Source organism: Massilia aquatica, from assembly GCF_011682045.1.
Taxonomy (GTDB): domain Bacteria; phylum Pseudomonadota; class Gammaproteobacteria; order Burkholderiales; family Burkholderiaceae_D; genus Telluria_A; species Telluria_A aquatica.
Genome location: NZ_VVIW01000004.1, coordinates 1 through 114,037, shown reverse-complemented (window position 1 = coordinate 114,037; position 114,037 = coordinate 1). Strand labels below are relative to the sequence as shown.

General features: G+C 64.7%; 104 protein-coding genes (1 of these 104 cut by a window edge). 71 read left to right on the top strand and 33 right to left on the bottom strand.

What is annotated here, in order from left to right; translation table 11 throughout:
* The 6 genes from glpK to F1609_RS09020 all read left to right on the top strand — a co-directional run.
* Window positions 1-1,427 carry the 3' portion of a glycerol kinase GlpK gene (glpK, locus tag F1609_RS09045; RefSeq protein ID WP_167076151.1) on the top strand. It extends 70 nt beyond the left edge of the window, so only the last 1,427 of its 1,497 coding nucleotides appear in the window; its start codon lies beyond the left edge, outside the window; it ends in the stop codon at window positions 1,425-1,427.
* 67 nt (window positions 1,428-1,494) lie between these two features.
* Window positions 1,495-2,229: a bifunctional demethylmenaquinone methyltransferase/2-methoxy-6-polyprenyl-1,4-benzoquinol methylase UbiE gene (gene ubiE, locus F1609_RS09040; protein WP_167076150.1), complete on the top strand. Its 735-nt coding sequence runs from the start codon at window positions 1,495-1,497 to the stop codon at window positions 2,227-2,229.
* Between the two features lie 10 nt (window positions 2,230-2,239).
* A complete protein-coding gene (locus F1609_RS09035; RefSeq protein WP_167076149.1) occupies window positions 2,240-2,863 on the top strand; it encodes a Tim44 domain-containing protein in 624 nt (207 codons plus the stop codon).
* 104 nt (window positions 2,864-2,967) lie between these two features.
* On the top strand, window positions 2,968-3,642 hold the full coding sequence (locus F1609_RS09030) for a ubiquinone biosynthesis accessory factor UbiJ (RefSeq protein WP_167076148.1): 675 nt from the start codon (window positions 2,968-2,970) through the stop codon (window positions 3,640-3,642).
* On the top strand, window positions 3,642-5,210 hold the full coding sequence (gene ubiB / locus F1609_RS09025) for a ubiquinone biosynthesis regulatory protein kinase UbiB (protein WP_229421761.1): 1,569 nt from the start codon (window positions 3,642-3,644) through the stop codon (window positions 5,208-5,210). Before F1609_RS09030 ends, ubiB begins: the two co-directional genes overlap by 1 nt.
* 12 nt (window positions 5,211-5,222) lie before the next feature.
* On the top strand, window positions 5,223-5,819 hold the full coding sequence (locus tag F1609_RS09020; RefSeq protein WP_167076147.1) for a methyltransferase: 597 nt from the start codon (window positions 5,223-5,225) through the stop codon (window positions 5,817-5,819).
* A gap of 63 nt (window positions 5,820-5,882) precedes the next feature.
* Here the strand turns inward: F1609_RS09020 and F1609_RS09015 are convergent, their stop codons facing one another.
* Window positions 5,883-6,905 (bottom strand): peptidylprolyl isomerase, encoded by a 1,023-nt coding sequence (locus F1609_RS09015; protein ID WP_167076146.1) that lies wholly within the window; start codon window positions 6,903-6,905, stop codon window positions 5,883-5,885.
* Window positions 6,906-7,048: 143 nt separating this feature from the next.
* Here F1609_RS09015 and F1609_RS09010 point away from each other — a divergent pair, with 143 nt between their 5' ends.
* The 4 genes from F1609_RS09010 to nudB all read left to right on the top strand — a co-directional run bounded on the left by F1609_RS09010 (window position 7,049) and on the right by nudB (window position 10,408).
* The gene (locus F1609_RS09010; RefSeq protein WP_167076145.1) at window positions 7,049-7,375 is read left to right on the top strand and encodes an FmdB family zinc ribbon protein; all 327 of its coding nucleotides are present in this window, start codon (window positions 7,049-7,051) and stop codon (window positions 7,373-7,375) included.
* 43 nt (window positions 7,376-7,418) lie between these two features.
* Window positions 7,419-8,024, top strand: coding sequence for a DUF502 domain-containing protein (locus F1609_RS09005; protein WP_167076144.1), 606 nt, complete (start codon window positions 7,419-7,421; stop codon window positions 8,022-8,024).
* A gap of 61 nt (window positions 8,025-8,085) precedes the next feature.
* On the top strand, window positions 8,086-9,882 hold the full coding sequence (gene aspS / locus F1609_RS09000; RefSeq protein ID WP_187362980.1) for an aspartate--tRNA ligase: 1,797 nt from the start codon (window positions 8,086-8,088) through the stop codon (window positions 9,880-9,882).
* A 67-nt stretch (window positions 9,883-9,949) separates the two neighbouring features.
* A complete protein-coding gene (nudB, locus tag F1609_RS08995; RefSeq protein WP_167076142.1) occupies window positions 9,950-10,408 on the top strand; it encodes a dihydroneopterin triphosphate diphosphatase in 459 nt (152 codons plus the stop codon).
* Between the two features lie 25 nt (window positions 10,409-10,433).
* Here nudB and F1609_RS08990 read toward each other — a convergent pair whose 3' ends face one another.
* Entirely contained in the window at window positions 10,434-12,440 is a 2,007-nt protein-coding gene (locus F1609_RS08990) for a calcium-binding protein (protein ID WP_167076141.1), read from the bottom strand.
* Window positions 12,441-12,692: 252 nt separating this feature from the next.
* Complete coding sequence (locus F1609_RS34500) at window positions 12,693-15,746, bottom strand: calcium-binding protein (RefSeq protein ID WP_267876779.1); 3,054 nt, start codon at window positions 15,744-15,746, stop codon at window positions 12,693-12,695.
* Window positions 15,747-15,992: 246 nt separating this feature from the next.
* Here F1609_RS34500 and epsC point away from each other — a divergent pair, with 246 nt between their 5' ends.
* The gene (gene epsC, locus F1609_RS08945) at window positions 15,993-16,916 is read left to right on the top strand and encodes a serine O-acetyltransferase EpsC (RefSeq protein ID WP_167076140.1); all 924 of its coding nucleotides are present in this window, start codon (window positions 15,993-15,995) and stop codon (window positions 16,914-16,916) included.
* 50 nt (window positions 16,917-16,966) lie between these two features.
* On the opposite strand, the gene F1609_RS08940 is transcribed toward epsC, so the two are convergent.
* The 9 genes from F1609_RS08940 to F1609_RS08900 form a co-directional block, all read right to left on the bottom strand.
* Window positions 16,967-20,071, bottom strand: coding sequence for a calcium-binding protein (locus F1609_RS08940; RefSeq protein WP_167076139.1), 3,105 nt, complete (start codon window positions 20,069-20,071; stop codon window positions 16,967-16,969).
* 190 nt (window positions 20,072-20,261) lie between these two features.
* A complete protein-coding gene (locus F1609_RS08935) occupies window positions 20,262-20,996 on the bottom strand; it encodes an ABC transporter ATP-binding protein (RefSeq protein ID WP_167076138.1) in 735 nt (244 codons plus the stop codon).
* Entirely contained in the window at window positions 20,993-21,802 is an 810-nt protein-coding gene (locus tag F1609_RS08930; RefSeq protein WP_167076137.1) for an ABC transporter permease, read from the bottom strand. The genes F1609_RS08935 and F1609_RS08930 overlap by 4 nt, the downstream gene beginning before the upstream one ends.
* A gap of 3 nt (window positions 21,803-21,805) precedes the next feature.
* Window positions 21,806-22,774 carry an aliphatic sulfonate ABC transporter substrate-binding protein gene (locus F1609_RS08925; protein WP_167076136.1) on the bottom strand — a complete coding sequence of 323 codons (969 nt, stop codon included), beginning with the start codon at window positions 22,772-22,774 and terminating at the stop codon, window positions 21,806-21,808.
* A gap of 17 nt (window positions 22,775-22,791) precedes the next feature.
* Entirely contained in the window at window positions 22,792-24,183 is a 1,392-nt protein-coding gene (locus F1609_RS08920; protein ID WP_167076135.1) for an LLM class flavin-dependent oxidoreductase, read from the bottom strand.
* A gap of 4 nt (window positions 24,184-24,187) precedes the next feature.
* The gene (locus F1609_RS08915; protein WP_167076134.1) at window positions 24,188-25,015 is read right to left on the bottom strand and encodes a MetQ/NlpA family ABC transporter substrate-binding protein; all 828 of its coding nucleotides are present in this window, start codon (window positions 25,013-25,015) and stop codon (window positions 24,188-24,190) included.
* A gap of 24 nt (window positions 25,016-25,039) precedes the next feature.
* Entirely contained in the window at window positions 25,040-25,702 is a 663-nt protein-coding gene (locus tag F1609_RS08910) for a methionine ABC transporter permease (protein WP_167076133.1), read from the bottom strand.
* Window positions 25,695-26,510, bottom strand: coding sequence for a methionine ABC transporter ATP-binding protein (locus tag F1609_RS08905; RefSeq protein WP_167076132.1), 816 nt, complete (start codon window positions 26,508-26,510; stop codon window positions 25,695-25,697). Before F1609_RS08905 ends, F1609_RS08910 begins: the two co-directional genes overlap by 8 nt.
* A 4-nt stretch (window positions 26,511-26,514) precedes the next feature.
* On the bottom strand, window positions 26,515-27,714 hold the full coding sequence (locus tag F1609_RS08900) for an acyl-CoA dehydrogenase family protein (protein WP_167076131.1): 1,200 nt from the start codon (window positions 27,712-27,714) through the stop codon (window positions 26,515-26,517).
* A 220-nt stretch (window positions 27,715-27,934) separates the two neighbouring features.
* On the opposite strand from F1609_RS08900, the gene ssuE reads away from it, so the two are divergent.
* Genes ssuE through F1609_RS08875 form a run of 5 tightly spaced genes read left to right on the top strand, consistent with a single transcriptional unit; the run spans window position 27,935 to window position 32,236 of the window.
* A complete protein-coding gene (gene ssuE, locus F1609_RS08895) occupies window positions 27,935-28,513 on the top strand; it encodes an NADPH-dependent FMN reductase (RefSeq protein WP_167076130.1) in 579 nt (192 codons plus the stop codon).
* A 19-nt stretch (window positions 28,514-28,532) separates the two neighbouring features.
* Window positions 28,533-29,504, top strand: coding sequence for a sulfonate ABC transporter substrate-binding protein (locus F1609_RS08890; protein ID WP_167076129.1), 972 nt, complete (start codon window positions 28,533-28,535; stop codon window positions 29,502-29,504).
* 15 nt (window positions 29,505-29,519) lie between these two features.
* Entirely contained in the window at window positions 29,520-30,668 is a 1,149-nt protein-coding gene (gene ssuD / locus F1609_RS08885; RefSeq protein ID WP_167076128.1) for an FMNH2-dependent alkanesulfonate monooxygenase, read from the top strand.
* 2 nt (window positions 30,669-30,670) lie between these two features.
* Window positions 30,671-31,459 carry an aliphatic sulfonate ABC transporter permease SsuC gene (gene ssuC / locus F1609_RS08880; protein WP_167076127.1) on the top strand — a complete coding sequence of 263 codons (789 nt, stop codon included), beginning with the start codon at window positions 30,671-30,673 and terminating at the stop codon, window positions 31,457-31,459.
* 18 nt (window positions 31,460-31,477) lie between these two features.
* Window positions 31,478-32,236, top strand: coding sequence for an ATP-binding cassette domain-containing protein (locus F1609_RS08875; protein WP_167076126.1), 759 nt, complete (start codon window positions 31,478-31,480; stop codon window positions 32,234-32,236).
* Window positions 32,237-32,263: 27 nt separating this feature from the next.
* Here the strand turns inward: F1609_RS08875 and F1609_RS08870 are convergent, their stop codons facing one another.
* Both F1609_RS08870 and F1609_RS08865 read right to left on the bottom strand, forming a co-directional pair.
* Window positions 32,264-32,797, bottom strand: a complete 534-nt coding sequence (locus F1609_RS08870) for a hypothetical protein (RefSeq protein WP_167076125.1) — start codon at window positions 32,795-32,797, stop codon at window positions 32,264-32,266.
* 60 nt (window positions 32,798-32,857) lie between these two features.
* Complete coding sequence (locus F1609_RS08865; RefSeq protein ID WP_229421759.1) at window positions 32,858-33,127, bottom strand: DUF2798 domain-containing protein; 270 nt, start codon at window positions 33,125-33,127, stop codon at window positions 32,858-32,860.
* A gap of 62 nt (window positions 33,128-33,189) precedes the next feature.
* On the opposite strand from F1609_RS08865, the gene F1609_RS08860 reads away from it, so the two are divergent.
* The 13 genes from F1609_RS08860 (at window position 33,190) to F1609_RS08800 (ending at window position 46,277) form a co-directional block, all read left to right on the top strand.
* Window positions 33,190-34,077 carry a LysR family transcriptional regulator gene (locus F1609_RS08860; RefSeq protein WP_229421757.1) on the top strand — a complete coding sequence of 296 codons (888 nt, stop codon included), beginning with the start codon at window positions 33,190-33,192 and terminating at the stop codon, window positions 34,075-34,077.
* Between the two features lie 68 nt (window positions 34,078-34,145).
* A complete protein-coding gene (locus F1609_RS08855; RefSeq protein WP_167076124.1) occupies window positions 34,146-34,958 on the top strand; it encodes an endonuclease/exonuclease/phosphatase family protein in 813 nt (270 codons plus the stop codon).
* A gap of 25 nt (window positions 34,959-34,983) precedes the next feature.
* The gene (gene clsB, locus F1609_RS08850; protein WP_167076123.1) at window positions 34,984-36,144 is read left to right on the top strand and encodes a cardiolipin synthase ClsB; all 1,161 of its coding nucleotides are present in this window, start codon (window positions 34,984-34,986) and stop codon (window positions 36,142-36,144) included.
* Window positions 36,145-36,325: 181 nt separating this feature from the next.
* Window positions 36,326-36,700: an RNA-binding S4 domain-containing protein gene (locus F1609_RS08845; RefSeq protein ID WP_167076122.1), complete on the top strand. Its 375-nt coding sequence runs from the start codon at window positions 36,326-36,328 to the stop codon at window positions 36,698-36,700.
* 224 nt (window positions 36,701-36,924) lie between these two features.
* Window positions 36,925-37,542 carry a TetR/AcrR family transcriptional regulator gene (locus F1609_RS08840; protein ID WP_167076121.1) on the top strand — a complete coding sequence of 206 codons (618 nt, stop codon included), beginning with the start codon at window positions 36,925-36,927 and terminating at the stop codon, window positions 37,540-37,542.
* A gap of 103 nt (window positions 37,543-37,645) precedes the next feature.
* Complete coding sequence (locus F1609_RS08835; RefSeq protein WP_167076120.1) at window positions 37,646-39,436, top strand: acyl-CoA dehydrogenase C-terminal domain-containing protein; 1,791 nt, start codon at window positions 37,646-37,648, stop codon at window positions 39,434-39,436.
* Window positions 39,437-39,517: 81 nt separating this feature from the next.
* Entirely contained in the window at window positions 39,518-41,914 is a 2,397-nt protein-coding gene (locus F1609_RS08830) for a 3-hydroxyacyl-CoA dehydrogenase/enoyl-CoA hydratase family protein (protein ID WP_167076119.1), read from the top strand.
* Window positions 41,915-41,972: 58 nt separating this feature from the next.
* Window positions 41,973-42,419: a PaaI family thioesterase gene (locus F1609_RS08825; RefSeq protein WP_167076118.1), complete on the top strand. Its 447-nt coding sequence runs from the start codon at window positions 41,973-41,975 to the stop codon at window positions 42,417-42,419.
* Between the two features lie 45 nt (window positions 42,420-42,464).
* A complete protein-coding gene (locus F1609_RS08820; RefSeq protein ID WP_167076117.1) occupies window positions 42,465-43,661 on the top strand; it encodes an acetyl-CoA C-acyltransferase in 1,197 nt (398 codons plus the stop codon).
* A 74-nt stretch (window positions 43,662-43,735) separates the two neighbouring features.
* The gene (locus F1609_RS08815; RefSeq protein ID WP_167076116.1) at window positions 43,736-44,515 is read left to right on the top strand and encodes an enoyl-CoA hydratase; all 780 of its coding nucleotides are present in this window, start codon (window positions 43,736-43,738) and stop codon (window positions 44,513-44,515) included.
* A complete protein-coding gene (locus F1609_RS08810) occupies window positions 44,512-45,159 on the top strand; it encodes a hypothetical protein (RefSeq protein WP_167076115.1) in 648 nt (215 codons plus the stop codon). Before F1609_RS08815 ends, F1609_RS08810 begins: the two co-directional genes overlap by 4 nt.
* 207 nt (window positions 45,160-45,366) lie before the next feature.
* Window positions 45,367-45,969 (top strand): peptidoglycan-binding domain-containing protein, encoded by a 603-nt coding sequence (locus F1609_RS08805; RefSeq protein WP_167076114.1) that lies wholly within the window; start codon window positions 45,367-45,369, stop codon window positions 45,967-45,969.
* Between the two features lie 2 nt (window positions 45,970-45,971).
* Window positions 45,972-46,277 carry a hypothetical protein gene (locus F1609_RS08800; RefSeq protein ID WP_167076113.1) on the top strand — a complete coding sequence of 102 codons (306 nt, stop codon included), beginning with the start codon at window positions 45,972-45,974 and terminating at the stop codon, window positions 46,275-46,277.
* Window positions 46,278-46,450: 173 nt separating this feature from the next.
* Here F1609_RS08800 and F1609_RS08795 read toward each other — a convergent pair whose 3' ends face one another.
* Window positions 46,451-46,825, bottom strand: a complete 375-nt coding sequence (locus F1609_RS08795; RefSeq protein WP_167076112.1) for a hypothetical protein — start codon at window positions 46,823-46,825, stop codon at window positions 46,451-46,453.
* 322 nt (window positions 46,826-47,147) lie between these two features.
* On the opposite strand from F1609_RS08795, the gene F1609_RS08790 reads away from it, so the two are divergent.
* The gene (locus F1609_RS08790) at window positions 47,148-48,152 is read left to right on the top strand and encodes a lipin/Ned1/Smp2 family protein (RefSeq protein WP_167076111.1); all 1,005 of its coding nucleotides are present in this window, start codon (window positions 47,148-47,150) and stop codon (window positions 48,150-48,152) included.
* Window positions 48,153-48,167: 15 nt separating this feature from the next.
* Here F1609_RS08790 and F1609_RS34070 read toward each other — a convergent pair whose 3' ends face one another.
* The gene (locus F1609_RS34070) at window positions 48,168-48,935 is read right to left on the bottom strand and encodes an FxDxF family PEP-CTERM protein (RefSeq protein ID WP_187362972.1); all 768 of its coding nucleotides are present in this window, start codon (window positions 48,933-48,935) and stop codon (window positions 48,168-48,170) included.
* A gap of 358 nt (window positions 48,936-49,293) precedes the next feature.
* Here F1609_RS34070 and F1609_RS08780 point away from each other — a divergent pair, with 358 nt between their 5' ends.
* Window positions 49,294-50,274 (top strand): lipin/Ned1/Smp2 family protein, encoded by a 981-nt coding sequence (locus tag F1609_RS08780; RefSeq protein WP_196785419.1) that lies wholly within the window; start codon window positions 49,294-49,296, stop codon window positions 50,272-50,274.
* Window positions 50,275-50,312: 38 nt separating this feature from the next.
* On the opposite strand, the gene F1609_RS08775 is transcribed toward F1609_RS08780, so the two are convergent.
* A complete protein-coding gene (locus F1609_RS08775) occupies window positions 50,313-51,233 on the bottom strand; it encodes a LysR family transcriptional regulator (protein WP_167076110.1) in 921 nt (306 codons plus the stop codon).
* Between the two features lie 121 nt (window positions 51,234-51,354).
* Here F1609_RS08775 and F1609_RS08770 point away from each other — a divergent pair, with 121 nt between their 5' ends.
* From F1609_RS08770 to F1609_RS08760, 3 genes are all read left to right on the top strand, one after another.
* Complete coding sequence (locus F1609_RS08770) at window positions 51,355-52,554, top strand: serine hydrolase domain-containing protein (RefSeq protein WP_196785418.1); 1,200 nt, start codon at window positions 51,355-51,357, stop codon at window positions 52,552-52,554.
* Complete coding sequence (locus F1609_RS08765; protein WP_167076109.1) at window positions 52,551-53,723, top strand: MFS transporter; 1,173 nt, start codon at window positions 52,551-52,553, stop codon at window positions 53,721-53,723. The genes F1609_RS08770 and F1609_RS08765 overlap by 4 nt, the downstream gene beginning before the upstream one ends.
* Before the next feature lie 110 nt (window positions 53,724-53,833).
* A complete protein-coding gene (locus F1609_RS08760) occupies window positions 53,834-54,232 on the top strand; it encodes a hypothetical protein (protein WP_167076108.1) in 399 nt (132 codons plus the stop codon).
* 56 nt (window positions 54,233-54,288) lie between these two features.
* Here F1609_RS08760 and F1609_RS08755 read toward each other — a convergent pair whose 3' ends face one another.
* The 6 genes from F1609_RS08755 to F1609_RS08730 form a co-directional block, all read right to left on the bottom strand.
* Entirely contained in the window at window positions 54,289-56,922 is a 2,634-nt protein-coding gene (locus F1609_RS08755) for a hypothetical protein (protein WP_167076107.1), read from the bottom strand.
* A gap of 6 nt (window positions 56,923-56,928) precedes the next feature.
* Complete coding sequence (locus F1609_RS08750) at window positions 56,929-57,435, bottom strand: cytochrome b/b6 domain-containing protein (RefSeq protein WP_370661607.1); 507 nt, start codon at window positions 57,433-57,435, stop codon at window positions 56,929-56,931.
* Between the two features lie 37 nt (window positions 57,436-57,472).
* Window positions 57,473-57,745: a PepSY domain-containing protein gene (locus F1609_RS08745; protein WP_166871057.1), complete on the bottom strand. Its 273-nt coding sequence runs from the start codon at window positions 57,743-57,745 to the stop codon at window positions 57,473-57,475.
* A 35-nt stretch (window positions 57,746-57,780) separates the two neighbouring features.
* Window positions 57,781-58,464, bottom strand: a complete 684-nt coding sequence (locus F1609_RS08740) for a Fe2+-dependent dioxygenase (protein ID WP_167076106.1) — start codon at window positions 58,462-58,464, stop codon at window positions 57,781-57,783.
* Window positions 58,458-59,594 (bottom strand): alpha-hydroxy acid oxidase, encoded by a 1,137-nt coding sequence (locus tag F1609_RS08735; RefSeq protein WP_229421756.1) that lies wholly within the window; start codon window positions 59,592-59,594, stop codon window positions 58,458-58,460. Before F1609_RS08735 ends, F1609_RS08740 begins: the two co-directional genes overlap by 7 nt.
* A gap of 86 nt (window positions 59,595-59,680) precedes the next feature.
* Window positions 59,681-62,026: a TonB-dependent receptor gene (locus F1609_RS08730; protein WP_229421755.1), complete on the bottom strand. Its 2,346-nt coding sequence runs from the start codon at window positions 62,024-62,026 to the stop codon at window positions 59,681-59,683.
* 299 nt (window positions 62,027-62,325) lie between these two features.
* On the opposite strand from F1609_RS08730, the gene F1609_RS08725 reads away from it, so the two are divergent.
* Window positions 62,326-62,748 (top strand): hypothetical protein, encoded by a 423-nt coding sequence (locus tag F1609_RS08725; RefSeq protein ID WP_167076105.1) that lies wholly within the window; start codon window positions 62,326-62,328, stop codon window positions 62,746-62,748.
* A gap of 64 nt (window positions 62,749-62,812) precedes the next feature.
* Here F1609_RS08725 and F1609_RS08720 read toward each other — a convergent pair whose 3' ends face one another.
* Window positions 62,813-63,274, bottom strand: a complete 462-nt coding sequence (locus F1609_RS08720) for a cache domain-containing protein (RefSeq protein ID WP_167076104.1) — start codon at window positions 63,272-63,274, stop codon at window positions 62,813-62,815.
* 252 nt (window positions 63,275-63,526) lie between these two features.
* Here F1609_RS08720 and F1609_RS08715 point away from each other — a divergent pair, with 252 nt between their 5' ends.
* From F1609_RS08715 to F1609_RS08695, 5 genes are all read left to right on the top strand, one after another.
* The gene (locus F1609_RS08715; protein WP_167076103.1) at window positions 63,527-63,913 is read left to right on the top strand and encodes a VOC family protein; all 387 of its coding nucleotides are present in this window, start codon (window positions 63,527-63,529) and stop codon (window positions 63,911-63,913) included.
* A 123-nt stretch (window positions 63,914-64,036) separates the two neighbouring features.
* A complete protein-coding gene (locus F1609_RS08710) occupies window positions 64,037-65,059 on the top strand; it encodes a phospholipase C/P1 nuclease family protein (RefSeq protein ID WP_167076102.1) in 1,023 nt (340 codons plus the stop codon).
* A complete protein-coding gene (locus F1609_RS08705; RefSeq protein ID WP_229421753.1) occupies window positions 65,059-66,432 on the top strand; it encodes a peptidylprolyl isomerase in 1,374 nt (457 codons plus the stop codon). Before F1609_RS08710 ends, F1609_RS08705 begins: the two co-directional genes overlap by 1 nt.
* Window positions 66,429-66,980: a hypothetical protein gene (locus F1609_RS08700; RefSeq protein WP_167076101.1), complete on the top strand. Its 552-nt coding sequence runs from the start codon at window positions 66,429-66,431 to the stop codon at window positions 66,978-66,980. Before F1609_RS08705 ends, F1609_RS08700 begins: the two co-directional genes overlap by 4 nt.
* Window positions 66,981-67,008: 28 nt before the next feature.
* Window positions 67,009-67,569: an Rpn family recombination-promoting nuclease/putative transposase gene (locus F1609_RS08695; RefSeq protein ID WP_370661615.1), complete on the top strand. Its 561-nt coding sequence runs from the start codon at window positions 67,009-67,011 to the stop codon at window positions 67,567-67,569.
* Here the strand turns inward: F1609_RS08695 and F1609_RS08690 are convergent.
* On the bottom strand, window positions 67,511-67,924 hold the full coding sequence (locus F1609_RS08690; RefSeq protein WP_167076099.1) for a hypothetical protein: 414 nt from the start codon (window positions 67,922-67,924) through the stop codon (window positions 67,511-67,513). The two genes, F1609_RS08695 and F1609_RS08690, sit on opposite strands and share 59 nt — an antisense overlap.
* Between F1609_RS08690 and F1609_RS08685 the strand changes: the two genes are divergently transcribed.
* A complete protein-coding gene (locus F1609_RS08685; RefSeq protein ID WP_167076098.1) occupies window positions 67,923-68,552 on the top strand; it encodes a glycoside hydrolase family 25 protein in 630 nt (209 codons plus the stop codon). The two genes, F1609_RS08690 and F1609_RS08685, sit on opposite strands and share 2 nt — an antisense overlap.
* Window positions 68,553-68,567: 15 nt before the next feature.
* Here F1609_RS08685 and F1609_RS08680 read toward each other — a convergent pair whose 3' ends face one another.
* Entirely contained in the window at window positions 68,568-69,716 is a 1,149-nt protein-coding gene (locus F1609_RS08680; RefSeq protein ID WP_167076097.1) for an ABC transporter substrate-binding protein, read from the bottom strand.
* A 293-nt stretch (window positions 69,717-70,009) separates the two neighbouring features.
* Between F1609_RS08680 and F1609_RS08675 the strand changes: the two genes are divergently transcribed.
* From F1609_RS08675 to F1609_RS08605, 15 genes are all read left to right on the top strand, one after another.
* On the top strand, window positions 70,010-71,335 hold the full coding sequence (locus tag F1609_RS08675) for an NCS2 family permease (protein ID WP_167076096.1): 1,326 nt from the start codon (window positions 70,010-70,012) through the stop codon (window positions 71,333-71,335).
* A gap of 161 nt (window positions 71,336-71,496) precedes the next feature.
* A complete protein-coding gene (locus tag F1609_RS08670; RefSeq protein ID WP_167076095.1) occupies window positions 71,497-73,548 on the top strand; it encodes a methyl-accepting chemotaxis protein in 2,052 nt (683 codons plus the stop codon).
* Between the two features lie 50 nt (window positions 73,549-73,598).
* A complete protein-coding gene (locus F1609_RS08665) occupies window positions 73,599-74,471 on the top strand; it encodes an outer envelope protein (protein WP_167076094.1) in 873 nt (290 codons plus the stop codon).
* A gap of 75 nt (window positions 74,472-74,546) precedes the next feature.
* Window positions 74,547-75,170, top strand: coding sequence for a glutathione transferase (yfcF, locus tag F1609_RS08660; RefSeq protein ID WP_167076093.1), 624 nt, complete (start codon window positions 74,547-74,549; stop codon window positions 75,168-75,170).
* Window positions 75,171-75,262: 92 nt separating this feature from the next.
* Complete coding sequence (locus F1609_RS34065) at window positions 75,263-75,754, top strand: hypothetical protein (protein ID WP_187362969.1); 492 nt, start codon at window positions 75,263-75,265, stop codon at window positions 75,752-75,754.
* Between the two features lie 212 nt (window positions 75,755-75,966).
* Window positions 75,967-77,217 (top strand): ABC transporter substrate-binding protein, encoded by a 1,251-nt coding sequence (locus tag F1609_RS08650; RefSeq protein ID WP_167076092.1) that lies wholly within the window; start codon window positions 75,967-75,969, stop codon window positions 77,215-77,217.
* 4 nt (window positions 77,218-77,221) lie between these two features.
* Entirely contained in the window at window positions 77,222-78,094 is an 873-nt protein-coding gene (locus F1609_RS08645; RefSeq protein WP_167076091.1) for a carbohydrate ABC transporter permease, read from the top strand.
* Window positions 78,091-78,954, top strand: coding sequence for a carbohydrate ABC transporter permease (locus tag F1609_RS08640; protein ID WP_167076090.1), 864 nt, complete (start codon window positions 78,091-78,093; stop codon window positions 78,952-78,954). The genes F1609_RS08645 and F1609_RS08640 overlap by 4 nt, the downstream gene beginning before the upstream one ends.
* Before the next feature lie 3 nt (window positions 78,955-78,957).
* Complete coding sequence (locus tag F1609_RS08635; RefSeq protein WP_167076089.1) at window positions 78,958-80,022, top strand: ABC transporter ATP-binding protein; 1,065 nt, start codon at window positions 78,958-78,960, stop codon at window positions 80,020-80,022.
* 94 nt (window positions 80,023-80,116) lie between these two features.
* A complete protein-coding gene (locus F1609_RS08630; protein ID WP_167076088.1) occupies window positions 80,117-81,139 on the top strand; it encodes a LacI family DNA-binding transcriptional regulator in 1,023 nt (340 codons plus the stop codon).
* Window positions 81,140-81,413: 274 nt separating this feature from the next.
* Entirely contained in the window at window positions 81,414-83,900 is a 2,487-nt protein-coding gene (locus F1609_RS08625; RefSeq protein ID WP_167076087.1) for a glycoside hydrolase family 3 protein, read from the top strand.
* A gap of 287 nt (window positions 83,901-84,187) precedes the next feature.
* Window positions 84,188-85,480 carry an L-fucose:H+ symporter permease gene (gene fucP / locus F1609_RS08620; protein ID WP_167076086.1) on the top strand — a complete coding sequence of 431 codons (1,293 nt, stop codon included), beginning with the start codon at window positions 84,188-84,190 and terminating at the stop codon, window positions 85,478-85,480.
* A gap of 151 nt (window positions 85,481-85,631) precedes the next feature.
* A complete protein-coding gene (locus F1609_RS08615; protein ID WP_167076085.1) occupies window positions 85,632-86,264 on the top strand; it encodes a DUF4142 domain-containing protein in 633 nt (210 codons plus the stop codon).
* Between the two features lie 104 nt (window positions 86,265-86,368).
* Window positions 86,369-87,319, top strand: coding sequence for an AEC family transporter (locus F1609_RS08610; protein ID WP_167076084.1), 951 nt, complete (start codon window positions 86,369-86,371; stop codon window positions 87,317-87,319).
* Window positions 87,320-87,413: 94 nt separating this feature from the next.
* Window positions 87,414-90,260 (top strand): sensor domain-containing diguanylate cyclase, encoded by a 2,847-nt coding sequence (locus F1609_RS08605; RefSeq protein ID WP_167076405.1) that lies wholly within the window; start codon window positions 87,414-87,416, stop codon window positions 90,258-90,260.
* Window positions 90,261-90,267: 7 nt separating this feature from the next.
* On the opposite strand, the gene F1609_RS08600 is transcribed toward F1609_RS08605, so the two are convergent.
* Complete coding sequence (locus F1609_RS08600; protein ID WP_167076083.1) at window positions 90,268-90,882, bottom strand: FMN-binding negative transcriptional regulator; 615 nt, start codon at window positions 90,880-90,882, stop codon at window positions 90,268-90,270.
* Window position 90,883: 1 nt separating this feature from the next.
* Window positions 90,884-91,348: an OsmC family protein gene (locus F1609_RS08595; RefSeq protein ID WP_167076082.1), complete on the bottom strand. Its 465-nt coding sequence runs from the start codon at window positions 91,346-91,348 to the stop codon at window positions 90,884-90,886.
* A 110-nt stretch (window positions 91,349-91,458) separates the two neighbouring features.
* Between F1609_RS08595 and pdxR the strand changes: the two genes are divergently transcribed.
* The 6 genes from pdxR to F1609_RS08565 all read left to right on the top strand — a co-directional run bounded on the left by pdxR (window position 91,459) and on the right by F1609_RS08565 (window position 98,091).
* Entirely contained in the window at window positions 91,459-92,943 is a 1,485-nt protein-coding gene (gene pdxR, locus F1609_RS08590; protein WP_167076081.1) for a MocR-like pyridoxine biosynthesis transcription factor PdxR, read from the top strand.
* A 14-nt stretch (window positions 92,944-92,957) separates the two neighbouring features.
* Window positions 92,958-93,530: a DNA-3-methyladenine glycosylase I gene (locus tag F1609_RS08585; RefSeq protein ID WP_167076080.1), complete on the top strand. Its 573-nt coding sequence runs from the start codon at window positions 92,958-92,960 to the stop codon at window positions 93,528-93,530.
* Window positions 93,527-95,167 (top strand): FAD-dependent 5-carboxymethylaminomethyl-2-thiouridine(34) oxidoreductase MnmC1, encoded by a 1,641-nt coding sequence (gene mnmC1 / locus F1609_RS08580; RefSeq protein ID WP_167076079.1) that lies wholly within the window; start codon window positions 93,527-93,529, stop codon window positions 95,165-95,167. Before F1609_RS08585 ends, mnmC1 begins: the two co-directional genes overlap by 4 nt.
* A 220-nt stretch (window positions 95,168-95,387) precedes the next feature.
* On the top strand, window positions 95,388-96,101 hold the full coding sequence (locus F1609_RS08575) for a sensor histidine kinase (RefSeq protein ID WP_167076078.1): 714 nt from the start codon (window positions 95,388-95,390) through the stop codon (window positions 96,099-96,101).
* On the top strand, window positions 96,098-97,783 hold the full coding sequence (locus F1609_RS08570; RefSeq protein ID WP_167076077.1) for a tetratricopeptide repeat-containing response regulator: 1,686 nt from the start codon (window positions 96,098-96,100) through the stop codon (window positions 97,781-97,783). Before F1609_RS08575 ends, F1609_RS08570 begins: the two co-directional genes overlap by 4 nt.
* Before the next feature lie 92 nt (window positions 97,784-97,875).
* Window positions 97,876-98,091: a hypothetical protein gene (locus F1609_RS08565; RefSeq protein WP_099874024.1), complete on the top strand. Its 216-nt coding sequence runs from the start codon at window positions 97,876-97,878 to the stop codon at window positions 98,089-98,091.
* 119 nt (window positions 98,092-98,210) lie between these two features.
* On the opposite strand, the gene F1609_RS08560 is transcribed toward F1609_RS08565, so the two are convergent.
* A complete protein-coding gene (locus F1609_RS08560; protein ID WP_229421749.1) occupies window positions 98,211-98,888 on the bottom strand; it encodes a PhaM family polyhydroxyalkanoate granule multifunctional regulatory protein in 678 nt (225 codons plus the stop codon).
* 132 nt (window positions 98,889-99,020) lie between these two features.
* Here F1609_RS08560 and F1609_RS08555 point away from each other — a divergent pair, with 132 nt between their 5' ends.
* Complete coding sequence (locus F1609_RS08555; RefSeq protein ID WP_167076076.1) at window positions 99,021-100,148, top strand: DUF3108 domain-containing protein; 1,128 nt, start codon at window positions 99,021-99,023, stop codon at window positions 100,146-100,148.
* Between the two features lies 1 nt (window position 100,149).
* Complete coding sequence (locus F1609_RS08550; RefSeq protein ID WP_167076075.1) at window positions 100,150-100,896, top strand: DUF3108 domain-containing protein; 747 nt, start codon at window positions 100,150-100,152, stop codon at window positions 100,894-100,896.
* 6 nt (window positions 100,897-100,902) lie between these two features.
* Here F1609_RS08550 and F1609_RS08545 read toward each other — a convergent pair whose 3' ends face one another.
* Complete coding sequence (locus F1609_RS08545; RefSeq protein WP_167076074.1) at window positions 100,903-101,835, bottom strand: LysR substrate-binding domain-containing protein; 933 nt, start codon at window positions 101,833-101,835, stop codon at window positions 100,903-100,905.
* A gap of 100 nt (window positions 101,836-101,935) precedes the next feature.
* Between F1609_RS08545 and F1609_RS08540 the strand changes: the two genes are divergently transcribed.
* Complete coding sequence (locus F1609_RS08540) at window positions 101,936-103,183, top strand: MFS transporter (protein ID WP_167076073.1); 1,248 nt, start codon at window positions 101,936-101,938, stop codon at window positions 103,181-103,183.
* A gap of 50 nt (window positions 103,184-103,233) precedes the next feature.
* Here F1609_RS08540 and F1609_RS08535 read toward each other — a convergent pair whose 3' ends face one another.
* The gene (locus tag F1609_RS08535; protein WP_167076072.1) at window positions 103,234-103,665 is read right to left on the bottom strand and encodes a hypothetical protein; all 432 of its coding nucleotides are present in this window, start codon (window positions 103,663-103,665) and stop codon (window positions 103,234-103,236) included.
* 195 nt (window positions 103,666-103,860) lie between these two features.
* On the opposite strand from F1609_RS08535, the gene F1609_RS08530 reads away from it, so the two are divergent.
* From F1609_RS08530 to F1609_RS08515, 4 genes are all read left to right on the top strand, one after another.
* The gene (locus F1609_RS08530) at window positions 103,861-105,207 is read left to right on the top strand and encodes a hypothetical protein (protein WP_370661606.1); all 1,347 of its coding nucleotides are present in this window, start codon (window positions 103,861-103,863) and stop codon (window positions 105,205-105,207) included.
* Complete coding sequence (locus tag F1609_RS08525) at window positions 105,200-106,024, top strand: hypothetical protein (RefSeq protein ID WP_167076403.1); 825 nt, start codon at window positions 105,200-105,202, stop codon at window positions 106,022-106,024. Before F1609_RS08530 ends, F1609_RS08525 begins: the two co-directional genes overlap by 8 nt.
* Window positions 106,025-106,033: 9 nt before the next feature.
* Complete coding sequence (locus F1609_RS08520; protein WP_167076070.1) at window positions 106,034-108,859, top strand: ATP-binding protein; 2,826 nt, start codon at window positions 106,034-106,036, stop codon at window positions 108,857-108,859.
* A 189-nt stretch (window positions 108,860-109,048) separates the two neighbouring features.
* Window positions 109,049-110,386 (top strand): outer membrane protein assembly factor BamB family protein, encoded by a 1,338-nt coding sequence (locus tag F1609_RS08515; protein WP_167076069.1) that lies wholly within the window; start codon window positions 109,049-109,051, stop codon window positions 110,384-110,386.
* A gap of 46 nt (window positions 110,387-110,432) precedes the next feature.
* Here the strand turns inward: F1609_RS08515 and F1609_RS08510 are convergent, their stop codons facing one another.
* A complete protein-coding gene (locus F1609_RS08510) occupies window positions 110,433-110,939 on the bottom strand; it encodes a CcdC protein domain-containing protein (protein ID WP_167076068.1) in 507 nt (168 codons plus the stop codon).
* A gap of 167 nt (window positions 110,940-111,106) precedes the next feature.
* Between F1609_RS08510 and F1609_RS08505 the strand changes: the two genes are divergently transcribed.
* Together F1609_RS08505 and F1609_RS08500 are read left to right on the top strand one after the other, a co-directional pair.
* The gene (locus F1609_RS08505) at window positions 111,107-113,554 is read left to right on the top strand and encodes a S9 family peptidase (RefSeq protein ID WP_167076067.1); all 2,448 of its coding nucleotides are present in this window, start codon (window positions 111,107-111,109) and stop codon (window positions 113,552-113,554) included.
* A 118-nt stretch (window positions 113,555-113,672) separates the two neighbouring features.
* On the top strand, window positions 113,673-113,840 hold the full coding sequence (locus F1609_RS08500; RefSeq protein WP_167076066.1) for a hypothetical protein: 168 nt from the start codon (window positions 113,673-113,675) through the stop codon (window positions 113,838-113,840).
* A gap of 1 nt (window position 113,841) precedes the next feature.
* Here the strand turns inward: F1609_RS08500 and F1609_RS34280 are convergent.
* Window positions 113,842-114,037 (bottom strand): hypothetical protein (locus tag F1609_RS34280; RefSeq protein WP_206752951.1); only part of this gene is annotated, 196 nt, incomplete at its 5' end.

The following is a 114,037-nucleotide window of genomic DNA, read 5'->3' as shown; positions in this document are numbered from 1 at the left end:
GTCACATTCACGGCGCGGCGCAGCAGGAGTTCCGCCAGTTCTTCCCCCAGCCCGGCTGGGTCGAACACGACGCCAACGAGATCTGGCAGTCGCAACGCGCCGTCATCGACGAGGTCCTGCGCACCAACAAGGTGCCGGCCACCGACATCGCCGCCATCGGCATCACTAACCAGCGCGAAACGACCGTCCTCTGGGACCGCGCCACCGGCGAACCGGTGGCCCCGGCCATCGTCTGGCAGGACCGCCGCAGCACGCCCTGCTGCGAAGCCCTGCGCGCCGCCGGCCACGAAGCGCTGTTCCAGCAAAAAACCGGCCTGGTGCTGGACGCCTACTTCTCCGGCCCCAAACTCAAATGGCTGCTCGATAACGTGCCCGGCGCGCGCGCGCGTGCCGACAAGGGCGAACTGGCCTTCGGCACCGTCGACAGCTGGCTTATCTTCAAAATGAGCGGCAAGCACCTGACCGACCCCAGCAACGCCGCGCGCACCCTGATGTTCAACATCCATACGTCCACGTGGGACGATGAACTGCTGGCCCTGCTCGACATTCCCGCCGGCCTGCTGCCGGCAATCGTCCCCAGCAGCGGCGTGGCCGCCCATACCGATGCCAGCCTGTTCGGCGTGGCCCTGCCGATTGCCGGCATCGCCGGCGACCAGCAGGCCGCCACCTTCGGCCAGGCTTGCCACAGCCCCGGCATGGCCAAGAATACCTACGGCACCGGCTGCTTCATGCTGATGCACACCGGGCAGGTGGCCACGATGTCGCAAAACAAGCTGATCAGCACGATCGGCTGGTCGCTCCCGGGCCAGACCGCGAATCGGACTGACTACTTGCTCGAAGGCAGCGTCTTCATGGCCGGCGCCGCCATCCAGTGGCTGCGCGACGGCCTCGGCATCATCGAGCACGCCGACCAGGTCGAAGACCTGGCGCTGGCCGTGCCCGACAACGGCGGCGTGCTGTTCGTCCCCGCCTTTGCCGGCCTCGGCGCGCCGCACTGGGACGCCTACGCACGCGGGACCATGGTCGGCATGACGCGCGGCACCAACAAATCGCACATCGCGCGCGCCACCCTGGAAAGCATCGCCCTGCAAAGCGCCGACGTGCTCGACGCCATGCAGGCCGACGCCGCCATGCCGCTGACCCAGCTGCGGGTCGACGGCGGCTGCGCCCGCAACAACCTGCTGATGCAGTTCCAGGCAGATATCCTGGGCGTGCCGGTGGTGCGTCCGGTGGTGACCGAAACCACGGCCCTTGGCGCGGCCTTCCTGGCCGGGCTGGCGGTGGGCTTCTGGGCCTCGCAGGAAGAAATCGCCGCCCAGTGGCAGATGGAGCGCCGCTTCGATCCGGCCATGGCGGCGGACGAGCGGGTGCAGCGCATGGGCGAATGGCGGCGCGCGGTGGAGCGTTCGCGCGCCTGGAGCCAATAGGAAGCGCATCGCGTGCCGCTGCCGTTGGTCGCTTGTATAATGCACGCAGACAAACGGCAGCCCTACTATGACAAACAGCACACATTTCGGTTACAAAACGGTCTCCGAGGACGACAAGGTCCACGAAGTGGCCAAGGTGTTCCATTCGGTCGCATCCAAGTACGATGTGATGAACGACCTGATGTCGGGCGGCTTGCACCGGCTGTGGAAGACCTTCACCATCGCCAACGCGGGCGTGCGCCCCGGCTTCAAGGTGCTCGATATCGCCGGCGGCACGGGCGATTTGGCCAGGGCCTTCGCCAGACAGGCCGGCAAGACCGGCGAAGTCTGGCTCACCGACATCAACGAATCGATGCTGCGCGTCGGCCGCGACCGCTTGCTCGACAAGGGCCTGATCACGCCAACCCTGCTGTGCGATGCCGAAAAACTGCCGTTCCCCGACAATTACTTCGACCGGGTCAGCGTGGCCTTCGGCTTGCGCAACATGACCCACAAGGACCAGGCGCTGGCCGAAATGCGGCGCGTGCTCAAACCCGGCGGCAAGCTGCTGGTGCTGGAATTTTCCAAGGTCGCCGCTCCCCTGCAAAAGCCGTACGATGTGTATTCGTTCTCGGTGCTGCCGTGGCTGGGCCAGAAAATCGCCGGCGACGCCGACAGCTACCGCTACCTGGCCGAATCGATCCGCATGCATCCGGACCAGGAAACCCTCAAGACCATGATGGAAACGGCCGGCCTGGAGCGGGTCCAGTATTTCAATTTGACGGCCGGGGTGGCGGCGTTGCACACCGGTATCAAGTTCTAGGAACTGTACGATGAAAAAATTTGTTGCAAGCATGGTTTTTGCCTCGGCGCTGGCCGCCTCGGCACTGTCCGGCGTGGCCAGCGCGCAGCAGGCTCCGGCCGCTGCCGCCCCCGTCACCGCCCCGGCGTCCGAATTGCCGCCCACGGTCTACATCGGCGGCGCGGTCATGCTGTTCGGCCTGGCCGGTTTCTTCGCTTACCGCAGCAAACGCCGCAGCGACGCTGCCGCCAGGCCGGTGGCGGCCCCGGTCAGCGCCAAGCCGGCCATTCCGCCCGGGGTCGACACCGGCGCCTTGCTGCGCCAGGCCAAGGCCACCTTCATCCGCATGCAAAAGACCTGGGACAAGGCCGACGCCAACGACCTGCGCCAGTTCACCACGCCGCAGGTGTATGCCGAGCTGCAACCGCAAATGCAGGCGCCCGGCGCCAGCGTGACCGACGTGGTGGCGATCGAGTCCGAACTGCTGGGCGTGGAAACGGTTGGCGACAGTTACCGCGCCACGGTCCGCTTCAGCGGCCAGATCCGCACCGCGCCGGGCGCGGCGCCCGAAGCGCTGGCCGAGGTGTGGAATATGTCCAAGCCGGTCAAGGGCGGCGGCGACTGGAAGCTGGCCGGCATCGGGCAGCTTTCCTGATTATTCTTGCTCAAAGTAACAGTGCTGCGGGAAAAGTGCCCGCCGAACTGGTAAGATCAAAACCGCCTTGTTCCCCGGCGGTTTTGTTTTTTAAGCGTGCCCACATGTCACCACCGAACTCGTTTAGTCCCCAATTCTCGCTGATGGCGCCCGCCATCGCCGCAATCAACCATTTGCTGGCGCAGGAAGCGTGGGCCAGGGATGCACTGGCGCTGCACAGCGGCAAAGTCGCCTGCATCGACGCCAGCGGCATTGCGCTGCGCCTGCTGGTCACGCGCGACGGCATGGTCGAGGCCGCTCCCGCCGATACGGAAGAGGGCGCCAACGTCACCATCCGGATCAAGTTGGCCGACCTGCCGCTGATCGCGCAGAACCGCGACCGTGCCTTTTCTTATGTCAAGATCGAGGGCGACGCCGAGTTCGCCAACACAATTTCGCAACTGAGCAAGGGCTTGCGCTGGGAAGCCGAACACGACCTCGAACGGGTGGTCGGCCCGATCGCCGCCAACCGCCTCGCCGGCGGCGCCCGCAGCGTGCTCGACGGCGCGCGCGCCTTGCACGGCAAGGTGACCGAAAACCTGGCCGAGTACTTTCTCGAAGAGCAACCCCTGCTGGTGCGCCCGAGCGCCGTCGAGGCCTTCGGCGCCGACGTGAGCCGCCTGCGCGACGATGTTGAACGCGCCGCCAAGCGTCTCGCGCGGCTGGAACAAACGCTGGCGCCCGCGCGCGCCGCACCGGCTGCAATCAATGCAGTCGGGCAACAGAAACTGGATCATTAATGGTATTGAAATTCCTGCGCCTGCTGAAAATTCTCCGGGTCGCGGTCAAGTACGGCCTCGACGAAATCGCCATCTCGGGCCTGAAAGTGCCGCGCACGGCCAAGCTGATCGACAATGTGATCTTCTGGCGCGATATTTCCGCCCCGCGCGGGGTGCGCCTGCGCATGGCGCTGGAAGAACTGGGACCGATTTTCGTCAAGTTCGGCCAGGTGCTGTCGACCCGGCGCGACCTGATGCCGTTCGACATCGCCGACGAGCTGACCCATCTGCAAGACCGGGTGCCGCCGTTCAGCTCCGACCTGGCGATTGCCCAGATCACGCGCTCCTTGCGCGCCCATCCGGACGAATTGTTCGCCAGTTTCGACCGCACCCCGGTGGCGTCGGCCTCGATCGCCCAGGTCCACTTCGCCACCTTAAAAGATGGCAAGGAAGTCGCCGTCAAGGTGCTGCGCCCCGGCATGAAAAAATCGATCGATGAAGACGTGGCGCTGATGCACATCGCCGCCGAGTGGATCGGGCGCATCTGGGCCGACAGCAAGCGCCTGAAACCGCGCGAAGTGGTGGCCGAGTTCGACAAATACCTGCACGACGAACTCGACCTGATGCGCGAGGCCGCCAACGCCAGCCAGCTGCGCCGCAACTTCGCCGGCTCGAACCTGCTGATGGTGCCCGAGATGTACTGGGATTACTGCGCCAGCAGCGTGATCGTGATGGAACGCATGCACGGCATTCCGGTGTCCCAGATCGACCGCCTGGCGGCCGAGGGCGTGGACCTGAAAAAGCTCTCCAGCGACGGCGTCGAGATTTTCTTCACCCAGGTGTTCCGCGATGGCTTTTTCCACGCGGACATGCACCCAGGGAACATCCTGGTTTCGGTGGCGCCGGAAACCTTCGGCCGCTACATCGCGCTCGACTTCGGCATTGTCGGTACCCTGAACGACTTCGACAAAGATTACCTGTCGCAAAACTTCCTGGCCTTCTTCCGGCGCGACTACAAGCGCGTGGCCGAAGCCCACATCGAATCGGGCTGGGCCCCGCGTGAAACCCGCGTCGACGAGCTCGAATCGGCGGTGCGCGCCTGCTGCGAACCGATCTTCGACCGTCCGCTCAAGGATATTTCGTTCGGGCAAATCCTGCTGCGCCTGTTCCAGACCTCGCGCCGCTTCAATGTCGAAGTCCAGCCGCAATTGGTGCTGCTGCAAAAGACCCTGCTCAATATCGAAGGCCTGGGGCGCCAGCTCGACCCCGATCTCGACCTCTGGAAAACCGCCAAGCCTTACCTGGAACGCTGGATGGGCGAGCAGGTCGGGGTGCGCGGCATGGTCGAGCGCCTGAAAGCCGAGGCGCCGCGCTATACGCACATCCTGCCACAACTGCCGCGTCTGGTTCACCGCGCGCTGCAGCAAGCCGCCGAGCCATCCACCGTCAACCAGGACCTGCTCAAGCTGCTGGTGCTCGAACAGCAGCGCACCAACCGCCTGCTCTCGATGGCGCTGGGCGGCGCCGCCCTGATCGTGGCCGGCGCGACAGCCGTGCTGGCCTACGGACGCTGGACCCATCTGTTCTGATGTTCCCCTGAGATGAATGACTTCGCCAGCCGCGATCCGCAATCGCCCGCCTTCTGGGACGAACGCTTCGCGCGCGGCTTTACGCCCTGGGACCGGGGCGGGGTGCCGGCCGCGCTGCGCGCCTTCGTGGAGCGCTCCGCGCGCCCGCTGCGCACCCTGATTCCCGGCTGCGGCGCCGCCTACGAACTGGCCTACCTGTGCGAGGCCGGCTGGGACGCCACCGCGATCGACTTTGCGCCGGGCGCGGTGGCCACCGCCAAAGCGGCGCTGGGACCATGGAGCGCGCGCGTGCTGGAGGCCGATTTTTTCACCTACGCCCCGGAACAGGCACTGGACTTGATCTACGAGCGTGCCTTCCTGTGCGCCTTGCCGCGCGCCATGTGGCCGCAAGTGACGGCGCGCTGGGCCGAACTGCTGGCGCCGGGCGCCTTGCTGGCGGGATTTTTCTTTTTTGACGATGCGCCCAAGGGGCCGCCGTTCGGGATCAAGGAGGCTGCGCTCGATGCGCTGCTGACGCCGTCATTTCGCTGCGTGGAAGATGCTGCGGTGGAAGATTCGATTGCCGTGTTTGCCGGCAAGGAGCGCTGGAAAGTGTGGCAGCGCAAGTGAGCCGATCCCCTTGACAGGGAACGGCAGGGATGCACGCGCGGCGCGCATCCCGTCGTGAAGCGATTACTTCGATGCCGCCGGAGTGGCTGCCGCCGGTGCCGCAGGCGCTGCGCCGTGATCGTGGCCGTCGTTGGCCGCCGCTGGCACTTCCGCAGCCGCTGGCGCTGCCGGAGCGGCCGGCGCCGCCGATGGGGCGACACCCGACAAGACCGGCGTGGCCGGATTGGCCTTGATCTCGATCTTGGCGTCGGCCTTGAGCTTGTCGAGGTAGTTTTTCATGTTGCTGCGCTGTTGCTGCTGCTTGATCTGTTCCTTGACCTGCTCGAACGGCGGCGGTGCGATCGGACGCGAATCTTCCAGCATGATCACGTGGTAGCCGAACTGCGACTTGACCGGCTCTTCGGTGAACTTGCCTTTTTCCAGCTTGGCCACGGCCGCGCCGAACTCGGGCACCATGCTGGCCGGATTGAACCAACCCAGGTCGCCGCCGTTGACTTTCGAGCCCGGATCCATCGACTTTTCCTTGGCCAGGCCGGCGAAGGCCTTGGCATCTTTTTTCAGCTTGGCGACGATGGCTTTTGCATCAGCCTCTTCCTTGACCAGGATATGGCGCGCCTTGTATTCGATGCCGCCGGCCGAGGTGACCATCTTGTCGTAGTCGGCCTTGACCATGGCGTCGGTCACCGGATTGGCCTTGAGCCAGTCCTGGATGAAGGCGTTGGCCGTCATCGACTGCTTGATCAGTTCCAGCTGGCGCGTCACGTCGTCGCTCTTGTCCAGGCCCTTCTTGATGCCTTCGTTGGCCACCAGGGTCTGCATGGTCAGGTTGTCGATGATCGCCTTGCGCAGTTCCGGGGTGTCCGGCTGGCCCTGGGCGGTGCGTTCCTTGACCATCATCTCGACCGTGGCGGTCGAAATCGGGGTGCCGTTGACGGTGGCGGCTACGCCGACCGCAGGCGCGGCGGTCGAGGCCGCCGGTGTTGCAGCCGGCGCGCCCGCTGGCTTGGTCGCATCTTTTGGGCCGCAGGCGGCCAGAGCCAGCGCCGAGGCAGCGCCGATGAGCAGAACACGAGACTTAATCAACATCGTTCAATTTCCTTTTTCAAGTTAGCCCGGCGCATGCCGCGCAGCAGGCACGCATCTTACCATCCCCGTGGCTGGGCATTTATGCTTGCGATCTTGAAAAAAGCTTATAATTCAGGGTTTTGACGATTTTTGCGGAGTATTCAATGCCGATTTACGCCTACCGCTGCGATGAATGCGGTTTTGCCAAGGATGTATTGCAGAAGATCTCCGACCCGGTGTTGACGGTCTGTCTGTCCTGTGGCAAGCCTTCTTTCAAGAAGCAATTAACCGCCGCCGGCTTCCAGCTCAAGGGAACCGGCTGGTACGCCACCGATTTCCGCGGCGGCGCCGCGCCTTCCACCGGGACCGCCAGCGGTCCGGCCGAGGGTGGCGCAGCCACGTCCGCGGCGCCCGCAGCTCCTGCGGCCGAGTCATCCGCGCCGGCGGCCCCGGCCAAGCCGGCGGCCACCCCCGGCAGCGGCACGACCTGAGCCAAGGGACGCCGCGCGCGTCCCGCCAATCACCGAGAGCCGAATGCGTAAATATTTCATTACCGGATTGCTGGTCCTGGTCCCGCTGGCGATCACCCTGTGGGTCCTGAACCTGGTCATCAGCACCATGGACCAGTCGCTGCTGCTGGTGCCCGAGCGCTGGCAGCCGCACACCCTGTTCGGGCGCGAGATTCCCGGCCTGGGCACGATCCTGACGATCGCCATCGTGTTCCTGACCGGCCTGCTGGCCAATAACCTGGTCGGCAACTACCTGGTGCGCCTGTGGGAACGCCTGCTGCACCGCATTCCCGTGGTCAGCTCGCTCTACGGCAGCGTCAAGCAAGTCTCGGACACCCTGTTTTCCTCGTCCGGCAACGCCTTTCGCAAGGCCGTGCTGCTGCCGTATCCGCATGCCGAGTGCTGGACCATCGGCTTTCTGACCGGGGTGCCGGGCGGCGACGTCAGGAACCACCTGGTGGGCGACTTCGTCAGCGTGTACGTGCCGACCACGCCCAACCCGACCTCCGGCTTTTTCCTGATGATGGAACGCAGCAAGGTCGTCGAACTCGACATGACCGTCGACGCGGCCCTCAAATACATCGTCTCGATGGGCGTCGTCGCCCCCGAGCATTTGCCAACCAAAGAGTAAGCGTGCGGTTGTTGCCGCGCCCCTTGAATAACCAACCTAGACTGAAAACACTATGTCCTCCATGCGTACAAACTACTGCGGCCTTGTCACTGAAGAACTGCTGGGCCAAACCGTCAGCCTGTGCGGCTGGGTGCACCGCCGCCGCGACCACGGCTCGCTGATTTTCATCGACCTGCGCGACCGCGAAGGCCTGGTCCAGGTAGTCTGCAATCCGGAGCAGGCGGAGATGTTCAAGGTCGCCGAAGCGGTGCGTAACGAATACTGCCTGCGCGTGACCGGTGTGGTCACCGCCCGTATCGGCAACACGGCCAACAGCAACCTCAAGTCGGGCAAGATCGAAATCGTCGCCAGCGCCGTCGAAGTGCTCAACGCCTCGGTGCCGGTGCCGTTCCAGCTGGACGACGACAACCTGTCGGAAACGACCCGCCTGACCCACCGCGTGCTCGACCTGCGCCGTCCGCAGATGCAGAACAACCTGCGCCTGCGCTACAAGGTGACGATGGAAGTGCGCAAGTACCTCGACAACCTCGGCTTCATCGATATCGAAACGCCGATGCTGACCAAGTCGACCCCGGAAGGCGCGCGCGACTACCTGGTGCCGTCGCGCGTGAACGCCGGCAGCTTCTTCGCGCTGCCGCAGTCGCCGCAGCTGTTCAAGCAGCTGCTGATGGTCGCCAACTTCGACCGTTATTACCAGATCACCAAGTGCTTCCGCGACGAAGACCTGCGCGCCGACCGCCAGCCGGAATTTACCCAGATCGACTGCGAAACCTCGTTCCTGACCGAACAGGAAATCCGCGACCTGTTCGAAGACATGATCCGCATCGTCTTCAAGAACACGCTCGACATCGACCTGCCGAACCCGTTCCCTGTCATGGACTTCGCCACCGCGATGGGCCTGTACGGTTCGGACAAGCCGGACATGCGCGTGAAGATGGAGTTCACCGACCTGACCGAAGTGATGAAAGACGTCGACTTCAAGGTCTTCTCGGGTGCCGCCAACATGGTTGGCGGCCGCGTGGTCGGCCTGCGCGTGCCGCAGGGCGGCGCCATGCCGCGTTCGGAAATCGACGCGTACACCCAGTTCGTCGCCATCTACGGCGCCAAGGGCCTCGCTTACATCAAGGTCAACGAAAAAGCCAAGGGCGCGGAAGGTCTGCAGTCGCCGATCGTCAAGAACCTGCACGCCGACGCACTGGCCAAGATCATCGAGCAAACCGGCGCGCAAGACGGCGACCTGATTTTCTTCGGTGCCGACAAGGCCAAGGTCGTCAACGACGCCATCGGCGCGCTGCGCGTGAAAATCGGCCACTCGGACTTCGGCAAGAAAGCCGGCCTGTTCGACGATGTGTGGAAGCCGCTGTGGGTGGTCGACTTCCCGATGTTCGACTACGACGAAGAATCGGATCGCTGGACCGCGACCCACCATCCGTTCACGGCGCCGAAAGACGGCCACGAAGACATGTTGGAGACCAACCCTGGCGCGTGTATCGCCAAGGCCTACGACATGGTCTTGAACGGTTGGGAACTGGGCGGCGGTTCGATCCGTATCCACCGTGAAGAAGTGCAGAGCAAGGTGTTCCGCGCTTTGAAGATCGATGCCGAAGAAGCCCAGCTCAAATTCGGCTTCCTGCTCGACGCGCTGCAATACGGCGCGCCGCCGCACGGTGGCCTGGCTTTCGGCCTGGACCGCATCGTGACGATGATGACCGGATCGGACTCGATCCGTGACGTGATCGCCTTCCCGAAAACCCAGCGCGCCCAGTGCCTGCTGACCAACGCCCCGTCTGAAGTCGACGAGAAGCAACTGCGCGAACTGCACATCCGCTTGCGCAACGCCGAACCGAAGATCGTTTAAACTGAAAAGCACGGTTCGCCGTGCTTTTTTTTGGTCCCGATCCTGGCCCTGGTCTTCATTACGATTCATGCCCATAAAAATCCCGGAATCTGTCCTCGTCGTCATCCACACGCCCGCGCTCGAGGTGCTGCTCATCGAGCGCGCCGACAAGCCGGGATTCTGGCAGTCCGTCACCGGTTCGCTCGACGCGCCCGATGAACCGCTGCCCGCTACCGCCGCGCGCGAACTGTTCGAGGAAACCGGCATCGTGGCCGATGGCGAGCGCATTGCGCTGTGCGACTGGCATCTGTCGAATATTTATGAAATCTATCCGGTCTGGCGCCACCGCTACGCGCCCGGCGTGACTCACAACACCGAGCACGTCTTCAGCGTGTGCGTGCCGCGCGAGACGCCCATTGTGCTGAGCCCGCGCGAGCATTTGCGGCATCTCTGGCTGCCCCATGTCGAGGCAGCCGACCGCTGTTTTTCAGCGTCCAACGCGGAAGCGATTTTGCAGCTGCCGCGCCGGATGAACGAAGCGGCCTGAGCGGCAGGGCAGCGTCGCCTGCGCCTTATGCGAGCGGCGTGGCGTGGCCGATCAGCGCTACATCGACTTGGGCCGACGGTGTCTCCAGCCACGCCGCGCTGGCCGGGACCGGCGTGGTATCGGCCAGCAGCTCGGCTTTGATGCGCGCCAGATCCCAGCTCACGCCATCGGCGAAGGAGATTTTTTGCAGTGGGTTGAACATTGGCGCCACTTCCAGCTCCATGAAGTTCTTGACCAGGATCTGGTCGCTGGTGCCCGCGATTTTGATGAGCAGCGATCCATCGGTCGTACTCAAGTCCAGGTCACTGCCCGTTATGCCAATACCGAACGCCAGTGTGTCGAAACTGTTCAGGCTGCTGCCGGCAAACCGCTCGATGCTGAGATTGAAGGGGAGAATGATGTCCTGGCCATCACCCCTGCCGAATACATAGGTGTCATTACCAAAGCCTCCTTCCAGCGTATCGTTTCCGATGCCGCCTTCAAGCGTGTCGCCGCCTTCCCTGCCGTTGAGGTTGTCGTTACCGGCTTGGCCGGTAATCGTGTTGGCAGCGGTTGTGCCATTAACTGAGTCATCGATCTCCGTTCCTGCAAAGAGTTTGGCCTGAATGTAGTCAAGATTCCAGACTGTACCGTTAGCAAACGTGATTTTCTGCAGAGGATTGCGTTCGTTAATCGGATTGTCTTTGTATAGAAACGCGCTTGAGGTAACGATGCCGCCGTCTTTGATCGTGATGTCAAGCCAGCTTCCCGAGGCCGACAGATAGATGTCGGCCGGGACAATGCCGGCTTTGAATTGCAGCGTATTAAGCGCTCCGGCTTCTTCATAGGCGTTGGAACTAATTCTATCGTAGCCGTCTTCCTTGCCATAAATATACGTGTCGTCACCAAGCCCGCCATTGAGCCAATCGACGCCCGCGCCGCCTTCCAGCGTGTCGTTGCCATCCCATCCATTGAGGAAGTCGGCGCTACCGCCCTGGCCGTACATGCGGTCGTTGCCGTTAGTGCCCTCGAGGTCGTCGCGGCCATCGGTTCCTGCAAACAGCGTTGCCTTGATCGCCTCCACGTCCCAGCTGCTACCGTCGGCAAACAGGAATTTCTGCAGCGGGTGTGCGAAGGTAGTGGCATCGCCCCATCCAGCGAAATTATCGACCGCCAACTGATCCTCGCTTCCCTTGATCGTGATGATCAATGTGCGCTGCTTTGTCGTCAGTTCGATGTCAGTGGGTAATACTCCGGCCTTGAATGCGAGCGTGTCGATCATGCTGTCTTGACGATCGTATGTGGTGATGCTGTCTGCGCCATCGCCTTTTCCGAACAGATAGGTGTCGCTGCCCTCGCCGCCATCGAGGGTATCCTTGCCGGTACCGCCATCGAGAACGTCGTTACCTGCATCGCCGCGCAGCATATCATTTCCGTTGCCCCCAAACAGGCTATCGTTTCCTGCTTTCCCGCGCAACGTGTCGGCGCCGTCCAGGCCGTCGATCCTGTCGTTCAGGTAGGTGCCGTTACGCGTATCTGCGCCTGTCGTACCGGCGTACAGCGCCGCGGTAATCGCGGTCAGATCCCATGTGGTGCCATTGGCAAAGATGATCTGTTGCAGGGGATTTGCCGTGTTGCTTGTGCTGTCGCCGTAGAGAAAGCCGTCGACCCGAAACTGGTCGCTCGTGCCGTTTATATTGATGAGCAAGGAGGTGCCGCTCATGTCGAATGCGATATCGGCCGGCAGCACGCCAGCCTTGAAGCGCAGGGTGTTGATCTCGCCGAGCAGGCGCACGCCGTTGTCGAACACGATATCGCGCCCGTCGCCGCGGCCGAAGAGGTAGGTATCGTTGCCGCGGCCGCCATCGATGGTGTCGTTGCCGGCACCGCCGTCGAGGATGTCATTGCCACCCAGTCCGGTCAGTTTGTCGGCCCCGGCCAGGCCGTCGAGTGTGTCGTCGGTGTCGCTGCCGGTAAGGATATCGTTGCCCGCAGTGCCGAGGTAGGCTGCGGCGGTGACGGAAAGAAGGGCGTCGCGCGTGTTGGTATGCATGTGATTTTCTGGGTTATTGTTGAACTTGCCGATATGGCTATCTACATTGTCAATTTCGAGAAACTTGACTTTAAGATAATATCACTCCGGAATTAATTCGAAATGAAATCTTAACATTTGAATAATTTGAAGGAATGCGATCCGACCGGCATGCCGGGTGCCGGCCGGATCGGCGCTCCCGCGACTGCGCGCAGGATGCGCCAGCGGAAACTGAGGGCAGGGCGCCGGCCAGTTGCCCGCTTTCTGCCAGGCTTACATCACGAGCGGCACGGCGATGCCGACCAGGCCGATGTCCAGTTCGGGCGCCGCCATGCTGGCGAACGACACCGACGCCGATGCCGGCGTGCTGTCGGCCAGCAATTCGGCGTTGATCCTGGCCATATCCCAGCTCACGCCATCGGCGAAGGTGATCTCTTGCAGCGGATTGGCCGGATTCGGCGTGCCCGCTTGCGACAGGAAGTTGACGACCGTCAGCTGGTCGGTGCCGCCCGCAATCCTGATCACCAGGCTGGTGCCCGACTTGCCCAGTTGCAGATCGGCGCCGGCGATGCCGGCGTCGAATTGCAGGGTGTCGATGTCGCCCAGTGGCGTGCTGTTGTTCCCGGACAGGATGTCCTGGCCATCGCCCTTGCCGAACAGGTAAGTGTCGTTGCCGCTGCCACCGATGAGCTGGTCGTCGCCAGCGCCGCCCCGGATCGTGTCGTTGCCGGCCTTGCCGTCGATCGCATCGTTGCCGCCTTGGCCGCTGATAAGGTCGGCCTTGATGGTGCCTCGGATCTCCTCAGCCCCGTTGGTACCGGCGTACAGTACGCTTTCCATCTTGGCCAGGTTCCATACGGTGCCGTCGGCAAAGCGAATTTCTTGCAGCGGGTTACCGTCGTTGGCGGTATGGTCCTGGGCCAGGAAACTCCCGACCCGGACCTGATCGCTGCCGCCGGCGATCTTGATGAGCAGATTGTCGTACGACGTTGCCAGCGTGATGTCGGCTGGTGCAATGCCCGCCTTGAACTGCAGTACGTCGACCTTGCCAAGGGAATAATCGTAGGTAGGCATCAAGGTATCGGCGCCATCGCCGCGGCCGAACAGATAGGTATCGCTGTCGCCACCGCCTTTGATCGTGTCGTTGCCCAAACCGCCATCGATGGTATCGTTGCCGGCGTTGCCTTCCAGGAAGTCATCCCCGCCCAAACCGAACATGATATTGGCATTCGCGGTGCCCGCTACGCGGTCCGCGCCGGCGCTGCCGCCGTACAACTGCGATTCGATCTTGGCCAGGTCCCATGTGGTGCCGTCGGCAAAGCGGATCTGCCGCAGTGCATTGATGGCGGTGCTGGTATCGTAATTGGGCATGAATTGCTCGACCTTCACCTGGTCGGCGCTGCCCTTGATCTTGACCAGCAGCGCGCTGTAGGGCGATGCTTCGAGCAGCACGTCGCCCGGCAGCACGCCTTGCTTGAACTGCAGCGTGTCGACGCCGCCGCCGTTGTAGACGGTGATGTCGTCCTGGCCATCGCCTTTGCCGAACAGGAAGGTATCGTCGCCGGCACCGCCGTTGAGGGTGTCGTTGCCGCTCCCGCCATCAAGCGTGTCGTTGCCGCCGCGGCCCTCGAGCTTGTCGGCGCCACCGAGCCCATTGATCAGGTCGGCGCCGCTGGTGCCGCCGATGGTGTCGTTGGCGTCGCTGGTGGCGTTCAGCTTGGCGACGATCGTCGCGGCATCCCACGCCGTGCCGTCGTCGAAGCGGATTTGCTGCAGCGGATTGAAGGAATTGCCGATATCGTCGCCATTGAGGAAAAAGCTGACCGTCACCTTGTCGGTGCTTCCCTTGATGCTAACGATCAGGTCGGACAGGTAGCGGCTGAGGGCCACGTCGCCAGCGGCGATGCCAGCCTTCAATTGCAGGGTATTGAGCTTGCCTGGCGTGGCATCGTCCGTCACGCGAATCTCATCCTGTCCGTCGCCTTTGCCGAACAGATAGGTGTCGTTGCCGAGGCCGCCATGAATGATGTCATTGCCCAGGCCGCCATCGATGGTGTCGTCGCCGCCTTTGCCGTCGATCCAGTCGTTGCCGCCCTGGCCGGTGATCAGCTCGCCTTTGACGGTGCCTTCGAGGCGGTCGGCATCCTTGGTTCCCGTATACAGGGCAGCTTGCATGGCGTCCAGGTTCCAGGTCGTCCCGTCGGCAAATTTGACTTCCTGCACTGGATTGTAGGGCAAGGACGGGTCGTTCTGGTTCAGGAAACCCTCGATTGTCACCTGGTCGGGACTATCCTTGAGCTTGAACACCATGCCGCCGTAGCCAGCCGGACCGGCGGTAACGATGACGTCACCCGGCAAGACGCCCTCCTTGAACTGGAGCGTGCCCAGGCGGCCGGTTTGAAAGGTCATGCCCATCGAGATGGTGTCCTGGCCGTCGCCTTTGCCGAACAGATACACGTCCTTGCCGAAGCCACCCGTGAGGCTGTCGTTACCAGCGCCGCCGTCGAGCGTGTCGTTGCCATCGTCGCCATACAGTTTGTCGTTGCCGCTGTTGCCCAGCAACAGATCGTTATCGCGCCCGCCTTCCAGGTGGTCGTTGTCCGCGCCGCCATCGAGCGAGTCGTTTCCGACAGCGCCAATCAGCCGGTCATCGCCGGCGCCGCCGTCGAGCTTATCGGCGCCGTCGTCGCCCGACAGGCTGTCGTTGCCGGTGGCGCCGGACAATTCGTCGTTGCCGAGGCCGCCGATCAGGGTGTCGGCGCCGGCGCCGCCGTCGATGGTGTCGTTGCCAGCTTTGCCGTCGAGCAGATCATTGCCGCCCAGGCCGGTGATGGTGTCGCCCAGATAGGTGCCGGCGCGCACGTCGGCACTGGCGGTGCCGGCATACAACTTGCGCTCGATCTCGGGAAGATTCCATGTATTGCCATCGGCGAAGATCATCTGTTGCAGCGGATTGGCGCTGTTGGCGGTGTTGTTTCCGTACAAGAAACCGTCGACCCGGAACTGGTCGCTGGTACCGGCGATGTTGATCAGCAGGGAAGTGCCGCTCATGTCGAACACCAGGTCCGACGGCAGCACGCTTTCCTTCAGGCGCAGGGTATTGACTTCGGTCAGCGGGCGCACATCGTTCATGTAGACGATGTCACGCCCGTCGCCGCGGCCGAACAGGTAGCTGTCGTTGCCCAGGCCGCCGTTGAGGACGTCGTTGCCGGCCAGGCCGTCGAGCACGTCATCGCTTGCGCCGCCGTTGAGTGTATCGTTGCCGCTTGTACCGTTGACAGAGGTGGTGAGGTTGTTGATTGCAGTATTGCTCGTGATCAGGGGCATGGTCTCTTTCTGGCAGTGGGGAAGGGTGCCGATTCGCTATCTACTTGCATGCGCAGTGTCAGCGTGAATTTGCTACCACGCTAATGTTATGTGCACGCAGAAATAATATCATCTGTGCAATGTGAGAAAAGTTCAAATTTGAGGAAAATATATTTTTCAGTAACACATGCTGCTGAAGCAAGAAACAGATATACAAACGCAAAATAATTCGTTTGGTTTATGCCGCATTCGCGCTAGGCTCGGCTGATGAAAAACGACCTTCCCGAACCTGCCAGCTGCCGCGCGCCGCACTGGAACCTTGGCCCCGTGATCGAGCAGTTGCGCGTCTCGCGCGAAGCCACGCATAACATCCGCCACCACGGGCGGGTGCGCGAACTGCCCTCGCGCGAGGCGCTCACCGTGATCGTGAACGGCCTGTCGGCGGCGCTGTTCCCGACCCATTACGGACGCCCCAACCTGACCGACGACAGCATCGACTACTTTGTCGGCGACACCCTCACCACCACCCTGAACCGGCTGGTCGAACAGGTGCGCCGTGGCCTGCTGTTCGCGGCCCAGCCGGAGGAAGCCGGCGAAGAAGAGCTGGTGCACAAGGCCAGCGCCATCACGCGCGACTTCGCCGCCGCGCTGCCGGACATCCGCGCGCTGCTGGTGTCGGACGTGCAGGCCGCGCTGGCGGGCGACCCGGCCGCCACCTCGGTGGCCGAGATCATGCTGTGCTACCCAGGCACTATCGCCATCCTGTATTACCGCTTCGCGCACCGCCTGCACCAGCTGGGCGTGCCGTTCCTGGCGCGCCTGGTGTCGGACATCGGCCACTCGCTGACTGGGATCGACATTCACCCGGGCGCGCGCATCGGCGCCAGTTTTTTCATCGACCACGGCACCGGCGTGGTGATCGGCGAGACCGCCATCATTGGCGAGCGTGTACGCCTGTACCAGGCCGTCACGCTGGGCGCGAAACGCTTCCCGGCCGACGAGAACGGGGTCCTGATCAAGGGCGTGGCGCGCCACCCGGTCGTCGAGGATGACGTGGTGATTTATGCGGGAGCGACCATCCTGGGACGGATTACCATCGGCGCCGGTTCGACCATCGGCGGCAATGTGTGGCTGACCGACAGCGTGGCGCCGGGCAGCACGGTGTCGCAGGCGCAGATGCGCAGCGACTAGAGCGTTGCGACCAAGCCGCGGCGCCGGCCTCGCGGCCGGCCCCGTGGTGCTTACCAGATCGGCGCGGCCGCGTCCGTGTCGATCCCGATCACGCTCGGTGCGACCTCGGGCGCTGCGTCGGCTGACCAGGGCGCTGGGAATCTGCTGTCGTCCAGCAGCTCGGCCTTGATGCGCTCGGTGGTCCACACGACGCCATTGGCAAAGGCAATCTCGTCGAGCTGGCTTGGCCGCGGGAAGGCGACGCCATCCTGAATAAAATCGTTCACCGTGATCTGGTCGCTGCTATTGCGGATCTTGATGACCAGCGCGGTGCCGGACGCACTGAAGTGCAGGTCGATGCTGCCGATGTCGGCGTCGAACCGCAGCGTGTCGATTCCCGCATCGGCGGCGGTGGAGAGCATGGTATCTTTGCCGTCGCCGCGGCCGAACAGCACCGTGTCGCCGCCAGTGCTGCCGGTGATCACATCGTCGCCGGCGCCGCCGCGGATGGTGTCTTTGCCACCCTTGCCATCGATGAAGTCGTTGCCGCCCTGGCCGTTGAGCACGTTGTTGCCCAGGTCTCCGGTGATCGTATCGGCGCCCGCGGTGCCTGCATACAGCCGCGCAGTGATCTCGGCCATATTCCACAGCGTGCCGTCCGCAAAGGCAATTTGCTGCAGCGGGACGAAGGCGTGATAACTGGGGTCGAGTTCCGAAAATCCGTTGACCGTCACCTGGTCGGTCGTGCCCGCGATGCCGATCTTGAGCGCCAGGTTGTCGCTGTTGAGGACGATGTCTGACGGTGCAATGCCTTCCTTGAACCGCAAGGTGTCGACTTTGCCTGGTGCCTCGTCCAGCGAGGTGCCGATGGTATCGCTGCCGTCGCCCTTGCCGAACACATAGGTGTCGCTGCCGGTGCCGCCGTAGATCGTATCGTTGCCCGCGCCGCCTTCCAGGGTGTCGTTGCCGGCGTTGCCGCGCAGGATGTCGTTGCCGTCCAAGCCGCGCATATGATTGCCGCTGACAGTGCCAAGCAGTTCGTCCGCACCCGCGCTGCCGCCGTAGAGCATGGCTTCGATGGCGGCCAGGCCCCAGGACGTGCCGTCGGCAAAGCGGATCTCCTGCAGCGGGTTGAGCGGGTTGGGAGTATCGTTGTCGGGAAAGAAGCGCGCGATCTCGACAAGGCCGTCGCTGCCGGCCACGTACACCAGCAGGGCCTTGTAGCTGCTGGTCGCTAACGTGACGTCGCCGGGAAGCACGCCAGGCTTGAACTGCAGTACGTCGACCTTGTCGTCGTTGGAAAGGGTAATGCGGTCCCGGCCATCGCCCTTGCCGTACAGGTAGGTATCGCTGCCGGCGCCGCCATTGACGATGTCGTCGCCCGTGCCGCCATCGATGGTATCGTTGCCGCCGAAGCCGTTGAGACTGTCGTTGCCCCCCAGGCCGCTGATGAAGTCGGCGTCGCTGGCGCCGCTGAGACTATCGTTGCCCTCGGTCGCGGCCAGCTGTTTTGCGAGAATGGCGGCGCTGTCCCAGATCGTGCCGTCGGCGAAGCGGATTTGCTGGAGCGGATTGAAGGCGTTGTTGATATCGGCGCCGTTGAAAAAGAAGCCGGCCGTGACTTTGTCGGTGCTGCCCTTGAAGCTGATGACCAGGTCGGACAGATTGAAGGCCAGGCTCACGTCGTCCGGAACGATGCCGGCCTTCAATTGCAGCACATTGAGTCTGCCGGCGGCCTTGTCCTCGGTCGGGCGCAGCTCGTCCTGGCCGTCGCCTTTGCCGAACAGATAGGTATCGTTGCCGAGGCCGCCAAAGATGACATCGTTGCCCAAGCCGCCGTCGAGGGTGTCGTCGCCGCCCTTGCCGTCGAGCCAGTCGTTGCCTGCCTGTCCCGCGATCAGCTCGCCCTTGACGGTGCCCAGCAGCTGGTCGGCCTGGGCGCTGCCGGCGTACAGCGCGGCCTGGATGGCCGCCAGGTCCCAGCTGCTGCCGTCGGCAAACCTGAAGGTCTGTACGGGGTTGTAAGGCAGCGACGGGTCATCCTGCGACAGGAAGCCGTTGATGGTGACCTGGTCGAGCGTGTCCCGGATCTTGACGATCACGCCGCCGTAGCCGACTGGCGCGGCGGTGAGGACGATATCGCCCGGCAGCACGCCCTCCTTGAACCGGAGCGTGCCCAGGCGGCCCGCTTCCAGGGTCTGGCCCATCGAGATCGTGTCCTTGCCATCGCCCCTGCCGAACATATACACGTCGTTCCCGAAGCCGCCCGCCAGGATGTCGCTATCGCTGCCGCCGTCGAGCGTATCGTCGCCGTCGTTGCCCTTGAGATCGTCGTTCCCGGCGCCGCCCAGCAGCAGGTCGTTGCCGAGACCGCCGAGCAAGGTGTCGTTGCTGGCGCCGCCGTCGAGCGTATCGCTGCCTTGTCCGCCATCGAGCCGGTCCTCGCTGGCGCCGCCGTCGAGCTTGTCGTTGCCTTCGTTGCCAGTCAGGCTATCGTAGCCGGCGCCGCCCGACAGTACGTCGTTGCCGAGCCCGCCAATCAGGGTATCCGCATCGGCGCCGCCATCGATGGTGTCGTCGCCGTCTTTGCCGTCGAGCAGGTCGTTGCCGGCCAGGCCGCCGATCGCATCGGCCAGATAGGTGCCGCTGCGCACGTCGGCCCCCTTGGTGCCGGCATACAGCCTGGCCTGGATCTCGGGAAGGTTCCAGGTGTTGCCGTCGGCGAAGATAATCTGTTGCAGCGGGTTGGCGCTGTTGCTGGTGTTATCTCCATACAGGAAACCATCGACCCGGAACTGGTCGTAGCTGCCGATATTGATCAGCAGGGAAGTACCGCTCATGTCGAACGCCAGGTCGGACGGCAGTACGCCTTCCTTCAGGCGCAGGGTGTTGACTTCGCCCATCGGCCGCACATCGGACATGTACACGATGTCGCGCCCGTCGCCACGGCCGAACAGGTAGCTGTCGTTACCCAGACCGCCGTTGAGGATGTCGCTGCCCGTGCCGCCATGCAGGATGTCGTCGCCATCGAGGCCGAACAGTTGGTCGTTGCCGGACAGGCCGTTCAAGGTGTCGTCATCGGCGCTGCCGTTGAGCGTGTCGTTGCCGGTTGTGCCGTTCAGTACGGCGCTGAGCTGGAGGTTTGCGATGCTGCTCGTGGTGGTTGTTACTGGCATGAATCTCTTTCTGGCGGTGGAGAGGTCGATATGTTGGTGCGGCGTGCTTGCACAACATCAGAAAGAAATCAGGACATTGCCGTCTCTCTCATGTGATGTCATTAAAAAAATAATATCATGTGAGTAATGGGCAAAAAGTTCAAATTTGAGAAAAATAGTCCCCGCATGCGACGGCGCTGCGCGCACTTGCTCAGATGGCGTGCGCCGCTTCCAGGCGCTGCAAGATGGCTGCCTTGAGCGGCGCTTGCGCCAGGTCGCCGCGCAGGCGCGGACGCGCCAGCGGCACCGCAAATTCGGCCGCCACCGGGCCGGCGGCGACGTCGAGCAGCAGCACGCGGTCGCTCAGGTACAGCGCCTCGTCGATGTCGTGTGTGACCAGCAGCAAGGTGAGCGCGTGTTCGCGCGTCACGCGCAGCAGCAAATCCTGCAGCTTCATGCGGGTAAACGCATCGACCGCCGAAAACGGTTCGTCCAGCAGCAGCACGCGCGGGCGCATGAACAGGCCGCGCGCAATCGCCACGCGCTGCGCCTGCCCGCCCGAGAGCTGCTTGGGCAAGGCATCGGCATAGCCTTCCAGTCCCAATTCTTGCAGCAGGCGTTCGACCGTGGCGCCGTTGCCCGCGCCCGTACCCTGGCCGAAGGCGATGTTCTGGCCCACCGTCAGCCAGGGGAACAGGCGCGGTTCCTGGAAGATGACGCCGATGTCGCGCTGTACGCCCGTCTGCGCCACGCCAGCGAGCAGCACCTGGCCGCGATAGGCCCGGTCCAGCCCCGCCGCGATCGACAGCAGGGTGCTCTTGCCGCAGCCGCTGGCGCCGATCAGGCTGACGATCTCGCCGGCGTACAGTTGCACGTGGGCGTCGCGCAGCACCTGGCGCGCGCCGTGGCGCTTGTCGGCGATGTGCGCCTCGAACAGGGGCGTCATGCGGCGCCCCGCCCGGGGTGATTGTCGCGCCAGGCCAGCAGGCGGGTTTCGAACAGCGCCATTGCGCTGTCGCTGGCTTTGCCGAGCAGCGCGAGCAGCACAATGGCCGCCAGGACGATGTCGGCGCGGCTGGTTTCGCGTCCGTCCGAGAGCAGGTAGCCGAGGCCGCGGCTGGCGGCGATCAGTTCGGCCGCCACCATGAACATCCACGCCAGCGAGAGGCCATTGCGCAGGCCCGTGGTCAGGGACGGCAGCGCCGCCGGCAGCAGCACCCGGCGCGCCAGCGCGACGCCGCTTAGCTGGTACAGGCGTGCCACCTCGACCAGTTTGCGGTCCACGCCGCCAATTCCGGAGACAACCCCCATGTACACCGGGAAGAAGGCGCCGATCGCGATCAGTACCAGCTTGGGCAGCTCGTCGATGCCGAACCACAGCAGCAGCAAGGGCACCCAGGCCAGCGAGGGAATCGCGCGCAGCGCCTGGAACGTGGGGTCGAGCAGCGCTTCGGTGCGCCGGCTCAGGGCCACCGCCGCGCCCAGCACCACCGCGAGGCTGGCGCCGGCCGCAAAACCGGCCAGCACGCGCGCACTGCTGGCCGCCACGTGCGCCGCCAGGCCGTTCTGCGCCAGATAGAACACGGTGCGCAGGACCTCGCTCGGCGCCGGCAGCAGGTTGGCGGGAATGACGCCGCTGCGCGCACCGGCTTCGGCGCCCAGCAGCAGGGCGCCCGGCAGCACCAGGCCGAGCGGCACGCGCAGCGCCAGGCGGCGCGCCGGCGCCGGCAGGCCAAGGGAACGGGTTGTCATGGCTTACGCGCGCGCGATGACGGTTTGGGCGAAGCGCGTGTCGACCAGGCCGGCGATGACTTTGTCGAGGTCCGTGCCCGGCTTGACCAGCGCTTCGTCGCGCAGGATCGGGGCCGCCAGTTGCAGCGCCCTGACGTGTTCCGCCGATGGCTGCGGGTTGCTGAAATCGCTGCGCAGCTTGATCTGCAAAAGCGCTACCGGCAGCGACACCTTGGCTTCTTCGGCCAGGATTTTCGCGGCCTCGGTCGGGTTGGCGCCGACCCATTTGCGGGCGCGCTCGTAGGCTTTGATGACGCGTGCTGTCTCGGTCGGGCGCGCCGCCAGGAAGTCGTCGCGCACGTTCAGGAAGCCGTAGGTGTTGAACGCCACGTTGCGGTAAATGAGGCGCGCGCCGCCTTCCAGTTCGCTCGCCGCCATGTGCGGATCGAGCCCGGCCCAGGCGTCGACCCGGCCCTGTTCCAGTGCCGCGCGCCCGTCCGCGTGCTGCAGGCCGACGTGTTCGATGTCGCTGCGTTTCAGGCCCGCCGTCTTGAGCGCGCGCAGCAGGAACAGGTAAGGGTCGGTGCCCTTGGTGGCGGCCACCTTTTTGCCTTTCAGGTCGGCCAGGGTGCGGATCGGCGAATCCTTGCGCACCACCAGCGCGGTCCACTCGGGGCGCGAAAAGATATACGGCGTGCGGATCGGATTGCCGTTGGCCCTGGACAGCAGGGCGGCCAGGCCGGCGCTGGAACCGATGTCGATGCTGTTGGCGTTCAGGTATTCGAGCGCGCGGTTGCTGCCCGCGCTGTGCACCCATTTGATGGCGGTGCCGTCGGCCTTGAATTCCTCTTCCAGCCAGCCGAAGCGGCGCAGCACCAGGCTCGTTGGCGAGTAGTAGGCGTAATCGAGGCGCAGTTCGCGCAGCGGCGCCGCGCTGGCGACACCGGGAAGGACCGACAGGGCGGCCAGTTGCAGGAGGTTGCGGCGTTTCATGGGGTCCTTGGGTGAAGTCAGGCTGCCGATTGCAGCGGTGGGGTGATGCGGACCTGGCGGCCGTGGTGGCTGGCCGGCAGGCGCGAACCCTTGCCGGTCAGCCGATGGCGCAGGGTGGCGCCAAGGCTGTCGCTGTCGCCGGGGTAGCGGCCGCGTCGTTGCAGCTCCGGCACGATCAGCTCCACGACGTCGCGCATGGTTTCGTGGGCGAGGGCGAAGGCGAGGTTGAAGCCATCGACGCCGGTTTGCTCCATCCACAGTTCGAGCTGGTCGGCCACCTCTGGCGGCGAGCCGACCAGGATCGGGCCGCGTCCTCCCAGTCCGATGAAACGGGCCGCTTCGCGCACCGTCCACGTGCGCGAGGGATCGGCCGCGCTGAGCGAGGCAAGGGCGGAGCGGCCGGCTTCGGTCTCGATGTACTCGATGGTGGCGCCCGGCGGGATGCGGCTGAAATCGACCCCGGTCCAGCCGGACAGCAGCACCAGGGTCGCCTCGATATCGACATGGCTTTGGTAGTCTTCGTATTTGGCGTGCGCTTCTTCCGAGGTGGGCGCGGTGATGACCAGCGCCTGCGCGTAGACCAGCAAGGCGTCGCCATCGCGGCCGGCGGCGCGCACGGCGGCGCGCGTGTCGTCCACGTAGCGCTTGACCACGTTGATGCTCGGGCCACTGACAAAGGTCGCCTCCGCGTGGCGCGCCGCAAACGCCATGCCGCGCGGCGAGGCGCCGGCCTGGTACAAAAAGGGCGTGCGCTGCGGCGATGGTTCGCACAGGTGGATGCCGGGTACGGTGTAATGGCGGCCTGCGTGGTTGATCGGGTGGACCTTATCCGGATCGGCGTACACGCCGCGCGCCTTGTCGCGCACTACGGCGTCGTCTTCCCAACTCTTTTCCCACAGTTTATAGACCACGTCGAGGTATTCGTCGGCCAGGTCGTAGCGTTCGTCGTGGCCGAGCTGCTGTTGCAGGCCCAGGTTGCGCGCCGCGCTGTCCAGATAACCGGTCACGATGTTCCAGCCGATGCGCCCGCGCGTCAGATGATCGAGCGTCGAGATGCGGCGCGCGAACGTGTACGGATGCTCGTACGTCAGGGCGGCGGTGACGCCGATGCCGAGGTGGCGCGTGGCGCCCGCGATGATCGGCACCAGTGCCAGCGGATCGTTCAGCGGCGCCTGCACCGCGTGGCGCAGGGCCGCATCGGCGCTGCCCTGGTACACGTCGTACACGCCCAGCACATCGGCCAGGAAGATGGCATCGAAATGGCCCGCTTCGAGCAACTGCGCCAGTTCGGTCCAGTAGTCGGCCTCGAGGTAGCGGTGGCTGTTGTCGCGCGGGTGAGTCCACAGTCCGGGGGACTGGTGGCCGACGGTGTTCATCTGGAACGCGTTGAAGCGAATCGGCTTGGCCATGATGCTACTTGGCTGCCGCTTGCAGGGCCAGCTGGTAATCGGTCTTGGCGTAGCCGGCGAAGTGCTTGTTGGTCACGGCCAGGAATTCGGGCGAGCGGTAGGCGGCCGCCAGGTCCTTGGCAAACTGCTTCTGCTTGTCGGCGCTGCGCACCGCGACCAGGTTGATGTAGTTGGGCGAGATCTTTTCGGTGACCAGGGCTTCAGTCAGTTTCAGGCCCGATGCCAGCGCGTAGTTCCCGTTGACGAAAGCGTAGTCCACGTCTTGCAGCGAGCGCGGAAGCTGGGCCGCTTCCAGCGGCACCAGTTTGATCTTCTTCTGGTAACTGGCGATGTCTTTTTCCGACGCGCGCACCGGATCGAATTTCTCGCGCAGCTTGATCCAGCCCAGCTGGTCGAGCAGCACCAGTGCGCGCGCCTGGTTGGTCGGGTCGTTCGGCAGCGCCACGGTGCTGCCGTCCTTTACGTCGGTCAGCGACTTGTGCTTCTTGCTGTAGATAGCGATCGGTGCGGTAGGAATCGTCACCAGGTCGGTCAGCGCCAGTTTGTGCTCGGTCGCGAACTTGGTTAAATAGACGATGTGCTGGAATACGTTGGCGTCGAGCGAGCCTTCAGCCAGCGCGAAATTGGGCTGGATGTAGTCGTTGAACTCGATGACCTTGATCTTGTAGCCCTGTTTTTCGAGGATCGGCTTGATCCCCAGCTTGATCTGGTCGGCGTACGGGCCGGCGCTGGTGCCGATGACGATTTCTTTCGGGTCCTTGGCGGCGCTGGCGGAAGCGGCAAAGGCCAGGCCGGCAATGGCGGCAAGGATGGTACGGCGTGCGATGAACATGGTGTCCTCTGAAGTGAAGTGAAATTAGCGCTGGTCGATGCGGCGTGCGATGCGGGTGCCGGTGAACTGGATGATCTGCACCAGCACCACCAGGATGGCGACGGTGACGATCATGATGTCGGTCTCGAAGCGGTAGTAGCCGTAGCGGATCGCCAGGTCGCCAATGCCGCCGCCGCCGACCACGCCGGCCACCGCCGAATACGATAAAAAGCTGATCGACAGCACCGTCAGGGCAAGCACTAGGCCGGAGCGCGCTTCCACCAGCAGCACGCGGGTGACGATCTGGAACTCGGAGGCACCCATGGCGTGCGCCGCTTCGATCACGCCGCGCGGCACATCGCGCAGGTTCTGTTCCACCAGCCGTGCAAAGTAGGGAATGGCCGCGAACGAGAGCGGCACGGCGGCCGCCAGCGGGCCGATCGAGGTGCCCGCGATGATGCGCGTGAACGGCACCAGCGCGACCAGCAAAATGATGAAGGGGAAGGAGCGCACCGTGTTGACGATCCACCCGAGGACCAGCGCGAGCGGGCGGTTTTGCAGCGACTGGCCGTCGGCCACCAGGAACAGCACGATGCCGAGCGGGCCGCCCAGCAGCACCGCGGCGGTGAGGCCGATCGCCAGCATGGTCATGGTCTGGCCGAGCGCCACCCACAGTTCGGGCAGCAGGGTGACGACATTGTCAAACATGTTCGATTCCTTTCCAGGCGGTGGCGGCGAAACCTTCGCTGCCGTAGTAGGCCAGTTCGCGGCCCAGCGCCGTGATGCGCGCGCTGCTGGTGTCCGCCAGCGCGAATTGTTCGGCCAGTGCGCCGTCTTCGATCACCGCGACCCGGTTGCAGATGGCGCCCAGCACCGACAGCTCGTGGCTGACGATGACGATGGTCACGCCCAGGCGCAGGTTGATGTCGCGCAGGGTATCGAGCAGGGAGCGCGTGGTTTCGGCGTCGAGTGCGGATGTGGGCTCGTCGCACAGCAGCACGTCGGGCCGGCTGGCCAGCGCGCGGGCGATGGCGGCGCGCTGTTTCTGGCCGCCCGAGAGCTGGGCCGGATAGTTTTCGGCCTTGTCGGCCAGGCCCACCAGCTCCAGGCATTCGAGCACGCGCGCGGCCAGACGCGGCGCGTTCAGGGTGCCGTGGATGCGCAGCGGGAAGGCGACGTTCTCGTACACGGTGGCGTTTTGCAGCAGGTTGAACTGCTGGAAAATCATGCCGATGTTCTGGCGCGCGTCGCGCAGTTCGCGCTTGTTCAAGGCCGTTAATTCGCGCCCGGCCACGGTAATGCTGCCGCTGTCGGGGCGTTCGAGCAGGTTAATCAGGCGCAGCAGGGTCGATTTGCCGGCGCCGCTTTTGCCGATCAGGCCAAACACGTCGCCCTTGTCGACGGTGAGGCTGACGCTCTTGACGGCCTCAAAAGTGCCGCCGCGCGGCAGGGCGAACGACTTGCTGGCGCCGTCGATGCGGATCAGCGGGTCGCCGGGAGTGGTGTGAGTGCTCATGGTGTCAGGAGTAGGCGGTCGGTTCGGGGACGCTGCCATCGAGGACGTAGCGTCCGAGGTCGCGCAGCTTGTAGTCGATCGGGTCGTGCAGGGTGTGCACGCGCACGTTGCGCCAGAAACGGTCGTAGCCGAATTTGGCCGAGGTGGCGCGCGCGCCGGTCAGTTCGAACATCTGGCTGCTGATTTCAATGCCGGCGCGGTGCGACAGGGCTTTCGCTTCGGCCACGGCGACCGCCACTTCGCCGCGTTCGCGCGCGGTGAGCAGGGCGCCCTTGTTAAAGGCGCGTTCCAGCTCGTGCGCCGCATGGTCGGCCAGCACCTGCGCGGGGCGCAGCAGCAGCCACAGTTGGCCGTAGCGGTGCTGGATGAGCGGGTCGTCGGCAGCGCTGTCCACGCCGGACGCGAACCACGGGCGCGACTGCTCGCGCGTGTACTCGCGGGCGCTATCGAAGGCGCCGCTGGCGATGCCCAGGTACAGATTGGCCATGATCAGCTGCGCCACCTGCGAGCGCAGGGTCGCCTGCGCGGTCGGAGCCAGGCCGGGCGCTTGCAGCACGTACTGCGCAGGCAGGTGCACTTGGTCGAAGTGGACGTTGCCGCTGTCGGTCTGCTTCTGGCCGAAGGCGTCCCAGTCGGCCTGCACGCGCACGCCGGGCTGCGCGGTCGGCACCACGCCGATCAGCGCTTCGCCGGCGGCGGCGTCCCAGGCCGACACGGTCAGCCAGTCGGAACCGACCGAGCCCGATGAAAAGCTCTTGACGCCATTGAGGATAAAGCCGTCGGCGCCGCGCAGCGCGGTGGTGCGCTGGTCGAGCGGGTTCAGGGCGTTACCCCAGAACAGACCCTGTTCGACGGTGGCTGTCAACAGGTGGCGCTGCTGCTGCGCGCTACCGTACAGGCGAATCCCGGCCAGTTGCAGGTGATGGAAGCCGAAGACATGCGCCAGGGCGCTGTCGGCGCGCGCCAGGATGCGGATCGTCTGGTACACCACAGGCCAAGGCGCCCCCTGGCCGCCGAATTCGGTGGGGATCGACAGGGTCAGCAAACCGGAGGCGCGGATCCATTCGCGTTCATCAAACGCATGGCCGCCGTCACGGTCGCGCTGCACCGCGGTGGCGGCAAGGCGTTCGGCGAGAGCGGTGGCCACAAGCAGCGGATCGCTGGGGGCAGCATCTGGAATGGAGCGGAGCAGGGTGGCTGACATGATGGAACAAGCCTTGAAAGACAGTCGAGGGGGCCAGTATTGCACCGGCCCTGGGGCGGCGTGAACGAAGATATCCGCCCTTCCTTATGCGAAAACCGATGGAACGAAAAGCGCATATCGAAGCGCAAAAGCATTCGTTCCGATTTACCCGCGCGCGCCGTAGCCTGTGCTCATTCGTTTGCTATTCGTTTGTTTGACTTCTCACCGGATCGGAAAAATCATGAGCGTACTTTTGCTGGGCGGGAGCCCGTCGATAGCGTCGAGCGGCGCCAGGCTGTTGCAGCACGTGGGCGACAAGCTGACCCTGCACGGGCACCGCTGCAACACCCTGCAAGTGCGCGACCTGCCGGCGCAAGCGCTGCTGCATGCGAGTTTCGACGACCCGGCCATCGTGCGGGCCACGGCGCTGCTGCTGGACGCCGACGCCATCGTCATCGCCACGCCGGTGTACAAGGCATCCTACACGGGCATCCTGAAAGCCTTCCTCGACCTGCTGCCGCAAGATGGCCTGGAGGGCAAGCTGGTGCTGCCGCTGGCCACCGGCGGCAGCCAGTCGCACATGCTGGTGCTCGATTACGCCTTGCGGCCGGTGCTGGCGTCGCTCTCGGCGCGCTTTATCCTGCCGGGGATTTACGCCACCTCCGACCAGCTGCGCTGGAACGCCGCCACAGGCTTGAGCCTCGACGCGCCGATAGCTGCGCGCGTGGCGCGCGGTGTCGAACAGCTCTCGTCCGAGCTGTTCGCGCTGCCGCAGCGCCGCCTGCAAGCGCAACGCGCCCAGCATTCGCTGGCCGCCTGACCATTCAAGAGAGGCCGCAATGACTTCACATCTGGAACAACGCAGTGCGCGCCGCCGCACCCTGGGAATGCTGTTCGCCGCCGCCGTTGCAGGGGCCTTGCCCGGCGCCGCCAGTGCGCAAAGCGCGAAGGAGGTGCGCATCGGTTATCAAAAATACGGCACGCTCACGCTGCTCAAAGGGCGCGGGACGCTGGAAAAACGGCTGGCCCCCAGGGGCGTGACGGTCAAGTGGACCGAGTTCCCGGCCGGCCCGGTGCTGCTCGAAGGGCTCAACGTGGGCAGCATCGACTTCGGCACGGTGGGCGAGGCGCCGCCGATTTTTGCGCAGGCTGCGGGGGCCGACCTGGTCTACGTGGGCAACGAGCCGCCGTCGCCGGGCTCGGAAGCGATCGTGGTGCCCAAGGGCTCGGCGATCCGCACGCTGGCCGATTTGAAGGGCAAGAAGATCGCGCTGAACAAGGGGTCGAACGTGCACTACCTGCTGGTGCGGGCGCTGGAAAAGGCCGGCATCGACTACAAGGATGTGCAGACTGTTTTCCTGCCGCCGGCCGACGCGCGCGCTTCCTTCGAGCGCGGTGCGGTCGACGCGTGGGTGATCTGGGACCCGTTCCTGGCCGCCGCCGAAAAGCAGCTTGGCGCGCGCGTGCTGGCCGATGGCAAGGGACTGGTGTCGAACCACCAGTTCTACCTGGCGGCGCGCCCGTATGCCGAGGCGCAGCCGGAGATCGTGCGCATCGTCATCGACGAACTGGCCAAGGTCGATGAGTGGGGGCGCCAGAACATCAAGGAAGTCAGCGCCATCCTGGCGGCGCAGACGGGGTTAGACAGCAGCATTGTGGAGCTGGCCGCGCAGCGCTATTCGTACGGCGTCAAGCCGGTCACGCCGGAAGTCATTCGCGAGCAGCAGAAGATCGCGGACGTCTTCGCCAACCTTAAACTGATTCCGAAGCCGATTGTCGTCAAGGATGCGCAGCTGGCGTTCAAATTATAGATTCAGGAGTATGTCATGTCGTTGAATGTGTTCTGGTTTATCCCCACCCATGGCGATAGCCGCTATCTTGGTACCAGCAAGGGTGCGCGCAGTGTCGATGCCGACTATCTGCGCCAGGTCGCCGTTGCAGCCGATACCCTCGGCTACGATGGCGTCCTTCTGCCAACCGGGCGTTCCTGCGAGGACGCCTGGGTGGTGGCCTCGTCGCTGATGGCCGTCACGCAGAAGCTCAAGTTCCTGGTGGCGATCCGTCCCGGCCTGTCGACGCCGGGACTGGCGGTGCGCATGGCCTCGACCTTCGACCGTTTGTCGAACGGGCGCCTGTTGATCAATGTGGTGACCGGTGGCGACCAGGGCGAACTGGAAGCGGACGGCCTGTTTGCGGACCACAGCAAACGCTACGAAATTTCGGATGAATTCTTCCGCATCTGGCGCGCCACCATGGCCGGCGAGGGCGGCGCGGCCGGCTATGATTTCGAGGGCAAGCACTTGCAGGTCAAGGGCGCCAAAACCCTGTACCCGCCGGTGCAAAAGCCGTATCCGCCGCTGTACTTCGGCGGTTCGTCCGAGCCCGCGCACGAACTGGCGGCCGAGCAGATGGACGTGTACCTGACCTGGGGCGAGCCGCCGGCCGCCGTGGCCGAGAAACTGGCCGACATTCGCGCGCGCGCCGCCAGGCACGGACGCACCCTGCGCTTCGGGATTCGCCTGCACGTGATCGTGCGCGAAACGAACGAAGCGGCGTGGCGCGCGGCCGATGAATTGATCAGCCATCTCGATGACGACGTCATCGCCAAGGCGCAGGCGGCGTTTGCGAAAATGGATTCGGTCGGCCAGCGCCGCATGGCGGCCCTGCATGGCGGGCGGCGCGACAAGCTGGAAGTGTCGCCCAATCTGTGGGCCGGCGTGGGCCTGGTACGGGGCGGCGCCGGCACCGCGCTGGTGGGCGACGCCGAAACGGTGGCTGCGCGCATGCGGGAATATGCGGACCTGGGGATCGAGACCTTCATCCTGTCCGGCTATCCGCACCTGGAAGAATCGTACCGCTTCGCCGAACTGGTGTTCCCGCTGCTGGGCAAGGGCAAGCAGGCCGGCGAGCAGTCGATCACCGGCCCGTTCGGCGAGATGATGGCCAGCGATATTCTGCCGAAAAAGGCGGCTTGAGCATGGCCGGCGCTGTCGCAAGCGCGCGCGCCCCGGACCGGCCATCGGCACTGGCGCCGTGGGCGCTGCCGCTGGGCCTGATCCTGGCCTGGCAGATTGCGGCGCAGGCGGGCTGGCTGTCGAGCCGCATCCTGCCGGAGCCGTGGGCGGTGGCCAAGGCGTTCTGGACGCTGACCGTATCGGGCGAGCTGTGGCAGCACCTGCGCACCAGCCTGTGGCGCGCGGTGACCGGGTTTGCCATCGGCGCCGGATTGGGCTTGCTGTTGGGATTGCTCAACGGCAGCGTCAAGCGGGCTGAAACCTTGCTCGATACCACCTTGCAAATGATCCGCAACATTCCGGCGCTGGCTTTGATTCCGCTGGTCATTTTGTGGTTCGGCATCGACGAAACCGCCAAGCTGTTCCTGCTGGCCATTGGCGTGTTTTTTCCGGTGTACCTGAACACTTTTCACGGCATCCGCTCGGCCGACCAGGGCCTGATCGAGATGGCGCGCAGCTATGGCCTGTCGGGCTGGCCGCTGTACCGCGATGTGATCTTGCCGGCGGCGCTGCCGTCGATCCTGGTGGGCGTGCGCTTTTCGCTGGGGCTGGTGTGGGTGCTCCTGATCGTGGCGGAAACCATTTCGGCCCAGGCCGGGATCGGCTACATGACCATGAATGCGCGCGAATTCCTGCAAACCGACATCGTGCTGGTTGGCATTTTGCTGTACGCCCTGCTGGGCAAGGCCGCCGATCTGTTGTCGCGCGGCCTGGAAAAACACTTCTTGCGCTGGAATCCGGCGTACCGCTAATCGCTATCGGGAATCAGCATGCAAATCAATCGGATCGAAGAAAGCACCGTCGGCGCCGCCGCCGCGCTGGGCCAGCATGGCGTGGGCGTGTCGCTGCGCGGCGTGACCAAAAGCTACGCCGGCCGTGACGTGCTGGGCGGAATCGACCTGGAACTGGCGCCGGGCGAGTTCGTGGCGGTGATCGGGCGCAGCGGTTGCGGCAAGAGCACCTTGCTGCGCACCATCGCGCAGCTCGAGAGTCTGGACGCCGGCCAGATCCGCATCGGCGATGGGGTGCGCGATCCGGACGTGCGCATCATGTTCCAGGAAGCGCGCCTGTTGCCGTGGAAGAGCGTGCTGGAGAACGTGGCGCTGGGTTTGCCGGGTGCCCGGGAGCGTGCCGCAGCCGCGCTGGAGACGGTCGGCCTGGCGGCGCGGGCCGGCGACTGGCCGACCGAATTGTCCGGTGGACAGCGTCAGCGAGTGGCGCTGGCGCGTGCGCTGGTGCATGAGCCGCAACTGTTGCTGCTCGACGAACCGCTGGGCGCGCTCGATGCGCTGACCCGCATCGAGATGCAGCAATTGATCGAATCGCTGTGGCTGGCGCGCGGTTTTACCGCCGTGCTGGTCACGCACGATGTGCAGGAAGCGCTGGCCCTGGCCGACCGCGTGCTGCTGGTCGAGGACGGGGGCATCAGCCTGGACCTGCACGTGGACTTGCCGCGCTCAGGCCGGCGCGGCACGGCGGCGTTTGCCGCGCTGGAGCAAAGCGTGCTGGCCAGGGTGCTGCACAAATAGACCAGCGGGGCGAACTGCGCGCTGGCGCTATTCCTTGCCGATGCTGCGGCGCTGTTGCCGGGCGTCCGCCTGGCGCACGCGGTCGAGCACCGCATCGAGCGCGACCAGGTCATCGGCGTTCGGCCCCAGATCGCTGGTCTTCACGTTGCGGATGCTGCGCAGTTTCTTTGACTCGATGTAGATTTTGCCGTCCTGCACGTGCGCGGGCGACCATGAAATCCTGTCGCCTTCCTGGCTGACAACGACCTCGCCACGCCAGTCGGTGAAACTCGGCCCCCATTCCCCGATGCCCTTCTTGAACACCCTGCGTGTGCCGCCAGCCTCGCCCAGGAAAACCTGGTTCACCTCGACGTCCATGTGCTCGCAGCCACCGCCGTTGTTGATGCAAACCCATGGCCTTCCATCCTGCGGCGCGCGCGCGGCGCAGGGATCGGGGCATTCCTGCGCACCATAGGCCAGCAAGACCACGCGCTGCGCCTTTCCAGCCAGCAGTACGTCTTGTGCCGATGCGTGCGCGGCACATGCCAACAGTACCAGCGCGCATGCTTTGAAATTGATCATCACAGCCTCTTCACATGAAATATTGCTCCAATATTAACATTTCTCCCGTTCAAAGTTGGTTCAAGCTGGCTTGTGACCGATCAAACGCTGGCAAAAGCGCTGCACGGTAGGTCCGCACAGCATCACGATTGTGAACGCGGCCGGCCATGCGGCCAGGAATGCGCGCATCCAACGCACTGTGTAGTCCGGACCAAATCCCAGATTGAGCCACGTTACCCACCCTGTCATAAGAAACGACATCAGCGCCGACATCACGATGCTGAACAGCAGCCGTGTCTTGAATGGATTGGACATGCAGTTAGCCTCGAAGTTCCAGAAGCCGATCAGCATAATCAATTGCATACCGTTATACTAGAGCGACAAGATGAATCTGTAATTCCAAAAACGAGATCATGATGCTCGACGACCTTTCCCTGTTCATCGCCATCGTCGAAGCCGGCAGCCTGGCGACGGCGGCCGACAGCATGCAATTGCCGGCCGCGACGGTAACGCGCCGATTACAGGCGCTGGAGCGTGCGCTCGGCTACAAATTGCTCAACCGCAGTGCGCGCCGCATGCAGCTCACGGCCGAAGGTGCGCAATATTACGAACAGTGCCGTCCGCTGATCCATGCGCTGCGCCAGGCCACCCAGCGCCTCGATGCCACCCTGGGAGCCATTTCCGGCAATATTCGCGTGCTCGCTCCCGTGCATCTGGCGCAGGGTTACTTCCGCCAGGCGTGGTCGGGCTTCCTGCGCTCCTATCCCGAGGTGACGCTGGAGGTGGAGATGTCGAACGAGCTCGTCGACGTGGTCGGCAGCGGCGCCGACCTGGCGATCCGGGTGGGCGAACAGCAAGATTCCAGCTTGAACCAGAAGCTCCTGGCCAGCACCGACCTGATGCTGGTTGCCTCGCCGGCCTACCTGCAAGCGGCCGGCGTGCCGCACACCCCGGGCGAGCTGGAAGCGCATGCGCGCATCGTCGGCCGTCCGCTCACGCGCTGGAAACTGCGCGATCCGGCCGACAGCGCGGAGGTCGTGGTGCAGGGCGCACCGCGCTTCCAGGCCAACCAGATGGACCTGGCGCTGTCGATGGCGCTCGACGGCCTGGGCATCATGCTGTGCCCAGGCACCATGGGCCGCCGCCACGTGGCCTCCGGCGCGCTGGTCCTGGTGCTGCCTGGCTGGAGTACCGAGCGGCGTCATATTTATGCGGCCTGGTCGCAGCAGCGCTACCTGCCGGCGCGGGTGCGCGCCTTGCTCGATTATCTGAGCCAATTTTGCGCAGTGCATTCGCTGTGAAGGCGCAGCGCGTGCGCACGATAGGGTTCCTTCTGAAGAACATTCCCCGAAGGGGTTAGAATGTTCCCATGAAGATTCGTGTCGCTACCTATAATATCCACAAAGGCGTGTCCTCCATCCGGAGCACACCACGCGTGCTGGCCCTGAAAAAGGCGATTGCCCAATTCGATGCGGACGTCGTGTTCCTGCAGGAAGTGCAGGGCAAGCACGACCGCAACTCGGCCAAGTTCGGCGACGAGAGCCGCGGACACCGCCATTGGCCCGAACGTGCCCAGCACGAATATTTCGCGGGCGACTCGCATCATTCGGCCTACGGCATGAACGCGGTCTACGATCACGGTCACCACGGCAACGCCTTGCTGTCGGCCTACCCGATCGGCGGCACCCACAACCATGACGTGTCGGACCATGCGTATGAACAGCGCGGCATCCTGCATTGCATCCTCGATACGCCCAAATGCCAGGTGCATTGCTATGTGGTCCACCTGGGGCTGTTCGAATCGGGGCGCGGCCGCCAGACCCAGGCGCTGATCGACTGCGTCAAGGCCTCGGCGCCGAATGGCGAGCCGGTCATCATCGCGGGCGACTTCAACGACTGGCGCAACACCCTCAGCGACAAGCTGCGCAATGAACTGGGCGTGGTCGAAGTGTTCGACGAACTCGGTGCGCGTTCGCGCCTGGGCGACCTGGTGCGCAGCTTTTCGGGACGCGAAAAGCCGGTCACGCCGGCGCGCACCTTTCCCGCCGCGCTGCCGTTTTTCCGCCTCGACCGCATTTATGTGCGCGGCTTCAAGGTGGACGCGGCCGAGGTCTTGCATGGTACCTTATGGGCGAAATTATCCGATCACGCCCCCATCGTGGCCAATCTCAAGCTGGCCTGAGGCTCTGCAACCAACCTGAAGCACTATGCGCTCGGTCCATTACACCGCCCACAACGACATCGCCCTGCTCGAAACCGGACTGGAATTCTTCCCCGCGGTGATTGCGGCAATTGATGCGGCGCAGTACGACATTTACTTCGAAACCTATATTTTCGCCGACGATGCCACCGGCCGCTCGGTGGCGGACGCCCTGTGCCGCGCCGGGCAGCGCGGCGTCAAGGTGCGCGTGGTGACCGACTGGTGGGGCACGGGGCACGCGCAATCGACCCGCCTGGGCATTGCCTTTGCCGCCGCCAACGTGCGCTTTCGCGCCTTCAATGCCTGGTTCAAGCGTGGCGTGGCGCGCACCCACCGCAAGATCGTCGTGGTCGACCGCGAGGTGGCCTTTGTCGGCGGCATCAACGTCAACGATGACTGGTTCTGCGATTACGATCCGGGCAGGCGCCTGCCGGCGCCGCGCTGGGACTTCGCGGTGCAGGTGCGCGGCCTGCTGGTGGCCGCCATCCACCACGAAATGCAGACCCAATGGGCGCGCGTGGGCCATCTGGGCCTGATGAAGCGGATCGGCCTGTTCCGCGAAATGCGCAAGGAACAGTCGCAAGAAGGCGACAAGCCGATGCAGGCCGCCTTCGTGGTGCGCGACAGCTTGCGTAACCGCCACACCATCCAGCGCGCCTATCTGCACGCGATCGGCCATGCCAAGAAAAGCGTGCTGCTGGTCAATCCTTACTTTGCCCCCGGACATAAATTCCGCAAGGCGCTGGCCATCGCGGCCGAGCGCGGGGTCGAGGTGAAGCTGCTGATCGGCGTGGGCGAAATCAAGCTGCAAGACATGGTGGCGCGCTCGTTTTACCCCAAATTGCTCGACAGCGGGGTCGAAGTCTACGAATACCGCAAGACCCAGCTGCACGCCAAGGTGGCGGTGGTGGATGACGACTGGTCGACGGTCGGGTCGAGCAATTGCGACGGCTTGTCCCTGTTTTTGAACCAGGAAGCCAATGTGGTTGTCAAAGACCATGAATTCGCCCGGACCATGCGCGAACACATCCGGCGCGGGATCTCGGAGGGCGTGATGATTTGCCGGGAAGATTTTGAACACGTGGGATGGGTACGGCGCAGCGGTTACGAGGTGGCATATTTTTTCTATAAGATGGCGATGCGGATCTTCGCTATCGGATATGCCTGATGGGAAATGATGGGTACGGCGCAGCGGTTACGAGGTGGCATATTTTTTCTATAAGATGGCGATGCGGATCTTCGCTATCGGATATGCCTGATGGGAAATGATGGGTACGGCGCAGCGGTTACGAAGTGGCCTACTTCTTCTATAAAATGGCGATGCGGATTTTCGCTATAGGATATGCCTGATGGACAATGTAAGAATCGATAAATGGTTATGGGCGGCGCGCTTTTTCAAGACGCGCTCGCTGGCGACGGATGCGGTCGATACGGGCAAGGTGCGCCTCGACGGCGAGCGCATCAAGCCGGCGCGCGCGGTCAAGCTGGAGGACAAGCTGTTGATCGACAACGGGGCCGACACGTGGGAAGTGCGGGTCCTGCGCATTTCGGACGTGCGCGGCGGCGCGCCGATCGCCCGGACCTTGTACGAAGAGACCGAAGAGAGCGTGAGCAAGCGCGAGAACGATGCCGAGGCGCGCAAGCTGTACCGCGAGCCGGGCACCACCATCAAGGGCCGCCCGACCAAGCGCGACCGTCGGGCGATCAGCAAGGCCGGGGAGTAAGGGCTGGCCGGTTGCGCGCAGCGCCACCGTCGCCCCCTTCATTCCTGGCCGCAATGGCTCAAAATCATCGTCTATTGCTGCAACGCAGCAATAGACCCCCACCTCTAAGTTCCCGTTTGACATTTGCTTTGTAGTGGATAATAGTACGAGCGTTCGGATTTATATTCAGCGGGTCGCATTTTTAACTACCAACGGGACCATCTATTAACACTTCAGTCAAATTCATGCGCAAGGGCGAGCTCACGCGGGCCGCCATCCTGGACGTTGCGCTCGACCTTTCCAGCCGCGATGGCCTGGAAGGGCTGACGATCGGCTTGCTCGCGGACAAAATGAACATGAGCAAGTCGGGGGTGTTCGCGCACTTCGGTTCGCGTGAAGACTTGCAGATGGAAGTGCTCAAGCTGTATCACCACCGTTTCGAGCAGGAAGTGTTTTTCCCGAGCGTCAAGGAGCCGCGCGGCCTGTCGCGCCTCAAGGCCATGAATGCCCGCTGGATCAAGCGCGTCAGCGTCGAGATCGCTTCCGGCTGCATCTATATCAGCGGCGCGGTCGAATACGACGACCGTCCCGGCCCGATTCGCGAAGAACTGGTGTCGATGGTGCGTGCGTGGCAGGGAGCACTGCTAAGATGCGTGGAGCAGACCATCGAGTGCGGCGACCTCAAGGCCGATACCGACGCCAACCAGATGGTCTTCGAGATGTACGGCCTGATTCTGGCGCTGCACCACGATGCGCGTTTCCTGCGTCGTCCGGGCAGCGTCGATCGCGCGCGCAGCGGCTTCGAGCGCCTGATCATGAATTACCAGAATCCGTCCAAGAGTCAACCGAATCAAGCGCAGTAACCGAATCAGATCGCAGTAATCGAATCAAGTACCGAGTCATCACTTTGCCGGGTCCAGCAGTCGCTGGCCTGGTCATCAACCATACGTTCGTCAGGAGAAAATCATGGGTCAATACGTCGCGCCAATTCGGGATATGCAGTTCGTGCTGCACGAGTTCCTCAATGTATCCGACGAATTGAAGCAGTTGCCGAAATTCGAAGATGTCGACGCCGACATCATCAACCAGGTACTGGAAGAGGGTGCCAAGTTCACGCAGGACGTGCTGTTCCCGCTGAACCACTCGGGCGACCGCGAAGGCTGCCACTATGATGCGGCGACCAAGTCGGTGACCACGCCAAAAGGCTTCAAGGAAGCCTACAAGCAGTACGTCGACGGCGGCTGGGCTGCGCTCGCGTGCGATCCGGAATACGGCGGCCAGGGCTTGCCGGTCGTGCTGAACAACTCGTTCTACGAAATGCTCAATTCCTCCAACCAGGCCTGGTCGATGTACCCGGGCCTGTCGCACGGCGCCTACGAGTGCCTGCTGGAGCACGGCACCGACGAACAGAAAAAAACCTATCTGCCGAAACTGGTCTCGGGCGAATGGACCGGCACCATGTGCCTGACCGAAGCGCACTGCGGCACCGACCTGGGCATGCTGCGCTCCAAGGCGCTGCCGCAGGACGACGGTTCGTGGCTGATCACCGGCTCGAAGATCTTCATCTCGGCCGGCGAGCATGACGTCGCCGAAAACATCCTGCACCTGGTGCTGGCCCGCGTGCCGGACGCACCGGAAGGCTCGAAAGGCATTTCGCTGTTCCTGGTGCCGAAGTTCCTGCCGAACGCGGACGGCACCCTGGGCGAGCGCAATCCGATTTTCTGCGGCGCGATCGAAGAAAAGATGGGCATCCACGGTAACTCGACCTGCCAGATGAACCTGGACGGCGCAAAAGGCTGGATCATCGGCCAGCCGAACAAGGGCCTCAACGCCATGTTCGTGTTCATGAACGCGGCCCGCCTGGGCGTGGGCATGCAGTCGCTCGGCCTGACCGAAGTGGCGTACCAGAACGCGCTGGTGTATGCAAAAGACCGTATCCAGATGCGCAGCCTGTCGGGCGTCAAGGCCCCTGAAAAACAGGCCGACCCGATCATCGTGCACGCCGACGTGCGCCGCATGCTGCTCACCGCCAAGGCCTACGCCGAAGGCGCGCGCGCATTCACGTCCTACGCCGCGCTGCAGATCGACCGCGAACTGAATCACCCTGACGAAGAAGTGCGCAAGGACGCCGCCGACGAAGTCGCGCTGCTGACCCCAATCATCAAGGCCTTCATCACCGACAACGGCTGGATCGCGACCTCGGAAGCGATGCAGGTCTACGGCGGCCACGGCTACATCTCCGAGTGGGGCATGGAGCAGTACGTGCGCGACGCCCGCATCAACCTGATTTACGAAGGCACCAACACGATCCAGTCGCTCGACCTGCTGGGTCGTAAAGTCCTGATGGACAACGGCGCCAAGCTGCGCAAGTTCGGCGAGAAGATCAAGAACTTCGTCGAAGAAAACGGCACCGACGAAGCGCTGTCGGAATTCATCACGCCGCTGGGCGACCTGGGCGACAAGGTCACCAAGCTGACCATGGAAATCGGCATGAAGGCCTTCCAGAATCCCGATGAAGTGGGCGCGGCGGCGGTTCCTTACCTGCGCGTTGTCGGTCACCTGATCTACAGCTACTTCTTCGCGCAGATGGCGAAGATCGCGCTGGCCAAGGAAGACTCGGGCGACAACTTCTACAAAGCCAAGCTGGCCACCGCGCGCTTCTACTTTGCGCGTCTGCAGCCTGAAACGGCGATGCTGATCCGCCAGGCGCGTTCCGGCTCGGCCAACCTGATGGCGCTCGACGCCGACTTGTTCTAATACGCTCAATGCTCCCCGCGCTGCCGATGTATCGTGCAGCGCAGGGACGCAATCAGTCATCCGGAAAAACAAAGGAAAGCCATGACCAATTTCATCGTTAAAAAAGTCGCCGTGCTCGGCGCCGGCGTGATGGGCGCGCAGATCGCCGCCCACTGCGTCAACGCCAAGGTACCGGTCGTCCTGTTCGACCTGCCGGCCAAGGACGGCAACAAGAACGGCATCGTCCAGCGCGCCATCGACAACCTGAAAAAACTCAGCCCTGCGCCACTCGGCAACAAGGACGACGCCGCGCTGATCGAAATCGCCAACTACGAAGACAACCTCGAACTGCTGGCCGGCTGCGACCTGATTATCGAAGCCATCGCCGAGCGCATGGACTGGAAGCACGACCTGTATAAAAAGGTCGCACCGCACATCGCGCCGAACGCGATCTTCGCCTCGAACACGTCGGGCCTGTCGATCACGACCCTGTCCGACGGTTTCGACGCCGAACTGAAAGCACGCTTCTGCGGCGTTCACTTCTTTAATCCGCCGCGCTACATGCACCTGGTCGAAATCATCCCGACCGAGTCGACCAAGCCGGAAATCGTCGACCAGCTCGAAGGCTTCCTGACCACCACCCTGGGCAAGGGCGTCGTGCGCGCCAAGGACACCCCTAACTTCATCGCCAACCGCGTCGGTATTTTCGGCATGCTGGCGATCATCCACGAAGCCGAAAAATTCGGCCTGACCGTGGACGTGGTCGACGACCTGACCGGCGCCAAGCTCGGTCGCGCCAAGTCGGGCACCTTCCGTACCGCCGACGTGGTCGGGCTGGACACGATGGGCCATGTGATCAAGACCATGCAGGACAACCTGGCCGACGATCCGTTCTTCGCCGTCTACAAAACCCCGGACGTGCTGGCCAAGCTGGTCGCCGCCGGTGCGCTGGGCCAGAAAGCCGGCGCCGGTTTCTACAAAAAAGTCGGCAAGGAGATCCAGCGCCTCGATTTTGCCAGCGGTGACTATGTCGCCGGCGGCGGCAAGGCTGCCGACATCGTCGCCCGCATCCTGAAAGAAAAGGATCCGGTCAAGAAGATGAAAGCGCTGCGCGAGTCGACCAACCCGCAAGGCCAGTTCCTGTGGGCGATCTTCCGCGACGCCTTCCACTACATCGCCGTCCATCTCGGTTCGATCGCCGACAACGCGCGCGACGTCGACTTCGCCATGCGCTGGGGCTTCGGCTGGAACGTCGGTCCTTTCGAAACCTGGCAGGCATCGGGCTGGACCCAGATCGCCAACTGGGTCAAGGAAGACATCGACGCCGGCAACGCCCTGTGCGCAGCGCCCCTGCCGGCATGGGTGTTCGAAGGCCAGGTCGCCGAGAAAGGCGTGCACACGCCTGAGGGTTCGTTTTCCGCGTCGAAAAACGCCTACGTGCCGCGTTCGACGCTGGCCGTGTACGAGCGCCAGCCGTTCCGCGCACCGGTGCTGGGCGCCGGCGCTGTCGACGGCAAGACCGCCGGCGTGACCTTCCACGAAGACGACTCGGTGCGCATCTGGCACCAGAACGACGACGTGCTGATCATCTCGCTCAAGACCAAGATGCACGTCATCGGCGAAGGCGTGATCAACGGCCTGAAAATGGCGCAAGCCGAAGCTGAAAAGAACTTCAAGGGCCTGGTCATCTGGAATACCGACGCAGCCGAAGGCGGCGCCTTCTCGGCCGGCGCCGACCTGCAAGCCGCACTGCCGCTGTTCATGCAAGGCGGCGCCAAGGCCATGGAGCCGGGCATCGCGCTGCTGCAAGATACCTTCATGGCGATGAAATATTCGAGCATTCCAGTGGTTGCCGCGGTGGCGGGCCTGGCACTGGGCGGCGGCTGCGAAATGGCGCTGCACGCGTCCAAGCGCGTCGCTTCGATCGAATCGTACATCGGCCTCGTTGAAGTCGGCGTGGGCCTGATTCCCGCCGGCGGCGGCCTGAAAGAAGCGGCTGCACGCGCTTCCAACGAAGCCAAGGGTTCGGACATCCTGCACTTCCTGAAGACCGGCTTTACCAACGCGGCCACGGCCAACGTCTCGAAATCGGCGCTGGAAGCCAAAGCAATGGGCTACCTGAAAGAAGACGACGTCATTGTCTTCAATCCGTACGAACTGCTGCACGTGGCCAAGGTGGAAGCGCGCGCCATGTTCGACGCCGGCTACCGTCCTCCGATGAAGAAGACGATCACCGCGACCGGCCGTTACGGCTGGGCGACCATCCGCGCGCAACTGGTCAACATGCGCGACGGCGGCTTTATTTCGGCGCACGACTACAAGCTGGGCGACATGATCGCCGAGATCGTGAGCGGTGGCGACATCGACCAGGGCAGCCAGTTGAGCGAACAGTGGTTCCTCGACATGGAGCGCAAGGCCTTCCTCGAACTGCTGAACCATCCGAAATCCCAGGAACGGATCATGGGCATGATGCAGACCGGTAAACCGGTACGCAACTGATCAAGCAATGTCGATCCTGAGCTTAGCGTTCAAACTTTTACTGCGAGTGAGGCCAGGCATGGTGTATGACCGTATCAAGCAGCAAATGATGGACACGCTGCCGTTTGTGCAGCTGCTGGGAATCCGGATCGACGCGATCGGCAACGGCACCTCCGAGGTGTCGATGCCGGCCGACCCGAAACTGAACAACCACCTCGGCACGCAGCACGCCGGGGCCCTGTTTACGCTGGCCGAAACGGCCTCCGGCGCGGCCATGGCGGGCGCCTTCGCCGACCTGATTCTCGGTCTGCGGCCGGTGGCCAAGGAGTCGCGCATCCAGTACCAGAAAGTGGCCAAGGGCGCGACGCGCGCCAGCGGCCGCGTTCCGGGCGATGTGGCGGCGCTCAAGGCCACGCTGAAAGCGGACGGCAAGGTGGCCTTTCCGGTGCAAGTCGATATCTTCGACGAACACGGGACCTTGGCGGCGCAGGTGCAGGTCGACTGGTATTTGTCCGAAAAACGGTAATCAGTTCATCCCCATTTCGAACCACAGAATTTTTGAGAGAACACTATGAGCAAACAACTTCAAGACGCCTACATCGTCTCCGCAACCCGCACCCCGATCGGCAAGGCGCCGCGCGGCATGTTCAAGTCCATGCGTCCGGACGACCTGCTGGTGCGCGCGATCCAGTCCGCGATGGCGCAGGCGCCCGGTCTCGATCCGGCGCTGATCAACGACGCCATCATCGGCTGCTCGTTCCCGGAAGCCGAACAAGGCTTTAACATCGCCCGCATGTCGGTGCTGCTGGCCGGCCTGCCGAAAACCGTCGGCGGCGTGACCGTCAACCGTTACTGCGCATCGGGCATCACGGCGATCGCCATGGCGGCCGACCGCATCCGCGTCGGCGAAGCCGATGTGATGATCGCCGGCGGCGTCGAATCGATGTCGATGGTGCCGATGATGGGCCACCACCCATCGATGAACATGAATATGTTCACCGACGAAAACGTCGGCATGGCGTACGGCATGGGCCTGACCGCGGAAAACGTGGCCAAGCAGTGGAAAGTGACGCGCGAGCAGCAGGACGCGTTCTCGGTCGAGTCGCATCGCCGCGCCATCGCCGCGCAGCAGGCCGGCTTCTTCAAGGACGAGACCACCCCGGTCGAAATCATCACCCGCACGCCGAACCTGGCCACCGGCCAGGTCGACATCAAGACCCGCACGGTCGATACCGATGAAGGCGCGCGCGCCGATTCGACCATCGAATCGCTCGGTAAATTGAAGCCGGTGTTCGCGGCCAAGGGCACCGTCACCGCCGCCAACAGCTCGCAGATGTCGGACGGCGCCGGTGCGCTCCTGATCGTCAGCGAAAAAATCCTGCGCGAGCATAACCTGACCCCGCTGGCCAAGTTCTCCTCGTTCGCGGTGCGCGGCGTGCCGCCTGAAATCATGGGCATCGGCCCGAAGGTGGCCATTCCCGCAGCGCTGGCCGCCGCCGGCATCACCCAGGACCAGCTGGACTGGATCGAACTGAACGAAGCCTTTGCCGCACAGGCGCTGGCGGTGATCGGCGACCTGGGTCTGGACCCGGCCAAGGTCAACCCGATGGGCGGCGCGATCGCGCTGGGCCATCCGCTGGGCGCGACCGGTGCGATCCGCGCCGCGACCGTGATCCACGCGCTGCGCCGCAATAACCTCAAGTACGGCATGGTCACGATGTGCGTCGGTACCGGCATGGGCGCGGCAGGCATTTTCGAACGCGTATAAGCGTCGGTTACACTATTAGTCATCAAGGGCGCTGTGGATTATCCCCGGCGCCCTTTTCACTTTTTGGAGAGTACATGGATATTTTGACGAGCAAGGCCGACGGCATCCTGACGATCGAATTCAACCGCGTCGAACGCAAGAACGCGATCACCGGCGTGATGTACCAGGCCATGGCCGACGCCCTGGTCGACGCCGAAACCGACGACGCGGTGCGCGCGATCCTCATCGTCGGCAAGCCCGAGATTTTCACGGCCGGGAACGACCTGGACGACTTCATGAAGAACTCGGCCCCGGTCGAAGGCGTGCCGGCCGAAATGCGCCCGGTATTCCAGTTCATGCGCGCGCTCTCCGGCAGCAGCAAACCGGTGGTGGCGGCGGTATCGGGTGCGGCGGTGGGTATCGGCACCACGCTGTTGATGCACTGCGACCTGGTCTACGCGGCCGACAACGCCAAGTTCTCGATGCCGTTCTCGCAGCTGGGACTGTGCCCTGAATTCGCATCGAGCCTGCTGCTGCCGCAGTTGGCCGGTTTTCCGCGCGCGGCCGAAAAGCTGCTGCTCGGCGAAGCGTTCCTGGCGCAGGAAGCCTACGACATGGGGCTGGTGTCGAAAGTGCTGCCACTGGAAGAACTGCGTCCGTACGCGGCGCGCCAGGCCGCCAAGCTGGTGGCGCTGCCGGCCGCTTCGATCCGCGCCACCAAGTCGCTGATGAAGCGCTCGCGCAATGCGGCCATTACCGAAACCATGGGCGCCGAAAACGCCTTGTTCGGCGCCATGCTGCTCGCGCCCGAAGCGAAGGAAGCGTTCACGGCGTTCTTTGAAAAGCGCAAGCCGGATTTTTCGAAGTTTGCGTGATTAAAGCAAAGACCTGCGACATGTGCGGCGCCGGCTCGTTCGCCGGCGCGCCATGCTGCACCGGTTGCGGCATGAAGTTCGGTGTCGATGCCTTTGCCGTGCCGTCCGTACCTCTTGCGCCGGAAGGCGCCGGCCAGGAACCCTGCCTGTTCGTGAGCCTGCGCGAGTTTCTCGCCGATGGTAGCTTCGGCGGCATCCGGCTCGGCATGGACAAGAACCAGATATTGGCGCGCGCCGGATATCCGGCGCTGTCCGGTAGCTGTTGCGGCACAGTGTCACTGATGGATCCTCACAGCAGTTGGATAAACGGAAAAACCACTTTCTGGTTCAGTGCCGGGAGACTGGAGCGCATCGGCGTGTATTACCTACTGGACTACCCCTTCAACAACGCCATCGCCTACGATGCTCAGTTTCCCGAGCGCGGCGCGGACAAGGCTTGGCTGCAATCGTTCATGCAAGAACATGACATCGGCTTCGGGCCAGAGCCTGATGCGTTCCGTTCTTCCTGCGAGAATATTGTCACGGCCGGTGGCGTGCAGGTCATTGTCAGTGATGGCAACGTCAGCAGTCTCGCGTACCCGGCTGTGCTTGGGAGACACGGGCGCAAGCGGCGCGTTTCCGATCCGGTGCCACTGATTCGCTGACAAAGCGCTTGCTCGCAGGTCATCTTTGTACCCTCGGCGCAGAAGGTGCCTGAGCAGCCTCCCGCAAACTCTTCAGGCCCACATCAAATCTTCCAGTATTGCGATAAGGCAAGACTCATGCCCTCGGGTTTGTGTTTAATGTGTCTTCAGGACGCGGTCAGGCTAGCACTTCCGGATCGGCCGTTCTGCAATTTAAAGGAGAAATTGATGGCGGCAACTTCAATAATCAATTTGCAAAGGCTGAGTGGCGCGCATTGGTTTTCGCGGTTCCCGGGCAGTAATGACATTCGTGCCTTGAGCATGCCGTTTCGCCACTATGCCCAGGCATTCATCGAATCGCTCCAATGTGCCGGCGCAAAAGTAGCGATTGCAGCCACGTACAGACCAGTTGAAAGAGCCTATCTCATGCATTGGGCGTGGCGTATCGACAGAGAGAACGCTGATCCGAAAACCATTCCTCCCTGCGATGGCGTTGATATCGTCTGGGCACATCGGGATGCTTCGGGAAAGTTTTCTCTCTCTAAAAGCCGAGCTGCTGCCAAGGAAATGTGCCGTGTTTTTAGTTTGCGGAATTTAGCAGCGCGGCCCTCGTTGCAGTCCAGGCATACCGCAGCCAAAGGCATCGATATGTCGATATCGTGGAGGGGCGCGTTGTCGATCGTCGACGCTACGGGTGCAACAGTGGTGATTACCACCAGCCCGAGAACTGGACTAAACAAATCTCTGCGGGCCGTTGGGGCAACCTACGGTGTCATTAAATTCCGCGGGCCGAAACGCGATGATCCCCACTGGTCTGATACAGGATTTTAATCATGAAAAATACAATATTCGTTTTTCTGCTTGCCGCATCAACGATTTGCCATGCGCAAGAGACGGCGCGTCTTCCCAAAGACGTTGTCAAATTCATGGAGCGGCGAGATGGTTGCGATTACTTCAGAGGCGAAGTCGTGAATGTGGACGATAGAAAGCGGCTGCAAGACATCATCAGGAAAGCCAACAGCCTTTGTCGCGGAACCGACAAGCAGCTGGCGAAGCTGCGCAAAAAATACGCGGCAAATGCCGCCGTGATCGACGGCTTGAAGGATTACGAAGAAACGGTGAACGCACCAGCGCGATAACCGTGGGCCTGCCGCGATCGCGGAAGATATTAAGGAGCATCCGATCCGTTCCGCGTTGCCGATCTTCAGGACACGCTCCCATAGGCCTCGCGGCAGGCGCATTGGCGACGTTATCGGACGTCGCCTTTCGTGCCACGGCCGTATCGCACCGGCCTCGCCAAAGTACGTCTCCTTTACGGCCAGCTGATCGTCGGCCCATTCTGGATCGAACGCACCAGGATCGGCGCTACATGCTGGATCTTGTTCCAGTCAAAATAATAGCGGTCCATGGTGGCCGGCGAGGCGATGTGACGCTTGACGCCGTTGTCGATCAGGTACACCGCCGCATCGCCCTGCGCCTGGGCCAGCACGGCGCCGTGGCTGAGCGGGGTGCCGGTGTCGATATTGTTCAGATGCGGGTCTTGCACGATGCCATTCCAGTCGCGGAACAGGTTGTTATAGGTGAGCGGATCGGGAATGTGCCGCTTCCTGCCCTGGTCGATAAGATAGACTTCCGGCGCGCCGGGCTTTTGCATCCGCAGACCGTTGAGATCGTTTCTGATAGCCATGATGTTCCTCCGATGGGTTGCGCCGCAAGCACGTTGCCAGCTCCTCGCCACGCGCCGCGCCGTTGCGGCAAGGCAGCCGCAGCGTTCGGGCGAGGACCTGCCAGGCGCGCCGCATGCACGGACGGCATGCCGCACTGCCTGTCCGCCCAGACTACAAGCCGGCCGCCCACCTAAGCTTGTGTCCGCTCAAACGCCGGCTTGCCCATACGCGGGTGACTCGCTCCTCTATACATACCAGTGGGAAGGCAAAATTGGCGCGGTACAATCTGACCGTGTGGCGTCGCCGCCATCGTATTACGCTGTTCATCCAGAGGAAACCCGCATGCCCACCCTTGTTGCGCGCTGCCTGGCAATTGCCTGTGCCGTGCCCGTCCTGCCCGCCGTTGCGGCATGTCCCGACTACATCACGGCCGCCAATCCGCCGACCTTGGTCGGGCCCGTCAAAAAGCCCTTCGCCAGTATCAGCAACCTGGTCCTGACGGGGAGGTACGCGCCCTGGCACATGGCGCACGACGCCATCGTCAAGGTGGGAACGCCAGCGCGCATGAGCGCCAAATTCGACTATGACGTCGCGCTGCACAAGGACCTTGAAGGCGAGCGCGTGCACGCGTATCTGTACGGCACCGGCATGAGCGGCTGGCAGTATGTGGGCAATTTCCTCACCGACAGCGACGGCAAGATCGACGTAGCGCTGGGCACGCGGCCGGCGGGCGAGTATGTCGTGCGCTTCGTGGTGGAAGGGGACCTGAGCGGCACCAGCGGCTACCTGAGCGTGGTCGACCCCGGGCGCGACACGATTGTCTTCGATATCGACGGCACCCTGACCACCAGCGACTTCGAGGCGTATGCCGATTACGTGGGCGTGAGGAACGCCAGGCCGTATCGCTACGCCCCGGAGATGGTCAATGCCTGGCGCGACAAGGGCTACCAGTTGATCTTTCTGAGCGCCCGGCCATACTGGGTGACCAGGGATGGACGCGCGTGGCTGGAGCTGCAGAAGATCGCCCCCTGGCATTACCACAGCAATCCCTACAGCGGTGGCCCGATGCCGCCCGATACCCAGAAGTTCAAGGGCGATTATGTGCGCCATTTGCGCGATGCGGTCGGCCTCAATATCGTGCGCGTGTACGGCAATGCCCTCACCGATATCGGCGCCTATGCGGACGCCGGGATGGCCAAGGCCGATACCTATATCATCGGGCCGCATGCCGGTGTTGCCGGCACCCGCCCGGTTCACGGCGAGTATGGGGAGCACTACCGCCTCCTGGTCAGGCCGGCGCCGCCGGCGCGCTGCCGCGCCGATGCGACCCTTCCCGCACCATCCTGACCGTCTCGCCGGCCCTTACCTGGCGGCTTTGCGGCGGCGGGCGCACCAGCCCATCATCGCCAGCCCGGCCAGCAGCATGGCGTAGGTTTCCGGCTCGGGCACTGCCGAAATGACCGCTGCTACGTTGTTGGTCTCAAACTCGAGATGACCATAGCCACCGGTGCTACCTGATTCCAGATAGGCGGAAACAGTGTAGGTTTTCGTGCCGCTCAAGCGCGCGTAATAGGACTGGTAGAAGGTCATTTCTTCACCGGGAGTCTGGCCTTCCTGGTCGCCGAGCCTGCCCTTCAGGCTGAAATACGCCCATCCCCGCGAGTCGATGGCCGGATTGGAGACGTCGTTGCTGACGGTGCCGAGCGCGGAAATGATCATCCCCGTGTTCGGGCTCAGCTTGAATCTGTCGAGGTGGAAGGTGCCGGCCTGCATGGTACCCCTGGTCGGCGCCGTGGCGTTGGCGAAGGTGGTCGAACCCCAGTTCGCGGCATCCGTACTGGTGCTCGCGGTGCCGCCAGCGTGGCTCGCCGAGGTGCTGCCCAGGGTGCCGATGCTCTGGGAAGTGACTTTCCCGGTTTGCGCGTCGGTGAAGTAGCTGAAGCTGCTATCGGAGTGTTCCGTAAAAAAAATGCTCGGGGAGATGTTGTCGCTCAGGTCCAGGTCGACCAGTTGGTAGGAGAACTGCGAAATGGAGGCGGACGTGCTGATCGATTGCGCATGGGCGGAGCCCGTTGCGATCGCCGCAGCGGCGAGGGCGCAATAAGCGAGCCTGGAAGAGGTGTTGGACATGGGGTGCTTTCGCGAGAGGGCTGCCGGGTATCGGCTGGCTCGCCTCAGTATAAACCTGTCAACCATGACATATTATTAATGGCGTATATGCATAGGGGATTTTGTTGTTTTTTTGGTCAATACTATCGTTGCCGAACATTTATTCCGGAACATGTTTTACCGGGCGCATGGCGCCGGCGCCGAAAGCGGGGTGTCCGTCCACGCGATACAACACTCATCCTTGTTTTTTGAACATCGCTGGCGAAAAAATCACAATGTCATTTTAGAAATTCTCCCGGCAGGGTAATGTTGACGAGGCACAATCGTTAAGTTTGTGTCGTCGTGATCTGATTATTCCAATCATCCTGCGGAGACCCCCATGTTGAAACCCGTTGCGCGTTGCATTGCGATTGCCTGTGCTTTGTCCGCCTTGCCTGCCGTTGCCGCCTGTCCCGATTACACCACCGCAGCCAATCCGCCGGCCTTTTCCGGGCCGGCGAAGAAAGCCTTTTCGAAATTCGGCAATACCATCCTGGCCGGTCTGTACAAGCCCTGGCACATGGCGCACGACACCATCGTCAAGGCGGGAACAACGGCGACCATCACGGCCAAGTTCGATTACGACGCCGTGCTGCACAAGGACCTCGAAGGCGAGCGCGTCCATGCGTACCTGTACGGGACCGGCATGAGCGGCTGGCAATACGTCGGCAATTACCTGACCGACAGCGACGGCAAGATCAACGTGCCGCTGGGCGCGCGCCCGGTGGGCGACTATGTGGTGCGCTTTGTTGTTGAAGGCGACTTGAGCGGCACCACCGGCTACCTGAGCGTGGTCGACCCCGGGCGCGACGCGGTCGTGTTCGATATCGACGGCACCCTCACCATCAACGACTTCGAAGCCTATGCCGATTATGTGGGTGTCAAGACCGCCACCGCGTATTACTCTGCGCCGCAGGTGGTCAACGCCTACCGCGAGAAGGGCTACCAGGTAATCTTTTTGACGGCGCGCCCGTACTGGGTTACCAAGGATGGCCTGGAGTGGCTCGATATCCAGAAGGTCGGGCGCTGGCACTATCATTCCAACCCGTACGGCGGCGGTCCGATTCCGCCCGATACGCAGAAATTCAAGACCGATTACGTGCGCCACCTGCGCGATGTGGTGGGCCTGAACATCGTGCGCGCCTATGGCAATGCGACCACCGATATCGCGGCGTATGCCGACGGCGGCATCGCCAAGGCCAATACCTATATCATCGGGCCGAATGCGGGCGCCTCGGGCACCCAGCCGATTCATGGCGAGTATGGTTCGCACTTGTCGTTCGTGGTGACGCCGACGCCGGTGGCGAGCTGCCGCCGCTGATGCGACAAGCGTGAGCGGTCCGGCGCCACGCCGGCAGGCTAAGGAGCAACGTGGTCCCTGGTCGTGGCGCCAGCGTTCGTGAATACCTCGCTGCCGAGGAAGTCGATCAGCGCGCGCAGCTTCGGCGACAGATGCTTGCTTGATGGCCACAACACCTGGAACACCCCATTGTGACGGGTGTGCTCCGCCAGTACGGCGTGCAGGCGGCCATCGGCCAGTGCCGCGCCCACGGCGAAGTCGGGCAGGCAGGCGATTCCCATTCCCTGTTCGGCAAAGTACATCAGGGTGTCGATCGTACTGCATTCGAGCACCGTCGGCAGGCCGGCGCCGACCAGCTGTTCCCATCCGCCGACCGGCCACGGCTCGCTCTTGCCGGTGCTGGGGAACTTGTACAGCAGGCAGCGCTGGCGCGCCAGGTCGGCCGGCAGCGACGGCCAGCCATGCCGGCGCAGGTAGTCGGGCGAGGCCACCAGCTGCAAATGGAAGGTGCCCAGCTTGCGGCTCATCAGTCGCGAATCGGCGGTCTCGCCTACGCGTACCACCGCGTCGAAGCCTTCTTCGATCAGGTCGACGCGGCGGTCGGTGCAATCGATATCGAGCTCGATGTCCGGATAGCGCCGGGAAAACGCCACCAACACTGGATTGAGCAAGCCGCCCACCAGGGGCAGGCTGATCTTCAGGCGTCCGCGCGGCGCCATCCTGGTGCTGGACAACGCCTGCTCGGCTTGTTCGATCTCGAGCAAAATGCGGCGGCAACTTTCAAGGAACAGCGCGCCTTCGGCGGTCAGGGCGATACTGCGGGTACTGCGATGAAACAGGCGCACGCCCACGCGCGATTCCAGGCGCGCGATGCTTTTGCCGATGGCCGAGGCCGACACGCCGAGCATGCGCCCTGCCGCGACAAAGCTGCGCGCCTCGGCCGCCTGCACGAAGGCGGCGATTCCTCCCAAATGATCCATGCTGTTCGATTCCCGATGCCCGATTGCGGATGGTGACGTCCGTTATGAGCGGAACTGTAGCCCATTTTTCTTTAGTTCGCACAAGGCTAAGCTGGATTTCCCTCGTTAACAAGGAAATCCCATGTCCGATTCCACCCCGCATACTTTCACTCATCCCGACACGGCAATGCCGGCGCGCCTCGATGCCGTGATCGAGCGTGCCCTGGCCGAACGGCGCCTGGTCGGCGCCGTGGTCCTGGTCGCCCAAGACGCTCGCCTGATCTACCGCAACGCCGCCGGGATGGCCGACCGCGAGCAGGGTCGGCCGATGGCGCCCGATACCCTGTTCCGCCTTGCCTCCGTGTCCAAGCCGATCGTCTCGGTGGCGGCGCTGGTGCTGGTCGCGCAGGGGCGCCTCGACCTCGATGCGCCGGTGACCGCCTACCTGCCTTACTTCCAGCCGACCCTGGCGGACGGCACGCCGGCCGTCATTACCATCGCCCAACTGATGACCCATACCGCCGGCCTGGGTTATCGCTTCTTCCAGGAAGAGGACGGTCCCTACGCGCGCGCCCAGGTCTCCGACGGCATGGATGACAGCGGCCTCACCCTGCGCGAGAACCTGGTGCGGCTGGCCAGCGTTCCGCTGTTGTACCCGCCGGGCACGCAATGGCGCTATTCGCTGGCGACCGATGTGCTGGGCGCGGTGATCGAGCAGGCCTGCGCGATGCCGCTGGCGCAGGCGGTTGCGGCACTGGTGTGCGAACCGCTGGGCATGCGCGACACGGGTTTTGGCGTGGCCGACCCGCGGCGGCTGGCGCAAGCCTACGCCAACGCCAGTCCGGCGCCGCGCCTTCTGCGCGGCGCCGAGCGGCTTGCCTTCATCGACGGCACTGCAGGTTTTCGGCTGGCCCCGGGACGCGCGCTGGACGCCGCCGCCTATGCGTCCGGCGGCGCCGGCATGGTGGGGTCGGCGCCCGACCTGCTGCGTTTGCTGGAAATGCTGCGATGCGGCGGAGCGCCGCTGCTGCCGCCAGCGCTGGTGCGGCAAATGACCGGCAACCGGATTGGCGAGCTGCCGATGGCATACTGGCCTGGACGCGGCTTCGGCCTGGGCGTGACCGTGCTGAAAGATCCGCGCGCGGCCGCCAGCCCCGAGTCGACCGGCACCTGGCGCATGGGTGGCACCTACGGCCACTCGTGGTTCGTCGATCCGCAGCGCGCGTTGAGCGTGGTCGCGTTCACCAACACCGCGCTCGAAGGCATGTCGGGCGCGTTCGTCGACCAGCTGTGCCAGGCGGTCTACGGCAGCACGGACAGCGCCGCCGGGGTGCGGCCATGAAGGGCCCGCATCCCATTTTCTTCCTCGCCCTCGGCCTGTTCGGCCTGTACTGCATCGAGTTCGGCGTGGTGGGGATCCTGCCACTGGTGATCGAGCGGTTCCACGTGTCGGCCGCGCGGGCCGGGCTGCTGGTCGGCCTGTTCGCCCTGGTGGTCGCGCTGGGCGGGCCGCTGCTGGTGCTGCTCGCTTCCCGATTCGAGCGCAAGCGTTTGCTCGCCGGGGCGCTGCTGCTGTTCGCCGTCGTCAGCGCCCTGTGCGCCTACGCGCCGACGTTCGACACGCTGCTGGCGCTGCGCATGCTGGCGGCGCTGCTGCACCCGGTCTACTTTTCGCTGGCGATGGTCGCCGCAGTCGCCATGTATCCCCCGCGCGAGGCCACCCGTGCCAGTGCGCGCGCCTTCATCGGTACCAGCATGGGCATGGTCTTGGGCATACCGCTGACCGCCTGGATTGCCGCCGCTGTCGGCTATGAGGCATCGTTCCTGTTCTGCGCCGCCGTGAACCTGGGCGCAGGCGCGGGACTGCTGGTGTGGCTGCCGCGCACGCACGGCGGCGCCATGCTCTCCTACGGCACGCAATTGCGCATCCTGCGCAAGCCTGCGCTCTGGCTCAATATCGGCGCTGCCACGATGGTGTTTGCCGCCATGTTCTCGGTGTATGCCTACACGGCGCACTTGCTCAAACGCGCCGGCATGGACGGCAACACGATCAGCCTGATGCTGCTGGTGTTCGGGCTGGGCGGTTTGTCGGGTAATGCGCTGGCGGGACACCTGCTGGCCAAACGCCTGGTTGCGACCGTCCTGCTGCAGCCGCTGGTGCTGGCTGTGGCGTATGCCGCCTTGTATTTTTCCGGCACCGCCAGCGTGGCGGGGATGGCGGCGATCATGCTGTTCTGGGGAGCCGCGCATACCAGCGGCCTGGTCGTGACACAGGTATGGCTGAGCTCGGCGGCGCCGGAAGCGCCCGCGTTTGCGGCCGGCTTGTATATCGCCTTCATCAACCTGGGCGTAACCATCGGTTCCGTCGCCGGCGGCGCGTTCATCGCGCATGCCGGCATGCACGGGAGTTTGTTCAGCGGCATGCTGTTCGCGCTGCTGGCAATGCTGCTGGTAGGGCTGAAGGTGGTGTTGTACGGCGGCGCGGGCGGGCGGCGCCGCGTCATCGCTTAGGAGGAGAGCGGCGCTGGCTTTTTGATTAATATTGCATCCAATGCATCGTGCGTGGCATACTCTTATCCATTGGAAATCATTTCTTGGGACGAAAAGGTATGAGAACGACGATGTTGAAGAAATCCCTGGCTTGCGCGGGCATGGCACTGGCGTGCGTGGCGTGCACCGTTCCGGCGGCACGCACGACCGGCAATACCAGCCCTGGCGCCGCCAGCCTGGTCAGCGGGAACACGATCTTTGTGACGAACCGCTACGGCCCGAGCGCGATTTACTTCGATCCTTCCGGACGGTTTCGCGACACTGGCGGCAGCAGCGTGTCGGAAGGCTCCTGGCGTGCCGACAAGGACCAGGTTTGCACCACCAAGGATCCCACGCCGGCGCGGGTAACGCCCGAATTTTGCCTCGATCTGGCAGGCAAAAAGGTGGGCACGGGATGGACCGGAGACGATCCGCAAAACGGCAAGCTGCTGTTCCTGATCACGCCAGGGGACAAAAGCGAACGCCATTAATCGGCGTTGGCCGTGAACGCTGCTGGCATTGGGCGGCTGCCACCGCTGGCGCGGCGTCAGGTCGCAGCGGCGTAGTCGTCCTGGTCCTGCCACACGCCGTCGTCCCACCAGTGTTCGGCCAGGACGATGGCGACATCGTAGGCGTCGTCGTCATCATGGCGATAGATATCGATGCTAAGGGACGCCGCCATGGCCTGGTCGAAGGCATGAAACGCGCGCAGCAGCGCTGCGTTGGCATTGAGCGGGTAGACCGAAAAGCACACCAGCCGGTCGCGTTCATCGATTGCCAGCAACTGGCGCGCCAGCACCCGGCCGGCGCCGTCGCGCGCGTACACCACCTGCTTGTTGGCGTCGAGCAGGCAGGCCACGGCGGAATAGTCGCACAAGCCGCCCAGACCAAGGCAGCTGCCCACGTGGGTGCCCAGCATCAGGATGTCGAGCGGATCGCTTGCCACCGTCAGCCGCGCGCCGGGCAGGCCATCCACGTCCACGCAGAGCGCGCTGCCTTGCCACGCCAGCGCGTCGATGCGCGGATGACGTGCGAACCAGGCGCGGTTGAGCGGGTGCTCAAGGTAGGCACCGGTTTGTCCCTCGGCCTGCTCGCGCAGGACGCGCCGCAATCCCTTGCGGTTGATGTCGATGCCAGCGGCCAGCCGCACCGCGTGGCTGGCCGCGCCTGACCGGTCATGCAGCTTGAACGGCTGGTCGATGCTGCGCAGGATCGCCTGTTCCAGCGCCGCCAGCAGCACCTGCGGCAAACGCGACATGGCGAGGCGGCAGTGGCGCGCGACCTGCGCATCGCTCAGGATGAATTTCCCTTCGAAGTGCTCGCGCAAGCGCCGTGGCACCGGGCTTTGCACGCCGCAGTCGAGGCACAGGCGGTACAGCGTGCGGCAGGCGTCGTCCGGGACCAGTTCGCTCCAGCGGGTGGAAAACCAGACCGTGTGCGCGGTCTCGGACAGGAACTGGCGGCGGCGTTCCCATGCGATGTATCCCAGCAGCCGCGCGACGCGCATCAGGCGCTGTGGCGCCACGCTCAAGCTGCGCATGGTGAATGCCGGCCAGCATCGCGCCAGGCTGACCAGGCCGCGTCCGATCATCCTGCCATCGTCCTCGCGCCGGCAGGCCCGTTCCACTGTCAGCCAGGTGCGCTCGCTGGCGGCGGCCAGTTGCTGCCAGCCTTCCACAGGAAAGGAGTTGGCCATGCTGGAAAGTGGATGCCCAATGTCGATGTCGGCTGAAAACGGTGCGCTGCACAGCCGCCGCAGCAAGGGCGCCAGGTGCGCTAAGCTCTCGCGCAAGGTATCGCCATCGTCCCACCCGGTCGTGTAGTCGTGCAACATGCGGGCATATTTTTCTTGCCAGGCTCCCGACAAGGCGATCAGGTCGGCGTGCCAGGCCGGAAAAAGCGCAAGATGGGCGCGCCAGCGCTTGTCGTTTTGTTTTTCGGTCTGACCGTCGCCGTACCATACCGTGCTGGTGAAGATCGACAGCCAGGTGTCGGCCGCGCCGGCGCTGAGCTTTTCCCAGCAGGTCTCGCGCAGCAGCTGCGCCAGTCCGGGTGCGTGTGCGCAGTCTTCCCAGAGACGCAGAGTGCGGTAATCGCCATCCGGACCAAGCGTGACGCGCATGCGGGCAATGTCGCTGACACGAAAGTCCGGGCATGCTTTGCCCACGCTCAGCCTGGACCTCAACTCGTGCGGGAGCAAAGGATCGACTCTCTGGCTGGCCAGCAGGCAGCCTTCCAGCGAATACGCCACACTCACCTTGCGCTGAAGGTTATCGAGCACGGCGTCGAGGTAGGCGGAAAAACAGTCGTCGTCCGCGTCAAGCGCATCGATGGCGGCCAGTTGGCTTTGGTCGAGAGCGCCCGGCGCCAGCAGGTACGCGCGCTGTTTCAGCAGGACCGTTAAAAAGATGATCTGGCGCGGCGGAGGCAGCATGAGCGCCAGCGCGGCCCAGGCATGCGCGTGCGGGGCCAGTGCGCACAGGGTCGCGGGCACGATCAATGCCGGCCCCTGCGCCGCGCCGCCGAGTCCGCGCCAGAGGTGCAGCCATGCCAGCAGCTCGTTCGATGGCCGCGTGCGCAGCCGCCACAGGAAGGCGCGGCGGAAGGCGTCCGGGATCGCCGGCCATTGGCCCGCTCCCCGCGCCAGCAAGCTTGCCACGGTCGGCGCCCGGTCTGTATCGGAAGTCAGCGCGAGCGGCGCGCCATCGGCGCCGGGAACCGGCAGACGCGGGTGGTCGTGACGCGCCAGAAAACCATCGAACAGGCGCTCGTCCGCCAGCCAGGCGGCCAGGTCGAGCACCGGCGCAGCGGGTTTGGGCGGCTGGAATTTGGTGCCGCGAAAAGCGCGCGGGTGAGCGGCGCTGGCTTTCGGCGCTGGCGCTGGTGCTATGCGCTGCGGCATCGGCGCGGCCTGCTCGCCGGACTCGGACAGCGTGGCCCAAAACACGCGCCACAGGGCCGGCCACACGGCATCGAGTTCGCGCGCCGCGCAGACCTGGCGCCAGTCGGCCAGCAAGGCGTCGCGCTGCGGATACAGGCCGGCGGGCAGGTCGGCCAGCGCCATGCGGCGCAGGGCCGGCGCGCCGCCGGACGCGTCGGCGACCCACGCGAACAGGCCGTCGGCGCCGCGCATCAGGGCGAGCAGCAAGGGAGCTTGAATCGCTTGCGTATCAGGCGGCATGGAAGATCAATCCTGGTCGCCCTGCACCGGCGGCTTCTTTTTGCCGGTGATCATGGCGAGGACCAGGTTTTCACGATGCTGCAAGCTGGTAAACACCACGCCCGAGACGTGCAGCACCACCAGTCCCACCAGGGTCCAGGCAATGGCCACGTGCAGCCGCACCGGCCAGGCATACCCCCACAGCAAATCGGTGCCGAGCGCCCAGCCGCTTACCGCCAGCAGGGCCACGCAGGAGAGCAGGGCGAGCACCATCGCGCCACCGAGCGGATTGTGGCCCAGGTGGCGCGCGGCGCGCCCCTGCGCCACCGCCCGCAGATAGGCGACGGTGGGGCCGGGCGCGCGCACGAAATGCGAAAAGCGCGCGTAGCGATTGCCCGCGAAGCCCCACAGCAGGCGCGCCGCCACAATGGCGGCCGAGGCGTAGCCGATGACTTCGTGCCACCCCTCGACCTGCTCGCTGGTCACCCAGGCCGCGACGATACTCGCGACCAGGCCCCAGTGCAGCAGGCGCACCGGCGCATCCCAGATTGTTTGCGAGGGCTGGCTCAGATCACTTCTCTTCGACGCGGGCAAAGGTCACCGGGTCGAAAAACGCTTCGATGCGCTTGCCTTGCGGGTCCTTGGCATAGACTTCGTAGCAGCTCGGGGTCTGTTCCATGCGGCGAATCACCCAGCCTTCCTTGGTCAGTTTTTCGTGCAGTTCGGTGTGCGGCTTCCATTCCGCTTTTGGACGGGTGGTGCATTTCACGTCGCCGTGGGCCCAGGCGCCGTTGACGGCGAAGGCGAGGACGAGCGGTACCAGTTTGGCGAAGGTCGAAGTCATGTTGTTTCCTTGTTAGTGAAAAATCAAACGAAAAATCAGGTCGCTGCCCAGCGGCGCAGCAGGTTGTGGTAAATCCCGGTCAGCTTGAGCAGGTTGCGGTCGTCCGCCGCAAGACCCGGGGTCAGGTTCTGGATGGTCTGGTCCAGGTCGAACAGCAAGGTGCGCTCGGCCTCGTCGCCGACCAGGCTCTCGATCCAGAAAAACGAGGCCACCCGCGCCCCGCGCGTGACCGGTGTAACCCGGTGCAGGCTCGAAGCCGGATACAGCACCATGGCGCCGGCGCCCAGTTTCACGGTCTGGACGCCGAATTCGGTGTCGATTTCCAGCTCGCCGCCATCGTATTCATCCGGCTCGGCCAGGAACAGGGTGGCGGCCAGGTCGCTGCGCAGGCTCAGGTGCGTGCCGGGAATCTGCATCACAGCACTATCAACGTGCGTGCCGTAGGTTTCGCCGACACTGTAGCGATTAAATTTTGGCGGATAGATCTTGCGCGGCAGGGCGGCGGCGATGAACAGCGGCGTATTGCCCAGCGTGCGCAGGATATGGTTGCCCAGGCTGACGGCCACTTCGGCGCCATCGTCGATCTGGGCATTGTTCTTGGCCGAACGCGCCAGGGTGCCGGCGGTGGCCGCGCCGTCTTGCCAGTCGGCTTTGTCGAGGTAGGCGCGAAACTGGCGTACTTCGTCCTTGGAGAGGACCGCGTCGAGCGTGGTCAGCATGGCGCGTCCTGGCGGCGCAGCAGGGTGCCGCTGTCGATCTCGCCCACCGTGGCGCAGCCGGCCAGCGCCATGCACACTTCGAGTTCTTCGCGCAGCAGCTTGAGCATGTGCGCCACGCCGAGCGCGCCGGCCACGCTGAGCGCGTACATTTGCAGGCGCCCGACCAGCACCGCGTCGGCGCCCAGGGCCAGCGCCTTGAAGATGTCGGCGCCGGAGCGGATGCCGCCGTCGAACAGCAGCGGAAACGCCGGGCCAACGGCATTGCGGATGGCCGGCAGCACGTCCAGGCTGGCCGGGGCGCCGTCGAGCGTGCGCCCGCCGTGGTTCGATACCACCAGCCCGGCCACGCCGATGGCGCGCAGGGCAATCGCATCGTCGGGATGCAGTACGCCCTTGACCAGCACCGGCAGCGTGGTCTGGCCGAGCAGCCAGCGCAGGTCGTCCCAGGTCGGCGCCGTGCTCATGATGCCCTGGAAGATGCGGCTCTGTTCCGGCGCGAGCGGGGGCGTGGCGGCCGGGGCGTAGCCGCGCAGGTTGGCCGCCACGCAGTCGGCCGGCATGCGGAAACCCGCATCCAGGGCGCGCTTGCTGGGCACCTGGATCGGGGCGTCGAGCGTGACCACGATGGCCGTGTAGCCGGCTTGCACGGCGCGGCGCAAGAGGTCTTGCGTGTGTTCGCGGCGCAGCTGGAAGTAGAGCTGGAACCAGCGCTGCGGACCGGCGCCGCGCGCCACGTCTTCCAGGGTGCAGGACGAGAGCGTGCTGCTGATCAGGCAACTGTCGACCGCGTGCGCCGCGCGCGCGCTTTGCAGTTCGCCGGCGCCGTGCGCCAGGTTCTGGAAGGCGACCGGCGCCAGGAACACCGGATGGGCGAACTGCTGTCCGGCCACGGTCACGCGGGTGTGGCCGGCGCCGACGTCGCGCAGCAGGCGCGGATAGATGTCCCAGCGCGCAAAGGCGGCCAGGTTGGCGGCCACGGTCAGGTCGCGCCCGCTGCCGCCGGCCACGTAGTCGTAGCTGGGCGGCGCCATGAAGCGCTGCGCCAGCACTTCGTAATCGGCGGCGCAGCCGATGTCGGCGGGGATCTTGCCAAGAGGCGGCTGGGCGCCAGGGAGTGGTGGTGTCATCATCAAATGAAAAATGCCGGGGGTTACCCGGCATTGTAGCGAACTTGCGTGGCACTCAAGCGACTTGAAGCGCCACGCTGTGGAAGTTCTTACAGTTCGTAGTTCAGCGCCACGCGAACAGCGCGCGCGTCACCCTTGTACAGGAAGGCGCCCGAGCGGTACACGGCGGTGAAGTAGTCCTTGTTGCCGACGTTGAGCACGTTCACGCGCAGGTCCAGCTTCTTCGAGAAGCGGTAGGCGGCAAACGCGTCGTACACGGTGAACGACGGTACCGGCTGCGAGCACTGGTTGTCGGCGGTGTAGCCGGCAGCGGTGTCGGGCTGGCCGCCGCAACGGCCGCTCTCGTAGCGGGCCACGGCGCCGAACGAGAAGGCGTCGGACAGCTGGTACTTGGCCTGCGCCGAGAACGACTTTTCGGCGAAGTTGGCCAGTTCGCGGCCGATGCCCACTGGCGTGGAGGAACCCGTGACTTTCGACTTCATGATGGCTGCGCCGACCTGGGTCGAGAGGGCTTCGGTGACGTTGCCGGTCAGGCCGAATTCAATCCCCTGCACCTTGTTCTTGCCGGTGTTGAAGGTGCCGACGGTGTCGTAGTTGGCGCCTTCCATCACATCCTTCTTCTTGGTCTGGAAGATGGCGGCGGTGGCCAGCAGTTTGTCGTCAAGCAGGTTCCACTTGGTGCCCAGTTCCAGGTTGAGCGAGGATTCAGGCTTGGCGCCGGCGATCTTGTTCTGGTACAGCACGGCGCCGCCGTAGCCGCTGTTGGTGCCCGAATCGGCTTCGCCGCCGTTGATGTCCTGCGAGCTCGCCGCGCTGCCGTAGACGATCAGTTTCGGCAGGACCTTGAAGCTCACGCCCGCGTGGCCGTTGACCAGGGTGTCGGTGTAGCTGTAGTCGCCCGTGACCAGGTTGGTGGCCGGGGTGCGGCGCGCCAGCGACAGGTCGAAGCGGTCGGCGCGGATGCCGGCAAAGGCGGTCACGCGGTCGGTCAGGTCGACTGTGTCCATCGCGGTCAGCGAGAAGGTCTTGACTTGCCAGTCCTGGTTCCAGCTGTTGCGGGTGCTGCTGCGGCCGGCCAGGTTGGTCAGGTCGGCCACCGGCACGCCATTGACGTCGTTGAAGCAACGCGCGTTGTTCGGGCCGACGGCGATCGCGCTGCGGCAGTTGAAGGCGCCGCTGTTGGCGACCGTGAAGTTACCCGAGACGACTTGATGGTCGGTGTATTCGGCGCCGAAGATGAATTCGTGCTTCATGCCCATGATCTGCTTGTCCCAGCGCAGATTGCTCTGGTGCGCAAAATACTCGACATCCTGCCAGCCGGTGTGGCCGCCGTCCAGCGCTGCGCTGACGAACGATTTGGTGTTGGCGGTGGTGTCGCCGACATACCGGGTGCCGCTCGAGGCGCCGGTGGTGACGTAGGCATTGTTCGACTGGCCGTAGCGGGTCAGGCTGGTCAGGGTCAGGTCGGGGGCGAGTTTCCAGTTGACGCGCGCGGTCATGGTGTCCACGTCCGAGCTCAGGAAGTCGTTCGACTGGGCGTACACCGGCACGTTGGTGGCCGGTACGCGGTTCGGCACGGCGCCGACCAGGAAGTGGCCCAGGTCGGGCAGCTTGTCGTCGGTGCGCAGGCCATAGTAGTCGAGCGTGACGGACAGGTCTTTGTTGACTTCCCACAGGCCCGATACCGCGACGCCCTTGCGGGTGCGGCTCGATGGCTTACGGTCAGGCACGTCTTCGTCGCCGTACAGCACGTTGGCGCGCAGGGCGAAGTTGTCGCCGAAGCCTTTGTTGAAGTCGGCGGTGACGCGTTTGTGGCTGTCGGTGCCGACGCCCACGGTGACGCGCTGGAAGTCTTTGTCCAGGGTCGCCTGCTTGGTGATCGCGTTGATCGCGCCGCCGGCGGTGCCGCGGCCGGCGAAGCTCGAGTTCGGGCCTTTGGAGATTTCGAGCTGCTCGATGGCGAAGCTTTCGCGGGTGGTCATGCCAGGGTCGCGCAAGCCGTCGACGAAGACGTCGCTGCGCGCTTCCTGGCCGCGGATGATGTAGCGGTCGCCGAAGGCATTGCCGTTTTCGCCGGTGCCGAGGGTGATGCCTGGCTGGGAGCTGAGGATTTGCTTGAGTTCGGTCATGCCCGAATCGTCGATCGCGGCCTTGGTGATCACCGAGATGGTCTGCGGCGTTTCAGCCAGCGGACGGGTGTGGCGCGAATCGCCCGAGGTCTTGGCCTTGTACGGCGCGCCGACTTCGGCGTTCGGGTTCGGGTCGAGGTATTTGCCGTAGACAACGACGTCCGGCAGGGTCTTGCTGTCTTTTTCCGAGGGCGCGGCGGCTGCGGCGCTTGGACCCGTCTGCGCATTGGCTGCGAACGGCATTATCAGCAAGGCACTGGAAATGCCCATGGCGATACTGGTTTTCTTCATGGAATTGAACGTCATGTCGCTCTTGCTACGAAGACTTTTTGGCTGTTGCGATTGCTGTTGCTTCAAGATTAACTCCTCAGATAGATATGCCGATTATAGCCAAATCTCACAGGAGCGTAAACGTTAATCAATCTCATTTGCATTTACGGCAACAGCATTTCTGTTGCTCAAATGATGTATTGCGTGGGAATGGCGGCGGTGCGAAGACGAATACCGAATGGCTTGATTGCACAGGGACTAAAATTGCATCTTTTAATTCTTGCAACGTTGACTAGCCTGGTCAGCGTGGCGCTGTTTTTCCCGGGATTTCCTCGATGTTTTTTGCCAATCTCAACGTATTTACCTTGTTGTTCGCCTGCGCGTTTTACCTCGCGCTGTGGCTTCCGGACACGACGGCCTCAGTGCTGCTCGTTCCCCGCAGCGGCATGGCGGCGATGACGCTGGCCGGCTGCGCGGGCGTGGCCCTGCTGCTCACGGCGATCTGGGTCAGGAAGGGAATGGCGCCCAGCGCGCCGGGCAAGCTTTACTGGGCCGGCCAGGCGCTGGTCGCGATCGCCAATGTGGCGCTGGCCGGTGGCATGCGCCTGTCGCTGCACGCGGCCTCGATCAGCAAGGAGGAAGAGGTGTGGTTCACGATGGTGATGCTGTATTACCTGGGGCCATCCGCCGTCGTGCTCGCTGCGGTGGGGCTGGTCATGGCGATCGTTGCCGCCGAAAAGCGCCAGGGACGGCGCTGATCGACGGCGCCAGCCTCAGGCGGCGAGCGCTGCGAGGAATCCGCGCGCAGCCCCATCCAGCCGCCTATTTTTTGTAGTAGCCTGCTGAAATGACGATGTCTTCGACTTTTTCAAAATAGGCCGACTTGGCTTGCATTTCCTTGGTCACCGGATTGACCCATTTGTAGTCGACCCAGCCGTTGCCCGGATTGGCGGCTTTGCTCATGATTTCCTTCATGAAGTACTTGTCGTCGGCATCTTTCAACTCGATGATATTCTTGCCCGCCATCTTGGGATTGGCGCCGTGCGCCAGCACCTTGGCCTTGGTGTCCCACACGCTCAGGTACAAGTCCTTGCTGACGAACTGGCCCCTGGTATTGGCCACCTCGGCAATCAGCTTGTCCTTGCCGTTGGCCTTGAAGAAAGCCACGCCCTGCTTCACCAGCGCACTGGCTTCCTCGGCCGTTGCGGCGTCCGCCGCCAGCACATTGGCCGCGAATGCCAGGGAAGCGGCGACGCCGATTACACTTTTGATCAACATTGTCATCAACTTACTCCTTCAAGCGTGGGAGGAACATGTGTCGGCAAGCATCCTGATGGTGTACCCGCCGGTGGCGAAAGTCAATCGCGATCGTTGCCTGGCGTATCCTGTCCTGTCTCTACTTGTTCAGGTCGATCCTGCCGCTGCCCACCACATCCACATGCACGCCGTGGATTGACATGGCGCCGTCGGCCTTCATCACCATCTTGCTCGCCGAAAAGCGCGGCCGGATGTGCCGCTGTTGAAAGGAAAGGGTGTATGCGGATCGATGTGTTTCTGCGGGCCGAATCGGCGGTCGATACGATCAGGTTTTACGTGCAGGAATTGGGAATGTTCCAGGTCGATGCGGATTACGGCATGGATTCGTACTTGCTGCGGGCCAGCGCCCATCCCGGCATCTGCCTGCAAATCACGCCCTGGCATCCGGCGGCGCGCGAGGCGCCCGTGTTTGCGCTGACCATACCAAGCTGCGACGTCGCATTCCAGCGCCTGCGGGCCATGCGCTTTGCCGGCGGCGGCGGCCTGGTACCGGACAAAAACGGCGTGCTGGAGGTATTCGAATGGCCAGGCGGGAAGAATTTCATGCTTGAAGATCCGTCGAAAAACCGCTTTCTCCTGTGTGAAGACCATATCGCACCAGCCTGAGCCGATTGTCGGACGCGCGCCACAGTCATTTCATCGTCACATTTCATCGTTACATTTTTACATTTCTTCCTTCGCGAACCAGCCACGCGGCCACCGTACCGCCGGCATCACCCTGGAGTCATGATGAAACCGACACTGCTCGCCGCCAGCCTCGCGCTGGCCCTGTTTGCCAGCGCACCCGCCCAGGCATGGCAACAAGAAACGCACCGCCGCATCGTGCTCGATGCGATCACGTTCATGAAGAACAATCCATCCTCCACCAACTACGCCAAGCTGGCCGCCGGCGTAACCAGGGCCGGCTACACGATGGACCAGTTCGCCCAAGCCGTGGGCCAGGGCGCCTACGACGTCGACGATTTTGCCGACACCTACCTGTGCGGCGCCACCACCGGCAGCTGCCAGATGGCGCCGGTGTGGGGCCTGGGCTCCTCGCTGGCCAACTACACCTCGTACTGGCACTTCCAGAACCACACGGGTGGACGCGATGTGCACGGCAACGCCTTCGGCGGCTACAACTATGCCAAACTGACCCACCGCGGCGATATCGACAAGCTGGCCGCCGGCTGGCTGGTGGGCGACTATCTGGACGATGGCGCCGGCGGCCTGAAAGGCTGGTTCGGCGACAGCAGCAAGTACAACAGCTTCGGCGTGACCGAAGCGAACTACCGCATGGGCGGCAGCTCCACCAGCAAGCAGTACGCCGATTTCGAGTCGATGCCGTTCCAGCCGATCGACAACCTCGGGCAGTACTGGTGGCAGCAGTTCCTGGCGCGTCCGACCGCGCAGTCGCTCGGCTTTGTGCTGCACACCACCGACCTGGTCCAGCCGCACCACACCTGGGGCACCTCGGGCAACGGCCACTCGGGCTGGGAACAGTGGGTGGGCGACTATTACGACCGCGAACAGTTGAACGATGCCGCGCTGGTGCGCGGCGCGCTGGCCAGCTTTACCCCGCTCGCGCCAAACGCCACCGATATCCGCGCGCTGCTGACCCAGGGCGGCAGCTATTCGTACGCCAACGGCGGCATCGTGCTCTCGTCCACCGATCACGCCGACCGCCGCGCGGTGGCGCGCGCCATGGTGCCGCATTCGATCGCCATGGTGGTGCACGTACTTAACCGCGCCGCCGAGCGGTTGGCGATTTGATGGCGGTGCCCTTGGCGCGCCTGCTGCGCATGCTGGCCGGCGGCGCCTGGGTGGCGTGCGCCTGGCCCGCCGTGGCGGACCCGGCCCAGGCGGCACCGGCCAGCGTGGCGGCGGCGCGCATCGACGGCGCGCCGCTGCTCGCGTTCAGCGTCGACAGCAGCTGGCGCATGGCGCGCGCCAGCGATCCGGACGCCCAGCGCAGCGCCACGCTCGAGCTCCTCATCGCCAACCGCCTGCTGGCCGGGGAGGCGCGCAAGCGCTTCGGCGAAGCGGCGCTGTGGGCCGGCCAGCGGGTCGGCTTCACGCGCGAGGTGAGCATCGACGACCAACTGGTGAGCACCTTGCGCAGCCTGTACGGCAAGGAGATGGAACACGATTTGCAGCAACTGCCCGGCGCCGGCCTCGACAGCCTGCTGCGTCCGGCGCCGCCCTTGAGCGACGCCGAGCTCGACACGGTATTCGGCAAGCCCGGCGCGCTGCGGCTCGACGACAGCCTGGGCGAGGCGCAGCTGGCGCAAGCCGGCAAGCTGGTGCTGCTGCGCTTTGCCAAACCGGGCGGTGGAGAAGGCAGCATCAGCCTGGCCGACGTGGCGCGGCGCCAGAACGTCCAGGGCAGGGTGGCGCTGTTTGCGCGCCAGCGCGACTTCATGCAGCAGCAGGCCAGGCTGCAGGTCGCCTCGTGGTATGTGCTGGACTGGAGCGCGCGCCGCTTCGGCGCCGCGTCCGTGGCCGACCTGCGCCGGGTGCTGGCCGACCAGTCCGATGTGCAGGCGCTGATGCGCTTGCACGGCATGGGCGACGACCAGCACGCCGGCAGCCGCCTGCTCGACACCCTGGCCGCGCAGGTCAGCGCCGAGCAGGTGCGCGCCTACTACGCGCGCCAGCGCGCCGATTTTGTGCGCATCGAACGGGTGCGCGCGCGCCATATCCGCCTGCCCGATGAAGCGGCGGCGCGCACGGTGGCGGCCGCGCTGGCCGGCGGCGCCGATTTCGCGGCCATGGCGCGGCGCCACTCGATCGCGCCCGACGCCGCCGCCGGCGGCGCGCTCGGCTGGGTGCAGCACGACAGCAAGCCGGCGGGCAAACCCGGCTGGCTGGCGCATCTGCTGTTCACCCAGGCGCCGGGCCAGGTATCGGCCCCGGTGCGCACCCCTGCCGGGCCCGGCCGCAATGCGCCATGGGAAATCGTGCTGGTCGAGGAACGGGTGCAAGGCTACCAGGCGGCCGATTCCGAATCGGTGCGCCATGTGGCCAGCCGCGCGGTGGCGCGCGAGATGGCGGCGGCGCAACTGGCGGCATTGCGCGCGGAACTGCTGCGCAAGGCGCGCATCGAGATCACCAGGGCCGGGATGGCAGGGGCGGGGCCGGCATGAAGGGCGGCGCCCTGCTCGCGGCGCTGGTGCTCGCCGCTGCCGCCTCCCTGCTGGCGCGCCCGCCAGTGCCGGCCCCGGCCGCCGCTGCGCCGCCCGCCGGGGCTGCGGCCGCGGCCACGGCGCCTGGCGCAGCCCAGCCTGTCCAGGCGGCGCGGCCGGGATGGTTCGACGAGGTGCCGCGCGCCGCGCCTGCCACGCCCGTCACGGCCGCCGACAGCATGGCCGATGCGCGCCTGCATGGCGACGCGCGCACGCCGCCGCTGGCGCCGGCAGCGGCCGCCGGCGCGGGACCGAGCCCGGCCCAGTTGGCCGACCCGCAGGCTTACCGGGCCTACGAAGCGCGCCAGGATGCGCGCGTCATGGCCGCCTTCGCCAGCGCCGCGCAGCTTGAAGTGCCGCGCTTGCAGGCTGATGTCGAGCGCGCCCGCGCCAGCGGCATTCCGGCGGCGCAGATTGCCAGGGTGGAGGAGAAGATCCGGCGCCTGGAACAATTGCGCCGCGAGATTGCCGAGCCGGGAGCTGTGCCAGGACCTGGTCAAGCGCCATGAACTGTCGCCAGGATTGCGATTGCCGCCGGTGCTGCCGCTGGTGTTCTACAACGGCGCGCCGCGCTGGAGTGCGCCGCTCGATCTGACCGAGTTGCTCATGGTGCCGCCCGCCGGGCTGGCGGCCTTGCAGCCATCCCAGCGCTACACGCTGATCGACCAGCAGCGCCTGGACCGGGCGGCGCTGGACGCGAATGACGATCTGCTGGCGCTGCTATTCCGGATTGAACTTTCAGTGTTCTCCGATGTCTTTACGACGCATGTGCCGGTGCTGAAGACCTGGTTCAGGTCCACTCCCCTGACCAGCCTGCGGACCTCGGTCTGGGCGTGGTGGAAAGCGCTGCTGGCGCGTAGAAATGACGATATCCAATTGATTAATCTCGATACTGCGGAGGAGAGCGACATGGACATTGACATTGACAAAGAGTTGGAGAAGGACATGGAAAGGCTGGCAAGGTTAAGCTGGCCAGAGCAGGTCAAGCACGGCGTCTATGACGTCGCACTTAAGCGGCTTAAGAGAGAGAAAGAAACAATTATCGAGAAAGGCCACGGCGGAAGGCTTGGCGGAAGGCAAGGCGGTAGGCATCGCTGACGGTCAGGTCATCGCCCTGCGCAAAATGGTTGGCGCCCTGTTGCACAAGCGCTTCGGCGACTTGCCGGCGCCGGTGGCCCAGTGTATCGCCCAAGCCGCGAAGGACGATCTTGAACAATGGTTCGAGCGCAGCCTTGATGCGCCCACCTTGGCGGCTGTGTTTGCTGACGATAAGACACCTGGCTAGACAGGTTTGCTCTGACACCGGTGTCATTGGTGCGTCGGCGGAAGGCATGGTAATCTGATCCGGCATTAACATCGCACGTGTCTGCGCGCGCTGTTCCTTACCTTGCAGCACTCTCCGAGCGATCTCACCAACGGCGCCGCGCGCGGCTCCAGAAAGGAAGCCACGCATGAGCAACGCCTTCTTGAAGGGGATTGACGTCTCGCATTTCCAGGGCCAGATCGACTGGCCCACGGTGGCGCAGCAGGGCATTGCGTTTGCCTACGCCAAGGCCAGTGAAGGCGGCAGCGTCACCGATCCCCTGTTCAGCACAAATTATCCGGCCATGCGTGCCGCCGGTATCGCACGCGGGGCCTATCACTTCCTGCATGCGGATGTGGATGCGGGCCAGCAGGCGCGCCATTTCCTGAGCGTGCTCGGACCGCCGCAGCCGGGCGACCTGCCGCCCATGCTCGATGTCGAAACCGCCTGTGGCATGCAATGCGCCGCCATCGACCGCGCTGCGCTGGCCTGGCTGGGCCAAGTGCAACAAGCGCTCGGCTGCACGCCGCTGATCTATTCATCGCTCTCGTTCTGGAACAGCAACCTGGCCGGCAGCGCCGCGCTGTGCGCCTATCCGCTCTGGATCGCCGAGTACAGCAGCGCCGCCGCACCGGTCCTGCCGCACGGCGTGCATGGCTACGCCATCTGGCAGCACGCGCAAACCGGCAAGGTCGACGGCATTGAAGGCGCGGTCGACCTGGACCTGTTCAACGGCACGGCCCAGGCGCTGGCGCAGCTGGGCCGGCCGGTCTCCTGAACCATTCGGCCAGGTTTACAGCGGCGCGCGCATGATCGCGCCTTTTTTCCAGATTGCCATCACTGCGCTGCTCAGGTTGATGCCTTCGTGATCATCTTCCGAGAACGGCTTGTTGTAGGTGGCGATCGCGCCCGGCACCGGGACGCTCAGTCGCTCCAGCGCGGCCTTGATCTTGGCGCCGTCGGTGCTGTTGGCCTGGCGGATGGCGGCCGCCAGCAGCAGGATCGAGTCGTGCCCGCCGGCCACGGCGGTCGGATTGGTCATGCGCGCGCGCTTGTATTCGCTGCGGTAGGCCGCTTCGAATTCGCGCCCGGCCGTCGAGGTGGCGCCTTCCACGAAGGTCTGCGGCGAGATCGCGCCTTCGGCATGGGCGGCCGCCACATTGAGGAAGGAATCGGTGGCGTTGGCCCATGAGCCGATGATCGGCAGATGCATGCCCAGCTTGGCGCCGCTGGCGGCGATATGGCCCTGCTCGGTTCCGATGCCGTACACCAGCAGCACGGTCGCACCGGCTTCCCTGGCCTTGGCCAGCTGGGCCGACATATCGGCGTCCCCGATCTTGAAGCTGCCGACCGACACCGCCTTCACATCATGCGTGAGCAACTGCTTGACCATGTCGTCATGCCCGCCGGTGCCGTAGGGCGTGGTGTCGTGCAGCAGCGCGATTTTCTTGTGGCCCTTCTTGACCGCGTAGTCGACCATCATCTGCGCCTGCAAGGTGTCCGACGCTTGCACGCGGAAGGTGAAGTTGCCTTCCGGCGCGTTCTGAAACGCCTTGGTCAGCTTGGTGCCCGCCGAGGCCGGCACGATATTCGGCAGCTTGGCTTTCTGCATCGCCGGCTGGTAAGCCAGCACCACGCCCGTGTTCACCCCGCAGGAACAGGCCACCACGCCCTTGGCCAGCAGGGCCTGCATGTTCTTCTCGGCCAGTTCGGGTTTGCTTTCATCGTTCAGCTCGACCAGCTCCAGATTGCGCCCCATCACCCCGCCACGGGCATTGATCTGCGCCACCGCGAGGCGCTGGCCGTCGCGTACCGCCAGGCCCAGCGGGGCCGATCCGCCCGTCAGCGGCAACAGCGCGCCGATCTTGATGGTGTCGGCCGCCAATGTGGCGCTGGCGAGGCACAGCGTGGCTGCTGCGAATCCGATATGGCTAAGTTTCATGCGTAATCCTTTTCCTTCTGTTCTGTAAGGGGCAAACTGCTGAGGGGGACTCCGGATACGGCCGCGCAGCATCATGGTCGCGCGCCCAACGTTGCGCAAATTAATAGCGTTCTTGGCAAGGGCGCCTTAGTTTAAGGCAAATTTGCGCTGATGCAACAATTGAACTGTTGTATTTGCGTCAGCTCCCAGCACAAGGCGGCGCTTGGCATGCACTTTGCATGCGAATGGCGGCGAGCGGGTACGATACGGCCCCCGGCAGTAAACCGACTGTACCAAGCGGCTGTACTATTCTCATGCAACTACACCAGGAGACCATCTTGTCCTTTCTTGAAAACCATTTCAAACTCAAGGAGCACGGAACCGACGTCCGCACCGAGCTGCTGGCCGGGCTGACCACCTTCCTGACGATGGCCTACATCATCTTCGTCAACCCCTCGATCCTCGGCAGCGCCGGCATGCCCACCGACGCCGTGTTCGTGGCCACCTGCCTGGCCGCCGCCATCGGCAGCCTGATCATGGGCCTGTACGCCAACTATCCGATCGCGCTGGCGCCGGGGATGGGCTTGAACGCCTATTTCGCCTTCATCGTGGTCAAGCAGATGGGCTTGTCGTGGGAGGTGGCGCTGGGCGCGGTCTTCATTTCCGGCTGCCTGTTCTTGCTGGTGAGCCTGTTTCGCCTGCGCGAAATGATCATCAACGGCATTCCCGCCTCGATCCGGATCGCCATCGCGGTCGGGATCGGCCTGTTCCTCGGCCTGATCGCGCTGCACAATGCCGGCATCGTGGTGGCCAACAAGGACACCATGGTCACCATGGGCGACTTGCATTCGGCGCCGGCCCTGCTGGCGATCATCGGCTTTTTCGCCATCGTCGCGCTCGACAAACTCAAGGTCAAAGGCGCGATCCTGATCGGCATCATGCTGGTCACCGTGCTCAGCTTTTTCTTCGCCGGCAACAAGTTCGGCGGCCTGCTGTCGGCCCCGCCGTCGCTGGCGCCCACCCTGTTCAAGCTCGACATCATGGGGGCGCTCTCGGTCGGGATCTTGAACGTGGTGCTGGTGTTCTTCCTGGTCGAACTGTTCGACGCCACCGGCACCCTGATGGGCGTGGCCAGCCGCGCCGGCCTGCTGGTCGACGGCAAGATGGCGCGCATGAACAAGGCCCTGATGGCCGACAGCTGCGCCATCGTGGCCGGCGCCGCCCTGGGCACCTCGAGCACCACGGCCTACATCGAAAGCGCGGCCGGGGTCCAGGCCGGCGGGCGCACCGGCCTGACCGCGGTGGCGGTCGCGCTTCTGTTCCTCGGCTGCCTGTTCCTGTCGCCGCTGGCGGCGGTAGTGCCGGCCTACGCCACCGCCCCGGCGCTGCTGTACGTGGCCTGCCTGATGCTGCGCGAACTGGGCGAGATCGACTGGAACGACACCACCGAAAGCATTCCGGCCGCGATCACCGCGCTGGCCATGCCGTTTACCTATTCGATCGCTACCGGCGTGGCCTTCGGTTTTATTTCCTACGCCGTGCTCAAGCTGCTGACCGGGCGCGCGCGCGACGTCAAGGCAGCCGTGTGGGTGATCGCGGCATTGTTCTTGTTTAAATTTATTTACCTCGGCGCAGGCTGAGGCGGGCACGTGAAACCTTGCGTGTTTGTCCAGCTTGCGACAGGCACGCAACACTTCCGGAGGGCGATAGCACGCCGGATTGCATTTCGTCTTGACCTGGCTCAAGCCAGACAGGACTATGTTCTTGTGTTGTGACTCCCTGTCACCGAAAGGACACTGCCTTGACTTTGCTGCGCCATCTCTCGATCCAAAAGAAACTCATGCTGAGCATGGCAGCCTGCCTGCTATTGTTCGTTGTCATTTCCTCCACCCTGAGCATCACCATGACCAGCCGCGGGATCCGCGAGCGGGTCGTCGAGCAGGAACTGCCGTCGGTGGTGGGCGAGATCCGCAACGACGTGCTGCGCCAGATTGCGGTGCCGCTGGGCGCCTCGCTGGCGCTGGCCAACAACACCTACATCCACGCCTGGGAAGGCGAGGGCTTGCCCGACACCGGCATCGATGCCTGGAAGGCCTACGCCGGGAGCGTCAAGGCCAAGAACAAGGCGGTCACCGTGTTCTGGGTCTCGAAGGCGACCGGCAAGTACATGAGCGAGCAGGGCCTGACCCGCACCGTGGACAAGGAGGGCGGCAACGACCAGTGGTTCCACAGCTTCCTGGCCGAAGGCAAGCCCTATTCCCTGGTGCTGAACAAGGAAGGCGCGTCCGACATCATGTTGTTCATCAACGTGCGCGCCGAAGCCGGACCGGGCAAGCTGGGCGTGGCCGGGGTCGGCCTGTCGGTGGCGGCACTGGCCGACACGATTCGCGCCTACAAGGTCGGCCAGACCGGTTTCGTGTCGCTGGTGGCCGCCAACGGCACCGTGCTGGTGCACCGCGACGCCGCCCTGGCCGACGGCAAGCACTTCCTCAAGGACTTGCCCGGCTACAGCGATGAACTGGGCAAGACCCTGCTGGGCGGCGCCAAGTTCACCTACGCCGCCGGTACCGGCGCTAACGGTGCGCGCATCCTGGCCTCGTCGTATGTGCCGGAACTGAACATGTATGTGGTGGCCGAAGTGCCGGAAGCCGAAGTGCTGGGCAACGTCGCGCGCGACGCCACCGTCTCGGCCCTGGTGGCGGCCCTGGTCGGCGGCGGCATCGGCCTGTTCGGCATCTTCCTGATCAGCCGCGCGATCGCCGGCCCGGTGGCACGCGCCGCCGCGATGCTGAGCGATATCGCCGGCGGCAATGGCGACCTGAGTCGGCGTATGCCGGTCGAGAGCGGCGACGAAGTGGGCGAACTGGCCGAGGCCTTCAACCGCTTCGTGTCCTCGCTCAACCTGACCATCAGCCAGGTGCGCGGCAGCACCGAAACCATCGCCGCCGCCTCGAGCGAAATCGCGGCCGGGAATATGGATTTGTCGGGCCGCACCGAAGCGCAGGCGTCCAGCCTGGAAGAAACCGCCGCCGCCATGGAGCAGATGACCTCGACCGTGAAGCAGAATGCCGAGAACGCCAGCCAGGCCAACCAGCTGGTCGTGTCGGCCTCTTCGCACGCCGTCAAGGGCGGCCAGGTGGTGGGGCAGGTGGTCAGCACGATGGGGTCGATTACCGACAGTTCGCGCAAGATCGTCGACATTATCGGCGTCATCGACGGCATCGCTTTCCAGACCAACATCCTGGCGCTGAACGCCGCCGTGGAAGCGGCGCGCGCTGGCGAGCAGGGCCGTGGCTTTGCCGTGGTCGCCTCCGAAGTGCGCAACCTGGCCCAGCGCTCGGCCGCCGCCGCCAAGGAAATCAAGACCCTGATCGACGATTCGGTGCTCAAGGTCGATGCCGGCAGCAAGCTGGTGGACGAAGCCGGCGTCACCATGCACCAGATCGTCACCTCGGTGCAGCAGGTGGCCGACCTGATGAGCGAAATCGCCGCCGCCAGCTTCGAGCAGAGCCAGGGCATCGGCCAGATCAACCATTCGATCAGCGCCATGGACGACGCCACCCAGCAGAACGCCGCGCTGGTGGAAGAAGCGGCGGCCGCCGCCAAGTCGCTGCAGGACCAGGCGGCCACGCTTGCCGAGGTGGTCAGCGTGTTCAAGCTCGACGAGAGCGTGGCGCCACCGGCCCGGGCCGCGCTGGTGCGGCCCGCTCACGCGGCCCGTCTCGCGCCGCGTGCCGCTGCCAGGCCCGCCGCCAAACCGCTGGCCCGGCCCGCGACCGCAGCGCCCGCCAGGCCGGCCGCCAAGGCGCCAGCCAAGTCCGCCCCCGCCGGCGACGACTGGGAAGAGTTTTGAACGGCGCACGCTTTTCGACTTCAACCTTTGACTTCAACCGGGGAATGACCATGACTGACACTAACCTGCGCCGCCTGCCTGCGGCCTGCTTGCTCGCGGCGGCCAGCCTGGCCGGCGGCATCGCCCAGGCGGCCGACTGGAGCGACACCGCGATCAGCTGGCGCACCGGCGAGCGCTTCCGCGAACCGTTCAACAGCGAGAACATCGGCAAGCACGTGTTCGCGCTGACCCACGCCAGCGGCTACCAGTACGGCAGCAACTTCTTCAATCTCGACATGCTGGTCTCCGACAGCAAGGACCCGGCCTCGCTCAACCAGACCGACGGCGCCCAGGAAGCCTACGTGGTGTACCGCCACACGCTCGATATCGGCAAGCTGCGCGGCGCCCCCATCAAGTTCGGCCCGGTCAGCGGGCTTGGCGCCACCGTCGGCTTCGACTGGAACACCAAGAACGATGTCGGCTACAACTCGCGCAAGCAGATGCTGGTGGCCGGCCCGACCTTGATGTGGGACGTGCCCGGTTTCCTGTCGACCAGCCTGTTGCTGCTACGCGAGAGCAACGCCCCGAGCGGCGCCTTTCCGCCGGTCTCGCAGGTGCGCGGGCGCTACACCTACGACCTGCATCCGATGCTCACCGCCAGCTGGGGCATTCCGGTCGGCACGCTGTGGGCCGTCGAAGGCTACGCCAACTTCATCGCCTCCAAGGGCAAGAGCGAAACCGGGGCTGACACCGGGGCCGAAACCAACATCGACATGCAGCTCATGTTCGACGCCGGCGCCGCCATGGGCTACAAGAAGCGCACCTTCCGCGTCGGCCTCGAATACCAGTACTGGAACAACAAATTCGGCAATACCTCGGCCACCACGGGCGGCAAAGGCTACCGTGCCAAGACCCCGATGATACGGGTGGCCTACCACTTCTGATGGGGCGCCGGCAACGTTGCAAGTTCTGCTATAAGATGAACGGCTGACTTTCCACCCTCACTGCCCGGAGCCACCATGCAAGAACTGACCCTGTACGTCGACCGCCGTTTTACCAGCCCGTGGGCGCTGTCGGCGTTCCAGGCCCTGACCGAGAAAAAGCTGCCGTTCACGCTGCACACGGTCGATCTGGACAAGGGCGAGCAGAAGCAGGTCCCGTTTCGCGACCTGGGCCCGCTGGGCCGCGTGCCGCTGCTGGTGCAGGGCGACCTGGCACTGGCCGAATCGAGCGCCATCGTCGAATACCTGGAAGAAGCCTTTCCGCCGCCGGCCTACGCGGCCGTGCTGCCGGCCGGGTTGGAGCAGCGCGCGCGTGCGCGCCAGGTCATGGCCTGGCTGCGCAGCGACCTGATGGCCCTGCGCGCCGAGCGCTCGACCGAGGTGGTGTTTTATGCGCCGGTGGTCACGCCACTCACAGCGGCCGGGCAGGCCGCGGCCGAGCGCCTGATCGCCATTGCCGAGCGGCTGGTCACGGGCGAGCATCTGTTTGGGCAATGGAGCATCGCCGATACCGAACTGGCGCTGATGCTCAACCGCCTGATTCTGAACGGCGACCCGGTGCCGGAACGGCTCACAGCCTGGTGCGCGGCGCAGTGGCAGCGCGACAGCGTGCGCCAGTGGATCGCCAAGTCAAGCGCCTAGGACGGCGCCGGACGAGCTGACCCCGGGAAGTCGGCGGCAAGGATTGCGTTGAATTCCATCGGGCTGTATATTGTTGCCGAAAGGGAGCAGCAATGGAAGAGCGACGCAAGAATCATGCAATGGCCGCGACGGTGGAGAAGGCAATCCTTCTCAAGGACACCGTATCGGTACACCAAGCGGCAATTTACCTGGCCTCGGGCGGCGTGCCGCTCGACGTGACCGGGCGCGTCCTCACGACCCCGTACCGGCGCGGCATGGTGCGCTCCGGGGTCAGCGACGCCGCCTATGCCAACCTGCCCGCCACCCCGGTGCCCCCAGCGCCGCCAGCGCCGCCAGTCCCCGCGCCTGCCGCGCCGGTAGCGCGCGCACCTGCTGCTGCACCCGCACCCGCACCCGCACCCGCCGCCACTGCCGCCCCTTCGCCAGAGCCGCTCGTGCAGGTGGCCGCGCCCTCGCTGCCGTCAGCCCTGCGCGATGCCGACGCCGACATGGTCGCCGTGCCCCTGATGGTGCCTGGCGCGCCGCCGGCAGCGCCGTCGTCCTGGCGCGACATCATCCATTCGGCCGGTCCGACCTTCCGCTAAAGCACCGCCGACGCATTTAACTGTTGCAAAACGTTAACAATGCATCGGCGTATCAGCGTGTTTTTCCTCCGCTCCCCTCGGTTTTCCGGCACGATGTTATTTCGTTGACACTGAAAATCGATGGGTGTTATATTCGTGTGCCTGAGATGGTAACGTTTCCAATTTAACGTTATCCCGGCCAGCGGACACAGATCCGCACACAAGGAGACAGGATGCACAGAGCACACAAGCTGGCGTTGGCGGCAGCGCTTGCGCTGGGCGCCTGCGCCACGGCGCACGCGGCGGCACCGATCGCCGGCGCGCCGCGCGCCGAGGTGATTCACTGGTGGACCTCGGGCGGCGAATCGGCTGCCGTCAAGACCATCGCCGATGCTTATCGCGCCGCCGGCGGGGTGTGGGTCGATACCGCCGTCGCCGGCAACGAACAGGCGCGCGCGGTGGCGGTCAACCGCATCGTCGGCGGCAATCCGCCCGCCGCCGCCCAGTTCAACGCCTCCATGCAGTTCCTCGACATCGTCGAACAGGGCATGCTCAATAACGTCGACGACATCGCCGCCAGGGAGCGCTGGGACAGCACGCTGCCGGCGCCGATCCGCGATGTCATCAAGGTCAAGGGCCACTACTACGCGGTGCCGCTGAACGTCCACATGCCGACCTGGATCTGGTACTCGAAGGCGGCGTTTGCGAAAGCCGGCATCGCCAGGGAGCCGGCCAGCATGGACGAGCTGTTCGCCGCGCTCGACAAGCTCAAGGCGGCCGGCCTGATACCGCTCGCGCACGGCGGCCAGTCGTGGCAGGAGAATATCGTCTTCATGGCGGTGCTGGCCAATGTGGGCGGCAAGGACCTGTACCTGAGCGTGTTCCGCGAACGCGACCCGCGTGCCATTGCCTCCGAACCGTTCAAGCAGGTGCTGGTCGCGTTCAAGCGCCTCAAGTCCTACGTCGATCCCGGCTCGCCCGGGCGCAACTGGAACGACGCCAGCGCGCTATTGGTCAACAACAAGGCCGGCGTGCAGATCATGGGCGATTGGGTCAAGGGCGAATTCAACGCGGCCAGGCTCACCGCCGGCAAGGAATACGGCTGCATCACCGGCTTCGGCCCCAAGGCCCCGTTCCTGATCCAGGGCGACGCCTTCATCTTCCCCAAGAGCGCCAACGCCGATACGCTCAAGGCGCAAAAGCTGCTCGGTTCCGTGATGACCGCACCCGCCACCCTGGCCGCCTTCAATCGCGTAAAAGGCTCGCTGCCGGTGCGCACCGACGTCGACGCCTCCACGCTCGACGCCTGCACCCAGGCCGCCATGACGGTGATGAAAGACCGCACGCGCCACGTCGGCAACGGCGAGGTGTATCTCACGCCCGACCAGAATGGCGCGCTGGTCGATGTGCTGACCGCCTACTGGAACACCGCCATGCCGGTCGAAAAGGCGCAGAAGAACATCGCTGCCGCCCTGAAGCGCTAACGCCATGCGTCACCCTTTGCGTAAAGCCGTACCCTTTGCCGCACTGCTGCCGATGGCGCTCACCGTCATCGTCGGCTACCTCGGCACGGTACTCTGGTCGCTGCGCATTTCGCTGACCAACTCGCGCAGCTTCCCGTCCGATACCTTTGTCGGCATGGCGCAGTACACGCGCCTGTTCGAGAACGAACGCTGGCTGCTCTCGCTCAATAACCTGGCCCTGTACGGCGTGCTGTTCATCGGCGCCTGCCTGGTGATCGGCTTTTTGCTGGCCGTGTTCATCGACCAGAACGTGACCGGCGAAGGGGTGCTGCGCACGATCTTCCTGTATCCGTATGCGATGTCGTTCGTCGCCACGGGCCTGGTGTGGCAATGGATGCTCACGCCCGGCAACGGCATCGAACAAGCCGCGCACCAGTTCGGGTTCGCCGGTTTTTCGTTCGACTGGATCGTCGACCAGGACATGGTCATGTATACGGTCGTCATCGCCACCGTGTGGCAGGCGTCCGGTCTGGTGATGGCGATGATGCTGGCCGGCCTGCGCGGCATCGACGGCGAAATCTGGAAGGCCGCGCGCCTGGACGGCATTCCCGCCTGGCGCGTGTACCTGTCGATCGTGCTGCCGATGTTGTGGCCGACCATCGCCACCGTGCTGCTGCTGCTCACCACCGCCGTGGTCAAGCTGTTCGACGCGGTCGTCGCCATGACCCAGGGCGGTCCCGGCACCGCCAGCGAAGTGCCGGCCAAGTTCATCATGGACCACCTGTTCGGGCGCGCCAACATCGCCCTGGCCTCGGCCGGCGCGGTGCTGCTGCTGGTGCCGGTGCTGGCCATGCTGGCGCCATACGCGTACGCGCGCAGCCGCAAGGGGCGCGCATGAAGCGCCGCTCGCACTTTAACCCGGCGCGCATCGGCATCTACGCCTTCTTGATCACCGCGGCGCTGTTCTTCCTGCTGCCGCTGTACGTGATGCTGGTCACCTCGGTCAAGCCGATGGAAGAAATCCGGCTCGGGAACATCTTCGCGCTGCCGCTGCAAATCACCTTCGAGCCATGGCGCAGCGCCTGGAGCGGGGCTTGCACCGGCGCCTCGTGCGAAGGCATCCGCGGCGGCTTCTGGAATTCGGTGGCGATCACCGTGCCCAGCACCATCCTGCCGATCCTGCTCGGCGCCTTGAACGGCTACGCGCTCTCGTTCTGGAAGCCGCGCGGCGCCCCGGTGCTGTTTGCGATCCTGATGATCGGCGCCTTCATACCGCTGCAGGTGATGATCTATCCGCTGGTGCGGGTGCTGGCCGCGTTCGGCGTATTCGGCTCGCTGCCGGGCATCGTGCTGGTGCACATGATCTTCGCCATGCCGGTGATGACCCTGCTGTTCCGGAATTATTACGCGGCGGTGCCGCATGAACTGTTCCAGGCCGCCCGCATCGACGGCGGCGGCTTCTTTCGCATCTTCGCCTGGGTGATGCTGCCGATGTCGCTGCCGATCATCGTGGTGGCCGCCATCATGCAGGTCACCGGCGTGTGGAACGATTACATCCTGGGACTGGTGTTCGCGGGGCGCGACAACGCGCCGATGACGGTGCAGCTCAATAACGTGATCAACACCACCACCGGCACGCGCCTGTACAACGTCAACATGGCCGCCACCATCCTCACGTCGCTGGTGCCGCTGGCGATCTATTTCATTTCAGGGCGCTGGTTTGTGCGCGGAATCGCCGCCGGCGCGGTAAAAGGGTAATCCATGTCGAATGTCTGTGTCCGCAAGCTGTGCATCACCCTGGGTGGCAACGAGATTATCAAGGACCTCGACCTGGCGGTGGACGAGGGCGAATTCCTGGTGCTGCTGGGGCCTTCCGGCTGCGGCAAGTCGACCCTGTTGCACAGCATCGCCGGCTTGATCGATGTGAGCGCCGGCACGGTGGAAATCGGCGGCGAAGACATGACGTATGCCGACCCGAGCGAGCGCCATATCGGCATGGTGTTCCAGTCGTACGCGCTGTATCCGACCATGACGGTGGAGAAGAACATGTCGTTCGGGCTGCGCATCAACGGCACGCCCAAGGCGGAGATTGCGCGCCGCGTCAAGCGCGCCGCCGACATGCTCCATCTCGGCCCGCTGCTGGCGCGTAAACCGGCGCAGCTGTCGGGCGGACAGCGCCAGCGGGTGGCGATCGGGCGCGCGCTGGTGCGCGAAGCGGGCGTGTTCCTGTTCGACGAACCGCTCTCGAACCTGGACGCCAAGCTGCGCGCCGAACTGCGGCGCGAACTGAAACTGCTGCACCAGGACCTGCGCTCGACCATGATCTACGTGACCCACGACCAGGTCGAAGCGATGACCCTGGCCACCCGCATCGTGGTCATGCGGGCCGGTAAAATCTTGCAGATCGGCGCCCCTGGCGACGTGTACGAGCGGCCGGCCAACCTGTTCGTGGCCGGCTTTCTCGGTTCGCCCTCGATGAACTTTATCGACGGTGCGCTCGACCTTGATGGCTGCTTTGCCGGCAACGGCTTTCGCCTGGAAGGCGGCGCGGCGGAGGCGGCGCCCGGCCAGGCGCTGGTGCTGGGAATTCGCCCCGAGCACATTCGCATCGCCGACGACGGCGCGCTCGAAGGCACCGTGGCGCTGGTCGAACCGATGGGCAACCACCAGATCGTGTGGATCGCCACCGCCGGCCAGCAGCTCTCGGCCATCGTCAACGACACGCGCGTATTCGCGCTGGGCCAGACGGTGCGCTTCGCGGTCGACGCGGCGCGCGTGTCGCTGTTCGACAAGGCCAGCGAGCAGCGTCTGTCAGCGCGACTGTAATTCGGACTGGAAAGACGGGCGCGGGCCATGCATAATCCGCCGTTTGCGGTATGCTTCCGCTGTATTTACCAATTTGACCGATCAAAGGGACGCCGTGGCCAATATCAAAGACGTAGCACGCCTTGCCGGCGTCGGCCTGGGAACCGCGTCGCGCGTGGTCAGCGGCAAGGGCTCGGTCTCGCCGGCGACGCTGGAACGGGTCAAGAAAGCCATCGCGGAACTCGACTTCCGCCCGTCGCACGCGGCGCGCTCGCTGTTGTCGGGCACCTCGCAAATGATCGGCGTGTACATCCCGGTCCTCAAGGGCACCTTCTACACCCCCATCCTGCAGTCGATCGACACCGCGCTGCGCGCCGCCGGCCTGCACATGGTGGTGGCGTTCGGGGTCGGCTCGGGCGATGCGCGGCGCCAGGCCATCGAAGGCATCGACTTCCTGATGGAGCGCGGCTGCGACGGCCTGATTCTGCTGACCAATCTGCTGACCGACGACGACATCGCCGCGCTTGGGCCCAAGCAGTCGCGCGTGGTGGTGCTGGGCCACAGCCACGAGAGCATTCCCGAGCAGTGCTTTTCGGCCGACCATACCGAGGGCGGACGCGCGGCGGCGCGCGCGCTGCTGGAGCACCGCCACCGCAAGATCGCCGTGATCGCCGGACCATCGACCTCGCCCGACAACGTCGAGCGCATCGCCGGCTTCATGGACGAACTGGAACGCAATGGCATCGCCACCGACAAGATGTGGGTGGCCGAGAGCGACTTTTCGCCGCAGGGCGGGTGGGACGCGGCGGCCGAACTGGTGGCGTCCGGGCACAAGTTCACGGCCCTGTTCTGCGCCAATGACGAAATGGCGGTCGGCGCCTTGTCGTACTTCCAGGACGTGGGGCTGTCGGTGCCGGGCGACGTCTCGGTGCTCGGCTACGACGATACGCCGAGCGCGCAGTTTTCGGCGCCGCGCCTGACGTCGGTCCACATTCCCTGGCGCGACGTGACCCTGAACGGGCTCAATGCGCTGCTCAACCGCTGCTACGGCAGCAGGCACCCGGTGCGGCGCGAATTTGCGATCAGCGTGACCGTGCGGGCCTCGCTGGGCAAGCCGGCCAGGCGCCGCGCGGAGTAGGGGTGTCGACTTTCTGGTTTGCCGCGTCTACCATCACTATCACCGTCGTTTCCACCACTACCCTCGTCATTCCCGCGCAGGCGGGAACGACGGTCTTCTTGGTGGCGCGTGCAAAAGTAGCCGGCCATTTACACAATCTTATGATTGACAAAATTCCTTCATCATCGCACTATTGATCTTCGGTTGGGAGCGTTTCCAACTTCTGCCAGCAGCAGAACGGACCCTGGTACCCGGTTTTCACCGCCAGGCATTTCCACCTTTTCGCACTGACACCATGATCAAGCAATCCTGTCTTATCGCAGCCATCGCGCTGCTGCACGCCAGCCATGCAGGCGCCGCTCCCCAACAACTGAGCGACTGGCCGCGCGTGCGCAGCGCCGTCGCCCCGGACGCCGCGCTCGAAGCCAAAGTGGCCGGCATCGTGGCCGGCATGACGCTCGCGCAAAAAGTCGGCCAGATGACCCAGCCCGAAATCAAGGCCATCACGCCCGACCAAGTGCGCGAGTTCTACATCGGCTCGGTGTTGAACGGCGGCGGCAGCTGGCCAAACGGGAACAAGTACGCCACCCCGGCCGAATGGGTGGCGCTGGCCGACAAGTTCTACGACGCCTCGATGAGTACGGACATGTTGGTCAAGGTGCCGGTCATCTGGGGCATCGACGCCATGCACGGCAACAGCAACGTTTACGGCGCCACCCTGTTCCCGCACAATATCGGCCTGGGCGCGGCCCACAACAAGAAGCTGGCGCTGCAAATGGGCGAAGCGGTCGGCAAGGCGGTGCGCGCGACCGGCATCAACTGGGTGTTCGCGCCGACGGTCGCGGTCACGCGCGACGATCGCTGGGGGCGCACCTACGAGAGCTTTTCGGAAGATCCGGCGCTGGTCAACAGCTACGCCGCCGAGTACGTGCGCGGCATGCAGGGCAAATTCCGCGATGATGCCAACGTGGTCGCCACCGCCAAGCACTTCATGGGCGACGGCGGCACCGACCAGGGCAAGGACCAGGGTGTCACAAAGGCCACGCAAGCGCAGATGATGAATATCCACGGCGCCGGCTACTACAGCGCGCTGGACGCCGGCGCGCAGACGGTCATGGCCTCGTTCAACAGCTGGGTCGATGTCGCGAGCGGCCTTGACCACGGCAAGGTCCACGGCAGCAAAGTGCTGCTGACGGATATCCTCAAGACCAAGATGGGCTTCGACGGCCTGGTGGTGAGCGACTGGGACGGCATCGGCCAGGTAAAAGGCTGCCGCAACGACAGCTGCGCCCAGGCGATCAACGCCGGCATCGACATGGTCATGGTGCCAAACGACTGGAAAGGGTTCATCGCCAACACCATCAAGCAGGTGGAAGCGGGCGAGATTCCAATGGCGCGCATCGACGACGCCGTGACCCGCATCCTGCGCGTGAAGCTGCGCGCGGGCCTGTTCGGACACAAGCCGTCGGCCGGTAAATACGCCGGCAAGCCTGAGGCGCTGCAGGCGCGCGCGCTGGCGCGCCAGATGGTGCGCGAGTCGCTGGTGCTGCTCAAGAACGACGGCGGCGCGCTGCCTCTGGCACGCGGCAAGAAGATCCTGGTGGTCGGCAAGAGCGCCGACGACCTGTCGCTGCAGACCGGCGGCTGGACGCTGACGTGGCAGGGCACCGACAACAAGAACAGCGACTTCCCGAATGGCGACTCGATCCTGGCCGGCATCAAGGACGCCGCCGGCGCCGCCAACGTGACCTACAGTGCCACCGGCGAGGGCGTCGACGTGGCCGCCTTCGACACCGTGGTGGCGGTGATCGGCGAAACCCCGTACGCGGAGTTCGGCGGCGACATCGGCCCCTCCGGCACCCTGCGCCACAGCGGACGCCATCCGGAAGACCTGGCCGTGCTCAAGGCCGTCGCCGGCAAGGGCAAGCCGGTGGTGACCGTGCTGGTCGCCGGCCGCGCACTGTATACCAATGACCTGATGAATTTGTCCGACAGTTTTGTCGCCGCCTGGCTGCCTGGATCGGAAGGCAAGGGCGTGGCCGATGTGCTGTTCAAGGGCACCCATGGCTTCAAGGGCAAGCTGTCGTTCTCGTGGCCCAAGTCGATCTGCCAGGCGACCGTGAACGTGGGCGACGCCGATTACGCGCCGCTGTTCAAGACCGGCTATGGCCTGACCTACGCCAGCAAACAAAAAGTCGGCCAGCTCGACGCCAGCTACGCCGACGGCGGCTGCGGCGTGACCAATCTGTACCCGGTCTTTAACCAGTCGGACCGCGCCACCTGGCCCTTGTACGTGGTGGCGGGCGAGAAGCGCAGCGCGCTCGGCGCCGACTTGAACAACGCCATCACCGCGCCCGGCGTGAAGATCGAGACCTCGCAGGTCAACACCCAGCAGGATGCCAAGAACGTGTTCTGGAGCGGCCCGGCGCGCCTCGAAGCGCATGGCGCCAGGGCGCTTGCCCTGCCGGCGTTTGCGACGAAGGATGGGGCGCTGCAATTCGATACCATCGTCACCAGCGCGCCGGCCGGCAAGGTAACGGTGTCGATGGACGGTGCGGCGCTCGACCTGACGGCGGTGTTCAAGGCCCTGGTGGGCAAGGCCAAGCAGACCGTGAAGATTCCGCTGGCCTGCTTCACGGCCAAGGGCGCCGACCTGGCCAGCGTGCAAACCCCGTTCGCGGTGACCAGCGACGCGGCCTTTAACGCGGCCTTTGCCAATATCGAGGTGGCCGGCGGCGCCGCGCTTGAGAAGGATGCGCTCAAGTGCGCCGACCTGAAATGAGTGGTCAAGCCCCCCCCGAACCGGCGCCTGCGTATGCAGATAGGGTCGGGGCGGGCGCCATCCGGGCGCACGCCAAAAATGGCCGCTCCCGGAACCGTGTGCGGCGGGTCGGGTATCATTCCGGCTGTGCGGCAGTGCCGCGCGTACGTACACGGCCCGGCCGGACGGCGTTTCCGCGGCCCGGATACCCAGGTATCCGGTCACGGAAAAGTCTCCCGCGTTTCTCGGTATGTCGGCGATATTGTCGGAACAGATGAAAGGGGGCTTGATCACCATTAAGGAGTAGCATGCAACACGTATCAACGGCCAAGCCCGTGCCGCAGGCGCACGCTGCGCAGCAGGGCCATACCGGCCCGCTCATCATCATTACCATCCTGTTCTTCATGTGGGGTTTGCTGACCTCCATGAACGAAGTGCTGATCCCCCATTTAAAATCGGTGTATGAACTGAGCTACCTGAAAGCCATGCTGGTGCAGCTGTGCTTCTTCGGCGCCTACTTCATCGTGTCGCTGCCGGCCGGGATTCTGATCAAGAAGATCGGCTACCAGAAAGGCGCCGTGGCCGGCCTGGTGATTGCCGCCATCGGCTGCGCGATGTTTTATCCGGCCGCGAACGCCGGCTACGCGCTGTTCCTGCTGTCGCTGTTCGTGCTGGCCTCGGGCATCACGGTGCTCCAGGTGGCGGCCAACCCGTACGTCACTGTGCTGGGCGATCCGGCCACCGCGTCGAGCCGCCTCACGCTCACCCAGGCCTTCAATTCGCTCGGCGCCACGGTGGCGCCGTATCTGGGCGCGCTGCTGATTTTGTCGAGCGCCGTACTCAGTGTGGACGAGCTGAAAAAACTGCCGGCCGCCGAGCAACTGGCTTACCGTGCGCAGGAAGCGGCCACCGTACAAGTGCCTTACCTGGTGATGGCGGCGGTCCTGCTGGCGCTGGCGACTTTCTTCGCCCTGGCGCGCTTGCCGGCGATTGCCGACAGCGAGGCCGGCGACGATGTCGCCCACACCGACGACAAGACCTCGGCCGCCGGCTACCGCCACCTGGTGCTCGGCGCACTCGGGATCTTTTTATATGTGGGTGCGGAAGTGAGCATCGGCAGCTTCCTGATTAACTTCATGGGCGAAAAGCACATCGCCGGATTCAGCGCCGACACCGCCGCCAAATACGTCACCATCTACGGCGGCGGCGCCATGCTGGGCCGCTTCATCGGCTTTGCGGCAATGCGCTACGTCAGCCCGGGCCGGGCGCTGGCCTTCAACGCGGCCTGCTCGATCGCGCTGATCATGGTGGCGGTGTTCGGCAGCGGCATGACGGCGATGTGGGCGATCCTGCTGGTCGGCCTGTGCAACTCGATCATGTTCCCGACCATCTTCAGCATGGCACTGTTCAAGCTGGGCAAATTCACGGGGCAGGGATCGAGCATCCTGTGCATGGCCATCGTCGGCGGCGCACTGGTGCCGCTGGCGCAAAGCGTGCTGGCCGATGCGTTCGGCGTGCAGCTGTCGTTCCTGGTGCCGGCCGCTTGCTACCTGTTCGTCATCTATTACGGCCTCAAGTACGCCAGGATGTACCAGGGCTGATCCGCTATCTCCGCAGACAGACACCGCCGCTTGCCGGCGGTGTTTTCGTTTGCGGATGCGGATTTGGTTGAACTTGCGGGGACCGGGCACGGTCCAAAAGGAACAGGCGTCCGCGCGCGGGCGCCAACCCTAACCTCATCAGGAGATCGACATGTTCAAGAAAAAACCAGGATTGATCGGCATGTGTGCAGCCGCCGCGCTGTGCGCCAGCGTCGCCGTCCATGCCCAGACCGGCGCGACGCAGTCCGGCACCCAGGGCGCCAGCGGACAGACCGGCGCCCAGGGCGGCAGCGGCACCGCAACAATCAGCAGCGCCGACCGCAAGATCGTCACCGACCTTGCCATGGCCAACATGGCCGAGATCGAAGCGGGGCGCACGGCGCAAGCCAAGAGCCAGAACGATGACGTCAAAAAATATGCGCAGCAAATGATCGACGACCATACCAAGGCGCTGGAGGAGGTGCGGCAACTGGCGCAAACCAAGGGCGTCACCTTGCCCTCCACGCTGGACCGCATGCACAAGGCCAAGGCCGACAAGCTGGCCGCGCTGTCGGGCGACGCCTTCGACCGCGCCTACATGGCACAGGCCGGCGTGGCCGATCACAAGAAAACCCACGGCATGCTGACCAAGGCGCAGGGCCGCGCCAAGGACCCCGATATCAAGGCGCTGGTCACCCGCATGACGCCCACTGTCGACCAGCATCTGAATGCGGCGAAAGAACTGCACGGCAAGAGCCGCGCCATGGGCAGTTCGGGCACGGCGACGGAGAAGTCCGGCCAGTAGTATCGCCAACAAGCAGGGCAGGGTTCCCGGCACGGCAAGCCGTCGATATCGGCGGCGGAGGGGACGCGGGCGCGGGCTGAGCGGTCACGCTACAATGGCCGTTCATGCTCGCCATTCTCGCCATTACCTTTCCGTTTTTCGCACTGGTCCTGTGCGGCTACCTTGCCGTGCGGCGTCATCTGCTGCCGCAACTGGCCATTCCGGGCCTGAACAGCTTCGTCCTGTACTTTGCCTTGCCGTGCCTGCTGTACCGCTTCGGCTCGACCACGCCGCTGACCCAGCTGCTCGACGCCGGGCTGTTCGGCGTCTACCTGCTGTGCGCGCTCGTGACGGTGGGCCTGGCCATGCTGCTCACCTTGCGCCGCGCCGGCTGGAACGATGGCGCTTTCGGGGCGCTGGTGGCGGCGTTTCCCAACACCGGCTTCATGGGGGTGCCGCTCCTGCTCGCCCTGCTCGGGCCGCGCTCGTCCGGGCCGGTGATCGTGGCGCTGGTGGTCGACCTGGTGATCACGACCTCGCTGTGCATCGCCCTCTCGCGCCTCGGTCCTTCCGGCGGGCAGAGCAGTGCCGCCGCCCTGCGCAATGCCTTGAAGGGCATGCTGCGCAACCCGATGCCCTGGTCGATCCTGCTGGGCGCGCTGGCGTCCGGCATCGGCCTGGTGCTGCCCAAACCGTTGACCAGCACCATCGGCCTGCTGGCCGACGCCGCCTCGCCGGTGGCGCTGTTTACCATCGGCGCGGTGCTGGCGCGTTCGCAGATGAACGCTAGCGGCGCTACCGCGCTGGCCGATTTTGTGCCGGTTGCCCTGGTCAAGCTGCTGATCCACCCGCTGCTCATGTTCGCCATCGGCCACGCCGCCATCCGGCTGGGCGTTCCCATCGATCCGGCCGCCCTGACGGTGCTGGTGCTGGTCGCCTGCCTGCCCAGTGCCAGCAACGTGGCGCTGCTGACCGAGCGCTTCGGCGCCGACACGGGCAGGGTGGCGCGCATCATCCTGGTCTCGACCGCACTGTCCTTCCTGAGCTTTTCGGCGGCCGTGTCGTTGCTGATATGAAACATTTCTGACTTTTGGAAGCCTGTTTGTGAAATAATAACGGGCGAGTCCATCGACGATGTGGCGGCAAATTCAGGGGTGTCGATTGCTAGAAATGTTTGCAGTGGAGCAGGAGCTGGCGCAACTGGAAGAGGAGCTTTCTTCCCAGTATGGCCTCGCGCGCCTGAAGCCGATGCTGGCGCTGGCCTGGCACCTGCGCCAGCGCGACCCTGCGCGCGCCCGCGCCCTGTCGACGGACGCCGCGCCTTTGCTGGCGCTGCTGCCCGAAGCGCAGCGCCGCCTGGAACAGGCGCGCTGCCAGCTGATCGACGGCGAAGCGGCCTGGCTGGCCGGCCAGCTCGACGCCGCGCACGCCCTGGCCGACGCCGCCTGGGAAGAATTCCACCGCCAGGACGACTCGATCGGCAGCGCCGACGCGCGCTGGCTGCGCGCCTGGATCGAGGTCGATCGCGGCAACGCGGCCGCCAGCGACGCCGAACTGGCAGGCGCCGCGCATGACGTCTGGCGCGCCGGCGACCGTTTGCGGGCCGACGTGATCGACGCCGCCGCCGCCCTGTTCGCGGTGTTCCGCAACCTGCACTCGGCCAATGAACGCTGGGGCAAGCGCTTCGACCCCGCCGAAAAAGGCCTGCACCCGGCCGCCGCCGGCTGGATCAACGACTACCTCGGCACCGCCGCCTTCCAGGCCAGCGATTTCGGGCGCGCCATCGGCCTGTTGATGAACACCTTCGAGGCGGCGCTGGCCACCGGCCAGGTGCGGCGCGCGATCAACGTGGCCACCAACATCGGCAACGCCTTCACCAGCCTCAATGCGCACCACGCCGCGCTCGCATGGATGCAGCGCGGGCTGGACCTGGCGCGGCCCACCGGCTGGCCGATGAGCATTGGCCTGGCGCTGATGCAGACCGCCGAAACCTTGCGCCAGCTGGGCCAGCGCGAAGCGGCGCTGGAACTGCTGCATGAAGCGCTGGCCACGCTGGCGCCCATGTCCGGCTCGCGCGCCTACGCCATCGCGCTCGAATACGAAGGCGACCTGGCGCTCGACGGCGGCGATTATGCGGCGGCGCTGGCGAGCTTCGCGCGCCTCGAAGCGCGCGGCGAAGCGCTGCACCAGGCGGATTTTCAGAGCGGCGCGCGGCGCGGCCAGGCGCACGCGCTGTCGCACATGAACCGCCCGCACGATGCGCTCGACAAGGCCGCCGCCGCGCTGGCGCTGGCGCGCGAACACGGCGACTCGTACAACCAGATCGCCGCGCTCAAGGTGCTGGCCGAGATCCACGCGCGCCACCGCTTGCCGTGTCCGGCGCCGCTGGAAGCGCCCAGCCCCGCGCTGCATTACCTCCAGCAGGCGATGGCGGTGGCGGCCACCATCGACGGCTACACCGTGCCCGGCGACCTGTATGACGCGGTCGCGCGCGAATACGCCAGCGTGGGCGACTACCCGCAAGCCTACGAGATCGCGCTGCGCGCCGGCGCCGCGCGCGACAAGACCCACAGCCAGGAAGCGACCAACCGCGCCGTCGCCATGCAGGTGCAGTACCAGACCGAACGCGCCAAGACCGAAGGCGAGCATCACCGCCAGCTGGCCGCCGCCGAAGCCAAGCGCGCCGAGGTGCTGCAACAGACCAGCGCCACGCTCGAACACTTGTCGGCCATCGGGCAGGAGATCACCACCCACCTCGACGCCGCCGCCGTGTTCCGCGCGCTCGACCGCCACGTGCATGGCCTGCTCGACGCGACCCACTTTTCCATCTTCCTGATCGATGCGGACGGCAGTTCCCTGAGCTGCGCCTTCGGCGTGGAAGCGGGCAAGGCGCTGCCGGCCACGCGCTATTCGCTCACCGACGAACAGGCCAATTCGGCGCGCTGCGTGCGCGAGCGGCGCGAGATCCTGCTCGACCTGAACGCCGGCGACGACATGCCTAACCTGATCCCGGGCACCCTGCCGACACTGAGCCTGCTGTTTGCGCCGCTGCTTATCGGGGAGCGGGTGCTCGGCGTGATGACGGTGCAGTCGCTGCAGGCGAACGCCTACCGCGAACGGGAGCGGCTTATTTTCCGCACCCTGTGCGCGTACGGCGCCATCGCCCTCGACAACGCTGGCGCCTATCTTCAGGTGGCGGCCACGCTCAAGGCCCTGAGCGCGACCCAGGCCCAGCTTCTGGAGAAGAACCTCGAACTCGAACAAGCCTACAAGGCGCTGGAAGAAGTGAGCCTGACCGACCAGCTGACCGGCCTGCGCAACCGCCGCTTCTTTTTGCAGCACGTCGACGCCGACGTGGTCATGAGCCTGCGCGGCTACGACGACCCATTGCGCAACGGCGCCGTCGAACGCGAAAACGCGCCCGGCAAAGACCTGGTGTTTTTCATGGTTGACCTGGACCACTTCAAGCAAGTGAACGATGTGCACGGCCATGCGGCCGGCGACGCGGTGCTGGTGCAGATGCAGGAGCGGCTGCGCGAAGTGTTCCGCGAGTCCGATTACCTGATCCGCTGGGGCGGCGAAGAATTTCTGGTGCTGGCGCGTGCCACCCACCGCGACGACGCCAGGGTGGTGGCGGAACGGATTCGCCAGGCGGTCGCCAACCGCGACTTCGTGCTGCCCGACGGGACCGCCATTCGCAAGACCTGTTCGATCGGATTTGCGTGCTTTCCGTTCGTGCCGGAAGAACCGCGCCTGCTGTCGTGGTCCGAAGTGGTGGAGCTGGCCGACCAGGGCCTGTATCTGGTCAAGCGCTCCGGGCGCAATGCCTGGGCCGGCATCTACAGCACGCCCGAAACGCAGCACGAGGGCGTTTTCTCGCACCTGATCCACCATCTGGACCAGGCGCTGACCGATGGCGAGGCGCGGCTGGTGACCAATGTCGACGAAATCCAGGTCGGCGCCGGCGCCAAGACGCGGCGCCTGGTGCTCGCCACCGACAAAGTCACGCCGCGCTAGCAGGCTGTCAGGCTTCGGCGCGGTGCCGCATGGTGTGCGCCATCGGCGCATCCATGGCCGCCATGACCGTCCTCTGGTCGTTCTGGGAGCGGTTCTGGCTCACCTTCCATTTGCCGTGCATGCGCGTGACCGGAATCTCGATCCCCACGATCATCTTCACCAGCCGCTCGATGAAGTCGGGCGGGGCGTCGTCCATGGTCCATGGCATTGCCTGCGCCGCTTCGTGGCGTGCGGTCAGGCGCGCCAGCAGCGCCAGTAACCACGCCGGGTCTTCAATGGCGCGCAAGGTGCCGTGCGCGTGCACCACGGCGTAGTTGTAGGTCGGGACCACTTTGCCGTTGATCTTCTTGTCTTCGTACAGCGCCGGCGTGATGTAGGCCGACGGCCCCTGGAACACCACCAGGGTCTCGCCTTCATGGCGCCAGAGCGGGTTGGCGCGCGCCACGTGGGCGCGCAGGATGCCGAAGGGTGCATCGGCGTGCGCGGCGTCGATGATGAACGGAATGTGGTTGGCGTCCAGGCCATTGTCGCCGTGCGTGACGACGGCGCCCAGCGGGTGCTCGTCGATCAGGCCATGCAGCAGGGCGGGGCGGATCTCGTCGAAGTAAGCAGGTCCGTACATCTTATGCGCTCCCTTCCACGACCACGTCGGCCTTGATCGAATTGGCGATGTAGCACTGCGCGTGCGCGGCGTGGTGCAGGGCGTCCAGCTGGGCGCAATCGGGACCGGTGCCATCGGCGAAACTGATCGCCGGACGCAGCACGATGCGCGTCATCGCCATCTTGCCATCGGCGTTTTTGCTCATGGTGCCGATGGCGTGGTCACGGTAGTCGTCCACCACGTGGCCGGCGCGGGCCGCCAGCGAGAGGAAGAACAGCATGTGGCAGCTCGATACGGCGGCCACCAGCGCTTCTTCCGGATCGACGGCGGCGGGGTCGGACATCGGCAGCGCGACCGACAGCGGTGACGACGAGGCGGGCACGCGCAGGCCGCCGTCGAAGGTCCACGCGTGGGCGCGGCTGTAGCGCTGGTCCAGGAATGGCTGCGCGCCGCGCTGCCAGGCCAGTTGTGCTTCGAATTGCTGCATGTCGCTCGGCTCCCGATGATGATGTGGTCAGATGCCCATCTTATGCGCCGCTTTGGCTTGCTCAAATATCCAATTCACGCGATTATGTAAAGACCAATCTGAAGATCGCCATGCTCGTTACCGACATCCTCTCCGCCTTGCCCCTCGCACGCGGCACGCAAGACCCCCTGTTCCGCCAGCTGTACGCGCAGATCAAGGACGCCATCCTGCGCGGCACGCTCGGCGCCGGCATGCAGCTGCCGCCCACGCGTGAACTGGCGCGCCTGCTGTCGGTCTCGCGCCAGACGGTTCTCAACGCCTACGACCAGCTCAGCGCCGAAGGCTACCTCAGTGGCGCCGTCGGCAAGGGCACCTTCATCAGCGAGCACCTGGCCCACGCCGCGCCCGGCCCGCAGGCCGCCGCAGCCACGCAGGCGCCGATGCGTCCTCTCTCCGCGCGCGGCGAGGCCTATACCGCCGCCATGGAAAGCGTCGGCTTCCATCAAGGCAAACTGCGCCCATTCCGGGTCAGCATGCCCTCGCTCGACCTGTTCCCGTTCGACGTCTGGAGCCGGCTGGAGGGGCGGCGCTGGCGCCACCCGGACTACCACATGGGCTACAGCGACCCGGCCGGCTACGCGCCCCTGCGCGAGCTGCTGTGCGTCTACCTGCGCGCCTCGCGCGGCGTGAACTGCACGCCCGAACAGGTGGTCATCACCTCCGGCTCGCAACAGGGCCTGTTCCTGCTATCGCAACTGTTGCTCGCGCCCGGCGACGAGGTCTGGGTCGAGTCGCCCGGCTACCAGGGCGCCAGCGCGCCGCTGTTCGCCGCCGGCGCCAAGGTCTGCACGGTGCCGGTGACGGCCGACGGCATGGACATCGCCTATGGCATCGCGCATTATCCCGACGCGCGCATGGTGCTGGCCACGCCCTCGCATCAGCTGCCGCTGGGCGTGACCATGAGTTTGCAGCGCCGCCTGGAACTGCTGCGCTGGGCCGCCGCCCAACGCGCCTGGATCATCGAAGACGACTACGACAGCGAATACCGCTACACTGGCCCGCCGCTGGCGTCCCTGCAAAGCCTGGACCGCGCCGGCTGCGTGCTGTATGTCGGCACCCTGTCGAAGGTGCTGTTTCCCGGCCTGCGCCTCGGCTACATCGTGGCGCCGCCGGCGCTGGTGGAGCCGGTGGTGCGCGCCAAGGCGGTGATGGACCGCCACACCGCCATCGTGCCGCAGATGGTGCTGGCCGACTTCATGGCGGACGGCCATTTTGGCCGCCATATCCGGCGCACGCGCGAGGCCTACGGCGAACGGCGCGCGGCGCTGCTGGACGCCATCGCCGCGCGCCTGGGCGGCACGGTATTGGCCGGCCCGTCCGACGCCGGCCTCGATCTGGCCGTGCATTTCCTGCGCGGCCACGATGAGGCGGCGGTGGTGGCGCGCGCGCTCGAGCAGGGCATCGAAACGCGCGCGCTGGCCTATTATGCGAACCGGATGGCCACGCCGGCGTGCGCATTCGCCCCCGGCCTGCTGCTGGGGTTTTCGTCGCTCACGCCGGCGCAGATCGTGCACGGAATCGATGTGCTGGCGAAGGTGCTAAGCCTGCCGCGTTGAACTATACTGATGCCATGACTATTGAACGCTGCTCCTGGGCCAACACCGCCAACCAACGCTACCTCGATTACCACGACCACGAGTGGGGCGTGCCGTGCCACGACGAGAACACGCTGTTCGAAATGCTCAATCTCGAAGGCGCGCAGGCGGGCCTGAGCTGGGAAACCATCTTGAACAAGCGTGATAGTTATCGTCTCGCTTTCGATGACTGGGATGCCGAAAAAATCGCCCGCTACGACGCGGCCAAGGTGGCCGAACTGCTGGCCAATCCCGGCATCGTGCGCAACAAGCTCAAAGTGGGCGCCGCCATCACCAACGCGCAAGCCTACCTGCGCCTGCGCGCCGAAGGTAGTTCGCTCGACGCCTACCTGTGGGGGTTTGTCGACGGCCAGCCGATCGTCAACCACTACAACGCCGGCGAGCGCTCGCCGGCCAAGACCGAGCTGTCGGACCGGCTCTCGAAAGACCTGCTCAAGCGCGGCTTCAAGTTTGTCGGTTCGACCATCGTGTACGCCTACATGCAGGGCATCGGCATGATCGACGACCATGCCGCCAACTGCTTCCGCCAAGCGGAGCGGCGCGCATGAACTGGCAAAGCATGTGGAGCGAACGCACCCACTTCGTCATTTTCGATGCGGCCTACGGCGACGGCGCAGCCTTCCAGAAGACACTGCACGCCTGGCGTAACGACCCGCAGCGGCCCGCGCGCTTGCATTACATTGCGCTGGCCAACGAAGCGCTGCCCGGCTACCGGCGCATTGCGCAGATTGAAGACGCGGTCACGCTCGACCTGCTCACCGCGCCGCTCGATGCCGCGCTCGAACAACTGACTGCGCGGCTCGACGCGATCTGGCTGCACGGCGCCCGTGACGCCGGCACCCGCTTCGCGCACGCGCTGGGCAAGTTGGCCGCGCCGGGCGCGCTGCTCGACGCCGAAGGCCTGACGCACACGCAGATCGAAGCGCTGGCGCACGCCGGCTTTGCCTGGGAACCGGGCGCGCAGCGCGCCGTCTACGCCAGCCGCCGGCCGCAGGCCGAAGCAGGGGCGCCGCGTGCGCGTCACGCCATTGTGATCGGCGCGGGGCTGGCCGGCGCCGCCGCCTGCGAGCGCCTGTGCGCGCGCGGCTGGAAGGTGACCCTGATCGAACGCCACGCCCAGCCCGCGCGCGAAGCGTCCGGCAACCTGGCCGGCATCAGCATGCCGCTGCTCTCCAAAGACGACAACCTCATGACGCGCCTGTCGCGCGCGGCCTTCCTGTATGCGCAGGCTTACTGGGACCGCGTCAGCGAGAACAGCATCGAGCGCGCCCGCTGCGGCGTGCTGCAACTGGCGCGCGACCCTGCCCACGCCGAGGTGCAGCGCGCGATCGCGGCAGGCCGCGCATATCCGCCCGATTTTGCCGAATGGCTGGAAGCGCCGGCGGCGACCGAACTGCTTGGCGCCCCCGCACCCGACGGCGCCTGGCTGTTTCGCCAGGGCGGCTGGATTCGTCCGGCCAGCGCCTGCGGCGCCATGCTCACCGCCTGCGGCGAGGCGCTGGTGCGGCACTTCGGCGCCGGCACCGTGACACTCGACAAACGCGGTGCCGACTGGTGCGCCATCGACGCCGCCGGCGAAGTGCTGGCACGGGCGCCGGTGCTGGTGCTGGCCAACGGCACCGGCGCGGTCGATGTGCCGCTGGCCGCCGGCCTGCCGCTGGCCGCCGTGCGCGGCCAGGTTACCCATCTGGCCGAGGGATCAGCACCGGTGCTGCCCTTCGTGCTGTGCCGCGAAGCCTACCTGACACCCGCCGTCGGCGGCCTGCACAGCCTGGGCGCCAGCTACGACGACGATGCCGATCCGGCCCTGCGCCAGTTGAGCCAGGACGAGAACCTCGCCAAGATCCGCACCATGCTGGGCGCCCCCGCACTGGGGAGCGAGGCGCCGCTGCTCGGGCGCGTTGGGTTTCGCTGCGTGGCGCCGGATCGCATGCCGCTGGTGGGCGCCTTGCCCGACCCGGACGCGGCCGGCCGCATCGAGCGCCTGCGCGACGTGCCGCGCCACGACGGCGTGTATGGGCTGCTGGGCTACGCTTCGCGCGGGCTGACCTGGGCGCCGCTGGCGGCCGAACTGCTGGCCGCGCAACTCAATGGCGAGCCGCTGCCGCTCGAAGCCGACCTGGTCGCGGCGCTCGACCCGGCCCGCTTCCTGTTGCGCGAACGGCGACGTAGCGAGGTAGGATAGCGAACCGGCCTTGGGACCTCGACAAACCTACTGCGCGGCGTAATTTTCGCCCTGTGATGCTCGCCGTACCTTCGTACGGCTGCGCTTCTCGGACATGCGCGTCCGCGACAAAACTTACACCGCTCGCTACGGTTTTTCGAGGTCCCTTGTCATCCGGTTATAATTGGCCTGTAGCAACTTCAACCCATCGCCGCGCCCAGCGTGGCTGGAGCCGATCACGATGGACGATGCGCCCGAGTCGAACGAGCTGTTTCTGTTTCTTGCGTCCACCGCGCACGATATGAAAAACTCTGTCAGCGTGCTGAGCGGCACGCTGGAAACCCTGCTCGCGCAAGCCGCGCCCACCAGCGCGACCGAGGCCGCCTATCCGCAGATGGCGCACATGCTGTACCAGACCAAGCGCCTCAACGACAACCTGATCCAGCTGCTGGCCTTGTACAAGCAGGTCGGCAAACCCGAGTATCCCTTCGACATGCAGCCGCTGGCGATGGGCGACCTGGTGGCGCAGGTGGCGGGCGCCAGCCGCGTGCTGCTCGACTCGCGCCACATCAAGCTCGAAACGCAGGCCGACCCCGAGCTGGTCTGGCATGTGGATGAAGACCTGATCGTCGGCGTGCTCGGGCATGCCATCAACAACGCCATCCATTACACCAAAGACACCATCCGCCTGGCGATCGCCGTGGTCGATGGCGATTTGGAGATCCGCATCGAAGACAACGGCGGTGGCTACTCAAACGCCATGCTCGAGGCCGGTGTGTCGGCCATGCACGGCGCCAGCGCCGGCGTGAACTTCTTGACCAACAGCACCGGCCTGGGACTGTATTTCTCCAGCGAAGTAGCCAAGATGCACAAGCACCGCCAGCGCAGCGGCCGCCTGCGCCTGGAAAACGGCGGCGCGTACGGCGGCGCCTGCTTCGTGCTGAGCCTGCCATGATCGTCGATCCCAAACCGACCGCCAACCTGGCCACCAGCATCCAGTTGGTCGACTGGGCCGGCAAGAATTACCTGGTGGTCGATGACTTCATCGGTATCCGCCAACTGCTGCGCGAAAGCTTGCGCAACCTGGGCGCCAAGAATATCGATCAGGCATCGAGCGGCGGGGAAGCCATCGCCATGCTGGCGCGCATCCGTTACGACGTGGTGCTGTGCGACTACAACCTGGGCGAGGGCAAGAACGGGCAGCAGGTGCTGGAAGAGGCGCGCGTGCGCAATTTGCTGTTGCCGAGCAGCGTCTGGCTGATGGTGTCGGCCGAAAAAAGCATCGAATCGGTGATGGGCGCGGCCGAGCACCAGCCCGATGCCTACCTGATCAAGCCGATCACCGAAGGCGTGCTGCTGACCCGCCTGAACCGCGTGTGGCAAAAGAAACAGGTGTTCAAGCAAATCGACCAGGCTTTTGCCGAAAAGGATTACCTGCGCGCCGCCAAGGTGTGCGACAGCCAGATCGTGAGCAACAAGGTGCACGAAATGGAATTGCTGCGCATGAAGGCGCGCCTGATGCTCAAAAGCGGCGAGCCGGAAAAAGCGCGTGAAACCTACGAACGCGTGTTGCAGGAACGCGATTACCAGTGGGCCAAGTCGGGCCTGGCCAGGATCCGCATGGCCAATGGCGAATACGAGCAGGCGCGCCAGATGTTCCAGGGAGTCATTTCCGAGAACCGCTACTATATTGACGCGTATGATCAGTTGGCGCTCACTTACCAGAGCATGGGACAGATGGAGGAAGCCTGCGCCGTGCTCGAGCGGGCCGCCAAGCTGTCTCCCAATTCGGTGATGCGCCAGCGCTCGCTGGGGCAGGTGGCGCTCAAGCTGGGCAATGTGGCGATGGCCGAAAAAGCTTTCCGCAAGTGCATTTCGATCGGCGAATATTCGGTCATGAAAACGGTCGACGCCTACCTGGGCCTGGCGCGGGTCTGCGGACTCAAGCTGGAAACCAAGGAAGCGATGCAGTTGCTGGTGCTGGCCCAGCGCGAATTTACCGGTGAACAAGTCCAGCTGCGCTGCAAGATTACCGAAGGCATGGTTCACCACGAGAGCGGCGACTTCCAGCGCGCGCGCAAGGCGGGCGACGAGCTCGACGAACTGCTGCTCGCCAATCCCGAGCGTCCGGATACGCCCACCTGCCTGGAACTGGCAACCTTGCTGTTTTCCGTCGGGCACCGCGATTCGCCGGTCGAACTGCTGTGTTACGTAATCAAGAACAATCACGACAACCTGCAACTGCTCGACGACGTGCAAAAAATCTTCGACCGCGCCCACATGAGCGACGAGGGGCTGGCGCTGATCCGCTCGTCGAAGAAAGAAGCGAGCGACCTGATGAATCAGGGCGTGTCGCTATGGAAAACCGGCAAATTGCCCGAAGCGGTGGCCTGGATGCGCAGCGCGCGCCTGAGTTTGCCGAACAACCTGCGCATCCTGTTCAACTCGGCGCAGATCCTGATTTCGCACATGCAGCAGCTCGGATTCGACGCCGAACTGGCGGCCGAGGCGACCGAGGTGTTGCTGCACGTGGACAAAATCCTGCCTGCGCAACAGCGCTTCGCCCAGCTCATGGAACAGCTCGCCGCACTGGCGCCGGGAGCGGCCGATGGGGCCGCCGGTATTGATCCAGCCTGAGCCGTTTGCACGTTTGCCATTGCCCCGACGCTTGCTGGTGATAAACTGCTCGCTGCGCGGAAGTTTCCGCATTCAAGAAGAAAGGGACGACCATGCGCGACATCGCAAATGAAGTCTATGAAAAAATGCGTGTAGGCAGCAGTGCATGGATTCGGCCAGTGGCCGCCAAGGGCGATACCGTGCCCTCGTTCCAGGCTGTGCATGAGCAAGTCAAACAGATGGCGGAAGATGGTTTGATTACCATTTCGACCATCAAACGCCAGGAAGATGGCTTGATCGACGCGATCAGGATCCAGCGGCTGGCGTAAGAGCGCAGCCAATACCCTCAAAACCGTCATTTCTGCCAGTGGTAGGAATGACGGTTTAAACGTTAACGGGAATGATGGTTTCAGTGGTAATGACGCTTTTTTAAGAAAGCGCCTTTACGCTAAGCGTCGCTTTTCGGCTTGGTGCGGCGCGATGCGATCTTGCCCGCATTTTCCGGTTCGGCCGGGTTGGCATTGGTCCCGCCCGCTGGCGACACCTGCGTCGCCGCTTTTCCTCCAGCATCACCCTGGCCGGTTTTGTCCGCGCCCGCTTCCGGCGTCATCGCCGTCGTCACCGCCTGATTGAACTGTTCCTGAAGCATGTTCCACCATGCCACGGGATTGTTCATGGCATTGACCGGCGCTGCTTCCTTCTCTTGCTTGGCAGGCTCGGGCACAGGCGCCTTGGCAGGGGCAGGGGCAGGGGCAGGGGCCGGCTGGCTGAAAAATGCCGACGCGAACGGCGCCGCCGCCAGCACCGACTTTTCATCCGCACCCGGCTGCTTGACGGCCGCCGCCAGGGTCGCACCCATCGATTTCAGGGTGGCGATCGTGCCGCGCTGCACTTCCATCGTTTGGATGGTGCCGCGCAGCATCGACACGTTGATGTTGAGCCAGGCCTCAACGGCTTTCAGGTCGGCAATTTTCTTGTCCAGCTCGTCGAGCGAGACGGGTGGCATGGCCATGTTGGGGAAAGACATGCCCGGCACGGACATGCTTCCCCACAAATTCTTGACGAAGTCCAGCGTGTCGGTCACGGCGCCGACACCGGGGATGTTGGGCATGGGTGGTTTCAGCATGGAAGTCTCCGTAAAGTAGAAGCCTGAGCGTAGCAGATAATTATCATCCTATCAAAGCGAGTTGTGCGAGGTGCAAAGCGCGCACGGGGTAGTGTCAGCGGGAAAAGCGCCAGACACGTTAAACTGTGGGCCATGACGATCGCATCCTTCCTATCCCGACGGCGTCGCGCCCTGGTGATCGGCACGGCGACAGTCCTGCTGCATGTCCTTGCCATCGACTTTGTCGGCGCGCGCATCGGAATGAGCCCGCCTGGCATGCCCGCGCCCGCGCCAGACCCGGTGACCATGGTCGCCTTGCTGCGCGCACCCGCGCCGGTGCTGGCACCGGCTGCGCCGCCGCCGAAGCCGAAGCCTGCGCCAGCGCGTCCGCGTCCGGCACCCAAGCCGGCGCCGCCGCCCGCTGCGCCGCTGCCCGAGGCAACGGCCGAGGCCGACGCCGGCCCGGCCGATGGCGCGGAGAAAGCTGGCGATGCGGCCGCGGCGCCTGTCCAGGCGAGCGCTGCCGAGATGGCGCCGGTCGTAGAATTGACCCCCGAGCCGCCAGCGGTGGCCGAGGCGCCGCCGCCGGAGCCGGTCAAGCCCGCGCTCAAGGTCAGCCTGCCGCCATCGGCCGAGCTGAACTTCGACGTGGCGCGCACCGACCGCGACGGCGGCACCTGGTCCGGGGTCTCGACCATCTCGTGGAAGCAAGCCGGAGGCGCCTACAAGCTGTCGATGGAAGCGAGCGTGAGCGTACTGGTGGCGCGCGTGAACCTGGTGCTCTTGAACAGCGAGGGCGCGGTCGGGCCGGGCGGCATCGTCCCGCGCATCACCACCGAAAAGCGGCGTGGCAAAAGCCAGACTGCCACCCATTTCGGCGGAGCGGACGGCAAGATTACCTTTTCCGCCTCCGAGCGCAGCTATCCGATGGTGCCCGGGGCGCAGGACAAGGCGACCTTCCTGATGCAGCTGGCCGCCATCGGACGCGCCGACAGCGCCCAGTTCGCCAGCGGCGTCGAACTGTTCGTCGGCGAAGAAAAAGACGCCAACCCGTTCGGCTTCGTGCTGGTCGGGCAGGAAAACATCAACACCCCGATGGGGCCGCTGGCGACCTGGCACCTGGCCCGTCCGCCGCGTCCCGGGGCGTACAACTCGCGCCTGGATATCTGGCTGGCGCCAGCGCACAACTGGTATCCGGTGCAGATCCGCAATACCGAATCGAACGGCTCGGTCACGACCCAGACCATCCGCAAGATTCTCATCACTGATTTAGGAAACTGATATGCGACCATTATTTACACACCTGTTGGGCGGCGCCGTGCTGGCCAGCGCCTGCGCCGGCATTTTTGCCGCCGAACACGAAGCAGCGCTGCGCCCGTTCAACCTGGCGCCCTCGGCCGACCTGCACTACACGCTCAAGGCGCGCCAGAAAGGGTTGGCCCTTAGCGGCGAGGCCCAGGTGACCTGGCGCGCGGGCGAGGGCAAGTACAGCCTCGTCAACGAAACCAAAGCGCAGATGTTGGGCAAGATTTTGGAGACGCGCAGCGAAGGCACGGTCGACACTTACGGCATTGCGCCGGCACAGTTTGTCGAGAAGCGCTTCCGCAAAGAAGCGACCACGGCCACTTTCGACCGTGGCGCCAAGACCCTCAATTTCAGTGCGGGCAAGGAAGCCTACCCCTTGCTTGGCGGCGAGCAGGACCGCCTGAGCGCGCAGTGGCAACTGGCGGCGCTGGCGCGGGCCCAGCCGGAGAAGTTCACGCCGGGATCGGAATGGCGCCTGTTCGTGGCCGGGCGCAAGGATGCGCAGCCGTGGTCGTTCAAGGTGGTCAAGCGCGAGAAGATTGCCACCGGGCTTGGTGAAGTCGAGGCCGTGCTGCTGTCCAAGGCGCCGCCGCCGGGCGCCAAGGACCAGACCGTCGACCTGTGGCTGGCGCCGGGGCACGACTGGTATCCGGTGCAATTGCGCTACAGCGATGAAGAAGGCGAGTTCATCGAGCAGACGGTCGACAAGATCAACAAAAAATAGCCGGTGTCAGGTCTGACATTCAGACACGGGCCCGACCGTGCACAGTTGCTGGCGCGCCGGCCCTGCCAGCTCGCGCACCGCCTGCCGCAGCAACTCGGCCAAGAGCGTGCTTAAGGCATTCTCGTCGCCCGCCAACCGGTGCATGGCCAGACTGATGCTCGGCAACGCCGGCAGCCTGCCAGCCACAGGATCGAGCAGCGCCAGGGTCGACGGCAGCCCGATGCGCGTACGAATCGTCATCCCCAGCCCCGCAGCCGAGGCCGCCCACAGCGCGGACAGGCTGGCGCTCGACAAGGCGCAACGCCAGCGGATGCCGGCGCGGTCCATGGCCTCGGCGGCGATGTCGCGCAGCGCGCACGGCGCTTCCAGCAGCACCAGCGGCAATGGCTGGCCTGCGGCGCCAAGCAGCGGATCAAACCCGGCCGGCCCGATCCAGTGCAGCGGCAAGGTGGCCAGGCGTTCGCCGGCCAGCGCGTCCGGCGCGGTGTCCCACGTAATGGCCAGGTCGAGCTGCCCGGCCGCCACGCGCCGCTGTAACTCCGCGCTGCGCGCCACGCACACCTCGATGCGCGCGTTGGGATGGCTGCGAATAAATTGCCCCAGCACCTGCGCGAGCAAGGCTTCGCCCACATCTTCCTGCAAGCCCAGCCGCACCTCGCCCGCCAGGCTGGCGCTGCGCAGGGCCAGTGCGGCTTCATCGTTGATGTCCAGCAGACGGCGCGCGTAGGCCAGCAGGGTGGTGCCGGCGTCGGTCAGCGCCAGGCCGCGTCCCGCCTTGCGAAACAGCACGGCGCCCGCCTGGTCTTCCAGTTTCTTCAACTGGGCGCTGACAGCCGAGGTGGAGCGTCCCAGCTGCGCCGCCGCCTTCGCGTAACTGCCGAGGTCGATCCCGGCGGCGAAGGTGCGCAAGGTATCCAGATCAAAATTGAGCAGCCGCATTAATTGTCCTGTTTTATGGCACGATGGCTCCAATATTATCTGATATTCAAAACAGTCACCCCGGCCGACAATCCAGTCTCCCCTTTCTCAAGGAGCCAAATTGTCTGCCATCGCCATCCCCGCCGCACCCGACCGGCACCGCTGGAAAGTATTGAGCGTCGGTGTTGCCGCCAACGCCAGTTTCGCCGCCGCCTTTTCCGGCATTCCCGCCGCCGCGGTTATGATGCGCTCGGCCTACGGCTTCAGCGACGCCGCGCTCGGCTTGGCGCTGGGCGCGATGGGCCTGGGCATCGCCTGCAGCGAATTTCCGTGGGGCGTGCTGACCGATCGCTGGGGCGACCGCAAGGTGTTGCTCACCGGACTAGGCGCGACCGCGCTGGCGCTGCTGCTGATGGCGCTCTGGGGTGCCCCGGGCGGGAGCGGCGTTCCCGGACTGGGGCTGGTCGGCGCCGGCCTGCTGCTGGTCGGCATGCTCGGTGGCAGCGTCAACGGCTCGAGCGGGCGTGCGGTGATGGTCTGGTTCAGCAGCGCCGAGCGCGGCATGGCGATGAGCATCCGCCAGACGGCCGTCCCGCTGGGCGGCGCGGTCGGCGCGTTGATCCTGCCGACCCTGGCGCGCGAGGCGGGCTTTGCGGCGGTCTACAGCCTGTTGTCGGCATGCTGCGCCATCAGCCTGTTGCTCACCTGGATCTGGCTGCGCGATCCGCAGGCCAGCGGCAGCGCCGGACATACCCTTGCCTCCGCCGGGGCCGCGCCGTCGCCGGACCGGGCCCGGCTGTGGGCGATGGTGGCCGCCATCGGCATTCTGTGCGCGCCGCAATTCGGCATCCTCACCTTCGGCACCGTGTTCTTGCACGACGTGCTGCATGCCGGCGTAGGCGCCACCACCGGCGCCTTGGTCGGCCTGCAATGCGGCGCGATGGCCATGCGCGTCTGGAGCGGGCGCTGGACCGACCGCCACGGCAACCGCGCCGGCTTCCTGCGCGCCGCCACCTGGATCAGCGTGCTCTGCTTTGTGGTGCTGGGATTGTCATCCTGCTTGCTCGCGCGCACCTTGGCGCACGGGCCGCTGGTGCTGGCGGCAATGCTGGCGGCGCTGGCCGTGAGCGGGGTGTGCGTGTCGGCCTGGCATGGCGTTGCCTATGCCGAGCTGGTCACCCTGGCGGGCGCGCACAAGGCGGGCACGGCGCTGGGGATGGCCAATACCAGCGTGTTCGTGGTGTGTTTCGCGACCGCGTCGGCGATTCCGCATATAAATGCGCTGGCCGGATGGGCTGGTGTGTGGCTGGTCGGGGCGGCGTGCGCGGCGCTGGCCTTGCCGCTGTTTGCCCGCTCAGCTCGCTCCTGAATGCTCAGCTCGTGTCCAAATGTCAGACCTGACACCGGTGTTGTTTGTTGTTAGCGTTGTTTGATCTGGGTATACGGATTGTCGACGGTCGCGCCGAACTCATCGAGCGCGTCGCGCAGTTCGGAGGCGATGATCGGTTCCAGGGTCTGGGGATCGAGCGAGGTGGCGAACGCCAGCGCATCCGCCAGCCCCAGGGTGCGGATAATGCTGATCAGCAGCGCGGTCGACGCCAGCGAACGCCGCTCCCATACCCCGATCGCAAACGCACTGAGGCGCTTGCGGGCCGCATGCGGCAGGGTTTCAAAGGTTTGCCATTGCCTGTCTGCAAGTTGTGCCAGTGCTTCCATCATCAACAGCTTTTCCTGCGCATCCGGCATCCCGTGCCTGAACGAGCGCAACAGGGAAGCGAGTTCCTTTTCCACCTGCGGAGACGGCAAATACTCGGGCAAAGCCGTTACCCGTTGCAACTCTTCGTGATTCACACCTATCTCCTCTTAATGTTGTGATATTACTTTAGTTTCAATACTTCTTGCAATTATGAAACAAGATTGCAAACAGGGTCGGTACATTTGGACAGATTGCCTTGGCTTAACTGATATACTGACGCCCCCAACGGCAGACCTTAGCCGGAAGCAAGAAACTGGTACCGGAACACGATGATGGAAATAACGGCAGGCGTGGCTGCAGAACCACTGACTTTAGGGCAAGACGACCACGATTCTTTGCAGGCGCATTTCCAGGCCGGCATTTCGGCTGACGAGATCGAGCAAGTCTTTCATTTGAAGCGGGCGCAACCGACCTTGCAAGCGTTCACCGCACTGTTCCACGGTGGCGCCGACGGCGTGTTGATCCGCCTGCTGGTGCTGCGCGAACTGGCCGCCGATACCAGCACCACCGCGTTTTCGCGGGCCGACATCAACCAGAAGCTGGCCTACCTGCTACCCGAAAGCCTGGAAACGGTGCTCACCCGCCTGCGTTCGCACAGCTTGCTGGCCTGGGACGCCCAGGCCGCCGTGTACCGCGTCACGCCCATGGCGCGTAACGTGCTCTCGTCGCTCGACACCCTGCTCTCGATGGGCCAGGCCGACGACGACGCCGACATGGGCTTTTTGCTCTCGCAAGTGGCCGGCGCCCAGGCGGTGGGCGGCGTCACCGTGGAACAGCTCAAGCACCTGCTGGGGCGCCTGGTCGAACTGACCGAAGAATTTCGCGACGCGATCGCCTCCGGTTCGGAATTCCGCCTGCGTACCTCGCAAGCGAAGTGGCACATGGCCTGCGACTGGGTCGAGAAGGGCTCCGAGATCCTGCGCGCGATCACCAGCGACGAACGCGCCGATTCGGCCACCCACAAGGCGGCGCAAGCGATCGGCCGCGCCCAGAGCGCGCTGCTGAACATGCAGGGCATGTTCTCGCGCGCGCTGAACCAGATCGAGCGCCAGCGCGTGCACCTGGGCCAGTCGGGCCTGTCGACCACGGACGTCAAGCGCTGGCTGCTGGCGCACGAAGATTTATCGAGCCTGGCGCACGGCGCGATCGACCGTCCGGTGATGCCGCTGTTCGTCACTCCGGCCGAAATGATCGACGTGGCCGAAACCGAACTGCTGGCCGAACGCGGCGCCACCACCGGTCCGACCGGCCTGCCGCAAGGCGAGGACGCCCCGCTGACGATTAACGACGGCCCGGCGATCCAGGCCGAACTCGATGACTGGCTGGCACGCCTGGCCGATTTTGCCAACCTCGGTAACTTCCCCAGCTTCTCGGAGCACGGCCCGAAAACGGTGCCGATCCAGGATTCGCTGCTGCCGGCCAGCTTTGCGGTGGCCTCGTACCGCGCTTCGATGCTGCCGCTGCTGGGCGACGCCGCCGAAGCGAGCCTGCAGGGCGCCACGGCGCAACTGGCGCGCCTGCCGATCACCTTCACGCCCACCGACGAGATGGTGCAGCTGAACGACCCGCACGTATTCGCGATGTCGATCGCCACCCTCTCACTTGATCTGGAAAGCGGCCCGGCCGATGATAAATGACGACTCCCAAATCCTGATTGCGCGCCTGCTGACGCATCAGACCCTGCGCCGCGACGACCGCCTGGTCAAGCGCGTGCTGTCGGACGAACTGTTCCGCGCCGAAGTCGACAAACGCCTGCTCGAATCGGGCCTCAAATTGCTGGACAACGTGTATGCCGACCATGTGACGCTGGCGCTGCACCGCGCGGTGGAGCCGAAGATCTTCGGCGCCAAGGACATCTGGCAAAACAATAACTTCGGCCTCACGCGCGACGGCGTGGCGCTGCTGGTGGTGCTGTGGGCGCAGATCATCCTGCCCAAGCGCGAACGCCAGGAGACCCACCAGAGCGCCGACGACCAGAACGACCTGTTCGACAAGGACAAGCCGCTGCCGCGCGCCGAAGACACCTCGATCGGCATTTCGTACACCGCGCTGCTGTCGGACTTCGGCGACAAACTCGGTAAAAAGACGCGCATGGACATGAACCTGGGCGCGCTCTCGCGCATGGGCTTCATCGAACGGCGCGGCGACGTGATCCTCGAAGGCGCGCTGCTCGACCTGCTGATGGATACCGACGTGCTCAAGGAACGCATCATCAACGGTGCCCTGGCCGACGTCTTCAAGCGCGCGCCGGTGCTGGCCGTGCCCAAGAAGGTCGTGAGCGAGGCCGCCAGCGACGCCGACGCGGCGGGATCCGACGCCGCATCCGACGCGGCATCCGACGCGGCATCCGACGCGGCCGCCGACAAGGTCACCGACGCCGTCTCGGCGGTCCATATCGAGCCCGCGGCCGATCCTGATCCCGCCGCCGATCCGGCCGCCGATACCCCAACCTGAGGCTAGCCCATGTTCCATATTAAATCGCTCGAACTGGTCCACTGGGATTACTGGCAACGGATCAAGAACATCCCGCTCGACGCCAAGATCATCACCATCGCCGGCCAGAACGGCTCCGGCAAGACCACCTTGCTCGACGCGCTGCGCACCCTGTTCGGGCTCGATTGCTCGATGGGCCGCACTTACAAGCATTACGCGCGCCACTCCGGTCAGCAGACCGCGTGGATCCGCTCCGTGGTCGACAACAAGGCGGTGGGGCGCCAGTTGTCGAACCGGCCGTTCCGCAGCTCCGGTTTTTTCAGCGACGATGAAGTCACCCTGTTCTGCAAGATCGAAAAGAACGGCGGCGACTGGAAACGCCAGTACCTTATGCGTCCGGGGAATATCCAGATCGAGGAAGTCAGCGACGCCACCGACTGGCTGGGCGTGGAGAACTACCGCAAGCGCCTGCACAACGCCGGCCTGTCGCCGGCCATGGCCAAGGTGCTGGCGCTGGAGCAGGGCGAAACCGACAAGCTGTGCGAATACGCGCCGCGCCAGCTGCTCGACCTGGTGTTCCAGGTCTTCGGCGACAAGGAAGTGCTGGATGCGTACGACGAAGCCAAGCGCCACCAGCGCGACACTGAAACGGAACTGAAGCGCTTCGAAACCGAGTTGGAAGCCTCGCGTACCAACCTGGAAGGCCTGCGCCTGCGCGTGGCCAATTACCACCAGTGGGAAGACCTGCACAAGGAACGCCGCAATCTGCTGGAAGAGGTGTTGCCGAGCCTCGAATACCACGAAGCGCGCGAAAAAGCGGGCAACGCCAGCCGCGCGCTGCGCGAAGCCCGCAAACCGATGGCGCAAGCCGACACGCAGCTGATCGAAAAGCGCAACGCGGTCGCCGCGCAGGCCAAGGCGCTGGCGGACGCGCAGCAGCAGGAGACCTTGCTGGAGCAGGAAGCGACGGCGCTGGGCAGCCGCCTCACGCAAGTGAACGCCAGACTCAAACCGCTCGACAGCCTGCTCGAACAGAAGGAGCGCCTGCAAAAGCTGGCCGCCGATTCCGGGGCCGACCTCGCCGAAGTGGCGGCCCAGCTGGACCAGAAAGAAGCCGAACTGACGCGCCAGCGCCAGTCGCGCGACGCCCTGGCCAGCCGTATCCTGACCGAAAAATCGACCATCTCGGCCTTGCAGGGCAAGACCGCGATGCCCGAACCGGACGCCGTGCGCGCCATGCGCCGCGCCCTGCGCGACGACGGCATCCCGCACGCGATGCTGTCCGATATCGTCGAAGTGACCGACCCCAAATGGCAGGGCGCGGTCGAAGGTGTGCTGGGCGGGTATGCCTCCGTGGTGCTGCTCGAACGCTCCAAGGATGCTGCGGCCGCGTATCGCCTGGCCGAAAAAGAACGCTATCGCCACTTCATCGTCCCCGAGTGCATCAAGGCGCCGGTGACGAAAGATGACAGCCTGTTGTCGGTGGTGCGTTTTTCGGCCGCCGCTCCGCCATGGCTGATCGACCAGCTTGCGCGTATCGAACGGGTCGACTCGGTCGAGAAGGGCTTCAAGCTGCACCGCGACGCCGAGTGGATCACGCCGGACGCGTATCACCGCGAACGGCGCGGCGGACGTTCGCTGTTCGTCGAAGTATCGCGCTACCGCTTCGGTAGCGCCGGCCGCGGCCAGCGCATGGAAGCGCTGCAAAAGTCGCTGCCGGCGCTGGAAGCGCAGGAAGACGCGCTCACCATCACCATCAGTAAACTCGCCTCGGAAGTGGGCGCGCTCAAGGCCCGCATCGCCGGCGTGGACGCGGCCAAGGAACTGGCCGCGCGCCAGGCGGAATTCGACGAAGCCCTGCGCAGCACCGTGCCGCTCAAGGCCGAGCGCATGGACGTGGGCACACGCCTGGGTGAACTGCAGGCGCTCACCAAAGCGGCCACTGTGACGCGCACGCGCGCCGACACGGTGTGGCAGAACGCGCGCATGACCCTGTCGGAGGCCGAAGCCGGCCTGCGGCTCGGCCACAAGCGCCAGATCGAACAGCGCGCCGAGCATGCGCGCGCGTTGCTGGAGCTGCGCCGCGCCTGGCGCCATCTGCCGCAGGGTTGGCGCCGATTGGCGCGCCGCGCCGCGCTGGTGGCCGAACACCAGAACGCGCACCAGGTCGACCTGCGCGTGTCCTCGCTCGAACACAGCCTGGCGCGCGACGACTGGGAGCTGGACGCCACGGTCATCGACCAGCATCACCGCCTGAACGAGCAGCTACAGGGCCGCCAGACCGAGACCGACGAACGGCGCTACCAGAACAACCGCGCGATCGAAGCGACCGCCAACGCGCGCGGCGCGTATATCGAGCGGCTGCGCTATACCATCAAGACCTACAGCAAGAACATCAAGGAGCTGGGGGAACTGGCGGGGATCGAAGTGCATGCCGACCCGGTCAAGCTGGAGAACGAAGACGTGCAGTTGTCACAGGCCGGCCTGCACGTGCGCTTCAAGTTCGACGGCAAGGACCAGATCGGGATGAACGACGGCGAAGCGTCGGGCGGGCAGCAGGTGATGAAGTCGCTGGTGCTGCTGATTGGTTTGTTGAAGTCCGAAGACGGCTCGGGTGGCTTTGTGTTCATCGACGAACCGTTTGCCCACCTGGATATCCGCAACATCCAGCTGGTGGGCGAGTTCCTCAAGAACACCGAGGCGCAGTATCTGATGACGACGCCGCTGACGCACAACACGGACGTGTACGACCCGTCGGAGCTCACGCTCATCACCAGCAAGAAGAAGAAGGACATGCCGTGGGCGCAGCCGATTTTCGTGCTGCAGCGGCGCGTGACGCCTGCCGCCGCCACCTGACCGCCTTGCTGCCGCCGGCAGCAAGGGGCACCCGCGCATCATATGTTCTTGTGGAACCAATAATTCCCTATGTACATTTGTATTTACTTTGTGTTAATCTGTTCGGTTTGCCTTAGCCTGCAGAGCTGATTGCGCGTTGCGCGCATCCACGCAGACATAACAGAGAGTGAAGTCAACATGAGATTTGCAATGATTGCCGGTACCAGCACCGTGTGCGTCGCTTTGAGCGCGTGCGGCGGCGGCGGCGGCGGTACCCCTGCCGCACCAGCGGCCCCGTCCACCACCCCAACCGTGCCGGCGCCGGTTGTGCCCGTTACGGTAGCACCTGTGACGCCGCCTGCCGGCGTGACCTCGACCAACGCCATCGGCGCGACCCTGACCCGTTACAATCTGAGTCCCTTGCGCGCCATGCCCGGCGCCACCGATTGGTCGACCTTCCGGGGCAATGCCGCACACAGCGGGTTTGTGCCCGTCAATGTGAACCCTTCGAACTTCAGTGCCCGCTGGAAGTACGAGATGCCCGTGCCTGCCGGTGTGCTTACCTACATGCTCGCGCCGACTAATAGCGGTGGCCGCCTGTATTTCGCGGGTGTTGAAAGTTATCTGGTTCCAGGCAGTTGCAATTGTGTTTATTCCTTGAGCGAAGCCGATGCCGAACTGGTCTGGAAGCGCGATTTCGGCAAAGGGGCATCGAACACCCCGCAAGCCCCGGCAACCGCTAACGGCAAGGTGTACACCGCCACAGGCGGGGCAACGACTGCCATGTTCACCCTGGACGCGTCCACCGGAGCGCTGCTGACAACATCGCCCGCGCCGTCGCAGGGCGTCGGCCCCGTCGCGGCCACGCCATTCGGTGGCAGCGTGTATCTCAACGCCGGCCCCCATGGCGGCTTTTATCAGTTCGATGGGTCCACCGGAGCGCAAAAATCTTTCACCCCGGTTGACATGCTGTGGGGCACTGCGGCCGCCGTGGACGCCAACTATGCCTACGTGTACCGGCATACCTATCTGGTTGTCTTTGACCGCGTCTCGGGCGAACCGGTGGCGAAAATAGACGATCCGACCGCCCAGGTCTTTACGACTTCCGCCGGGGCGCCGGTGCTGGGCTCCGCCGGGACCGTCTTTGTTCGTGTGAACAGCGCTGCCTACAATGAGGGGATTTCGGCGATCGATGTGCCATCGCGCAAGGTGCGCTGGACGGTGCCCGGATCGTTTGCCGGCGCGGCCTACAACAATGGCGTACTGTATGCGCTGAACTATCTGAAATCGCGCATCGAGGCGTATGCCGAAACTGACGGCAAGCTGTTGTGGAGCATGCCCGCGCCGGAGAACTCGGCCGATCTTGGCGATCTGATCATTACCAACAAATTCGCTTTTGTCGGTAGCGAAAAAGGCGTTTTTGCGATCGACCTCGATAAGCGCCAGGTGGTGTGGAGCACGCCCGCACGCGGCAGTTTATCGGTGTCGGCCAATGGCATTCTGTATGTTCAGGGCGGAATGATCATCAACGCGTTCAATCTTCAATAAGCACCCGGACGGATGCGGGTGCCCGGCATCCGCGTCCTCGCCGCTCCTAAGCCGCGTTGATCGCCTTCTTCAGGGCCCGGCGCCAGCGGATCAAGCCTGCCGAATAGGTCCCGAAATACCCCGCCGTCAGCCCCAGCGCCAGCAGCGTGATGAAGCTGTCGGTAAACCCCGGGGTCGGCACGTTGCTGCCCTGGTTGGCATAAATCTCCACCCCGATGTACATCACCCGCGCGAAAAACAGCATCGCAATGACCATTCCCAGGCGCGCATTCGGCGTGAAATGGCAGGTATCGTTTTCGAACCGGGTCAGCTTCAGTCCCCAGATCCCGTAGGCGATGCCGGCCGCCGTGCCCACCGCCAGCCAGCCCAATAGCGTCGGGCGCGAGAGCACTTCCGACCCGGCCACCAGGATCATGGCCGCAAACACGCCCACGCCCGTGTAATGGCGCGAGACGATTGAGCGCTGGCGCGTCATCATGGCCTTGAGGCGCTGGTAAAAGCGCCACACCAGAAAGGGGGCGAGCACCAGCAGTGCGATAGTGGTAATTGACATGGCGTGTGCGAATCCGGTCCTGAAACACGCATTATAAACGCCCGTCGCGCAGCCTCGATTGCACCCGTCCTGCATACCGTACGCCCCGTAAATACCCGATAAGAGCAGATTGACAAGCCCGCCAGGAGTGCGCAAGATGGGCGATTGCCTACACCCGAGACCCCTCCATGCGCCACCGCCTCCCGATCGTCCCGCTGACCATGTCCCTGCTCGCCGCCGCCCCGAATGCGCACTCCCAGTACCAGCTGCCGCCGGCGCAATTGCAGGCCATTGTCGACGCGCCGCGCGCACCGGCGCTGGGCCTGTCCCCGCAGCGTAACCTGGCGATGATGGTCGATACCCCGGCCCTGCCCAGCATCGCCGAGGTGGCGCAGCCCGAACTCAAACTGGCTGGCCTGCGCATCAATCCGCGCACCTATTCGCCGAGCCGCTTTTCTTTCGGTACGGGTCTCAAGCTGCTCGATATCGCGACCCAGAAGGAAATCAAGATCATGGGGCTGCCCAAGCAGCTGCGCCTGGCCGACACGGCCTGGTCGCCCGACCAGCGCTACCTGGCCTTCACCCACGTCACCTACGCCGACCGCGATGGCGCCTCCGGCGTCGAACTGTGGCTGGTCGATATCAACACCCGCATCGCGCGCCGCCTGACCGCGCAGCCGCTGTCGTACCTGGCCGGCTCGGGATTTTCCTGGATGCCGGACGCCAAAGGCCTGCTGGTGCATGTCAAGCCGATCGGGCGCGGCAAGGCGCCGCAAGCGACCGGCATTCCGAGTGGGCCGATCCTGCAGGACAGCCAGGTCAGCGTCGGCGCGCGCCAGCTGCGCACCTACCAGGACCTGCTCAAAAATGAAGAAGACGCGCGCCTGTTCGAGCATTACGCCAGCTCGCAACTGGCGCTGGTGGACCTGTCGGGCAAGCTGCGCCTGATCGGCACTCCGGACATGTACACCGACGTCACGGTCGCGCCGAACGGCAAGCTGCTGCTCTCGTCCGTGCTGCAACGGCCGTTCTCGTACGTGGTGCCGGCATCGGCCTTTCCGCGCCAGGTCGTGGTGCGCGACCTGACCGGCAAGCAGGTGCACCTGGTGGTCAACAAGCCGCTCGAAGAGGGCCTGCCGCCCGGGAACGACGCGGTGTCGGCCGGCGTGCGCAAGGTCAGCTGGCGCGTCGATGCGCCGGCCACCCTGGTCTGGGCCGAGGCGCAGGATGGCGGCGACCCGGCCAAGGCGGCCGAGGTGCGCGACATCGTCTACGCGCACGCCGCGCCGTTCGCGGGTGAGCCGGCCGTGCTGGCCAGACTCGGTTCACGCTACGAGCGCATCGTCTGGGGCAATGGCGAGGTGGCCTTGCTGGGCGAAAGCTGGTACAAGACGCGCGCCGTCAAGATCTGGCGCTTCCGCCCCGAACAGCAGGCGGTGGCGCCCGAACTGCTGTTTTCGTACTCGGCCGAAGACCGCTACAACAATCCCGGCTCGCCGGTCACCATGCCCGATAGTGCCGGCCGCCCGCGCCTGGTGATCGGTGCCGATTCGACCATCCTGTTGGGCGGCAGCGGCGCCTCGAACGAAGGGGACCGCCCGTTCCTGGACCGCTTCAACCTCACCAGCAAGGCCAAGGAACGCCTGTTCCAGAGCGAGGCACCGTATTACGAGAGCATCGTCACGGTGCTCAGCGACGATGGCTCGCGCCTGTTGACCACGCGCGAGTCGCCCACCGAGCGCCCGAATTTTTATGTGCGCGACCTGAAACGCAGCGGCGCGGAGCAACTGACGGCGCTGACCAACTTCCCGCATCCGACCCCGCAGTTAAAGGATGTGCAGAAGGAGCAGATCCGCTACAAGCGCGCCGACGGCGTCGACCTGACCGCCACCCTGATGCTGCCGCCGAACTACGAAGCCAAGCGCGATGGCCCGCTGCCGCTGCTGATGTGGGCCTATCCGCAAGACTTCAAGAGCGCCAGCGCGGCCAGCCAGACCACCGGTTCGCCGTTCCGCTTCAACGCCATCAGCTATTGGGGCCCGGCGCCGATGCTGGCGATGGGCTACGCGGTGCTGGATAACCCGTCGATGCCGATCGTCGGCGCCGGCGAGGCCGAGCCGAACGACAGCTACCTGCCGCAGCTGGTCGCCAATGCCGAAGCGGCGGTCGAGGAAGTGGTGCGGCGCGGCGTGGCCGAGCGCCACCGCATCGCCATCGGCGGCCACTCGTACGGCGCTTTCATGACCGGCAACCTGCTGGCGCATACGCGCCTGTTCAAGGCCGGCGTGGCGCGCAGCGGCGCCTACAACCGCACGCTCACGCCGTTCGGTTTTCAGTCGGAAGAGCGTGAATTCTGGAAGGCGAAAGAGGTGTACCAGGCCATGTCGCCGTTTAATAACGCCGACAAGATCAAGGATGCGCTGCTGCTGATCCACGGCGAGCAGGATAACAATTCGGGCACCTTCCCGATGCAGAGCGAGCGCATGTTCCAGGCCATGAAGGGCCTGGGCGGCACGGCGCGCCTGGTCATGCTGCCGAACGAAAGCCACGCCTACCGCGCGCGCGAGTCGATCATGCACATGCTCTACGAGACCAATTCCTGGCTCGACAAATACGTCAAGAACGCCAAGCCGTAGCCAGGCCAAAAACGCCACAGGGGCCGCTGCTGGCGGCCCCTGAAGACTATCCAAGCGTACGGCCCCGCCGCGACGCTTATGATAGTGTCATCGCTCTATTCAACCAGGAGCGACCCCCATGAATCCAGCAGCCATCGACTTTCATCGCGCACCGGACCCCGCGCCGGTCGACGAACCATCGCCCGAGCCGTTCGACAATCCCCACCCGCACCATCCACCGACCAGGCACCCGCAGGACGACGATCCGGTGCCCGACCCGAAGCCGAGCACCTTCTTCCTGCACTAAGCTAAGTAAGTGCGCCTAAATTCTTGTCATTTCCAGCTTCCATAAGCGGCGCCTTGCTGCGTTGCCCATCGCTAGGAGTCTGCGCGGCAGACAGTTTTTTCGCTGAGCATGCCAGGCGCGTCTTCGCCGCCGTCGATAGCGATTCACTTTCGCGTGCGAAAGTCGAATGAAATAGAAGCTTCCGGCCTCGAATTGGG

Coding starts and splice junctions, on each gene's coding strand:
- F1609_RS08700 (WP_167076101.1), top strand. CDS start 66,429: ATGAAGGGCGGCGCCCTGCTCGCGGCGCTGGTGCTCGCCGCTGCCGCC.
- F1609_RS09010 (WP_167076145.1), top strand. CDS start 7,049: ATGCCGATTTACGCCTACCGCTGCGATGAATGCGGTTTTGCCAAGGAT.
- F1609_RS08560 (WP_229421749.1), bottom strand. CDS start 98,888: ATGCTGAAACCACCCATGCCCAACATCCCCGGTGTCGGCGCCGTGACC.
- F1609_RS08905 (WP_167076132.1), bottom strand. CDS start 26,510: ATGAGCACTCACACCACTCCCGGCGACCCGCTGATCCGCATCGACGGC.
- F1609_RS08680 (WP_167076097.1), bottom strand. CDS start 69,716: ATGAAACTTAGCCATATCGGATTCGCAGCAGCCACGCTGTGCCTCGCC.
- F1609_RS08505 (WP_167076067.1), top strand. CDS start 111,107: ATGCGCCACCGCCTCCCGATCGTCCCGCTGACCATGTCCCTGCTCGCC.
- F1609_RS08875 (WP_167076126.1), top strand. CDS start 31,478: ATGCAAATCAATCGGATCGAAGAAAGCACCGTCGGCGCCGCCGCCGCG.
- F1609_RS08830 (WP_167076119.1), top strand. CDS start 39,518: ATGACCAATTTCATCGTTAAAAAAGTCGCCGTGCTCGGCGCCGGCGTG.
- F1609_RS08775 (WP_167076110.1), bottom strand. CDS start 51,233: ATGGATCATTTGGGAGGAATCGCCGCCTTCGTGCAGGCGGCCGAGGCG.
- ubiE (WP_167076150.1), top strand. CDS start 1,495: ATGACAAACAGCACACATTTCGGTTACAAAACGGTCTCCGAGGACGAC.
- F1609_RS08585 (WP_167076080.1), top strand. CDS start 92,958: ATGACTATTGAACGCTGCTCCTGGGCCAACACCGCCAACCAACGCTAC.
- F1609_RS08565 (WP_099874024.1), top strand. CDS start 97,876: ATGCGCGACATCGCAAATGAAGTCTATGAAAAAATGCGTGTAGGCAGC.
- pdxR (WP_167076081.1), top strand. CDS start 91,459: ATGCTCGTTACCGACATCCTCTCCGCCTTGCCCCTCGCACGCGGCACG.
- F1609_RS09015 (WP_167076146.1), bottom strand. CDS start 6,905: ATGTTGATTAAGTCTCGTGTTCTGCTCATCGGCGCTGCCTCGGCGCTG.
- F1609_RS09020 (WP_167076147.1), top strand. CDS start 5,223: ATGAATGACTTCGCCAGCCGCGATCCGCAATCGCCCGCCTTCTGGGAC.
- epsC (WP_167076140.1), top strand. CDS start 15,993: ATGAAAAACGACCTTCCCGAACCTGCCAGCTGCCGCGCGCCGCACTGG.
- F1609_RS08665 (WP_167076094.1), top strand. CDS start 73,599: ATGACTGACACTAACCTGCGCCGCCTGCCTGCGGCCTGCTTGCTCGCG.
- F1609_RS08805 (WP_167076114.1), top strand. CDS start 45,367: ATGGCGGCAACTTCAATAATCAATTTGCAAAGGCTGAGTGGCGCGCAT.
- F1609_RS08625 (WP_167076087.1), top strand. CDS start 81,414: ATGATCAAGCAATCCTGTCTTATCGCAGCCATCGCGCTGCTGCACGCC.
- F1609_RS08520 (WP_167076070.1), top strand. CDS start 106,034: ATGTTCCATATTAAATCGCTCGAACTGGTCCACTGGGATTACTGGCAA.
- F1609_RS08605 (WP_167076405.1), top strand. CDS start 87,414: ATGTTTGCAGTGGAGCAGGAGCTGGCGCAACTGGAAGAGGAGCTTTCT.
- F1609_RS08740 (WP_167076106.1), bottom strand. CDS start 58,464: ATGCTGACCACGCTCGACGCGGTCCTCTCCAAGGACGAAGTACGCCAG.
- F1609_RS08685 (WP_167076098.1), top strand. CDS start 67,923: ATGAGCAACGCCTTCTTGAAGGGGATTGACGTCTCGCATTTCCAGGGC.
- mnmC1 (WP_167076079.1), top strand. CDS start 93,527: ATGAACTGGCAAAGCATGTGGAGCGAACGCACCCACTTCGTCATTTTC.
- F1609_RS08725 (WP_167076105.1), top strand. CDS start 62,326: ATGTTTTTTGCCAATCTCAACGTATTTACCTTGTTGTTCGCCTGCGCG.
- ssuC (WP_167076127.1), top strand. CDS start 30,671: ATGGCCGGCGCTGTCGCAAGCGCGCGCGCCCCGGACCGGCCATCGGCA.
- F1609_RS08600 (WP_167076083.1), bottom strand. CDS start 90,882: ATGTACGGACCTGCTTACTTCGACGAGATCCGCCCCGCCCTGCTGCAT.
- ssuD (WP_167076128.1), top strand. CDS start 29,520: ATGTCGTTGAATGTGTTCTGGTTTATCCCCACCCATGGCGATAGCCGC.
- F1609_RS08730 (WP_229421755.1), bottom strand. CDS start 62,026: ATGACGTTCAATTCCATGAAGAAAACCAGTATCGCCATGGGCATTTCC.
- F1609_RS08640 (WP_167076090.1), top strand. CDS start 78,091: ATGAAGCGCCGCTCGCACTTTAACCCGGCGCGCATCGGCATCTACGCC.
- F1609_RS08575 (WP_167076078.1), top strand. CDS start 95,388: ATGGACGATGCGCCCGAGTCGAACGAGCTGTTTCTGTTTCTTGCGTCC.
- F1609_RS08865 (WP_229421759.1), bottom strand. CDS start 33,127: ATGCTGATCGGCTTCTGGAACTTCGAGGCTAACTGCATGTCCAATCCA.
- F1609_RS08930 (WP_167076137.1), bottom strand. CDS start 21,802: ATGACAACCCGTTCCCTTGGCCTGCCGGCGCCGGCGCGCCGCCTGGCG.
- F1609_RS08500 (WP_167076066.1), top strand. CDS start 113,673: ATGAATCCAGCAGCCATCGACTTTCATCGCGCACCGGACCCCGCGCCG.
- ubiB (WP_229421761.1), top strand. CDS start 3,642: ATGGTATTGAAATTCCTGCGCCTGCTGAAAATTCTCCGGGTCGCGGTC.
- F1609_RS08570 (WP_167076077.1), top strand. CDS start 96,098: ATGATCGTCGATCCCAAACCGACCGCCAACCTGGCCACCAGCATCCAG.
- F1609_RS08545 (WP_167076074.1), bottom strand. CDS start 101,835: ATGCGGCTGCTCAATTTTGATCTGGATACCTTGCGCACCTTCGCCGCC.
- F1609_RS08925 (WP_167076136.1), bottom strand. CDS start 22,774: ATGAAACGCCGCAACCTCCTGCAACTGGCCGCCCTGTCGGTCCTTCCC.
- F1609_RS08910 (WP_167076133.1), bottom strand. CDS start 25,702: ATGTTTGACAATGTCGTCACCCTGCTGCCCGAACTGTGGGTGGCGCTC.
- F1609_RS08645 (WP_167076091.1), top strand. CDS start 77,222: ATGCGTCACCCTTTGCGTAAAGCCGTACCCTTTGCCGCACTGCTGCCG.
- F1609_RS08870 (WP_167076125.1), bottom strand. CDS start 32,797: ATGATCAATTTCAAAGCATGCGCGCTGGTACTGTTGGCATGTGCCGCG.
- F1609_RS08650 (WP_167076092.1), top strand. CDS start 75,967: ATGCACAGAGCACACAAGCTGGCGTTGGCGGCAGCGCTTGCGCTGGGC.
- F1609_RS08720 (WP_167076104.1), bottom strand. CDS start 63,274: ATGACAATGTTGATCAAAAGTGTAATCGGCGTCGCCGCTTCCCTGGCA.
- F1609_RS08595 (WP_167076082.1), bottom strand. CDS start 91,348: ATGCAGCAATTCGAAGCACAACTGGCCTGGCAGCGCGGCGCGCAGCCA.
- F1609_RS09035 (WP_167076149.1), top strand. CDS start 2,240: ATGAAAAAATTTGTTGCAAGCATGGTTTTTGCCTCGGCGCTGGCCGCC.
- F1609_RS08675 (WP_167076096.1), top strand. CDS start 70,010: ATGCAACTACACCAGGAGACCATCTTGTCCTTTCTTGAAAACCATTTC.
- F1609_RS08755 (WP_167076107.1), bottom strand. CDS start 56,922: ATGCCGCCTGATACGCAAGCGATTCAAGCTCCCTTGCTGCTCGCCCTG.
- F1609_RS08840 (WP_167076121.1), top strand. CDS start 36,925: ATGCGCAAGGGCGAGCTCACGCGGGCCGCCATCCTGGACGTTGCGCTC.
- F1609_RS08555 (WP_167076076.1), top strand. CDS start 99,021: ATGACGATCGCATCCTTCCTATCCCGACGGCGTCGCGCCCTGGTGATC.
- F1609_RS08915 (WP_167076134.1), bottom strand. CDS start 25,015: ATGTTCATCGCACGCCGTACCATCCTTGCCGCCATTGCCGGCCTGGCC.
- F1609_RS34065 (WP_187362969.1), top strand. CDS start 75,263: ATGGAAGAGCGACGCAAGAATCATGCAATGGCCGCGACGGTGGAGAAG.
- F1609_RS08825 (WP_167076118.1), top strand. CDS start 41,973: ATGGTGTATGACCGTATCAAGCAGCAAATGATGGACACGCTGCCGTTT.
- F1609_RS08770 (WP_196785418.1), top strand. CDS start 51,355: ATGTCCGATTCCACCCCGCATACTTTCACTCATCCCGACACGGCAATG.
- F1609_RS08635 (WP_167076089.1), top strand. CDS start 78,958: ATGTCGAATGTCTGTGTCCGCAAGCTGTGCATCACCCTGGGTGGCAAC.
- F1609_RS09005 (WP_167076144.1), top strand. CDS start 7,419: ATGCGTAAATATTTCATTACCGGATTGCTGGTCCTGGTCCCGCTGGCG.
- F1609_RS08760 (WP_167076108.1), top strand. CDS start 53,834: ATGTTGAAGAAATCCCTGGCTTGCGCGGGCATGGCACTGGCGTGCGTG.
- F1609_RS08860 (WP_229421757.1), top strand. CDS start 33,190: ATGATGCTCGACGACCTTTCCCTGTTCATCGCCATCGTCGAAGCCGGC.
- F1609_RS08510 (WP_167076068.1), bottom strand. CDS start 110,939: ATGTCAATTACCACTATCGCACTGCTGGTGCTCGCCCCCTTTCTGGTG.
- F1609_RS08800 (WP_167076113.1), top strand. CDS start 45,972: ATGAAAAATACAATATTCGTTTTTCTGCTTGCCGCATCAACGATTTGC.
- F1609_RS08735 (WP_229421756.1), bottom strand. CDS start 59,594: ATGATGACACCACCACTCCCTGGCGCCCAGCCGCCTCTTGGCAAGATC.
- F1609_RS08790 (WP_167076111.1), top strand. CDS start 47,148: ATGCCCACCCTTGTTGCGCGCTGCCTGGCAATTGCCTGTGCCGTGCCC.
- F1609_RS08745 (WP_166871057.1), bottom strand. CDS start 57,745: ATGACTTCGACCTTCGCCAAACTGGTACCGCTCGTCCTCGCCTTCGCC.
- F1609_RS09030 (WP_167076148.1), top strand. CDS start 2,968: ATGTCACCACCGAACTCGTTTAGTCCCCAATTCTCGCTGATGGCGCCC.
- nudB (WP_167076142.1), top strand. CDS start 9,950: ATGCCCATAAAAATCCCGGAATCTGTCCTCGTCGTCATCCACACGCCC.
- F1609_RS08765 (WP_167076109.1), top strand. CDS start 52,551: ATGAAGGGCCCGCATCCCATTTTCTTCCTCGCCCTCGGCCTGTTCGGC.
- F1609_RS08855 (WP_167076124.1), top strand. CDS start 34,146: ATGAAGATTCGTGTCGCTACCTATAATATCCACAAAGGCGTGTCCTCC.
- F1609_RS08935 (WP_167076138.1), bottom strand. CDS start 20,996: ATGACGCCCCTGTTCGAGGCGCACATCGCCGACAAGCGCCACGGCGCG.
- F1609_RS08715 (WP_167076103.1), top strand. CDS start 63,527: ATGCGGATCGATGTGTTTCTGCGGGCCGAATCGGCGGTCGATACGATC.
- F1609_RS08940 (WP_167076139.1), bottom strand. CDS start 20,071: ATGCCAGTAACAACCACCACGAGCAGCATCGCAAACCTCCAGCTCAGC.
- F1609_RS08820 (WP_167076117.1), top strand. CDS start 42,465: ATGAGCAAACAACTTCAAGACGCCTACATCGTCTCCGCAACCCGCACC.
- clsB (WP_167076123.1), top strand. CDS start 34,984: ATGCGCTCGGTCCATTACACCGCCCACAACGACATCGCCCTGCTCGAA.
- F1609_RS08890 (WP_167076129.1), top strand. CDS start 28,533: ATGACTTCACATCTGGAACAACGCAGTGCGCGCCGCCGCACCCTGGGA.
- F1609_RS08900 (WP_167076131.1), bottom strand. CDS start 27,714: ATGTCAGCCACCCTGCTCCGCTCCATTCCAGATGCTGCCCCCAGCGAT.
- F1609_RS08795 (WP_167076112.1), bottom strand. CDS start 46,825: ATGGCTATCAGAAACGATCTCAACGGTCTGCGGATGCAAAAGCCCGGC.
- F1609_RS08690 (WP_167076099.1), bottom strand. CDS start 67,924: ATGCGTGGCTTCCTTTCTGGAGCCGCGCGCGGCGCCGTTGGTGAGATC.
- F1609_RS08780 (WP_196785419.1), top strand. CDS start 49,294: ATGTTGAAACCCGTTGCGCGTTGCATTGCGATTGCCTGTGCTTTGTCC.
- F1609_RS08815 (WP_167076116.1), top strand. CDS start 43,736: ATGGATATTTTGACGAGCAAGGCCGACGGCATCCTGACGATCGAATTC.
- F1609_RS08705 (WP_229421753.1), top strand. CDS start 65,059: ATGGCGGTGCCCTTGGCGCGCCTGCTGCGCATGCTGGCCGGCGGCGCC.
- aspS (WP_187362980.1), top strand. CDS start 8,086: ATGCGTACAAACTACTGCGGCCTTGTCACTGAAGAACTGCTGGGCCAA.
- F1609_RS34070 (WP_187362972.1), bottom strand. CDS start 48,935: ATGTCCAACACCTCTTCCAGGCTCGCTTATTGCGCCCTCGCCGCTGCG.
- yfcF (WP_167076093.1), top strand. CDS start 74,547: ATGCAAGAACTGACCCTGTACGTCGACCGCCGTTTTACCAGCCCGTGG.
- F1609_RS08515 (WP_167076069.1), top strand. CDS start 109,049: ATGATTGCCGGTACCAGCACCGTGTGCGTCGCTTTGAGCGCGTGCGGC.
- F1609_RS08615 (WP_167076085.1), top strand. CDS start 85,632: ATGTTCAAGAAAAAACCAGGATTGATCGGCATGTGTGCAGCCGCCGCG.
- F1609_RS08990 (WP_167076141.1), bottom strand. CDS start 12,440: ATGCATACCAACACGCGCGACGCCCTTCTTTCCGTCACCGCCGCAGCC.
- F1609_RS08710 (WP_167076102.1), top strand. CDS start 64,037: ATGAAACCGACACTGCTCGCCGCCAGCCTCGCGCTGGCCCTGTTTGCC.
- F1609_RS08920 (WP_167076135.1), bottom strand. CDS start 24,183: ATGGCCAAGCCGATTCGCTTCAACGCGTTCCAGATGAACACCGTCGGC.
- F1609_RS08550 (WP_167076075.1), top strand. CDS start 100,150: ATGCGACCATTATTTACACACCTGTTGGGCGGCGCCGTGCTGGCCAGC.
- F1609_RS08610 (WP_167076084.1), top strand. CDS start 86,369: ATGCTCGCCATTCTCGCCATTACCTTTCCGTTTTTCGCACTGGTCCTG.
- F1609_RS08835 (WP_167076120.1), top strand. CDS start 37,646: ATGGGTCAATACGTCGCGCCAATTCGGGATATGCAGTTCGTGCTGCAC.
- ssuE (WP_167076130.1), top strand. CDS start 27,935: ATGAGCGTACTTTTGCTGGGCGGGAGCCCGTCGATAGCGTCGAGCGGC.
- F1609_RS34500 (WP_267876779.1), bottom strand. CDS start 15,746: ATGCCCCTGATCACGAGCAATACTGCAATCAACAACCTCACCACCTCT.
- fucP (WP_167076086.1), top strand. CDS start 84,188: ATGCAACACGTATCAACGGCCAAGCCCGTGCCGCAGGCGCACGCTGCG.
- F1609_RS08845 (WP_167076122.1), top strand. CDS start 36,326: ATGGACAATGTAAGAATCGATAAATGGTTATGGGCGGCGCGCTTTTTC.